The organism is Photobacterium ganghwense, from assembly GCF_003025595.1.
Classification (GTDB): domain Bacteria; phylum Pseudomonadota; class Gammaproteobacteria; order Enterobacterales; family Vibrionaceae; genus Photobacterium; species Photobacterium ganghwense.
Genome location: NZ_PYMI01000005.1, coordinates 1 through 113,692 on the forward strand (window position 1 = coordinate 1; position 113,692 = coordinate 113,692).

At 54.2% G+C, this 113,692-nt stretch carries 104 protein-coding genes, 24 tRNA genes and 1 other RNA gene (1 of these 129 cut by a window edge); 60 read left to right on the forward strand and 69 right to left on the reverse strand.

What is annotated here, in order from left to right:
- Positions 1 to 34: 34 nt before the first annotated feature.
- From C9I92_RS17830 to pncC, 13 genes are all read right to left on the reverse strand, one after another.
- Positions 35 to 127, reverse strand: a tRNA-Ser gene (locus C9I92_RS17830).
- 10 nt (positions 128 to 137) lie between these two features.
- Positions 138 to 214, reverse strand: a tRNA-Arg gene (locus C9I92_RS17835).
- A 55-nt stretch (positions 215 to 269) separates the two neighbouring features.
- Positions 270 to 346: transfer RNA gene (locus C9I92_RS17840), tRNA-Arg, on the reverse strand.
- 53 nt (positions 347 to 399) lie between these two features.
- Positions 400 to 492: transfer RNA gene (locus C9I92_RS17845), tRNA-Ser, on the reverse strand.
- Between the two features lie 10 nt (positions 493 to 502).
- A tRNA-Arg gene (locus tag C9I92_RS17850) sits at positions 503 to 579 on the reverse strand.
- A 54-nt stretch (positions 580 to 633) separates the two neighbouring features.
- A tRNA-Arg gene (locus C9I92_RS17855) sits at positions 634 to 710 on the reverse strand.
- A gap of 54 nt (positions 711 to 764) precedes the next feature.
- A tRNA-Ser gene (locus C9I92_RS17860) sits at positions 765 to 857 on the reverse strand.
- A gap of 207 nt (positions 858 to 1,064) precedes the next feature.
- Positions 1,065 to 1,262: a carbon storage regulator CsrA gene (gene csrA / locus C9I92_RS17865; RefSeq protein WP_036800069.1), complete on the reverse strand. Its 198-nt coding sequence runs from the start codon at positions 1,260 to 1,262 to the stop codon at positions 1,065 to 1,067.
- Positions 1,263 to 1,347: 85 nt separating this feature from the next.
- On the reverse strand, positions 1,348 to 2,526 hold the full coding sequence (locus tag C9I92_RS17870) for an aspartate kinase (protein WP_047886874.1): 1,179 nt from the start codon (positions 2,524 to 2,526) through the stop codon (positions 1,348 to 1,350).
- 16 nt (positions 2,527 to 2,542) lie between these two features.
- Positions 2,543 to 5,167 carry an alanine--tRNA ligase gene (gene alaS / locus C9I92_RS17875; RefSeq protein ID WP_047886873.1) on the reverse strand — a complete coding sequence of 875 codons (2,625 nt, stop codon included), beginning with the start codon at positions 5,165 to 5,167 and terminating at the stop codon, positions 2,543 to 2,545.
- Positions 5,168 to 5,443: 276 nt separating this feature from the next.
- Entirely contained in the window at positions 5,444 to 5,908 is a 465-nt protein-coding gene (gene recX, locus C9I92_RS17880) for a recombination regulator RecX (RefSeq protein WP_047886872.1), read from the reverse strand.
- A gap of 115 nt (positions 5,909 to 6,023) precedes the next feature.
- Positions 6,024 to 7,094 carry a recombinase RecA gene (recA, locus tag C9I92_RS17885; RefSeq protein WP_047886871.1) on the reverse strand — a complete coding sequence of 357 codons (1,071 nt, stop codon included), beginning with the start codon at positions 7,092 to 7,094 and terminating at the stop codon, positions 6,024 to 6,026.
- A 123-nt stretch (positions 7,095 to 7,217) separates the two neighbouring features.
- A complete protein-coding gene (pncC, locus tag C9I92_RS17890; protein WP_084712670.1) occupies positions 7,218 to 7,700 on the reverse strand; it encodes a nicotinamide-nucleotide amidase in 483 nt (160 codons plus the stop codon).
- A 254-nt stretch (positions 7,701 to 7,954) separates the two neighbouring features.
- Here pncC and mutS point away from each other — a divergent pair, with 254 nt between their 5' ends.
- On the forward strand, positions 7,955 to 10,492 hold the full coding sequence (gene mutS / locus C9I92_RS17895; protein WP_207103476.1) for a DNA mismatch repair protein MutS: 2,538 nt from the start codon (positions 7,955 to 7,957) through the stop codon (positions 10,490 to 10,492).
- Between the two features lie 177 nt (positions 10,493 to 10,669).
- Here mutS and rpoS read toward each other — a convergent pair whose 3' ends face one another.
- From rpoS to rlmD, 13 genes are all read right to left on the reverse strand, one after another.
- Positions 10,670 to 11,662: an RNA polymerase sigma factor RpoS gene (gene rpoS, locus C9I92_RS17900; RefSeq protein ID WP_047886868.1), complete on the reverse strand. Its 993-nt coding sequence runs from the start codon at positions 11,660 to 11,662 to the stop codon at positions 10,670 to 10,672.
- Positions 11,663 to 11,722: 60 nt separating this feature from the next.
- Positions 11,723 to 12,709, reverse strand: coding sequence for a peptidoglycan DD-metalloendopeptidase family protein (locus C9I92_RS17905; RefSeq protein WP_242551845.1), 987 nt, complete (start codon positions 12,707 to 12,709; stop codon positions 11,723 to 11,725).
- 12 nt (positions 12,710 to 12,721) lie between these two features.
- The gene (locus tag C9I92_RS17910; protein ID WP_047886866.1) at positions 12,722 to 13,351 is read right to left on the reverse strand and encodes a protein-L-isoaspartate(D-aspartate) O-methyltransferase; all 630 of its coding nucleotides are present in this window, start codon (positions 13,349 to 13,351) and stop codon (positions 12,722 to 12,724) included.
- 2 nt (positions 13,352 to 13,353) lie between these two features.
- Positions 13,354 to 14,100, reverse strand: coding sequence for a 5'/3'-nucleotidase SurE (gene surE / locus C9I92_RS17915; RefSeq protein WP_047886865.1), 747 nt, complete (start codon positions 14,098 to 14,100; stop codon positions 13,354 to 13,356).
- Complete coding sequence (gene truD, locus C9I92_RS17920) at positions 14,081 to 15,166, reverse strand: tRNA pseudouridine(13) synthase TruD (RefSeq protein WP_047886864.1); 1,086 nt, start codon at positions 15,164 to 15,166, stop codon at positions 14,081 to 14,083. The genes surE and truD overlap by 20 nt, the downstream gene beginning before the upstream one ends.
- 64 nt (positions 15,167 to 15,230) lie before the next feature.
- Complete coding sequence (gene ispF / locus C9I92_RS17925) at positions 15,231 to 15,704, reverse strand: 2-C-methyl-D-erythritol 2,4-cyclodiphosphate synthase (RefSeq protein ID WP_047886909.1); 474 nt, start codon at positions 15,702 to 15,704, stop codon at positions 15,231 to 15,233.
- Positions 15,704 to 16,402 (reverse strand): 2-C-methyl-D-erythritol 4-phosphate cytidylyltransferase, encoded by a 699-nt coding sequence (gene ispD / locus C9I92_RS17930; RefSeq protein ID WP_047886863.1) that lies wholly within the window; start codon positions 16,400 to 16,402, stop codon positions 15,704 to 15,706. The genes ispF and ispD overlap by 1 nt, the downstream gene beginning before the upstream one ends.
- Before the next feature lie 45 nt (positions 16,403 to 16,447).
- The gene (gene ftsB, locus C9I92_RS17935) at positions 16,448 to 16,720 is read right to left on the reverse strand and encodes a cell division protein FtsB (protein WP_047886862.1); all 273 of its coding nucleotides are present in this window, start codon (positions 16,718 to 16,720) and stop codon (positions 16,448 to 16,450) included.
- Between the two features lie 228 nt (positions 16,721 to 16,948).
- On the reverse strand, positions 16,949 to 18,250 hold the full coding sequence (gene eno, locus C9I92_RS17940; RefSeq protein WP_047886861.1) for a phosphopyruvate hydratase: 1,302 nt from the start codon (positions 18,248 to 18,250) through the stop codon (positions 16,949 to 16,951).
- A gap of 80 nt (positions 18,251 to 18,330) precedes the next feature.
- Positions 18,331 to 19,971 carry a CTP synthase gene (gene pyrG / locus C9I92_RS17945; protein ID WP_047886860.1) on the reverse strand — a complete coding sequence of 547 codons (1,641 nt, stop codon included), beginning with the start codon at positions 19,969 to 19,971 and terminating at the stop codon, positions 18,331 to 18,333.
- 211 nt (positions 19,972 to 20,182) lie between these two features.
- Positions 20,183 to 20,998, reverse strand: coding sequence for a nucleoside triphosphate pyrophosphohydrolase (mazG, locus tag C9I92_RS17950; RefSeq protein ID WP_047886908.1), 816 nt, complete (start codon positions 20,996 to 20,998; stop codon positions 20,183 to 20,185).
- Between the two features lie 88 nt (positions 20,999 to 21,086).
- Positions 21,087 to 23,312: a GTP diphosphokinase gene (gene relA, locus C9I92_RS17955; RefSeq protein WP_047886859.1), complete on the reverse strand. Its 2,226-nt coding sequence runs from the start codon at positions 23,310 to 23,312 to the stop codon at positions 21,087 to 21,089.
- 31 nt (positions 23,313 to 23,343) lie between these two features.
- Positions 23,344 to 24,660: a 23S rRNA (uracil(1939)-C(5))-methyltransferase RlmD gene (gene rlmD / locus C9I92_RS17960; protein ID WP_047886858.1), complete on the reverse strand. Its 1,317-nt coding sequence runs from the start codon at positions 24,658 to 24,660 to the stop codon at positions 23,344 to 23,346.
- A 155-nt stretch (positions 24,661 to 24,815) separates the two neighbouring features.
- On the opposite strand from rlmD, the gene barA reads away from it, so the two are divergent.
- A complete protein-coding gene (barA, locus tag C9I92_RS17965) occupies positions 24,816 to 27,608 on the forward strand; it encodes a two-component sensor histidine kinase BarA (RefSeq protein ID WP_047886857.1) in 2,793 nt (930 codons plus the stop codon).
- Positions 27,609 to 27,786: 178 nt separating this feature from the next.
- On the opposite strand, the gene acpS is transcribed toward barA, so the two are convergent.
- The 11 genes from acpS to rpoE all read right to left on the reverse strand — a co-directional run bounded on the left by acpS (position 27,787) and on the right by rpoE (position 36,957).
- Complete coding sequence (gene acpS, locus C9I92_RS17970; RefSeq protein ID WP_047886856.1) at positions 27,787 to 28,167, reverse strand: holo-ACP synthase; 381 nt, start codon at positions 28,165 to 28,167, stop codon at positions 27,787 to 27,789.
- A complete protein-coding gene (gene pdxJ / locus C9I92_RS17975) occupies positions 28,167 to 28,898 on the reverse strand; it encodes a pyridoxine 5'-phosphate synthase (RefSeq protein ID WP_047886855.1) in 732 nt (243 codons plus the stop codon). The genes acpS and pdxJ overlap by 1 nt, the downstream gene beginning before the upstream one ends.
- Positions 28,895 to 29,605: a DNA repair protein RecO gene (gene recO, locus C9I92_RS17980; RefSeq protein WP_047886854.1), complete on the reverse strand. Its 711-nt coding sequence runs from the start codon at positions 29,603 to 29,605 to the stop codon at positions 28,895 to 28,897. Before recO ends, pdxJ begins: the two co-directional genes overlap by 4 nt.
- Positions 29,606 to 29,613: 8 nt before the next feature.
- A complete protein-coding gene (gene era / locus C9I92_RS17985) occupies positions 29,614 to 30,519 on the reverse strand; it encodes a GTPase Era (RefSeq protein WP_047886853.1) in 906 nt (301 codons plus the stop codon).
- On the reverse strand, positions 30,516 to 31,190 hold the full coding sequence (gene rnc, locus C9I92_RS17990; RefSeq protein ID WP_047886852.1) for a ribonuclease III: 675 nt from the start codon (positions 31,188 to 31,190) through the stop codon (positions 30,516 to 30,518). The genes era and rnc overlap by 4 nt, the downstream gene beginning before the upstream one ends.
- A gap of 10 nt (positions 31,191 to 31,200) precedes the next feature.
- Positions 31,201 to 32,100, reverse strand: a complete 900-nt coding sequence (gene lepB, locus C9I92_RS17995; protein ID WP_047886851.1) for a signal peptidase I — start codon at positions 32,098 to 32,100, stop codon at positions 31,201 to 31,203.
- Positions 32,101 to 32,275: 175 nt separating this feature from the next.
- Entirely contained in the window at positions 32,276 to 34,072 is a 1,797-nt protein-coding gene (gene lepA, locus C9I92_RS18000; RefSeq protein WP_047886850.1) for a translation elongation factor 4, read from the reverse strand.
- Between the two features lie 129 nt (positions 34,073 to 34,201).
- Positions 34,202 to 34,699, reverse strand: coding sequence for a SoxR reducing system RseC family protein (locus C9I92_RS18005; RefSeq protein ID WP_047886849.1), 498 nt, complete (start codon positions 34,697 to 34,699; stop codon positions 34,202 to 34,204).
- A complete protein-coding gene (gene rseB / locus C9I92_RS18010; RefSeq protein ID WP_047886848.1) occupies positions 34,696 to 35,667 on the reverse strand; it encodes a sigma-E factor regulatory protein RseB in 972 nt (323 codons plus the stop codon). The genes C9I92_RS18005 and rseB overlap by 4 nt, the downstream gene beginning before the upstream one ends.
- Before the next feature lie 31 nt (positions 35,668 to 35,698).
- Positions 35,699 to 36,355 carry an RseA family anti-sigma factor gene (locus C9I92_RS18015; protein ID WP_047886847.1) on the reverse strand — a complete coding sequence of 219 codons (657 nt, stop codon included), beginning with the start codon at positions 36,353 to 36,355 and terminating at the stop codon, positions 35,699 to 35,701.
- A 23-nt stretch (positions 36,356 to 36,378) separates the two neighbouring features.
- On the reverse strand, positions 36,379 to 36,957 hold the full coding sequence (gene rpoE / locus C9I92_RS18020) for an RNA polymerase sigma factor RpoE (protein ID WP_047886846.1): 579 nt from the start codon (positions 36,955 to 36,957) through the stop codon (positions 36,379 to 36,381).
- Between the two features lie 385 nt (positions 36,958 to 37,342).
- Here rpoE and nadB point away from each other — a divergent pair, with 385 nt between their 5' ends.
- Positions 37,343 to 38,962, forward strand: a complete 1,620-nt coding sequence (nadB, locus tag C9I92_RS18025) for an L-aspartate oxidase (RefSeq protein ID WP_047886845.1) — start codon at positions 37,343 to 37,345, stop codon at positions 38,960 to 38,962.
- Positions 38,963 to 39,223: 261 nt separating this feature from the next.
- On the opposite strand, the gene C9I92_RS18030 is transcribed toward nadB, so the two are convergent.
- The 3 genes from C9I92_RS18030 to C9I92_RS18040 all read right to left on the reverse strand — a co-directional run bounded on the left by C9I92_RS18030 (position 39,224) and on the right by C9I92_RS18040 (position 42,046).
- Entirely contained in the window at positions 39,224 to 41,053 is a 1,830-nt protein-coding gene (locus C9I92_RS18030; RefSeq protein ID WP_047886844.1) for a methyl-accepting chemotaxis protein, read from the reverse strand.
- A 335-nt stretch (positions 41,054 to 41,388) separates the two neighbouring features.
- Positions 41,389 to 41,814, reverse strand: a complete 426-nt coding sequence (locus tag C9I92_RS18035; protein ID WP_169776054.1) for a protein YgfX — start codon at positions 41,812 to 41,814, stop codon at positions 41,389 to 41,391.
- Positions 41,786 to 42,046 carry an FAD assembly factor SdhE gene (locus C9I92_RS18040; protein ID WP_047886842.1) on the reverse strand — a complete coding sequence of 87 codons (261 nt, stop codon included), beginning with the start codon at positions 42,044 to 42,046 and terminating at the stop codon, positions 41,786 to 41,788. Before C9I92_RS18040 ends, C9I92_RS18035 begins: the two co-directional genes overlap by 29 nt.
- Positions 42,047 to 42,454: 408 nt before the next feature.
- On the opposite strand from C9I92_RS18040, the gene ygfZ reads away from it, so the two are divergent.
- From ygfZ to C9I92_RS18055, 3 genes are read left to right on the forward strand one after another with little or no spacing between them, the layout of a single operon-like run.
- Positions 42,455 to 43,432, forward strand: coding sequence for a tRNA-modifying protein YgfZ (ygfZ, locus tag C9I92_RS18045; RefSeq protein ID WP_047886907.1), 978 nt, complete (start codon positions 42,455 to 42,457; stop codon positions 43,430 to 43,432).
- A gap of 3 nt (positions 43,433 to 43,435) precedes the next feature.
- Positions 43,436 to 43,897: an aminoacyl-tRNA deacylase gene (locus C9I92_RS18050; protein WP_047886841.1), complete on the forward strand. Its 462-nt coding sequence runs from the start codon at positions 43,436 to 43,438 to the stop codon at positions 43,895 to 43,897.
- 11 nt (positions 43,898 to 43,908) lie between these two features.
- Positions 43,909 to 44,847, forward strand: a complete 939-nt coding sequence (locus C9I92_RS18055; RefSeq protein ID WP_047886840.1) for a LysR family transcriptional regulator — start codon at positions 43,909 to 43,911, stop codon at positions 44,845 to 44,847.
- 123 nt (positions 44,848 to 44,970) lie between these two features.
- On the opposite strand, the gene nqrM is transcribed toward C9I92_RS18055, so the two are convergent.
- The 3 genes from nqrM to C9I92_RS18070 are packed head-to-tail and all read right to left on the reverse strand — an operon-like array spanning position 44,971 to position 45,953.
- Entirely contained in the window at positions 44,971 to 45,189 is a 219-nt protein-coding gene (gene nqrM / locus C9I92_RS18060) for a (Na+)-NQR maturation NqrM (protein ID WP_047886839.1), read from the reverse strand.
- Positions 45,186 to 45,656, reverse strand: a complete 471-nt coding sequence (locus C9I92_RS18065) for a NifB/NifX family molybdenum-iron cluster-binding protein (protein WP_047886838.1) — start codon at positions 45,654 to 45,656, stop codon at positions 45,186 to 45,188. The genes nqrM and C9I92_RS18065 overlap by 4 nt, the downstream gene beginning before the upstream one ends.
- A gap of 3 nt (positions 45,657 to 45,659) precedes the next feature.
- Positions 45,660 to 45,953, reverse strand: coding sequence for a DUF134 domain-containing protein (locus C9I92_RS18070; RefSeq protein WP_047886837.1), 294 nt, complete (start codon positions 45,951 to 45,953; stop codon positions 45,660 to 45,662).
- 462 nt (positions 45,954 to 46,415) lie between these two features.
- Between C9I92_RS18070 and C9I92_RS18075 the strand changes: the two genes are divergently transcribed.
- Positions 46,416 to 46,625 (forward strand): DUF1107 domain-containing protein, encoded by a 210-nt coding sequence (locus C9I92_RS18075; RefSeq protein ID WP_047886836.1) that lies wholly within the window; start codon positions 46,416 to 46,418, stop codon positions 46,623 to 46,625.
- Between the two features lie 105 nt (positions 46,626 to 46,730).
- Here C9I92_RS18075 and gcvH read toward each other — a convergent pair whose 3' ends face one another.
- From gcvH to C9I92_RS18095, 4 genes are all read right to left on the reverse strand, one after another.
- Positions 46,731 to 47,126 (reverse strand): glycine cleavage system protein GcvH, encoded by a 396-nt coding sequence (gene gcvH, locus C9I92_RS18080; RefSeq protein WP_047886835.1) that lies wholly within the window; start codon positions 47,124 to 47,126, stop codon positions 46,731 to 46,733.
- 282 nt (positions 47,127 to 47,408) lie between these two features.
- Entirely contained in the window at positions 47,409 to 48,617 is a 1,209-nt protein-coding gene (locus tag C9I92_RS18085; RefSeq protein WP_207103473.1) for an FAD-dependent 2-octaprenylphenol hydroxylase, read from the reverse strand.
- A 2-nt stretch (positions 48,618 to 48,619) separates the two neighbouring features.
- On the reverse strand, positions 48,620 to 49,807 hold the full coding sequence (ubiH, locus tag C9I92_RS18090) for a 2-octaprenyl-6-methoxyphenyl hydroxylase (protein WP_084712668.1): 1,188 nt from the start codon (positions 49,805 to 49,807) through the stop codon (positions 48,620 to 48,622).
- Positions 49,808 to 49,837: 30 nt separating this feature from the next.
- Positions 49,838 to 50,500 carry a UPF0149 family protein gene (locus C9I92_RS18095; protein WP_047886834.1) on the reverse strand — a complete coding sequence of 221 codons (663 nt, stop codon included), beginning with the start codon at positions 50,498 to 50,500 and terminating at the stop codon, positions 49,838 to 49,840.
- A 261-nt stretch (positions 50,501 to 50,761) separates the two neighbouring features.
- On the opposite strand from C9I92_RS18095, the gene zapA reads away from it, so the two are divergent.
- From zapA to serA, 5 genes are all read left to right on the forward strand, one after another.
- Positions 50,762 to 51,064, forward strand: coding sequence for a cell division protein ZapA (zapA, locus tag C9I92_RS18100; protein ID WP_047886904.1), 303 nt, complete (start codon positions 50,762 to 50,764; stop codon positions 51,062 to 51,064).
- A gap of 7 nt (positions 51,065 to 51,071) precedes the next feature.
- Positions 51,072 to 51,254, forward strand: a non-coding RNA gene (gene ssrS / locus C9I92_RS18105) — 6S RNA.
- Between the two features lie 79 nt (positions 51,255 to 51,333).
- Positions 51,334 to 51,936, forward strand: a complete 603-nt coding sequence (locus C9I92_RS18110; protein WP_047886833.1) for a 5-formyltetrahydrofolate cyclo-ligase — start codon at positions 51,334 to 51,336, stop codon at positions 51,934 to 51,936.
- Positions 51,937 to 52,162: 226 nt separating this feature from the next.
- Positions 52,163 to 52,822 carry a ribose-5-phosphate isomerase RpiA gene (gene rpiA, locus C9I92_RS18115; RefSeq protein ID WP_047886832.1) on the forward strand — a complete coding sequence of 220 codons (660 nt, stop codon included), beginning with the start codon at positions 52,163 to 52,165 and terminating at the stop codon, positions 52,820 to 52,822.
- Positions 52,823 to 53,074: 252 nt separating this feature from the next.
- Entirely contained in the window at positions 53,075 to 54,304 is a 1,230-nt protein-coding gene (gene serA / locus C9I92_RS18120) for a phosphoglycerate dehydrogenase (protein ID WP_047886831.1), read from the forward strand.
- A gap of 189 nt (positions 54,305 to 54,493) precedes the next feature.
- On the opposite strand, the gene C9I92_RS18125 is transcribed toward serA, so the two are convergent.
- Both C9I92_RS18125 and C9I92_RS18130 read right to left on the reverse strand, forming a co-directional pair.
- Positions 54,494 to 55,195, reverse strand: coding sequence for an oxidative stress defense protein (locus C9I92_RS18125; RefSeq protein ID WP_047886830.1), 702 nt, complete (start codon positions 55,193 to 55,195; stop codon positions 54,494 to 54,496).
- Positions 55,196 to 55,320: 125 nt separating this feature from the next.
- Positions 55,321 to 56,217, reverse strand: a complete 897-nt coding sequence (locus C9I92_RS18130; protein ID WP_047886903.1) for a LysR family transcriptional regulator ArgP — start codon at positions 56,215 to 56,217, stop codon at positions 55,321 to 55,323.
- A 282-nt stretch (positions 56,218 to 56,499) separates the two neighbouring features.
- Between C9I92_RS18130 and C9I92_RS18135 the strand changes: the two genes are divergently transcribed.
- Positions 56,500 to 57,132 (forward strand): LysE/ArgO family amino acid transporter, encoded by a 633-nt coding sequence (locus C9I92_RS18135; RefSeq protein WP_047886829.1) that lies wholly within the window; start codon positions 56,500 to 56,502, stop codon positions 57,130 to 57,132.
- A 5-nt stretch (positions 57,133 to 57,137) separates the two neighbouring features.
- A complete protein-coding gene (locus C9I92_RS18140; RefSeq protein WP_047886828.1) occupies positions 57,138 to 57,662 on the forward strand; it encodes a YbaK/EbsC family protein in 525 nt (174 codons plus the stop codon).
- A gap of 86 nt (positions 57,663 to 57,748) precedes the next feature.
- On the opposite strand, the gene mscS is transcribed toward C9I92_RS18140, so the two are convergent.
- The 5 genes from mscS to tkt form a co-directional block, all read right to left on the reverse strand.
- On the reverse strand, positions 57,749 to 58,633 hold the full coding sequence (gene mscS / locus C9I92_RS18145) for a small-conductance mechanosensitive channel MscS (RefSeq protein WP_047886827.1): 885 nt from the start codon (positions 58,631 to 58,633) through the stop codon (positions 57,749 to 57,751).
- Between the two features lie 292 nt (positions 58,634 to 58,925).
- On the reverse strand, positions 58,926 to 60,002 hold the full coding sequence (gene fbaA / locus C9I92_RS18150; protein WP_047886826.1) for a class II fructose-bisphosphate aldolase: 1,077 nt from the start codon (positions 60,000 to 60,002) through the stop codon (positions 58,926 to 58,928).
- A gap of 137 nt (positions 60,003 to 60,139) precedes the next feature.
- The gene (locus C9I92_RS18155) at positions 60,140 to 61,303 is read right to left on the reverse strand and encodes a phosphoglycerate kinase (protein ID WP_047886825.1); all 1,164 of its coding nucleotides are present in this window, start codon (positions 61,301 to 61,303) and stop codon (positions 60,140 to 60,142) included.
- A 77-nt stretch (positions 61,304 to 61,380) separates the two neighbouring features.
- The gene (gene epd / locus C9I92_RS18160; protein ID WP_047886824.1) at positions 61,381 to 62,439 is read right to left on the reverse strand and encodes an erythrose-4-phosphate dehydrogenase; all 1,059 of its coding nucleotides are present in this window, start codon (positions 62,437 to 62,439) and stop codon (positions 61,381 to 61,383) included.
- Positions 62,440 to 62,711: 272 nt separating this feature from the next.
- Positions 62,712 to 64,706 carry a transketolase gene (gene tkt, locus C9I92_RS18165; RefSeq protein WP_107193909.1) on the reverse strand — a complete coding sequence of 665 codons (1,995 nt, stop codon included), beginning with the start codon at positions 64,704 to 64,706 and terminating at the stop codon, positions 62,712 to 62,714.
- 394 nt (positions 64,707 to 65,100) lie between these two features.
- Here tkt and metK point away from each other — a divergent pair, with 394 nt between their 5' ends.
- From metK to endA, 3 genes are all read left to right on the forward strand, one after another.
- Entirely contained in the window at positions 65,101 to 66,255 is a 1,155-nt protein-coding gene (gene metK / locus C9I92_RS18170) for a methionine adenosyltransferase (protein WP_047887435.1), read from the forward strand.
- Between the two features lie 135 nt (positions 66,256 to 66,390).
- Entirely contained in the window at positions 66,391 to 66,870 is a 480-nt protein-coding gene (locus C9I92_RS18175) for a SprT family zinc-dependent metalloprotease (RefSeq protein ID WP_084712689.1), read from the forward strand.
- A gap of 267 nt (positions 66,871 to 67,137) precedes the next feature.
- On the forward strand, positions 67,138 to 67,842 hold the full coding sequence (gene endA, locus C9I92_RS18180) for a deoxyribonuclease I (protein WP_047887437.1): 705 nt from the start codon (positions 67,138 to 67,140) through the stop codon (positions 67,840 to 67,842).
- A 27-nt stretch (positions 67,843 to 67,869) separates the two neighbouring features.
- On the opposite strand, the gene C9I92_RS25295 is transcribed toward endA, so the two are convergent.
- The gene (locus C9I92_RS25295) at positions 67,870 to 68,085 is read right to left on the reverse strand and encodes a hypothetical protein (protein ID WP_047887438.1); all 216 of its coding nucleotides are present in this window, start codon (positions 68,083 to 68,085) and stop codon (positions 67,870 to 67,872) included.
- Between C9I92_RS25295 and rsmE the strand changes: the two genes are divergently transcribed.
- From rsmE to ruvX, 4 genes are all read left to right on the forward strand, one after another.
- Positions 68,084 to 68,815 carry a 16S rRNA (uracil(1498)-N(3))-methyltransferase gene (rsmE, locus tag C9I92_RS18185; protein ID WP_047887439.1) on the forward strand — a complete coding sequence of 244 codons (732 nt, stop codon included), beginning with the start codon at positions 68,084 to 68,086 and terminating at the stop codon, positions 68,813 to 68,815. The two genes, C9I92_RS25295 and rsmE, sit on opposite strands and share 2 nt — an antisense overlap.
- Positions 68,816 to 68,845: 30 nt before the next feature.
- The gene (gshB, locus tag C9I92_RS18190) at positions 68,846 to 69,796 is read left to right on the forward strand and encodes a glutathione synthase (protein WP_047887440.1); all 951 of its coding nucleotides are present in this window, start codon (positions 68,846 to 68,848) and stop codon (positions 69,794 to 69,796) included.
- 133 nt (positions 69,797 to 69,929) lie between these two features.
- Positions 69,930 to 70,496: a YqgE/AlgH family protein gene (locus C9I92_RS18195; protein ID WP_047887441.1), complete on the forward strand. Its 567-nt coding sequence runs from the start codon at positions 69,930 to 69,932 to the stop codon at positions 70,494 to 70,496.
- The gene (ruvX, locus tag C9I92_RS18200) at positions 70,493 to 70,921 is read left to right on the forward strand and encodes a Holliday junction resolvase RuvX (protein ID WP_047887442.1); all 429 of its coding nucleotides are present in this window, start codon (positions 70,493 to 70,495) and stop codon (positions 70,919 to 70,921) included. The genes C9I92_RS18195 and ruvX overlap by 4 nt, the downstream gene beginning before the upstream one ends.
- Before the next feature lie 504 nt (positions 70,922 to 71,425).
- On the opposite strand, the gene C9I92_RS18205 is transcribed toward ruvX, so the two are convergent.
- Complete coding sequence (locus C9I92_RS18205) at positions 71,426 to 72,532, reverse strand: PilT/PilU family type 4a pilus ATPase (protein ID WP_047887443.1); 1,107 nt, start codon at positions 72,530 to 72,532, stop codon at positions 71,426 to 71,428.
- Positions 72,533 to 72,556: 24 nt separating this feature from the next.
- On the reverse strand, positions 72,557 to 73,594 hold the full coding sequence (locus tag C9I92_RS18210; protein ID WP_047887444.1) for a type IV pilus twitching motility protein PilT: 1,038 nt from the start codon (positions 73,592 to 73,594) through the stop codon (positions 72,557 to 72,559).
- Between the two features lie 23 nt (positions 73,595 to 73,617).
- Between C9I92_RS18210 and C9I92_RS18215 the strand changes: the two genes are divergently transcribed.
- From C9I92_RS18215 to hemW, 7 genes are all read left to right on the forward strand, one after another.
- Positions 73,618 to 74,334 (forward strand): YggS family pyridoxal phosphate-dependent enzyme, encoded by a 717-nt coding sequence (locus C9I92_RS18215; RefSeq protein WP_047887445.1) that lies wholly within the window; start codon positions 73,618 to 73,620, stop codon positions 74,332 to 74,334.
- A 252-nt stretch (positions 74,335 to 74,586) separates the two neighbouring features.
- On the forward strand, positions 74,587 to 75,405 hold the full coding sequence (proC, locus tag C9I92_RS18220; protein WP_047887446.1) for a pyrroline-5-carboxylate reductase: 819 nt from the start codon (positions 74,587 to 74,589) through the stop codon (positions 75,403 to 75,405).
- Positions 75,406 to 75,418: 13 nt separating this feature from the next.
- On the forward strand, positions 75,419 to 75,973 hold the full coding sequence (locus tag C9I92_RS18225) for a YggT family protein (protein WP_047887447.1): 555 nt from the start codon (positions 75,419 to 75,421) through the stop codon (positions 75,971 to 75,973).
- The gene (gene yggU / locus C9I92_RS18230; RefSeq protein WP_047887448.1) at positions 75,970 to 76,263 is read left to right on the forward strand and encodes a DUF167 family protein YggU; all 294 of its coding nucleotides are present in this window, start codon (positions 75,970 to 75,972) and stop codon (positions 76,261 to 76,263) included. Before C9I92_RS18225 ends, yggU begins: the two co-directional genes overlap by 4 nt.
- A gap of 133 nt (positions 76,264 to 76,396) precedes the next feature.
- Positions 76,397 to 76,834 (forward strand): DUF4426 domain-containing protein, encoded by a 438-nt coding sequence (locus tag C9I92_RS18235; RefSeq protein WP_047887449.1) that lies wholly within the window; start codon positions 76,397 to 76,399, stop codon positions 76,832 to 76,834.
- A gap of 92 nt (positions 76,835 to 76,926) precedes the next feature.
- On the forward strand, positions 76,927 to 77,520 hold the full coding sequence (locus C9I92_RS18240) for an XTP/dITP diphosphatase (protein ID WP_047887450.1): 594 nt from the start codon (positions 76,927 to 76,929) through the stop codon (positions 77,518 to 77,520).
- A gap of 4 nt (positions 77,521 to 77,524) precedes the next feature.
- On the forward strand, positions 77,525 to 78,691 hold the full coding sequence (gene hemW, locus C9I92_RS18245) for a radical SAM family heme chaperone HemW (RefSeq protein ID WP_047887451.1): 1,167 nt from the start codon (positions 77,525 to 77,527) through the stop codon (positions 78,689 to 78,691).
- Between the two features lie 68 nt (positions 78,692 to 78,759).
- Here the strand turns inward: hemW and C9I92_RS18250 are convergent, their stop codons facing one another.
- The 3 genes from C9I92_RS18250 to trmB form a co-directional block, all read right to left on the reverse strand.
- Positions 78,760 to 79,209, reverse strand: a complete 450-nt coding sequence (locus C9I92_RS18250) for a hypothetical protein (RefSeq protein ID WP_146149707.1) — start codon at positions 79,207 to 79,209, stop codon at positions 78,760 to 78,762.
- A 209-nt stretch (positions 79,210 to 79,418) separates the two neighbouring features.
- The gene (glsB, locus tag C9I92_RS18255; protein ID WP_047887452.1) at positions 79,419 to 80,339 is read right to left on the reverse strand and encodes a glutaminase B; all 921 of its coding nucleotides are present in this window, start codon (positions 80,337 to 80,339) and stop codon (positions 79,419 to 79,421) included.
- Between the two features lie 94 nt (positions 80,340 to 80,433).
- The gene (gene trmB / locus C9I92_RS18260) at positions 80,434 to 81,171 is read right to left on the reverse strand and encodes a tRNA (guanosine(46)-N7)-methyltransferase TrmB (protein WP_047887453.1); all 738 of its coding nucleotides are present in this window, start codon (positions 81,169 to 81,171) and stop codon (positions 80,434 to 80,436) included.
- A gap of 162 nt (positions 81,172 to 81,333) precedes the next feature.
- On the opposite strand from trmB, the gene mutY reads away from it, so the two are divergent.
- The 11 genes from mutY to C9I92_RS18315 all read left to right on the forward strand — a co-directional run bounded on the left by mutY (position 81,334) and on the right by C9I92_RS18315 (position 85,011).
- On the forward strand, positions 81,334 to 82,401 hold the full coding sequence (gene mutY, locus C9I92_RS18265; RefSeq protein WP_047887454.1) for an A/G-specific adenine glycosylase: 1,068 nt from the start codon (positions 81,334 to 81,336) through the stop codon (positions 82,399 to 82,401).
- Positions 82,402 to 82,467: 66 nt separating this feature from the next.
- Positions 82,468 to 82,740, forward strand: coding sequence for an oxidative damage protection protein (locus tag C9I92_RS18270; protein WP_047887455.1), 273 nt, complete (start codon positions 82,468 to 82,470; stop codon positions 82,738 to 82,740).
- 115 nt (positions 82,741 to 82,855) lie between these two features.
- Positions 82,856 to 83,989: a membrane-bound lytic murein transglycosylase MltC gene (mltC, locus tag C9I92_RS18275; protein WP_047887456.1), complete on the forward strand. Its 1,134-nt coding sequence runs from the start codon at positions 82,856 to 82,858 to the stop codon at positions 83,987 to 83,989.
- A 129-nt stretch (positions 83,990 to 84,118) separates the two neighbouring features.
- A tRNA-Phe gene (locus tag C9I92_RS18280) sits at positions 84,119 to 84,194 on the forward strand.
- A gap of 49 nt (positions 84,195 to 84,243) precedes the next feature.
- A tRNA-Asn gene (locus C9I92_RS18285) sits at positions 84,244 to 84,319 on the forward strand.
- 43 nt (positions 84,320 to 84,362) lie between these two features.
- A tRNA-Thr gene (locus C9I92_RS18290) sits at positions 84,363 to 84,438 on the forward strand.
- 32 nt (positions 84,439 to 84,470) lie between these two features.
- Positions 84,471 to 84,546 (forward strand) — tRNA-Phe (locus C9I92_RS18295).
- 43 nt (positions 84,547 to 84,589) lie between these two features.
- Positions 84,590 to 84,665 (forward strand) — tRNA-Asn (locus C9I92_RS18300).
- A 43-nt stretch (positions 84,666 to 84,708) separates the two neighbouring features.
- Positions 84,709 to 84,784: transfer RNA gene (locus C9I92_RS18305), tRNA-Thr, on the forward strand.
- Positions 84,785 to 84,816: 32 nt separating this feature from the next.
- Positions 84,817 to 84,892, forward strand: a tRNA-Phe gene (locus C9I92_RS18310).
- Positions 84,893 to 84,935: 43 nt separating this feature from the next.
- Positions 84,936 to 85,011: transfer RNA gene (locus C9I92_RS18315), tRNA-Asn, on the forward strand.
- A gap of 249 nt (positions 85,012 to 85,260) precedes the next feature.
- On the opposite strand, the gene C9I92_RS18320 is transcribed toward C9I92_RS18315, so the two are convergent.
- The 5 genes from C9I92_RS18320 to C9I92_RS18340 form a co-directional block, all read right to left on the reverse strand.
- Positions 85,261 to 85,824 carry an Lcl C-terminal domain-containing protein gene (locus tag C9I92_RS18320; RefSeq protein WP_053061963.1) on the reverse strand — a complete coding sequence of 188 codons (564 nt, stop codon included), beginning with the start codon at positions 85,822 to 85,824 and terminating at the stop codon, positions 85,261 to 85,263.
- 10 nt (positions 85,825 to 85,834) lie between these two features.
- Positions 85,835 to 87,304 (reverse strand): Lcl C-terminal domain-containing protein, encoded by a 1,470-nt coding sequence (locus C9I92_RS18325; protein ID WP_053061962.1) that lies wholly within the window; start codon positions 87,302 to 87,304, stop codon positions 85,835 to 85,837.
- A 16-nt stretch (positions 87,305 to 87,320) separates the two neighbouring features.
- Positions 87,321 to 89,642, reverse strand: a complete 2,322-nt coding sequence (locus tag C9I92_RS18330; RefSeq protein WP_047887873.1) for a proprotein convertase P-domain-containing protein — start codon at positions 89,640 to 89,642, stop codon at positions 87,321 to 87,323.
- Positions 89,643 to 89,653: 11 nt separating this feature from the next.
- Positions 89,654 to 91,798 carry a TonB-dependent hemoglobin/transferrin/lactoferrin family receptor gene (locus C9I92_RS18335; protein ID WP_047887872.1) on the reverse strand — a complete coding sequence of 715 codons (2,145 nt, stop codon included), beginning with the start codon at positions 91,796 to 91,798 and terminating at the stop codon, positions 89,654 to 89,656.
- Positions 91,799 to 91,908: 110 nt separating this feature from the next.
- Positions 91,909 to 94,113 carry a prolyl oligopeptidase family serine peptidase gene (locus C9I92_RS18340; protein WP_053061961.1) on the reverse strand — a complete coding sequence of 735 codons (2,205 nt, stop codon included), beginning with the start codon at positions 94,111 to 94,113 and terminating at the stop codon, positions 91,909 to 91,911.
- 511 nt (positions 94,114 to 94,624) lie between these two features.
- On the opposite strand from C9I92_RS18340, the gene C9I92_RS18345 reads away from it, so the two are divergent.
- The 12 genes from C9I92_RS18345 to C9I92_RS18400 all read left to right on the forward strand — a co-directional run bounded on the left by C9I92_RS18345 (position 94,625) and on the right by C9I92_RS18400 (position 99,317).
- A complete protein-coding gene (locus tag C9I92_RS18345; protein WP_047887871.1) occupies positions 94,625 to 95,953 on the forward strand; it encodes a lytic polysaccharide monooxygenase in 1,329 nt (442 codons plus the stop codon).
- An 80-nt stretch (positions 95,954 to 96,033) separates the two neighbouring features.
- The gene (locus tag C9I92_RS18350) at positions 96,034 to 96,660 is read left to right on the forward strand and encodes a glutathione S-transferase family protein (RefSeq protein ID WP_047887870.1); all 627 of its coding nucleotides are present in this window, start codon (positions 96,034 to 96,036) and stop codon (positions 96,658 to 96,660) included.
- Positions 96,661 to 96,807: 147 nt separating this feature from the next.
- A tRNA-Phe gene (locus C9I92_RS18355) sits at positions 96,808 to 96,883 on the forward strand.
- Positions 96,884 to 96,932: 49 nt separating this feature from the next.
- Positions 96,933 to 97,008, forward strand: a tRNA-Asn gene (locus tag C9I92_RS18360).
- Between the two features lie 43 nt (positions 97,009 to 97,051).
- Positions 97,052 to 97,127 (forward strand) — tRNA-Thr (locus C9I92_RS18365).
- A 32-nt stretch (positions 97,128 to 97,159) separates the two neighbouring features.
- A tRNA-Phe gene (locus tag C9I92_RS18370) sits at positions 97,160 to 97,235 on the forward strand.
- Positions 97,236 to 97,278: 43 nt separating this feature from the next.
- Positions 97,279 to 97,354, forward strand: a tRNA-Asn gene (locus C9I92_RS18375).
- 43 nt (positions 97,355 to 97,397) lie between these two features.
- Positions 97,398 to 97,473, forward strand: a tRNA-Thr gene (locus C9I92_RS18380).
- 32 nt (positions 97,474 to 97,505) lie between these two features.
- Positions 97,506 to 97,581, forward strand: a tRNA-Phe gene (locus C9I92_RS18385).
- 43 nt (positions 97,582 to 97,624) lie between these two features.
- Positions 97,625 to 97,700, forward strand: a tRNA-Asn gene (locus C9I92_RS18390).
- Between the two features lie 48 nt (positions 97,701 to 97,748).
- Positions 97,749 to 97,824, forward strand: a tRNA-Thr gene (locus tag C9I92_RS18395).
- 236 nt (positions 97,825 to 98,060) lie between these two features.
- Complete coding sequence (locus C9I92_RS18400; protein ID WP_047886911.1) at positions 98,061 to 99,317, forward strand: cyclic di-GMP phosphodiesterase; 1,257 nt, start codon at positions 98,061 to 98,063, stop codon at positions 99,315 to 99,317.
- Positions 99,318 to 99,463: 146 nt separating this feature from the next.
- On the opposite strand, the gene mrcB is transcribed toward C9I92_RS18400, so the two are convergent.
- A complete protein-coding gene (gene mrcB / locus C9I92_RS18405; protein ID WP_248827394.1) occupies positions 99,464 to 101,914 on the reverse strand; it encodes a penicillin-binding protein 1B in 2,451 nt (816 codons plus the stop codon).
- A gap of 11 nt (positions 101,915 to 101,925) precedes the next feature.
- Positions 101,926 to 104,409, reverse strand: coding sequence for an ATP-dependent helicase HrpB (gene hrpB / locus C9I92_RS18410; protein ID WP_047886913.1), 2,484 nt, complete (start codon positions 104,407 to 104,409; stop codon positions 101,926 to 101,928).
- Positions 104,410 to 104,421: 12 nt separating this feature from the next.
- Between hrpB and thpR the strand changes: the two genes are divergently transcribed.
- The 8 genes from thpR to panC all read left to right on the forward strand — a co-directional run bounded on the left by thpR (position 104,422) and on the right by panC (position 111,236).
- Positions 104,422 to 105,012, forward strand: a complete 591-nt coding sequence (gene thpR / locus C9I92_RS18415; protein ID WP_053061923.1) for an RNA 2',3'-cyclic phosphodiesterase — start codon at positions 104,422 to 104,424, stop codon at positions 105,010 to 105,012.
- Positions 105,013 to 105,118: 106 nt separating this feature from the next.
- On the forward strand, positions 105,119 to 105,823 hold the full coding sequence (gene sfsA / locus C9I92_RS18420; protein ID WP_047886914.1) for a DNA/RNA nuclease SfsA: 705 nt from the start codon (positions 105,119 to 105,121) through the stop codon (positions 105,821 to 105,823).
- A gap of 138 nt (positions 105,824 to 105,961) precedes the next feature.
- Positions 105,962 to 106,411: an RNA polymerase-binding protein DksA gene (gene dksA, locus C9I92_RS18425; RefSeq protein WP_047886915.1), complete on the forward strand. Its 450-nt coding sequence runs from the start codon at positions 105,962 to 105,964 to the stop codon at positions 106,409 to 106,411.
- A 68-nt stretch (positions 106,412 to 106,479) separates the two neighbouring features.
- Positions 106,480 to 107,379 carry a tRNA glutamyl-Q(34) synthetase GluQRS gene (gene gluQRS / locus C9I92_RS18430; RefSeq protein ID WP_047886916.1) on the forward strand — a complete coding sequence of 300 codons (900 nt, stop codon included), beginning with the start codon at positions 106,480 to 106,482 and terminating at the stop codon, positions 107,377 to 107,379.
- A 248-nt stretch (positions 107,380 to 107,627) separates the two neighbouring features.
- Complete coding sequence (pcnB, locus tag C9I92_RS18435) at positions 107,628 to 109,043, forward strand: polynucleotide adenylyltransferase PcnB (protein WP_084712673.1); 1,416 nt, start codon at positions 107,628 to 107,630, stop codon at positions 109,041 to 109,043.
- The gene (gene folK, locus C9I92_RS18440; RefSeq protein WP_047886918.1) at positions 109,040 to 109,525 is read left to right on the forward strand and encodes a 2-amino-4-hydroxy-6-hydroxymethyldihydropteridine diphosphokinase; all 486 of its coding nucleotides are present in this window, start codon (positions 109,040 to 109,042) and stop codon (positions 109,523 to 109,525) included. The genes pcnB and folK overlap by 4 nt, the downstream gene beginning before the upstream one ends.
- Positions 109,526 to 109,556: 31 nt before the next feature.
- Positions 109,557 to 110,351, forward strand: coding sequence for a 3-methyl-2-oxobutanoate hydroxymethyltransferase (gene panB, locus C9I92_RS18445; protein WP_047886919.1), 795 nt, complete (start codon positions 109,557 to 109,559; stop codon positions 110,349 to 110,351).
- A 9-nt stretch (positions 110,352 to 110,360) separates the two neighbouring features.
- Complete coding sequence (panC, locus tag C9I92_RS18450; RefSeq protein WP_047886920.1) at positions 110,361 to 111,236, forward strand: pantoate--beta-alanine ligase; 876 nt, start codon at positions 110,361 to 110,363, stop codon at positions 111,234 to 111,236.
- A 137-nt stretch (positions 111,237 to 111,373) separates the two neighbouring features.
- On the opposite strand, the gene C9I92_RS18455 is transcribed toward panC, so the two are convergent.
- Together C9I92_RS18455 and C9I92_RS18460 are read right to left on the reverse strand one after the other, a co-directional pair.
- Positions 111,374 to 112,144, reverse strand: coding sequence for an ABC transporter permease (locus C9I92_RS18455; RefSeq protein WP_047886921.1), 771 nt, complete (start codon positions 112,142 to 112,144; stop codon positions 111,374 to 111,376).
- Positions 112,141 to 113,076, reverse strand: a complete 936-nt coding sequence (locus tag C9I92_RS18460) for an ABC transporter ATP-binding protein (RefSeq protein ID WP_047886922.1) — start codon at positions 113,074 to 113,076, stop codon at positions 112,141 to 112,143. The genes C9I92_RS18455 and C9I92_RS18460 overlap by 4 nt, the downstream gene beginning before the upstream one ends.
- A 209-nt stretch (positions 113,077 to 113,285) precedes the next feature.
- Here C9I92_RS18460 and can point away from each other — a divergent pair, with 209 nt between their 5' ends.
- Positions 113,286 to 113,692, forward strand: partial view of a carbonate dehydratase gene (gene can / locus C9I92_RS18465; protein WP_047886923.1) — the 5' portion only. 253 nt of this gene lie beyond the right edge of the window; only the first 407 of its 660 coding nucleotides appear in the window; the start codon lies at positions 113,286 to 113,288; the stop codon falls past the right edge of the window.

A 113,692-nucleotide genomic window follows, 5' to 3' on the forward strand; every position in this document is an offset into this window, starting at 1 on the left:
GAAAACTCTTTACTTAAACTACGTTAAGAAAGAATGGCGGTGAAGGAGGGATTCGAACCCTCGATACGGCTATAAACCGTATACTCCCTTAGCAGGGGAGCGCCTTCAGCCTCTCGGCCACCTCACCACACGAATAATGGCGCGCTCGGGAGGATTCGAACCTCCGACCGCCTGGTTCGTAGCCAGGTACTCTATCCAGCTGAGCTACGAGCGCACACTTAATTCGGTTTTATTTCACATCGCCTACCTGGCAATGTAAATCAATATAATGGCGCGTCCGGGAGGATTCGAACCTCCGACCGCCTGGTTCGTAGCCAGGTACTCTATCCAGCTGAGCTACGGACGCGCAGGCTTTTCTTTTGCAAGAAAACTCTTTACTTAAACTACGTTAAGAAAGAATGGCGGTGAAGGAGGGATTCGAACCCTCGATACGGCTATAAACCGTATACTCCCTTAGCAGGGGAGCGCCTTCAGCCTCTCGGCCACCTCACCGCACGAATAATGGCGCGCTCGGGAGGATTCGAACCTCCGACCGCCTGGTTCGTAGCCAGGTACTCTATCCAGCTGAGCTACGAGCGCACACTTAATTCGGTTTTTATTTCGCACTGCCATTCGGGCAATGCAAATCAATCATGGCGCGTCCGGGAGGATTCGAACCTCCGACCGCCTGGTTCGTAGCCAGGTACTCTATCCAGCTGAGCTACGGACGCGCAGGCATTTCTATTTGCAAGAGAACTCTTTACTTAAACCATGTTAAGAAAGAATGGCGGTGAAGGAGGGATTCGAACCCTCGATACGGCTATAAACCGTATACTCCCTTAGCAGGGGAGCGCCTTCAGCCTCTCGGCCACCTCACCGTCTTGCGGGGGCTCATATTACTTCGCCCCCAAAATAAGTCAAACACTTTATTATCAAAAAACGACATCAACTGCGCGTGTGCGCACTAAGTAGCCAACTCGGCACATTATCGGACGCACAAGCACAGGAAAGCACTTAATTTCAATAAAATGGCAAAATTGTCTGACTACAAAAAAGGCCAGCTCATCAGGCCGACCTTCTTCGAATTAGTAGTTACCAGAACCTTGGGTACCCGTTTCTTTTTCAGCTTGGATACGCATGTAGATCTCTTCGCGGTGCACAGAAACTTCTTTTGGTGCATTTACACCAATACGAACCTGGTTACCTTTAACGCCCAGAACAGTAACAGTTACTTCATCACCGATCATCAGCGTTTCACCTACGCGACGTGTCAAAATTAGCATTCGTGTGCTCCTTGAGTAATCTCTGTCTTATAAGAGTTACGGTTAATTATCCAACAAATTTTACGTTATCGTAAATGGTCACTGCTCAAGAAACAGCGAGAAGTGGCCGATTATCCAGACTTTCTGCCTCGACCACAAATTTTTTATGGAGGATCGCTGTGGCCCGCTGGACATCCAGTCCCTGCACTAACAGTGACAAGCATCGCACGGTTGACGTCTGTTGATACACAGCCAGCTCATGTTCGAGCAACAGTGTTTCTACATGTGGCCACATCTGCCCGCTCCCTTCCCCAACAATGGTAACGGTAGCGACGTTTTCTTCCACTACCGCTAGGTCACCCATTATCAGTTTCAGTCTGGCCAGTGCATCCGCCGCCGTCACCATCCAGGTGGAGTGATTGTCGCCGGCATAACACCAAACATCAAACCCGAGCAACTGCAATCGTTGCTCAACCTCATGGATCGGCTGTTCCACATTCAGCAGTGATTGCTGTGCCTTGATCGCCACGCCGACAGCTCCCGCCGCCGAAGATGGCTCAAAGTTCACCAGAGTTCCTTCGCCGTCATCAAACGATGACACCACCCTCAAAGGCACCCGGTGTGACTCAGCATATTCAACTGACTGTAATTGTAGCACTTTTGCTCCGTGCCGTGCCATTGCCGTCATATCATCGAAATGAATGGCGCTGAGCTTGCACGCTTCGCTGACCAGACGGGGGTCTGTGGTATAGACACCGTCAACGTCAGTGAAGATTTGGCATTCGTCTGCATTCAACGCCCCGGCAATTGCCACAGCCGTTGTATCAGAGCCGCCACGTCCCAGTGTCGTGATATTGTTCAGGCTATCACGCCCCTGGAACCCAGCCACCACCACAATGTGGTCGCGGCTGAGAAAATGTTGCAACGTGTCCGTATCAACTTGGGTGATGCTGGCATTATTAAATGCGTTGTCCGTGCGGATGGCGACCTGATCGGCAGTCAGGGAGGTGGCCGGATAGCCACGTTTATTCAGGGCCATTGCCAATAGCGCAATGGTTACCTGCTCCCCGGTCGATAGCAACACATCCAGCTCTCGCTGTGTTGGCACCTCATCGATCTGTTTTGCCAATCCCAGCAGGCGGTTGGTTTCCCCCGCCATTGCCGAAACGACGACAACAATTTGATGACCCTGCAGGCGTGATTGAATCACGCGATCGGCGACAGCTTCAATTCGCTCAATGCTGCCGACCGATGTTCCACCAAATTTCTGCACTAATAGTGCCACATCACCACTCCAAGTATTACAGCTTCTCTGCCAACCAAGGGGTGACAGATTCCAGTGCTGCTGGCAATGCCGCAGCATCTGTACCACCCGCTTGAGCCATATCCGGACGGCCGCCGCCTTTACCGCCAACTTGCTGTGCCACCATGTTGATCAGGTCACCGGCTTTCACCTTACCGATCAGATCTTTGGTCACACCGGCGATCAGGCCGACTTTGTCATCGCTGACATTACCCAGTACCACAATGCCGCTGCCCAGCTGGTTCTTCATTTCATCAACCATACCGCGCAGGCCTTTGTTGTCGGCACCGTCCAGTTTCGCAATCAGGACTTTCACACCGTTGATGTCTTTCGCCTGATTGATTAGTCCCGCACTTTCCTGTGCGGCCAGTTTGTCTTTCAGCTGCTGAATTTCTTTTTCCAGCTGCTTGCTGTGGGCAACCAGGGCACTGACTTTGCTGGCTACGGAAGCCGCGTCAGATTTCACCAGGCCCGCCGTTTCTGTCAGCAGGGCTTCCTGTGCGTGCAGGGCGTCAATCGCCGCTTCGCCAGTCACCGCTTCGATACGACGGATACCGGCTGCAATACCGCCTTCCGATACGATCTTGAACAGACCGATGTCGCCGGTATTTTTGGCGTGGATACCACCACACAGTTCAGTCGAGAAGTCGCCCATGCTCAGCACGCGCACTTCATCGTCATATTTCTCACCAAACAGCGCCATGGCACCTTTCTGTTTGGCAGACTCAATGTCCATCAGATCGGTATTGATCGCGTGGTTACGACGGATTTGCTCGTTCACCAGGCGCTCAACTTCACGCAGTTGCTCCGGCTTCACCGATTCCAGGTGAGAGAAGTCAAAACGCAGACCTTCCGGCTTCACCAGGGAGCCTTTCTGAGTCACGTGCTCGCCCAGCAGCTGACGTAGTGCCGCGTGCAGCAGGTGAGTCGCTGAGTGGTTCAGGCTGATTGCCTCACGACGTTTGGCATCCACTTTCGCCGCCACTTTGTCGCCCACGTTCAGTGAGCCTTCGCTCATCACACCGTAGTGACCAATTGCCGCACCAAATTTCTGCGTGTCAGTGACGTTAAGCAGCACACCGTCTGCCTGCATCACACCAGTATCACCACACTGGCCGCCTGACTCTGCGTAGAACGGCGTGTTGTCCAGGACCACCAGCACATTTTCACCGGCATTCACGGTATCAACCTGCTCACCCTCGCGGTACAGCGCCACTACCGTCGACTCGCCTTCAGTCGAGCTGTAGCCACAGAATTCTGTGTCAGCGTCTACTTTGATCGCGTCGTTGTAATCAACACCAAACTGGCCTGCTTCACGTGCACGCTGACGCTGGGCTTCCATTGCATCGTTGAAGCCTTCTTCATCGATAGTGAAACCACGCTCACGTGCAACGTCGTTTGTCAGGTCAGCCGGGAAGCCGTAGGTGTCATACAGTTTGAATACGGTTTCGCCGTCCAGTACTTTACCGTCCAGGCTATCCAGCGCTTCCGCCAGAATCGTCATACCGCGGTCAAGCGTACGACCGAAGTTTTCTTCTTCGATCTTCAGTACTTTCTCAACCATTTCCTGCTGTTTATTCAGCTCTTCACCGGCCGTGCCCATCACCTCAGCCAGCGGGCCAACCAGTTTGTAGAAGAAGGCACCTTTCGCGCCCAGCTTATTACCATGGCGAACAGCACGACGGATGATACGGCGCAGTACATAACCACGGCCTTCGTTGGATGGCATCACACCGTCGGCAATCAGGAAGGCACATGAACGGATGTGGTCTGCAACAACGCGAAGCGATTGATTGCTCAGGTCATCGTGACCGATCACTGCTGCCGCTTCTTTGATCAAAGTCTGGAAAATATCAATTTCATAGTTTGAGTGAACGCCCTGCATGATGGCAGAGATACGCTCAATACCCATACCGGTATCAACCGACGGTTTAGGCAGTGGCTCCATCGTGCCGTCAGCCTGGCGGTTGAATTGCATGAATACGTTGTTCCAGATCTCGATGAAACGGTCACCGTCTTCTTCCGGTGTTCCCGGACGGCCGCCCCAGATGTGCTCACCGTGATCGTAGAAAATTTCAGTACATGGACCACATGGACCGGTATCGCCCATCTGCCAGAAGTTGTCAGACTCGTAAGCTTTGCCGCCTTTCTTGTCACCGATACGGATGATGCGATCAGCCGGGATACCCACTTCTTTGTTCCAGATGTCAAACGCTTCGTCATCGGTTTCATACACGGTGACCAGCAGACGATCCTGAGGCAGTTGCAGTACGTCAGTCAGGAATTCCCATGCGTACTTGATGGCGTCTTGCTTGAAGTAGTCACCGAAGCTGAAGTTACCCAGCATTTCAAAAAACGTGTGGTGACGAGCTGTAAAGCCTACATTTTCCAGGTCGTTGTGCTTACCACCTGCACGCACACAGCGCTGAGCTGTGGTCGCTCGAGTGTAGCTGCGCTTCTCTAGACCGAGGAAAGTATCTTTAAACTGGTTCATACCTGCGTTTGTAAACAACAACGTTGGGTCGTTAGCAGGTACAAGAGACGAGCTCGGGACGATTTGGTGACCTTTGCTCTCAAAAAACGCAAGAAACGCACGGCGAATCTCATCAGTGCTCATGTACATTGGCAAATCCTGAATAATGCTTTTCTGTAAACGGAATAATCGAATTAACTGTTGAATCGCCTGCCTGTGCAATAGCCGCCATGCCCTTGGCCGGACAGAATAAGCAGGGATAATGAAACTAACATAAATTCTTTGGCGGCTATTGTAAAACAACGGTAGGCATAACTGGAAATGTTATGTTCAAAAATGGGGTGTTTTCTGTGCTTTGAGCGCCCTGTTTGCTGCGCATCCGGTCGTTGTCCGGCGCTGCCGTCAACAGACCGTCACGCACAGGCGTTAATATTCTTCCTCGGCATTCAGCGCGTATTTAATTTGCTCGAAGTCGAACCCCCTGTACTGCATAAAGCGAAACCGGCGGGCCTGCTCTTTCGGGGTATCCATCGGGCTGCCGCCGAATTTTCGCTGCGCCACTTCGCGGGCATGCTCGAACCAGTCGAATTCATCCTGCTCCAGCAACTGACTGACGATAGCGTCGTGCACCCCTTTCATTTTCATTTCCTGCCGAATGCGCATCAGCCCCCAGCCTTTAGCAATCCCATTACGCAGCATCAGCGCGGCAAAGCGGGCATCGTCCAGCCAGTTATAGTCCTGACAGAATGCCACGGCCTCATCAATATCCGCACCGCTGTAACCGCGGTTTTTCAGCTTCAGCCGCAGCTCTTTTTCGGCATGATCACGCCGCGACAAGTAGCCGACCGCCGCTTCTTTGGCACTTTGTCTGGGTGGTTGCTTGCTCTTCATGTTCTTCCCCTCGGCAAACGGGTGATAAACAAAAACGGGCGAGGTACTGCTACCCGCCCGTTTTGCTAATTCTCAATAGATTAACACTGGTTTGCTAGTTTTCGGCCAGACGGACTTAGAACGCCTGATCTTCTGCATCCATGTTTTCCAGTACGTCGTCTTCAGACGCTGGAGCAGATTCGCCGCCTTGCACGTTTTCAGTGTTCAGCAGCATATCACGCAGTTGCTTCTCGATTTCCGCCGCAATTTCAGTGTTCTCAGCCAGATATTTGCAGGCATTCGCCTTACCCTGACCAATCTTGTCACCCTTGTAACTGTACCAGGCACCGGCTTTTTCGATCATCTTGTGCTTAACACCCAAATCCACCAGTTCACCATTACGGTTAAAACCTTGTCCGTACAGGATTTGGGTATCAGCCTGCTTGAACGGTGCCGCGATCTTGTTCTTCACCACTTTGATACGGGTTTCGTTACCCACCACTTCATCGCCTTCTTTAATCGCACCGGTACGGCGGATGTCCAGACGAACAGAGGCATAGAATTTCAGGGCGTTACCACCGGTGGTGGTTTCCGGGTTACCGAACATCACACCAATCTTCATACGGATCTGGTTGATGAAGATACACATACAGTTAGACTGCTTCAGGTTACCGGTCAGCTTACGCATCGCCTGAGACAGCATACGTGCCTGCAGACCCATGTGCGAGTCACCCATTTCACCTTCGATTTCCGCTTTTGGCGTCAGGGCTGCAACGGAGTCAACCACCAGGATATCTACCGCGCCTGAACGCGCCAGTGCATCAGCGATTTCCAGGGCTTGCTCACCAGTGTCCGGCTGAGATACCAGCAGCTGGTCAATATCAACACCCAGTTTTTTCGCATATACCGGATCCAGGGCGTGCTCAGCATCAATGAACGCACAGGTTTTACCGTCACGTTGCGCCGCGGCAATCACTTCCAGAGTTAGTGTGGTTTTACCTGATGATTCCGGACCGTAAATTTCAACAATACGACCCATCGGCAGGCCGCCAGCACCCAAGGCGATATCGAGAGACAGAGAACCAGTAGACACTGTTTCTACATCCATTGCGCGGTTGTCGCCCAATTTCATGATCGAGCCTTTACCGAATTGCTTCTCAATTTGACCTAACGCGGCGGCAAGTGCCTTCTGCTTGTTGTCGTCCATTCGACTCTCCAAGGGATGCTTCAATTAAGTACTGATAATGATGACTAGTATACTGTCTATTCATACAGTGTCTAGCACTGGATGAAATTTTTTTACGAGCCTGACCGCTCTACCGCGCCCGCCCTAATCGGTCAGCTGATTCAGACGATCCAATAACCCCGTCAGTGCGATCTCAACAGCCTGTTGCCGGACTTGCTGCCGATCTCCGGGCAGATGGCAGGTTTTAACCGTCATCCAACCGCTATCATCGGCCCAGGCAAAACACACGGTGCCAACCGGTTTTTCTACACTGCCGCCCCCCGGGCCAGCAATACCACTGATCGCAACACTGATATTGGCGGCCGAATTTGCCAGTGCGCCTGCTGCCATTTCCCGTACCACCGGCTCACTGACGGCACCGTAAGTGGCCAGTGTATCAGCCTGCACCCCCAGCATTTGCTGCTTGGCTTCGTTGCTATAAGTAACAAATGCCCGGTCGAACCAGCCGGAACTGCCGGCAATATCGGTAATGGCTGTCGATACGCCGCCACCGGTGCATGATTCTGCGGTTGTCGCCATCCATTGCTGGCGGGCTAACGCCTGCCCCACTTCTGTTGCTAATTCCATCTTCATCTCCCCGTGTTCTGCCTTGCAAGCCCTTCGCCGGACAGGTATTCACCTTGTACAGACCGCCAGTTCAACCCCCGAATTCCCCGCACCTCAACGCGGGAAAATTCACGGCTGACCCTTTGCCGACCGGCATGATTCACGTATCCTAGGCGACCAGAAATTTCTCCGGACAGTGCGGAATAACTCACTCCGACCGGCACAATGTAGCAGGCATAATCGTGACAGTAAAAGGCATAGAACAGCACACCCCAATGATGCAGCAATTTTTACGGATCAAGGCGGAAAATCCTGACGTCCTGCTGTTTTACCGGATGGGTGACTTCTACGAACTATTTTTTGACGACGCCAAGCGGGCATCACAACTGCTGGATATTTCCCTGACCAAACGGGGCTCATCCAACGGTCAGCCAATCCCTATGGCGGGCGTGCCGTATCATGCCGTTGAAGGTTACCTGGCGCGTCTGGTTCAGCAAGGGGTGTCGGTCGCGATTTGCGAGCAGATTGGCGATCCAGCAACCAGCAAAGGGCCGGTTGAGCGAAAAGTTGTGCGGATCATTACACCGGGTACTGTCAGTGATGAAGCGCTGCTGAATGAACGACACGATAACCTGATCGCAGCTATCTACTACGATGGCGAAACATTCGGCTACGCCACACTGGATATTACGTCCGGGCGTTTCATGCTGACCGAGCCAGAGACCGAAGAAGCCATGCAAGCCGAACTACAGCGTACCAGTCCGGCAGAAATCCTGTACCCGGAAGACTTTGCGCTACCGGGATTGCTGCAAGGCTACAAAGGCAGCCGCCGCCGTCCGGTCTGGGAATTTGATCTGGAAACAGCGCGCCAGCAATTAACCATGCAGTTTGGCACCCGAGATCTGGTCGGGTTTGGTGTCGAACATGCCGAGCGTGGCCTGTGCGCAGCTGGCTGTTTGATGCAATACGTCAAAGATACCCAGCGTACCGCCCTGCCGCACATCCGCGCAATCACTCTGGATCGCAAAGATCATGCGGTCATCCTCGATGCCGCAACCCGCCGCAACCTGGAGCTGACCCAGAACCTGGCCGGAGGCTTCGACAATACCCTGGCCGCGGTGCTGGATAAAACTGCGACCCCAATGGGCAGCCGTCTGCTCAAACGCTGGCTACATCAACCGATTCGTGATCGCCAGCAACTCAATGGCCGCCTGGATGCCATTGGGACACTGAAAGATACCGGCATGTTCCTGGATATTGCGGGTGTATTGCGCCATATGGGCGATCTGGAGCGGATTCTAGCTCGTCTTGCCCTGCGCTCTGCCCGTCCTCGCGATCTGGCGCGAATGCGTACGGCTCTGCAGCACCTGCCGGAGCTGGCCGAACTGCTGGCCGAACTGAACCAGTCACGCATCAGTGAACTGGCCACCCTGGCAGCCCCGATGGATGAGCTGTGTGAACTGCTGGAACGTGCCATTATTGAAAATCCGCCGGTCGTGATCCGTGACGGCGGCGTGTTGGCACCGGGGTACAATACCGAGCTGGACGAATGGCGTGATCTCGCAGACGGGGCAACCAAGTTCCTCGAAGAGCTGGAAGCCAGTGAGCGCGAACGCCATGACATTGACAGCCTGAAAGTGGGCTTCAACCAGGTACACGGTTTTTATATTCAGGTCAGCCGCGGTCAGAGCCACCTGGTGCCAAGCCATTATGTACGCCGCCAGACCCTGAAGAATGCCGAACGCTACATCATTCCTGAACTAAAAGAGCACGAAGACAAGGTTCTGAACTCCAAGTCCAAGGCACTGGCTCTGGAAAAACAGCTGTGGGAAGGGCTGTTCGATCAGCTGCTGCCGCACCTGGAGCAGTTGCAAAATACCGCCAGCGCCCTGTCGGAGCTGGATGTCCTGACCAACCTGGCTGAGCGGGCTGACACCCTTAACTACTGCCGTCCTGAGCTGACGGACACCACAGGCATTGAAATCACTGCCGGCCGCCACCCCGTGGTTGAGCAGGTCCTGGACGAGCCGTTTATTGCCAACCCAATCTCCCTGCACCGCGATCGTCGCATGCTGATCATTACTGGTCCGAACATGGGCGGTAAATCCACCTATATGCGGCAAACGGCATTGATCGCCCTGTTGGCACATGTGGGCTCTTTTGTACCGGCAGAAGCCGTGAAAATCGGCCCGCTGGATCGCATTTTCACCCGTATCGGCGCGTCGGACGATCTGGCATCCGGTCGCTCGACCTTCATGGTGGAAATGACTGAGACCGCTAATATTCTCCATAATGCTACCCAGAACAGTCTGGTCCTGATGGATGAAATTGGCCGGGGTACCAGCACCTACGACGGGTTGTCACTGGCCTGGGCCAGCGCCGAGTGGCTGGCAGACAAAATTGCGGCCATGACCCTGTTCGCGACCCACTACTTTGAGCTGACCGAACTGCCATCGCTGATTGACGGCTTGGCGAACGTTCACCTTGATGCGGTTGAACACGGCGACGATATCGCCTTCATGCACGCCGTGCAGGAAGGCGCCGCGAGCAAGTCCTACGGTCTGGCAGTCGCCAGTCTGGCCGGGGTACCGAAGTCGGTCATTAAGCGGGCTAAAATCAAGCTGCAGCAGTTGGAAGCCAGCGGCCATCAGCAGGCTCTGGCACCGGCCAGCAATGCACCGCGTGCCGAACAGCAACTGAGCCTGATCCCTGAGCCAAGCGAAGTCGAAGAAGCACTGGCCAACCTGAACCCGGATGAATTGACACCGCGTCAGGCACTGGATGAGCTGTATCGCCTGAAGGCCTTGCTGTAAGCTACGGAGATTGGTTTCAGACGCAAAAAAGGGACATGCCAGGCATCTCCCTTTTTTCATCAATGTCGTATCAAAACGTTCTGGTTGTTTCTGTCTGATTTCTTCTACTTAACCCATTGCTGTTCAGCTTGGACAATACTGTCCCAAAAGGTTGTTCAACAAAAACTTAAAGCTGACTTAAAGCTGGCCATGGTTAAACAGAGATTCGATATTCAGACCCTGATGGGTCAGCATATCGCGCAGGCGACGCAGACCTTCTACCTGAATCTGGCGGACTCGTTCACGGGTCAGACCGATTTCACGACCGACATCTTCCAGGGTCGAGGCTTCATACCCCAGCAGGCCAAAACGTCGAGCCAGCACTTCACGCTGTTTCGGATTCAGCTCTTGCAGCCAGTGTACGATCGAGGTTTTGATATCGTCATCTTGGGTAGATGTTTCCGGACCACCACCTTTCTCATCCGGGATAATATCCAGCAGGGCTTTTTCAGAATCCCCGCCAATCGGATTATCGACAGAGCCGACACGCTCATTGAGGCGCAACATCCGGTTGACGTCATCGACGGATTTATCCAGTTTCAGGGCGATGTCTTCCGCCGTCGGTTCATGATCCAGCTTCTGTGCCAGTTCACGGGCGGTACGCAGGTACACATTCAGCTCTTTGACCACATGGATCGGCAAGCGAATAGTACGGGTCTGGTTCATGATTGCACGTTCGATGGTCTGGCGGATCCACCAAGTCGCATAGGTCGAGAAGCGAAATCCACGTTCTGGATCGAATTTCTCAACCGCACGGATCAAGCCGAGGTTACCTTCTTCAACCAGATCCAGCAGCGCCAGACCACGATTGCTGTAACGGCGGGAGATCTTCACCACCAGTCGCAGGTTACTTTCGATCATCCGTTTGCGAGCCACTTCATCTCCGCGAAGGGCACGCCGTGCGTACAGCACTTCTTCCTCAGCGGTCAGCAGTGGGGAAAAACCAATCTCGCCCAGATAGAGTTGCGTCGCATCCAGTGCCTTTTGCGATGTTCCGTAGTGGGAGATATCCATCTCCTCATCGCCAACTTCTACCTCTTCGGCCTTGACGTCGATATCTTCGGAGTCAATCTCCATATCTTCTTCAAAATCAAAGTCTTCGATATCTGTAGCCGTATTGCTTCTGCTCATAGCGCCTCCCAGATGGCGAGTTAGCAAAAAAACATTACCAACCTGACTATGCCATGTTGACTATCGCGGTAAATAGCGCATCGGATCGACGGATTTACCTTTGTAACGAATCTCAAAATGCAACTTCACGTTACTGGAACCAGAACTACCCATGGCAGCTATCTTCTGACCCAGCACAACCTTCTGCTGCTCCTTGACGTATAAATGGTCATTGTGGGCATAGGCGCTGAGGTAATCTTCGCTGTGCTTGATAATGACCAAGTTGCCATACCCTCGCAATGCGTTACCAGCGTACACCACAACACCGCTGGCTGACGCAGTCACAGGCTGGCCTTTGTTTCCAGCAATATCTATGCCCTTGTTCCCGTTTTCAGTATTTGAGAACTTGGCAATGATGCGACCTTTCGCCGGCCATGCCCACTCGGCAACTTTGTTGTTACTGGAACTCGGCTGAGTTGTAACAACTTTGTTACTTTTAGTGTCTTGAGAGTACCCTTTTGTGCGAGACGGATCAACGTTTTTATCGCTGTTTTTTTGTTCAACTTTAGGCGTAGACGCTGTCTTCTGGGACTGAGACGGCGTATTTGTGGTAGGTTTCGCTGTCGGCTGATTCTGGGCAGCCGTTTTGTTTGTCGTTTGGCCTGCAGCAGCTTGTTTCGAAGATGTTACAGAAGTGGTACCGGATGTGCGTTGTGAGCCTGTGGAACCCGCGGCGATCACATTCGGTGCACCTTTGCCATATTGCGGAGCATCATATTTAGGCTTCCACAAAGTCAGCTTTTGCCCCGGAAAAATGGTGTAAGGTGCCTTCAGCTTGTTCGCGCTGACAATTTCATCAACATTACGGCCGGTAATATACGAAATAAAGTAAAGGGTATCTCCCTTCCTGACTTCGTAATAACTGCCCCGATAGCTGCCCCGCTCAATGCTACTGTAATCCTTACCAAGACTGGTTACGGGAGCCGGAGGATGGCTGCTGCATGCTGACAGCGACAAGCTGGCGACCACCGTCACCCATTGCCACCATTTCGCTTGGTTATTCTCCATCCCCATAATTTTCTACCGTAACTCTCCCGCCACCAACGGCACAAACCGGACTGGTTCGACATCCTGATATGAAAAATGTTCACCCTCACGGGTGATGACTTTGAGCACCTGACTGTGTACCCCAACCGGGATCACCAGCCGCCCGCCTTCCGCCAGTTGCGCCAGTAACGCAGCTGGAACATCCGAGGCCGCAGCGGTGACGATAATAGCATCAAACGGCCCTTTACTGGCCCAGCCCTGCCAGCCGTCACCGTGTTTGGTGGCGACATTATGCAGCTCCAGCTGTTTGAGTCGACGTTTGGCCTGCCATTGCAGTGCCTTGATGCGCTCGACGGAAAACACCTGATCCACCATGTGGGCCAGAACGGCGGTCTGATAACCCGAACCGGTGCCGATTTCCAGCACCCGGCTATGCGGGGTCAGCGCCAGCAGTTCCGTCATTTTGGCCACAATGTAGGGCTGTGAGATCGTCTGCCCGCTGCCAATCGGCAAGGCATTATTTTCATAGGCTTTGTGTGACAGTGCTTCGTCAATGAACCGCTCTCGGGGAACGGCTGCCATTGCACGCAGCACATTGTCATTACGGATTCCCTGCTGGCGCAAATAATTCAGCAGCGAACTCCGCTTTTCCACATAGCGCATCCTCAATTTTTCTCCTGATGAATCCACTCCCGGATGGCCCCGAGCGAATCATGCGCCGTCAGGTCTACCTGTAATGGAGTAATCGATACACACCGTTGTTCGATCGCGTAGAAGTCGGTACCCGGCCCGGCATCCTGGCAGGCTCCCGGCGGGCCCAGCCAATACAGCGGCTTGCCGCGAGGATCCACACCTTTAACCATGTTTTCCGCTCGGTGGCGAGCCCCCAGGCGAGTCACTTGCCAATCACCCAGTTCATTCATCGGTACGTCAGGAACATTGACGTTAAGAATTTTATTGGTCGGCAGCGGGCGCGTCTGCATGTTCTGCAATATCTGTTTGACCACCTGCGCTGCCGTTTCAAAATGTGTATCACCGACAAGTGAAACCGCAATCGCCGGCACCCCGAGGAAATGCCCCTCGGTTGCCGCCGCAACGGTACCGGAATAGAGGACGTCATCCCCCAGATTGGCACCGTGATTGACTCCGGCCACGACAACGTCAGGCCGGTATGCCAACCACTCATTGAGGGCAAAGTGCACACAGTCGGTCGGGGTGCCTTCCACAGACACCCGACGCTCACCCTCTTCGCGAATACGCAACGGGTAATCCAGGGTTAGCGAATTAGACGCCCCCGAGCGATTGCGATCCGGGGCCACAACTGTCACTTCCCCCAGCTCACTCAGCACTGATGCCAGGGTATTAATTCCCCTGGCAAAAATCCCGTCATCGTTACTGATCAGAATTCTCATTGTTATTTTCCTTGTCCTCCAGCTCCGGCTCCAGCATCAATTCCCGGACAACCGCCGTGGCAAAGCAGCCGGCAGGCAGAGAGAATGAGACTGTCACCTGATCGCCTTCCTGCGCCCAAGCCATATCCGTTGGCTTCAGCAACAATGGGCGACGCTCATGGCGCATCCGGTTATCCCGAATCAGTTTCAGCAGCAGTGGTTCCTGTTCGACCAGCGCCATTTCAAACGCTTCAGCCTCGCCTGTTGTCGGCAGGGCATTATCTCCCATCATTGGGGCGGTCAGCAGCCAACTGCTGTCATCAACAGCCTGCTGCGCAGCGGCCACATCTTCCACTAAGTGACCCGTCATACCGCTTTCCAGCCCGGCATCAGAGCCCGGCTGTAGCCAGTCGCCTGCCATAACAGTATGTACCAGTTTCTGTTCAATACGCGCCGACAGAATCATGTTGAACAGCCAGGAGCGTGCTGCAGACAGGTAGAAACTGCGCTTACTTTTATCGCGTACCCGGAACTCATCGTTACCCCAGGCACGGGCTTTAACCACGTTATTGCCGCTATGACCAAAGCGCTGCTCGCCAAAATAGTTGGGAACCCCGTGAGCAGCAATGTGCGTCAGTCGCTCCAGCACCGCCTCTGGCTGATCCAAATCGCGCAGGCGTAACTGGAACCAGTTGCCGCTCAGATCGCCTGGACGCAGTTTCTTATCATGGCGGGCCGTTTCCAGCACTTCGACTCCCGGGTGCTCAGCCACAAACTGAGTCAGATCCGGATCCGGCTTGCCCGGCAGGTGAACACTCAGCCATTGCTCCGTTACGGCATGGCGATCTTTCAGGCCCGCCCAGCTGACATCGCGCGACTTCACGCCGCACGCTTTTGCCAGTTCGTTCACAACATATTTGGTGTTCTCACCGGTTTTACGGATTTTCACCATGAAGTGCTCGCCGTGACCAGCGAAATCAAAGCCAAGATTTTCGTTTACGATAAAGTCTTCAGGTTCAACTTTGATCCGACCCTGACAGCTGGGTTTACCGTAAAGCCAGCTGAAGTTGTCCATAATACCAGACATAGTAATACCATCGCGTTGCAATGAGGCGCCGGCCACCCAATCAGCGACCCCCTCATTACAGTCATTATTGTTGAATGATCAGAACCACTGCTTCACAGGCAATGCCCTCTTTGCGCCCGGTAAAACCCAGTCGCTCAGAAGTGGTCGCTTTCACATTGATGTTGCTGATATCCGTTTCCAGATCGTCAGCGATTGCCTGGCACATCGCGTCAATATGCGGTGCCATTTTGGGTGCCTGGGCGATAATAGTGACGTCCAGGTTGCCAAGGCGATAGCCCTTGGCCTTCACTTTACTGTATACATCACGCAGCAGAAAACGGCTGTCCGCCCCTTTCCACTCGGCATCTGTATCCGGGAAATGGCGACCAATATCTCCGGCCCCGATTGCGCCCAGCAGCGCATCACACACAGCGTGCAAGGCGACATCACCGTCAGAGTGAGCAATCAAACCCTGCTCGTAAGGCACCGCCACCCCGCCAATGATAACCGGCCCTTCGCCACCAAACTTGTGTACATCAAAGCCATGTCCGATTCGCATCATGCTGGATCCCCCAGTAGTTTTGCTAAATAAAATTCCGCCAGTGCCAGATCCTCAGGTTGAGTGACCTTCAGGTTATCGGCGCGCCCTTTCACCAGGATGGGCATCTGACCGCAATATTCTAACGCCGACGCTTCATCCGTCACGACGGCACCAGCCGCTAAAGCCTGTTCCAGCGCCTGCTTCAGGACACCGGCCCGAAACATTTGTGGCGTCAGGGCATGCCACAGATCAGCCCTGTCGACCGTTGACGAGATCGCGCCATCGCCATTGCCCCGTTTCATGGTATCGCGTACCGGCGCGGCCAGAATCGCCCCGTACGGGCTGGCCTGAGCTTCATCAATCAGGCGCTGCAGATCCTCCGGATGCAAACACGGGCGAGCAGCATCATGCACCAGTACCCATGCCGCTGGATCTGCCACGACGGCTAATCCGGCAAACACCGAATCGGCCCGCTCAGCCCCACCGTTCACACGTTCAATACGCGGGTCCGTTGCCAGCGGCAACGTTGGGAAATAAGGGTCATCTTTGCTGATTGCAATCACCACGCGAGTGATTTGCGGATGTTGCAGCAGGCGGTCAACCGTGTGTTCCAGGATCGTCTTACCGGCAATCTGCAGGTATTGTTTCGGACGGTCAGCGGCCATCCGGCTCCCGACCCCGGCAGCCGGTACGACTGCAATCAAACTTTCTTTCATGGGTATCTTTCACTGACGCAGGCACTGCCAGAACGGCGGCACCGATTACGGGCTCACGATTCGGAAGAAGGTTTCTCCCGGTCGAAGCATGCCCAGCTCGTTACGGGCACGTTCTTCAATGGCTTCCTGACCACGGTTCAAATCATGGATTTCGACATACATCTGCTGATTACGCTGTTGCAGCTCAGCATTCGCCTGTTTTTGCAGTACAACGTTATCCCGTACCGCCAGGTAGTCCATCATCCCGTTCTTACCCAACCAGAAATCATACTGTAACCAGCCGAGAACCATCAGCAGCAGCAAGGTAAACAGACGCATTCCTCTCTCCGGCAACGATTGTTAAATCAGAATATGAAGCAACCCCTCTCAGCTAACAGCCTGAAATGCGGTTGCTTCATACGATTCATCAGACAGGCAGTCAGCCTGTAATAATCCCACAAAGCGCACTTTGACTCTAGCGCCTGGCTCTTATTCGCCCATAAAAAAACCGCCTCAGTGAGGCGGTTTCCATCTCAGGCAAGATGCCCGGGTGTCAGAGACAGACGATTACGCCTGGCCTTTCACTTCTTTCAGACCGTTGAAAGGAGCACGTTCGCCCAGTGCTTCTTCGATACGGATCAGCTGGTTGTACTTAGCAACACGGTCAGAACGGCTCATAGAACCGGTTTTGATTTGGCCCGCTGCAGTACCTACCGCCAGGTCAGCGATAGTTGCATCTTCAGTTTCGCCTGAACGGTGAGAGATAACCGCTGTGTAGCCAGCGTCTTTCGCCATCTTGATTGCAGCCAGAGTTTCAGTCAGAGAACCGATCTGGTTAAACTTGATCAGGATAGAGTTAGCGATGCCTTTCTCAATACCTTCAGCTAGGATCTTAGTGTTTGTAACGAATAGATCGTCACCAACTAGTTGGATCTTGTCGCCTAGAAGTTGAGTTTGGTGTGCAAAACCATCCCAGTCAGACTCGTCTAGACCGTCTTCGATAGATACGATTGGGAATTGCGCAACTAGGCCAGCTAGGTAGTGGTTGAACTCTTCAGAAGTGAAAGTTTTTCCTTCACCTTTCATGTTGTAGATGCCAGCTTCTTTGTCGAAGAACTCAGAAGCCGCACAGTCCATAGCTAGAGTAACGTCTTTGCCTAGCTCGTAACCAGCAGCTGCAACAGCTTCTGCGATAACTTCTAGAGCTTCAGCGTTAGATTTAAGGTTAGGAGCGAAACCACCTTCGTCCCCAACAGCTGTGTTGTAGCCTTTAGACTTAAGAACTTTAGCCAGGTTGTGGAATACTTCAGCACCGATACGTAGAGCTTCTTTAAGAGTTTTCGCGCCAACTGGTTGGATCATGAACTCTTGGATGTCTACGTTGTTGTCTGCGTGCTCACCACCGTTGATGATGTTCATCATTGGTAGAGGCATAGAGAACTGACCAGCAGTACCGTTTAGCTCAGCGATGTGCTCGTACAGAGGCATGCCTTTAGCAGCAGCTGCTGCTTTAGCGTTCGCCAGAGAAACAGCCAGAATTGCGTTCGCACCGAAGTTAGATTTGTTTTCAGTACCGTCAAGGTCGATCATGATCTGATCGATGTCAGCTTGTGCTTTCGCGTCTTTACCAATCAGGGCTTCAGCGATTGGGCCGTTAACTGCTTCAACAGCTTTCAGTACACCTTTACCCAGGAAACGAGACTTATCACCGTCGCGCAGCTCAAGAGCTTCACGAGAACCAGTTGATGCACCAGATGGTGCAGCCGCCATACCTACGAAACCGCCTTCCAGGTGAACTTCCGCTTCAACAGTAGGGTTACCACGTGAATCGATAATTTCACGACCTAGAACTTTAACGATCTTAGACATTGTGTTTCCTCTTGCTTTATCTTCAATTTAAAAGCTAAAAAAATAGCTGTAGCTCTTACCGCTACAGCTATCCGTAATCCTTACTTGTTTAGCTCACCGCGCTGGTTTTCGCCAGCGGCTTTTACGAAGCCGGCAAACAGCGGGTGACCGTCGCGAGGGGTTGAAGTGAACTCAGGGTGGAACTGAGCAGCCACAAACCAAGGATGGTTAGGGTTCTCGATAATTTCCACCAGCTTCTTGTCCGCCGACAGGCCAGAAATTTTCAGACCCGCTTTTTCCAACTGCGGGATGTAGTGATTGTTCACTTCATAACGGTGACGGTGACGCTCGTGAATCGTCGCGTTACCGTACAGCTCGCGCGCTTTCGTGCCATCAATCAGGTGACACAGCTGTGAGCCCAGACGCATTGTACCGCCCAGATCAGACTTCTCTGTACGCTCTTCAACTTTACCTTCGTTATCAACCCACTCAGTGATCAGGCCAACAACAGGGTTCGCTGATTCAGGGTTGAACTCAGTTGAGTGCGCGCCTTCCAGACCAGCGACGTTACGAGCGAACTCGATCAGAGCAACCTGCATGCCCAGACAGATACCCAGGTAAGGGATCTTGTTCTCGCGAGCATACTTAGCAGTCATGATCTTGCCTTCGATACCACGGTTACCGAAGCCACCCGGAACCAGGATTGCATCCAGGCCTTCCAGTACTTCAGTACCTTTTGATTCTACGTCTTGAGAATCAATGTATTTGATTTTCACTGACAGACGGTTTTTCAGGCCGGCGTGCTTCAACGCTTCGTTCACTGACTTGTACGCGTCTGGCAGTTCGATGTACTTGCCCACCATACCGATGGTCACTTCAGCGGTCGGATTGGCTTCTTCGTAGATAACCTGTTCCCACTCAGACAGATCGGCTTCTGGTGCTGTAATGCCAAAACGCTGACATACCAGATCATCCAGACCCTGAGCTTTAATCAGTTGTGGGATCTTGTAGATTGAATCTACGTCTTTCATTGAGATAACCGCTTTCTCCGGCACGTTACAGAACAGCGCAATCTTGGCACGTTCGTTGGCTGGGATCATACGGTCAGAACGGCAAATCAGCACATCTGGCTGAATACCGATAGACAGCAGTTCTTTTACAGAATGCTGAGTTGGTTTCGTTTTCACTTCGCCTGCTGCTGCCAGGTATGGCACCAGTGTCAGGTGAGTGAACATGGCGCGCTCACGGCCCAGTTCAACCGCCAACTGGCGGATTGCTTCCATGAACGGCAGTGATTCGATATCACCAACAGTACCGCCAACTTCAACGATTGCGATGTCGTGGCCTTCCGCACCTGCGATCACGCGCTCTTTGATGGCATTGGTAATGTGAGGGATAACCTGAATAGTGGCGCCCAGGTAGTCACCACGACGCTCTTTACGCAGTACGTCGGCATACACGCGACCTGCTGTAAAGTTGTTGCGTTTCGTCATCTTGGTACGAATGAAACGCTCGTAGTGACCCAAGTCTAGGTCAGTCTCTGCACCGTCTTCCGTTACGAATACTTCACCGTGTTGAGTTGGGCTCATTGTGCCTGGGTCAACATTGATGTAAGGGTCAAGCTTCATCATGGTCACTTTCAGACCACGAGCTTCTAGAATAGCCGCAAGAGAGGCTGCAGCAATACCTTTACCTAGTGAGGATACGACCCCGCCCGTAACAAAAATGTAATTCGTTGTCATGTTTTACCTGGAAGATTGGTATAGAGGATATAAAAAGTATCTGGACGGGAAATTAGTATACCAGACACACTTTATCGCCACAACGTGAAAACTATCACAGCAGGATTGGTTTTTTTTTGTTTCAAATCAATTCTGCCTGTCAGGGGCGTTAATAATAACAATGTTGATCAGATAACGCCCTGATTCCCCGTATGGCAAGCCCTGTTTGCACTTACCGTGTGCCCTTTTTCTCCCGCACTTTTACCTCATCCCAGATGCGATCCAGCTGCTCCAGGCTGCAGTCGTCAAGTTGCTTTCCTTGTTCTAGCACAGTTTGTTCAACTTGGCGAAACCGGCGCTCGAATTTCTGGTTAGCCCGGGCCAGCGCCTGCTCCGGTTTGACCTTAAGGTGGCGACTTAAATTGGCCACCGCGAACAACAGATCCCCCATTTCTTCTTCAATGCGATCCTGATCCCGCGTGGCCTGAACGGCTTCTTCCATCACTTCTTCAATCTCTTCACGCACTTTGTCGACCACCGGCCCGAGTGTCTCCCAGTCAAAGCCATGACTGGCACAGCGCTTCTGGATTTTCTCTGCCCGGCTCAGCGCTGGCAGCGCCAGGGGAATATTTGCCAGCACACTGTGATCCTCACCTTTGGCAGCACGCTCTTTGGCTTTTTCCGCTTCCCAGTTAGCATGAATGGCCGACTCATCGGCAAACTCGGTTTGGCTGAACACATGAGGGTGACGGCGGATCAGTTTATCGTTAATGCCGGCCACAACCTGGTCAAAATCAAACAGCCCCTGCTCTTTGCCCAACTGGCTGTAAAACACCACCTGAAACAGCAAATCGCCCAGCTCCTCTCGCACGTCATCCCAGTTTCGCTGGGCAATGGCGTCCGCCACTTCGTACGCTTCTTCCAGTGTGTGCGGCACGATGGTGGCAAAAGTCTGTTTCAGATCCCACGGGCATCCCTGCTGCGGGTCGCGCAAGGTGGCCATAATGTCAATCAGTTGCTCGATCGGAGCAGGTTTCGCGTTACTCATGGTAGCTGGAGTCTCGGTTGAATGGTTCAGTGGAACGGTTAAAAACAAAAGCGGGCCGCCGTGGCTTCCCGCTTTTGATTGCTGAGTGTTAGTGCAGACGTCTGGCTTCAGCCACATCCTTCACCTGTTCGATGCGTTTAAGCACCCGGCCCAGGACATCGATATTGGTCAGTTCCAAATCAAAGTCGAGGATCGACAGCTGTTTCTTGAAGTCGACCCGACTCTTCATGCCGGCCACCTTGACCTTTTCGTTAGAGAAGGTGTTGGTCAGCTCTTTCAGCAAACCGCTGCGCTCAGAAGCCACAACCCGGACGGTAATGTTATAACTGCCGACAAAACCGCCACCCCAGACCGCATCAATGATACGCTCTGGCGCCACATGGCGCAGCTCTTCCAGCTGTTCACAGTCGCTGCGGTGCACCGAAATGCCACGTCCCTGAGTCACAAAGCCCTGGATGTCATCGCCCGGAATCGGCTGACAGCAGCGGGCAAGGTGGGTCATCAGGTTATCCACCCCCTCCACCACCACCGCATCACGGCGCGGTTTCTTGCTGGTTTTGTTGCCGGCTTCCACCAGCTTCTCCAGCAACTGCTGATCTTCTTCTTCAGCCGTCGGCTTGTTGACCAGCGCATTGATGTGGTTGATCACCTGATTAATACGCAGATCACCACTGCCGACCCCGGCATACAGTTCGTCCGGCGAATTCACGTTGAAGCGCTTCAGGGCATAGGCTTCGGCATCTTTCAGGGTCGCGCCGATTTTCACCAGCTCGGTTTCCAGAATTTCCCGTCCGGCGGCAATGTTCTTATCGCGATCCTGCTTACGGAACCAGGCATGTACCTTGGCCCGCGCCCGACTGGAATTAACAAAGCCCAGGTTCGGGTTCAGCCAGTCCCGCGAGGGGTTCGGCTCTTTCTGAGTAATGATTTCGACCTGATCGCCCATCTGCAGGTGGTAGGTGAACGGTACGATACGCCCTTCCACCTTGGCCCCGATACAGCGATGGCCCACTTCCGAGTGAATATGGTATGCGAAATCCAGCGGGGTAGCGTTCAGCGGCAGATCCACCACATCCCCTTTCGGGGTGAAGGCGTAAACGCGGTCATCAAAAACCTGGCTGCGCAGCTCTTCCAGCATTTCGCCGGAATCGGACATTTCTTCCTGCCACGCCAGCAGTTTACGCAACCAGTTGATTTTCTCATCATAGGCAGAACGCGCACCGCCGGATGAAGAGCCGCTCTCTTTGTACTTCCAGTGCGCCGCAACCCCCAGCTCCGACTCTTCGTGCATCTGCTTGGTACGGATCTGGATTTCAATGGTTTTGCCTTCCGGGCCGATCACCACGGTATGGATAGACTGGTAACCGTTCGGCTTCGGGTTGGCGACATAGTCATCAAACTCTTTCGGCAGATGACGGTATTTGGTATGCACAATACCCAGCGCGGCGTAACAATCCTGGATTTCATCCGCGACAATCCGCACCGCACGGACGTCAAACAGCTCATCAAAGGCCAGGTTTTTCTTTTGCATCTTCCGCCAAATGCTGTAGATGTGCTTTGGGCGCCCCTGCACTTCAGCCTTGATGTGCGACGCCTTCATCGACTCACGCAGATCCGTCACGAAATGCTCAATATAGTGCTCGCGGTCAATGCGGCGCTCCGACAGCTGCTTGGCGATTTGCTTGTAAGTATTCGGGTGCTGGTAGCGGAAGGCGTAATCTTCGATCTCCCACTTGAGCTGACCGATACCCAGCCGGTTAGCCAGCGGGGCGTAAATATTGGCGCACTCTTTCGCCGCAGCACGGCGAACCTCTTCCGGCTCATCTTTCACTTCGCGCAAGTGGCAGATTCGCTCAGCCAGCTTGATGACCACGCAACGGAAGTCATCCACCATCGACAGCAGCATCCGGCGGATATTATCAACCTGTACCGACTGCTCCGCGCCATCCTTAGTCGCGTTGAGCTGACCGATCGCCGCCATCTGACGGACCCCGGTCACCATCTGTAAAATCGTGCTGCTGTAATCTTCCTTCAACTTGTCCAGAGGATAGACACGCGCCTCCACCAGCGGGAAGAGCAATGCCGCTGTCAGGGTATCCTTGTCCATGCTGAGGGTCACCAGGATCTCCACCATCTCACGGCCACGCCATAACAGCAGTGGCGCTGACTCGATGTTAGCGGTCAGATCGGTACAACGCTGATAAGTCTGCTTGATCCGCTCCGCCACACCGGCGTCCTGCTTGAGGCTTTCGACCCAAGATGAAAGCTCAAATGTATCATTTTCCTTTAAGTGCGCACCGCGAACTGCGACCATTTTTCTATCCTGTGTTTTACGTGAATGGCGGCTACCGCTTGGTAAACAGCGCCATTGATTCTAAATGCCCGGTATGCGGAAACATGTCCATCATACCGAGTTTTTCCAACTGATAACCTTGCTCCAGCAAGACCTGACTGTCTCGGGCCAACGTCGCCGGATTACAAGAAACGTACACCACCTTTTCCGGGTGCAGATTAACGACATGCTGCATCACACCGGCTGCACCGGCACGCGCAGGGTCGAGCAGAATTTTATTGAATTGTTCTTGCGCCCAACTCTTTGTAGTCACGTCATCTTCCAGATTGGCCTGGTAGAATGCAGCATTGTCGCACTGATTACGCGCCGCGTTCTCCCCTGCCCTTTCCACCATTTCATCGACACCTTCAACCCCGACGACCGCCCGGGCCCGCTTGGCCAGCGGCAGACTGAAGTTCCCCAGCCCGCAAAACAGGTCAAGCACCCGGTCACCCGGCTGAAGATCCAGCCAGTCAATCGCCTGTGCCACCATCTGCTGGTTCACATCCCGGTTTACCTGAATAAAGTCTTTCGGTGAGAAAAAGAGCTGCTGGCCGTCCAGTTCATAATACGGAACCGGGCCAGAAATGCTATCTACAGCATCGGACGTTGGTGCCAGGTATAACATTAGCTGGTGCTGGTCAGCAAACTGACGGAGTGCCGTCATGTCTGTGTCAGAAAATGGCTGCAGGTGACGAATCAACACAACCCGGCCGTTGTCGGCCTCCACCAGTTCCACATGGCCAAGATGCCTGCGCCCTTTAAGCGACGTCAGCAGTTCGCGCAGCGCCGGTAACAGCGCGTTGAGAGATTCAGCCAGAACCGGACAATGCGCCACATCGACAATGTCTTTGCTCTGTTTTTTACGGAACCCGATTTGCAGGCCGTTACCCGCCGGCATCACGCTAAACCGGGCACAACGGCGGTAGTGCCACGGCTGGCTGACAATCGGCGCAACCTGTTCAATGCTACCCGCCTTAGCAAATTTGCCCATCAGTTCACCCAGCGCCTGCTGTTTGGCCGCGATTTGCCCCTCATGGGACAGGTGCTGCAGATTACAGCCACCGCACTGCGCATACAGCGGACAGGCCGGTTTCACCCGAGACGCACTGTCATTCAGCCGACGCATCACTTTGCCGCGGGCAAACTGTTTTTTGTCCTCGGTTAACTGAATAACCACCTTTTCTCCCGGCAGGGCTTCGGGAACAAACACCGGCTTGCGATCGAGGTGGCCGATACCCGCCCCCAGGTGATCCAGACGGCTGATAGTGATTTCTTTGTGTTTGGTATCAGTTAATTTTCGTTTCTGAGGCTTGAAAAAGCGTGCCATTGTTTCGGACTCACGGATCAGATTCGCCAAACTGAGTGATATTTCCGACAGTTTGGAATTCGTTGATTGTCGAACAGCCTTGGTTTCATTAAGCTAACGACCATAGTTGGGCGACAATTCTCCCACAGAATCGCATTCTTGTAATTAAGAGAACCATGACCAAATATGGACTTCGTGCCAGGGTATTCACCCTGACATTAGCACCGACGCTGATTATTGGCCTGCTTTTGAGTGCCTTTTTTACCATGAGCCGCTATCGCGATCTGGAGCATCAGCTGATCTCAACCGGTGCCAGCATCATCGAACCCCTGGCGATCTCCACGGAATACGGCATGGCCGATCACAACCGGGAGGCAGTTCGTCGCCTGATCAGCTACGCCCACCGCAAGCATTCCCAGATTGTGCGCAGCATTGCGGTCTTCACCAACAATAACGAGCTGTTTGTCACCTCAAACTTTCACCGCAATTTCGAAGCCTTGATGTACCCGGACGACCAGCCGTTCCCGATGCTGCTTGAAACCCAGCTCAATGAGAACAACCTGATTCTGCGGGCACCGATCCTGCGCGAGGGCCAGTTTAACAACTCCTCCTTGCCGGGCTATCAGGCAGAAACGCTGGGCTATATCGCGCTGGAGCTGGATCTCAGCGCCCTGCGTCTGCAGCAATACCAGGAAATTTTCACCGCGCTGATGGTGCTGCTGTTCGGCCTGACTCTCTCGTCGCTGTTTGCCTACCGCCTGATGAAAGACGTGACCCGGCCTATCTCCCACATGGTGAGCGTGGTCGACCGGATCCGCCGCGGTCACCTTGATGTCCGGATTGAAGGCCAGTTACTGGGCGAACTCGACACCCTGAAAAACGGGATCAATGCGATGGCCATATCGCTGTCGGAATACCACATTGAAATGCAGCAGAGTATTGACCAGGCGACCTCGGATTTACGGGAAACCCTGGAGCAGCTGGAAATCCAGAACGTCGAACTAGATATTGCCAAGAAACGTGCCCAGGAGGCCGCCCGGGTTAAATCGGAATTCCTTGCTAACATGTCCCACGAGCTACGTACCCCGCTGAACGGGGTCATCGGCTTCACCCGTCAGATGCTCAAGACCCGGCTCAGCACCAGCCAGCAGGACTACCTGCAAACCATTGAAAAATCAGCTAACAATCTACTGACCATCATCAATGACATCCTCGACTTCTCGAAACTTGAGGCAGGTAAGCTGCTGCTAGAAAACATTCCGTTCGACTTCACCGATGCACTTGATGAAGTCATGAAACTGCTGGCTCCAAGTGCTCATGAGAAAGGTCTGGAGCTAACTCTGAAAGTCGATAACCGGATTCCGACCGGCCTGATTGGCGATCCGCTGCGTATTCAGCAGGTTCTGACCAACCTGATCGGTAACGCAGTGAAATTCACCGAACGCGGCAACATTGATGTCGCGGTAGAAGTGAAAGCTGACCGTGAAGAAAACATCGATCTGCAGTTTATGGTCCGGGATACCGGGATCGGGATTTCCGAACGCCAGCAGGCCCAGCTGTTCCAGGCATTCAGCCAGGCCGATGCCAGCATTTCCCGTCGTTACGGCGGAACCGGTCTGGGGCTGGTAATCACCCAGAAACTGGTCACCCAGATGGGCGGCGAGATCAGCCTGACCAGCCGCCTGCACCAGGGCTCCACGTTCTGGTTCAGCCTGCGTCTGACCAAGACCGATCTGCCGGTCTCGCAGCCTATCGACACCAGCTCACTGATGAACCGCAAGCTGCTGCTGATAGAGCCTAACATGCAGGCGGCCTCGGTGATTCAGCAACGTCTGATCCGTGCCGGCATCCATGTGACTTATCGTTCGACCATGCCGGACGAGGCTGAGCACCACGATTTTGCCCTGCTGAACCTGTCGCCGGGCGAACAGCCACCGCTGGCCAGTGTGCTGGACATGGTATTCAAGGCAGAGCAAATCAGTGACAAAGTGATTGTCACCCTGCCAACTACCGAGCTGGCTCTGTCCGAGCGGCTGCTCAATGCCGGGGTGACCGCCTGCCTGCCGAAACCGCTGGGCCACCGCAAGCTGTACGAAACCCTGGTGACCGAGCCGGATATGCTGGGCGAGCCGGAAGGTCTGCCGATTCCACAGGCGGCCCCGCGCATTCTGCCGATCACGGTCATGGCGGTGGATGATAACCCGGCGAACCTGAAGCTGATCTCTGCCCTGCTGAGCGAGCGGGTCGAGACAGTGATCACCGCCACCGGCGGCAGAAAAGCCGTTGAGTATGCCCACCAGAAGCATTTTGATCTGGTCTTCATGGATATCCAGATGCCGGAGATGGACGGCGTGACCGCCTGCCAGGAAATTCACAAGACCGAGCTTAACCACACGACACCGGTGATTGCGGTCACCGCCCATGCCATGGCCGGGGAGCGCGAACGCCTGATTAAAGCCGGGATGGACGACTACCTCACCAAACCAATTGAAGAGCCGATTCTGGAGCAGATGCTGGCCAAATGGACCAGCGCGCACGATAGCCACCCAGACAACGGGCTGGCTAACGGCACTGGCCTGACGGAAGCGCACCATCCGGAAAGCAGTACCGAACAAGCAGTCACCGCAGACCCCAATATCAGCTGGAACTGGGATCTGGCCCTCAAGCAAGCGGCTGGCAAAGAAGATCTGGCGCGGGACATGCTCCAGATGCTGCTGGATTTCATGCCGGAAGTGGAAATGCTGGTCAACGAGGCGTTGGACGGCAAGGAAATCGACCTCTGGCCGCCTATTCATAAACTGCATGGAAGCTGTGCCTACAGCGGGGTTCCGCGCCTGAAGAACCTGTGCCATAGGATTGAGACGGAGCTGAAAGCCGGAGCCAGCATCAGAGACATCGAGCCTGAGCTGTTTGAACTGGTGGATGAAATGAACAACGTCGTCAAAGCGTCAAAGCGCTACCGGCCGTAGCGCGTCGCCATTGGCCACATTCGGCAGACAGCCGACTGAACCCGGCCTCTGTCAGCCGTGATATAAAAAAAGCGAGCCCGAGGGCTCGCTTTTTGTTTGGGGTTCTTTTTGATTGGGGTTGCCATGCTGTTGGCTGGCTGCTCGTGACATATTGCCGTTGTTGGCAAACGGGAGTGATTCAGGACTCCAGAATGACGGTTGCCACGGCATATTGCTTTTCGTCAGCAATAGTCAGGTGCACATGGTTAGCCCCCATCCGTGCCGCCAGTTCCGCCGCTTTACCGGACAGGGTCAGCACCGGCTTACCCCGCTCGTCGTTACTGACGGTAAAATCCTGAAACGACACACCGCAGGCAATCCCGGTTCCCAGCGCCTTGGCGGCAGCTTCTTTCACCGCAAACCGCTTGGCCAGATAGCGCGCAGGCTGTTTCAGGCCACTGAGAATCGCCAACTCAGACGGGGTCAGCACACGCTCGGCAAACGGCGCACCACTGCGGGCATACACCGCCTCGATGCGCGCAATGTCAGCAATGTCCGTTCCCAGCCCGACAATCGCCATTAGCCGCGAGCTTCCAGCATCAGCGCTTTCATGTCAGCGACAGCTTTTTGCAGGCCATCAAACGCCGCACGGCCAATAATCGCGTGACCGATGTTCAGTTCATACAGCTCAGGCAGCGCCGCAATCGGCTTCACGTTGTGGTAAGTCAGGCCATGACCGGCATTCACTTTGATGCCCTGATCGTGCGCATAACTGGCTGCGGCAGCGATCTTCTTCAGCTCCGCCTGTTGCTCAGCTTCGGTTTCCGCATCGGCATAGTGACCGGTATGCAGCTCGATATAAGGAGCACCACATGCTACCGCCGCATCAATCTGGGTACGGTCAGCATCAATGAACAGTGACACGTTGATCCCAGCGTCAGTCAGTTTCTCGGTCGCTGCTTTGATTTTTTCCAGCTGGCCAGCCACATCCAAACCACCTTCAGTGGTCAGCTCTTCACGTTTTTCCGGTACCAGACAAACAAATTCCGGCTGGGTTTCCAGCGCAATCTGCACCATCTCGTCGGTCACGGCCATTTCCAGGTTCATGCGGGTCTGGATGGTTTCACGCAAAATGCGTACGTCGCGATCGGTAATATGGCGGCGATCTTCACGCAAATGAATCGTGATCCCGTCAGCCCCGGCGCGCTCTGCGACTTCCGCCGCATGCACCGGATCCGGGTAGCGGGTACCACGGGCATTACGTAAGGTCGCAATATGGTCAATATTCACGCCGAGTAAGATGTTGTTCATTTTCCGGTACTCCTTCCTCTAGGGATAAACAATTCCCTGCTTTTTAATGGTTTGCCGCCAAGATATGGCTTCAGGGCTATGCGGGTAAAACGCTTGGCCGCGCGCAGCTGTTCCGGGGTTTCAAACCGCCGGGCGGCAATCGCTTTTAGCTGTTCGCCGGTAAAGGTCAGTTGCCCGATAGTTAATGAGGCAATGAAGCCCCGCTGCTCGCGGTAGTTATACGTCATCGTATCTTCAACCGGCAGGCTGCTGCCAGCACAATGCAGAAAATCGATGCCATAGCCCAGATGATCGAGTAAGGCCAGTTCAAAGCGTCGCAATGCTGGCTCTGGATTCTCCGCCTGTGCCAGCTCACGCAGCACATTCAGGTAATCCAGAAACAGCACCGGGTATGGTGTATGGGTTTCCAAGACGCGAGCCAGTAACTCGTTGACGTACATCGCAGAGTACAGGATATAGCTGCGCATCGGCAAACCGATACTGATAGGTTCGGCGTAGGTCAGTACGAGCATGGAGCCGCGTCCCGACCATTTCATAAAAAGGGGCGTAAACGGTTGTAGCGCCCCTTTGAGGTTGGAGCGCTTACGGCGCGCCCCTTTTGACAGGAGGGTAATTCGGCCTGAGTCCTCGCTGAAGACATCAAGGATCAGGCTCGTCTCACTGTAAGGACGAGAGTGGAGGACAAAACAGCGCTGAAGCCCTTCCATAGCGGCCCTTACAGATCGTCAATATAGCCCAGGCTACGCAGTGCGCGTTCGTCGTCCGCCCAACCGGACTTCACTTTCACCCACAGTTCCAGGTACACCTTGCGCTCGAACAGATCTTCCATATCGAGACGGGCTTCACGGCCGATGGTTTTGATTTTATCGCCACCTTTGCCGATCACCATTTTCTTCTGGCCCTTGCGCTCAACCAGGATCAGGCCATTGATATCAAAGCCATCGGTATCTGGGTTGTAGTCAAAGCGCTCGATTTCCACCGTCACCGAATACGGCAACTCGTCACCAGTGAAACGCATCAGTTTCTCACGGATGATCTCTGACGCCATAAAGCGCTGTGAACGGTCCGTCACGTACTCTTCCGGGAAGTAGTATTCGCATTCCGGCAGGTGCTTACGCACGATCTTCTCGACCGCCTCAATGTTTGTGCCGTGCTTGGCAGAAACCGGTACTACGTCAACGAATTCCATCTTGTTCGCCAGCTCTTGAAGGTGCGGGAACAGATCGTATTTCTCTTTGACGTTATCAACCTTGTTGACCAGCAGCACGGTCGGCAGCTGAGACTTCATCAGCTTGTTGAGCACCATTTCATCGTCCGGGGTCCAGATGGTGCCATCCACCATAAACAGGACCAGTTCCACGTCGGTCAGCGAGCTGCTGGCCGCCCGGTTCATCAGACGGTTAATGGTACGCTTTTCTTCGATGTGCAGCCCGGGAGTATCAACGTAGACAGCCTGATAGCCGTCACGAGTGTCCACCCCCATAATACGGTGGCGCGTCGTCTGAGGCTTACGAGAGGTAATAGACAGTTTTTGTCCTACCAGACGGTTCAGAAGCGTTGATTTACCGACATTCGGCCGGCCAACGATGGCAATAAAGCCGCAATGTGTCTTCTCTGTCATGATTCCAACTGCTTAAGCGCAATTTCTGCCGCTGCCTGCTCTGCCTTGCGCCGACTGCCGCCTTTACCGATAACAGGCTTATCCAGGCCTGCCACTTCACACTGTACCGTGAATTCCTGATTGTGAGCTTCGCCCTGTACCTTAGTGACCGTGTAAGCCGGTAGGGGCTGACGACGGCCTTGCAGGCATTCCTGCAGGCGGGTTTTCGGATCTTTCTGGTTGATGCCCGGCTTGATCGTTTCCAGACGAGACTGATACCAGCGCAGGACAATCGCACGGACATTTTCAATGTCGCTGTCCAGGTAAATCGCACCAATAATGGCTTCCACACAGTCCGCCAGAATCGAGTCACGGCGGAAACCGCCACTCTTCAGTTCGCCCGGGCCCAGCAGCAGGTGATCGCCCAGCTCAAACTCGCGTCCAAGCTCGGCCAGGGTTTTGCCGCGTACCAGCGTGGCACGCATCCGGCTCATGTCGCCTTCGTCTACCGCCGGAAAACGGTGGTACAGATCATCAGCCACCACAAAACTCAGGATCGAGTCACCCAGAAATTCCAGACGCTCGTTGTGTGTTCCGTTGGCACTGCGGTGTGTCAGTGCCAGAGTCAGTAAATCAAGATTGTTAAATTCATAGCCCAGCTTGCGCTGGAGTCTGTTTACAGGAGTGGTCATTTTTTCCCGATCAGTTTATGCCACCGATGCGATTGAATCGCACACCGGTAGGAATCCAAGATGGAAGTGCACTGTCCGCACCTCGTTCAAACTCAAAGCTGATCCAGATCCCGACCGCTTTGCCCACCAGGTTCGCTTCAGGCACGAAGCCCCAGTAACGGCTGTCAGCACTGTTGTCGCGGTTATCACCCATCACAAAGTAGTGTCCTTCAGGCACCACCCACTCGTTCACGCCCGGACGTGGCTGGTAAGCCAGCGTGCGATCACGCTTAAGCGGATGCACCAGAATTTTGTGCTCGTGTTCACCCAGCTTTTCATCGAACTGGACCAGACGAGTCATGCCCTGGCTGAATTCACTGTCGGTCATGTCAGTCAGCGGTACCGGCTGACATTCGGCAGAGCCTTTCACCGCCACGCACAGTTGCTTGTGAGCACTGTAGCGCACGGTATCGCCAGGCAGGCCAACAACACGCTTGATGTAGTCGATATTCGGCTGAGGCGGGAATTTGAATACCACAATGTCCCCACGCTCAGGTTCACCGGTTTCCACCAGTTGGTGACGGAAGACCGGATCTTTCAGACCGTAAGAAAATTTCTCAACCAGGATGAAGTCCCCGACCAATAATGTCGGCATCATTGAACCGGATGGGATCTGGAACGGCTCATAAATAAATGAGCGAAATACCATAATTAGCGCGATCACCGGAAACATAGAGCTGGCAGATTCGACCCAGCTCGGTTGCGGTGCCACGGTCTGTAGGGTTTTAGCATCAACCTGTCCGCCGGCATTGACCGCCGCTGCCTCAATTTTTAATTGACGTTTCGGCGCCCAGATAAATTTATCCAAAGCCCAGATGATTCCGGTTACCAGCGTCGCCAGCACCAGAATAAGCGAAAAAATATTTGCCATTCTATTCCCTACTTAACTTGCTATCAGGCTGCCGCGTGTGATGAGAACGCACGCGTCCGCTCGATACGACAATGCAGCAGAGGAGCCTGCTGCATTGTCATTGTTACTAGTGTACACCGCTAATGGTAGCAATCGTTTAGAATATGCGTCCACCAATAACAATGGGTTACGAGTATTACTTATCTTTGCCCACGTGCAGAATTGCCAGGAAAGCTTCCTGAGGCAGTTCGACGTTACCGATCTGCTTCATACGTTTCTTACCTTCTTTCTGCTTCTGCAGCAGTTTCTTCTTACGGCTCACGTCACCGCCGTAACACTTGGCGATAACGTTCTTACGCAGCTGCTTAACCGTTGAACGAGCAATGATATGGTTACCGATAGCGGCCTGAATCGCGATATCGAACATCTGACGAGGAATAAATTCCTTCATTTTCTCAACCAGATCACGACCGCGATTCTGCGCATTACCTTTGTGCGTGATAATCGCCAGAGCGTCAACACGGTCGCCGTTCAGCATAATATCCACACGTACCATGTCGGATTCTTCGTAGCGCTGGAAGTTGTAGTCCAGAGACGCATAACCGCGAGAGGTCGATTTCAGGCGGTCGAAGAAGTCCAGTACCACTTCAGACATTGGAATGTCGTAAGTCAGTGCCACTTGGTTACCGTGGTAAACCATGTCTACCTGCATACCACGCTTCTCAACACACAGCGTGATGACGTTACCCAGGTATTCACTCGGCACCAGGATATTACAACGGGCAATTGGCTCACCGATTACATCGATATCATTCACCGCTGGCAATTTCGCCGGGCTGTCGACGTAAATCGTTGTGCCGTCCGTTTTCTTCACTTCGTACACTACGGTTGGAGCCGTGGTGATCAGATCCAGGTCGTACTCGCGTTCCAGACGTTCCTGAATGATTTCCATGTGCAGCATGCCAAGGAAACCACAACGGAAACCAAAGCCCAGTGCCGCCGAGCTTTCTGGCTCGTAGAACAGCGAAGCATCGTTCAGGCTCAGTTTGCCCAGTGCGTCACGGAAGTTCTCGTAGTCATCAGACGAAACCGGGAACAGACCGGCATAAACCTGCGGCTTCACTTTTTTGAAACCCGGCAGCGGTTTGTCACAACCGTTTTTCGCCAGCGTCAGGGTATCACCTACAGGTGCGCCCAGGATGTCTTTGATACCACAAACCACCCAGCCCACTTCACCGGTCTTCAGCACGTCTTTGTCTACTTGCTTCGGTGTGAAGATACCCAGACGGTCAACGCCCCAGGTCTGGCCGGTGCTCATGACTTTGATCTTGTCGTTTTTCTTCAGTGCGCCGTTCTTGATGCGAACCAGAGAAACAACGCCCAGGTAGTTATCGAACCAGGAGTCGATGATCAGCGCCTGCAGTGGTGCATCCGGGTCGCCTTCCGGTGCCGGGATCGCAGAAACGATGTTCTCAAGTACATCTTCTACACCCAGGCCGGTCTTAGCGGAACAGCGGGTCGCTTCCATCGCATCAATGCCGACGATTTCTTCAATCTCTTCGGCTACACGATCAGGATCCGCCGCTGGCAGGTCGATTTTGTTCAGGATCGGCACAACTTCCAGATCCATTTCAATCGCGGTGTAGCAGTTCGCCAATGTCTGGGCTTCCACCCCCTGGCCTGCATCCACCACCAGCAGAGCCCCTTCACAGGCTGCCAGCGAACGCGATACTTCGTATGAAAAGTCAACGTGTCCTGGGGTGTCGATAAAGTTCAGCTGATAGGTCTCACCATCTTTGGCCTTGTAATCGAGCGTCACGCTCTGGGCCTTGATGGTAATACCACGTTCACGTTCTAGATCCATGGAATCAAGAACCTGGGCTGCCATTTCACGATCGGAAAGGCCACCGCAGACTTGAATCAAACGGTCGGATAAGGTCGACTTACCATGGTCGATATGTGCAATAATCGAAAAGTTACGAATGTGCTTCATGAATTGGCGTGACTAACTCGTGATTAAAATGAATGAGACATAGAGTCCGTTTACCTTTGGCTTCGTTCCATAACCCCAAAGGTAAACCGACCCTACGATCAAGTTGGAGGATTCTACAGAATTTCGCCGCTAGTCGCTATCTTTCGGTATAGCATTTATCGCCAGGCTGGCTGAAACCGGTGTCCCCAACACGCGAATCAGGGTCGGCTGATAGGCACTGTCGCCTTCCAGGCGGGTGGCCAGACGACGCGCCAGCCATAACCCGGCCCCGGCAAATCCCAGTGCAGTCACAATCACACCCAGCTCACCGCCGCCGGCCAGCGACACAAACCACCACTGCCCGAGAATGGCACCCAGTACCAGGCCGAGCAGCGGCAACACATACACTAACAGAGCCGACTGAAGCATACTGCGCTCAGACAGCCCGATTTCAACCGTATCCCCGACGCTGGCTTTTTCCCGGGTGGCGATCGTGATTTCGTGACGCCGCCCCGGCAATGCCTTGGAGACGATGCCGGTTCCGCAACTGTCACGGGACCCACAACTGCCGCAGCTGGTCTGCTGCTGGCAACTGACGGTGATCCGCCCGGTCTCGACAGCCACTACCGTCGCCAAAGAGCGCATCATTGTGCTTTACCGCCGTCGGCAAAGACTACGGATTCTGCTACCCGCCGGGCCGTCGCAGGGGGAATATCTCCCACCACGGTGACTTCTTTGTCCTGCAGCATGTAGCTGTGCAAGGTACGACGCCCCTGACGAACCAGCTGCTCACGCACGGTAAAATGGTCAGCGGCTGAAATATAAATCGAGAAACTGAACAGCCCGTCGCTGTACATTTTGCTCTCAACCGGACGCTCGGTCATCATCAGACGATGGCGGTTGCGGGACACGGATTCAAATCCCTGCGGTAGCCAGCTGACTTTCCAGTCCAGCTCCGCCTGAGGTTGCGGCGGCAACTGAACCACGGCAGGCAGTTCCACCGTCTTCAGGCTTTTCAATACGTCGCCCACTTTGGAATTGATCACATAAGACACCGCGCGATACTGCTCCAGCGGCTCACCGTCACGGTCCAGCAAGTCGGCACGCATGACCAGCTTACTGCGGGTATCAATCCACAACAGGTAGGAGTAACGTGCCCCGTCTTTCGGCGCAATTCGCACCACATCGCAGGCGACACCGGCCTCACGGGCCCGTCCCATAGAGATAAAATCGTAGTAACTGGCCAGTTCGTCAATGTTGGTACGCATGATCGGCGGCAGAGGTGCCACCATTTTGTTGCTTTCGATCGTGAAAGGATCCAGTCCGGGCTCGAAGTAGCTGACTTCGTGCCCACGCTGAATCACTTCGCGCGGCGGGCCGCTGAGGTACACCAGATGCGCAAAAACCTCGCCATCTTCCAGCGCATGACGATAGCGCAGAGGTTCAATACTGTTTTTCTTGATTAGGATGTACGACAGCTCATAGCTGAGTTCACGGCTAGCCTCATCCATTTGATGCAACAAAGCCTCGGCCGAAGAAGCGGTTTCTTCAGCAGAGGCTTGCAATGGCATCGCAAGGCTGACCAGTGTCATCACACCGACCAGAAATCTTTTCATTTACCCGCCAACAATTTAATTCGGTTCAAGCTTAATTCGATTCAAGCAATGTACGGTCAATGGTACCGTCTTCCGCATTCAGGCGTAATTGCAGCTCATAATCCTGAAGCATAGCGTTGATACGACGGCGCTGTTCCATGACCTGCTCTTCTGTCGGACCTGCGTGACGACGGTTTACTGAATCCGCTGTCAGGCTAACCGGTTCGGCTGTACCGGCAAACGGGATGGTTTCCAGCACAGATAGCTGAGAATCACCTGCACCCAGGTTCTCTTCCCCGCCATTGTACTGCTGCACCCCAACAATCACCGCCAGCGACACACACGCGGCGACGGCCACTTGCCCTACCTGAGTAAACCAGGCTGGCAAGGTACGTTTTGCCTGCTGAGGAGATGGCTGAGTCTCGACTTCCCGCGCCTGACGTGCCGTTGCGATCTGCACCACAGGTGCTGGTTCTGCAACAGATTCAGCTACGCCGGTGTGGGCTGGCTCGTTATCCAGTGCCAGTGCAACCCTTGCCGAAATATCCCAATCCTTGTTTTGCGGTGCTTCCCCGCGCATCACATCACCAATCAGGTTGAAATGCTGCCAGGTCTGCTGGCTGTCGTCATCGACTGCCAATGCATTGATAATGCTCTGATCCAGCTCTTCGCCATCTAATAATGCCGAAATCTTTTCTTTATCAGCCATCTTGTTCACCGTTTGGCCCAACACTAACGCTGTAAAAGGGGACGAATACGTTTCTCGACCGCCTCTCGCGCACGGAATATCCGAGATCTCACAGTTCCAACCGGGCAATCCATCACTTCAGCGATTTCTTCGTAGCTCAGGCCGTCAAGCTCGCGCAACGTAATCGCTGTTTTCAGATCGTCAGGTAATGCCTCAATGGTACTGAAAACAACCCGCTTTAATTCATCAGACAACATTTGATTCTCAGGGTTCGAAATTTCTTTCAGGGCATTGCCATTTTCGAAATATTCCGCGTCGTCAGCATCCACATCCGTTGCCGGCGGACGGCGCCCCTGGGCCACCAAATAATTTTTAGCCGTATTCACGGCGATACGGTACAACCATGTATAAAAAGCACTTTCCCCGCGAAACGTCGGCAGAGCACGATACGCTTTAATAAAGGCTTCCTGAGCAACATCCGGCACATCACCGGAGTTACCGACATATCTGGCCACTAAGTTGCAAACCTTATTCTGGTATTTCATAACCAGCAAATTAAAAGCCTGCTTGTCGCCTCGCTGTACCCGCTCGATTAATACCTGATCAGTTTGCTGCTCGCTCATCCGAGCGTGTACTCCTATATCTGTTTCACTCGATATTTCATCCGTATTGGTCGTTTGCACTGCGTTAACTTCCCCATGCCTGATGCGGCAACCGCCTCGACTCAGCAAGGGGAAAGCCTGCATGCCCATTCCAAAACTTTTGATAAAACACTATGAGCGTGAGCACTATGTAAGACACGGAGGACAAAGCAAAGTTCCCCGGCGAGAAATTATTTCTCATCAATAGTGCGCGATTTTTTGACTGTGATAAAGCAATATTGGCCATTCGGCCAAAACGGGCATTATAGCGTTTCACTGCTTAGATGTGTGAATCACTGGTCAAAAATGAACAATTTGGACAGAATTTGCTAAGATGGCGTGACTACCACAGGGATATGAAATCATTATGAACGAAAACCGCGAACATCAATGTGATGTGCTTGTGATCGGAAGTGGTGCTGCAGGACTTTCACTGGCGTTGCGTCTAGCGCCACTGGGCAAAGTGATTGTGCTGAGCAAAGGACCGCGCAGTGAAGGAGCCACCTATTATGCCCAGGGCGGCATTGCCGCTGTCTTTGATGAAGATGACAGCGTTGATTCTCACGTTGAGGATACCCAGATTGCTGGCGCCCACTTATGTGACGAGGACGTGGTGCGGTTTATCGCCGAAAATGCCAAGCACTGTGTGCAATGGCTGATTGACGGCGGAGTACCGTTTGATCGTGAAGACAGCGGCGACAGCGACCAGCCTCGCTATCACCTCACCCGCGAAGGCGGCCACAGCCACCGCCGTATTCTGCATGCCGCAGATGCCACCGGCATGGCAGTGCAGACCTCTCTGCAGGAAAATGTCCTCAACCATCCCAATATTGAAGTGCTTGAACGCCACAATGCACTGGATCTGATCACCAACCAGAAACTGGGCCGCACAGAGCAGCCTAACCGGGTATTGGGTGCCTATATCTGGAACCGGAATCGGGAAGCGGTTGAAACCGTGCGCGCTAAATTCGTCGTGCTGGCGACCGGCGGTGCCTCCAAAGTTTATCAGTACACCTCTAACCCGGATGTTTCATCCGGTGACGGCATCGCAATGGCCTGGCGCGCAGGCTGCCGGGTCGCCAACCTGGAATTCAACCAGTTCCACCCAACCTGCTTGTATCACCCGGAAGCCCGTAATTTCCTGCTGACCGAAGCCCTACGCGGCGAAGGTGCCTATCTGCGTCGTCCGGACGGCAGCCGCTTTATGCCGGACTTCGATGAACGCGCCGAGCTGGCCCCGCGTGATGTGGTGGCAAGGGCTATCGACTTTGAGATGAAACGTCTCGGTGCCGATTGCATGTACCTGGATATCAGCCACAAACCGGCTGATTTCGTGGCCAAGCATTTTCCGACCATTTACGAGAAGCTGCTGACGTTTGGCATCGATATTACCAAAGAGCCTATCCCTATCGTTCCGGCTGCACACTATACCTGCGGGGGTGTCGTGGTGGATAAATCCGGCAAAACCGACCTGGATGGCCTCTACGCGATCGGGGAAGTGAGCTACACCGGCCTGCATGGTGCCAACCGCATGGCTTCCAACTCGTTGCTGGAATGCGTGGTGTATGCCTGGGCAGCGGCAACCAGCATCGCCGAGCAACTCGATCAGGTCAGCCTGCCGGACAGCCTGCCGGGCTGGGATGAAAGTAAAGTCAGCAACTCTGATGAAGAAGTCGTGATTCAGCACAACTGGCACGAACTGCGCCTGTTCATGTGGGACTACATGGGGATTGTCCGTACCACCAAGCGTCTGGAGCGGGCGATGCGCCGGATTCAGTTACTGCAGGATGAGACCCACGAGTACTACAGCAACTTCCGGGTGTCGAACAACCTGCTGGAGCTGCGTAACCTGCTGCAAGTTGCCGAGCTGATGGTTCGCTGTGCGTTGGAACGAAAAGAAAGTCTGGGGCTGCATTACACCCTGGATTACCCGGAAGCGTCCGGTACGCCGGTTCCGACCATTCTGATCCCGGATCAGCCTTGCTGATACACCAGTCGATGATGACCAATAAAAAAGCGAGAGGCATTGCCTCTCGCTTTTTACTTTTTGCTATCCGCAGCGGGAGGCCTGCACTCAAGGCCCCTCTCTGTTGTTACTTTCTGGCTTCCGTCACCACTATCTCATGCCAGATCGCTATCTCATACCAAGCGGCTTTCTTATACCAAGCCTCTTTCTTACATACCAAACCGCTATCTCATACCAAGCAGCGATCTCACACCTGATAGCCGTTTAACCGTGCGGAACCCGCTAGACGCGGTAAACCTCGATGGCTTTTTCCAGTCCGTGCGCCTGACTGGCTACCGCCTCAGCAGCCTGGGCATTTTCATGGGCTACCGTGGAATTCAGGCTGGTGATATCCCGAATCGCCGTGACATTCTGGCCAATCTCTTCCGATACCATGCTCTGCTGCTCCACCGCTGTGGCAATCTGGGTACTGGTATCCATGATCTGCTGAATATCGGCCATGATTTGCTGAATTTTCAGCTCGGCACTGTCCGCCTGACACACACTGCTTTCACCCAGCGAACGGCAGCGGTTGATATGTTCGACCACCTGATCCGTTTGCCCTTGCAGCGAACCAATAATAGTGGTGATCTCTTCCGTCGACTGGCGGGTACGCAGTGCCAGCGAGCGAACTTCATCAGCCACCACGGCAAAACCCCGCCCCTGCTCACCGGCTCGGGCCGCCTCAATCGCGGCATTCAGGGCCAGCAGGTTAGTCTGCTCGGCGATCGCTTTGATCACATCCAGCACTGAGCCGATGTTATCCGACAGGGTCGACAGGCTGGCCACTTCGTCACTGGCCTGGCTTAAATCCTGAGACAGCACACCGATTTGCTGTTTGGTCGCACTGACCTCTGCCAGCCCGGCTTCCGCTCCGCGATAGCAGTTATCGGCATTGGCCGCGGCCGTTTCAGTGTTGGCCGCGATATCACGAATTGTCACCCCCATCTCGGTGATTGCCGTTGCGACAGAGTCCGTTTCACCCTGTTGCTGCAGCATTGCCTGCTCCGAGTCCTGACTGCGTTGTTGCAATTGCACTGACGCCGGGCCCAGTTCCGTGATCGCGGTTTGCACTTCACCTATCAACTTGCGCAGGTTTGCCAGCAGGTAGTTGAAATTCGCAGCAATGTCCGCCAATTCATCATTACCTTGGGTGTCAGCCGTTTTACGCAGGTCGTGGCTGGCAGCAATTTCACGCATCAAATCGCCCAGTGAAGACAGCCGTTGCTGAATCGAACGACTGATCCAGCCGGACAGCACGAGCAAAGCAATGACCACCAGCACAACCGCTGCCAGGGTCGCAGTGACGGTTGTCCGCTGCGCGGTGACCACTTCTTCGCGCAAATGGGTTTTCAGACCGGCAAAGGTACTTTCGACCTGATGGGAGTAGCTGCGGATTTCTCCGCGCAGTCCGCTGTTATGGTCGAGGCCAATCATACGCAACTGATCAAGAACACGGCGGGCAACCATCTCATACTGGGTAAACGCGGTGCCCATTGCCGGCATCAAACGTGGCTGCAACTGAGTCAGCAGGGTCTGGAATTCATCGGCATTTTGCGGGCTGGCATCCAACACCAGCATTTTGCCCGCCAAAGTCAGGCGAAAAACCGTGTCATAGTGTTCAGGATAGGCTCCGGCAGCATTGACCAGCGCAGAAGCGGAAGCAAAAAACGTTTTCAGCATGCCCTGCTCATGACTCAGCCCCAGTTGCTGATAGGCCGCGATCAGGTTCATCATGCCCGTGGCATAGCTTTGCATCGCCGAAGTCAGCGTTGACTGTTCCGGCAACGCCAGATCCAGCTCGCGCACATCCTGCAGCAATGATTGTTCCAGCACCTGAAAATTCGCCAGATTTTCTTCAAACCGGGTACGGTATTTGGTGTCCATCCGCATCAGGAAATCTTTCTCGTTCCGACGCAGGTTAAGCAGCGAGACTTCCATCTCACTGACGGTTGTCACAGACTGGTTGATACGCACAACCTGTTCATTGGCCAGCCAACTCATAAACAACACAGCCGTCAGGGCGACAGCTGACAGTACTGTCAACCCGACCAATTTATGTTTTATTTTCATTGTTACCCTTTCTACTCCGTCTGACGCGTCCACAACATTGCGCCTGCTCCCTGTGTCGGCCTGCGCCGCAAATCCTGAAGCACCCAAGCGACGATTATTCGCTTAGCCTGCTTCGAACGCACATTTATCCATCAGGATGCAGTGAAAGGCGGACAAAAACAGCTGAAAATAAAGACAGGCAAGAAAGACTGACGAAAAAGGAAACAGATTAAACAGGAAGCGATATAAGACAAGAACGATGCAGGCAAAAATGATGAGAAGCCGCCGCCGACGGATAAAAGACCAAACAGTCGGCGCACTGAGAGTACCAGCCGCGAACCTCCGGATGTTGCCGCTCAGCCGTCAAGCGCATCCGGATAACGGCCGAACAGGGCCAGGCTGCGATAGGCTTCGAAATCGCAGCGATCCGGCGCGATGACCAGCCAGCGGCTACCGGCCGCGCCCTGAACCTTAAACACCATGATCCAGGCGGTACAGATTTTGGCATTCACCAACAGCCAGTCTTGCCCCTGCCAATGCAGCTTACGTCCGGCAAAAAGCTGTATCCGGCCAGAATCCTGACTGTGTGCCAGTGCCAGGTGCCACCCTTCGTGAAACAGCAACAGCAGCCATGCCACAACCAGCGAGAGCGGCACCGACAGCCACCAGGCAGAAAGCAGCAAAAGAAAAACCGCACTGGCATACAACAATGCCAGTGCGGTCATCAGTAACGCGGAAGGTCTCAGCGTAAAATCAGCGAAGCTTGCTGTTGTTGTGGGCAACAATCTTGTCCACCATGGCAGCATGTGCCGGGTTATCACTGCGGCCGTGCTGCATAACCCAGTTAAACAGATCCGGATCATCACAGGTCAGCAGAGAAACGAAGTCCAGTTGCTCCTGCTCGGTAAGTGCGTCAAAACACTCTTCAAAAAACGGCATAATGATCACGTCCAGCTCCAGCATCCCACGGCGGCATGCCCACTTTACTCGTGCTTTTTCATCTGCACTCAACATGTTACAACCTCAAGCTGATTTTCTGAGCCGGCCTGCAGCACCACAACAACAGGGTGTGGCCCCCGCCTGGCCGGTCGTTAACAATGCACCCAATACTAGCAGCCAGCCCCGCCGCCGACTATGCGCCAGCGCAAGCAAACCGCCAAGTTGAGAGCTAGGATCAATTTTCCGGCAGCATTCCCGGCATTTCATCCAGCCAGTAAACCAATTCCGACCAATAACCTCAGGTATTGATGCTGACAAATGCCAATAAGGTCTTTAACATAGCCAGAAATGATCTGTGCCAGCCCGGGCCGTCTGAAGATCTTACGGGCAGGCAGTTGGGGTCACCTATACTTGTCAATTTCACCCACCGCCGAAGCCGCATTTCAGGCTGTTTTCGTCGGTGCAGCAAATCACGGATATCCTATGAGCACCTGGTCTGAAACCTTACATTTTGACACGCTTTCATTGGCCCCAGCCGATCCTCTGCCGGCCCTGGCACTGGTTGATCTGGCCAGCTGGGCTCTGGTGACTTTGGTCGGCGACGACAAGAAATCTTACCTGCACGGTCAAGTTACCTGCGATGTGGTCTCTCTGGCTGCGGATCAGTCTACGCTGGGCGGCCATTGTGATGCCAAAGGCAAAATGCGCACCATTTTCCGTCTGTTCCATCATCATGATGGTTATGGCTTTGTTCAGCGCCGTAGCGTCATGGCCACGCAACTGCCGGAATTGAAAAAGTACGCGGTATTTTCGAAAGTAGACATTGCCGAAAGTAATGATGTGCTGCTCGGCCTGACCGGTAGCGACGCAACGGCCCGCATCGACAGCCTGTTTGGCGGTAGCGGTGATGTGCGCCCAATCCCTGGCGGTACCGCCGTCAAAGTTGATGACCAGCGTTGGTTACTGGCCGTGGAACCAGCTCAGGCACAGACCCTTGCGGAGCAGCTCAGCGACGCAATCCTGAGTGATGATACGCTGTGGGATCTGTACGACATTCGTGCCGCGATCCCTCGGGTTGACGGCGCCACAGAACTGGAGTTTATCCCGCAGGCAGTGAACCTGCAGGCGCTGGACGGCATCAGCTTTAAGAAAGGCTGTTACACCGGCCAGGAAACCGTGGCACGCGCCAAATACCGCGGCATCAACAAACGTGCGATGTACATCGTCAGTGGCCCGGCGGCACGCTGTCCGCAGGCAGGCGATGCGCTGGAGCGCAGTGTGGGTGAGAACTGGCGTAAAGGCGGCACAATTATCGCGGGTTACCTGTTCAATGACGGTACCGCGATTGCCCTGGTTGGCCTGCCAAACGATCTGGAAGAAGACACGCAGTTCCGTTTGGCGGAACAAGAGGGCATCTGGCATAAACTGCCACTGCCTTACTCACTGGAAGAAAACGCGTAAGTTATGCAAACCCCCGTCACCATTTTTCTGGATCACGAAGGGGTGGCATACCGGCTGCTGCCCCACCAGCAGCCGGCCAAAACCATTGAGGAAGCCGCCCGCGAGCGCGGGGTTGATCCCCGCCATATGGTTAAGTCTATCCTGCTCAGGGATATGAGCGGCTTTCATGTGCTGGCCTGTGTTCCGGGGCTGGCTCAGGTCGACCCGACAAAAGTCCGGGCCATGTTCGGCTGCCGCCGGATGACCTGTGCTGATGCGAGGGATGTCGAAAAAGTCACGGGACTGGTGATCGGGACAGTTGCCCCCATTGGGTTGAAACAAACGCTGCCAGTGATTTTTGATCACAGTATCACCCGCCTGCAACGGGTCAATATCAGCAGTGGTGACCGGATGGCCGGGATCGAACTCGATACCGAAGATCTGCTCCTGCTCTGCGATCCCCTGTTTGCGGATATCTGCCGCTAGGAGTGCCGGGCATGAGCAATATTAACTGGCGCGGTGTCGACCTCAACCTGCTGATCGCATTCTCAGCGTTGATGGAAACCCGCAGTGTCACTAAGGCCGCGAACAAGCTGTCGATTGGCCAGTCGGCCATGAGCCACAACCTGTCACGGCTGCGCACTCTGCTCGATGACCCGCTGTTTGAACGAAACGGCCACCAGATGATCGCCACGGCCAAAGCGCTGGAGCTGGCTCCCGTGGTCGATCTGATCCTGCAGTTGATCACGACAGAAATACTCCAGCCGGGGGCGTTTGATCCCGAGCACTACACCGGGCTGTTCAAAATTGGCCTGACCGATTACGCCGAACTGCTGTTTGCACCGGCCCTGTTTGATGCCATTCAGCAGGCGGCCCCCCGCAGCCAACTCAGCTTTTATCACGTCGATCGCAACAATTATCAGCAAGCGGCCGAAACCCACGGCATCGATGTGCTGATCGGCTCGATGACCAACCTGCCCCGAGAGTTTGACTCACAGTATCTCTATACCGAAGATCATGTGTGCCTGTTTGATGCCAAGGCGACCGGGTTGTCAGTTCCGATTGATCTGGCGCGTTATATCCAGACCCCGCAGGCGCTGGTGTCTCCGGATGGGCAGTTGGCCAGCCAGGTTGACCAGCAACTGCAGCAGCAAGGTTTTCAGCGCCACATTGCCGTTGGCTCAAGTAACTTTCTGACGATCCGCCACCTGTTGACCGGCCGCAACCTGCTGTGTGTCGTCTCGACCCTGATGGCCCGGCTTGATATGTTCAATGACAGCCTCAGCCAGTGCCCGCCACCGGTCACCATTCCCGATTTTGACATCAATATGGTATGGCTGAAGCGCAATGCCAGCCATCCGCGCCTCGCCTGGCTGCGTCAGTGTGTGCGTCAGACCATCACAGCGCGGGTCACAGAGCTCAGACAACCAGACTGACTCAATTACGAGGCGTAGTGGCCAGATCCTTATTGCTTTTCTCTTCGCTGTAAAAACGTTAAGCCAGATTGGCTTCAACGTTTAACAATCAACGCTTAACAATCAACGCTTAACAATCAAGGCTCAACCCCGGTCTGGGCTACGGCTTGTCGCGGCGCCTGGCTCCTGAATCTGATACAGCTTATGCTCGTCGCAGGGCGAGTCACAATCGCACTCTTTCTCGATGCCGACGTTGGCCAAGCCGCCACAGCTCCCCTGAATCGTTTTTTTCTTCACGATCCAGCCAATTGCCATCGCCCCAATCACCACCAAAAAAATCAGTACAGTCAGCAGATAGGTCATAACTTCACACCTCCCAGACGCGTCAGTCCTGTCATGGTTGCCGCTCTTGTCATACCAATTTTAGCGGTTACTGCGCCTTTGGGTTTACCACAACCGCAGCCACAACTGCCTTTTTCCCGCTTGCAGGGACGCCCCTGAGACGACTCAGTCAGCGTCTCTTTTGGCACCTCACCATTGAGCACAGCCGCAAGCGACGAGCGGGCCGGTACGCGGATCATGGTCAATCCGGCCTGCAGCAACCTCGCCAGCGAGCGTTGTCCCACATTGCCTAAAATCAGCGTCGTCACCCCCTGCGCCAGTAAAGCCTGCTGAAGCTGCTTTTTATAGCGGCAGCCCATGGCTCGCCCTTGCGGATTCTCCAGCCGTGCGACTTCCCGGTTCTGCTCATCGACAATGACAAAAACGGCGGCTTTACCGAAGTGACCGGCAACATCTGAATGAGCGGTTAATGCTATTGCTACTGACATGGCTTATTCCTTTTCACAATGAGACGGAGTCAGCTCTAATGCCATTCCTTGTACCAGCGCTTGGGCCACTTTGTGGCGCGCTCTGGCCAGAATGTTCCCCAAGGTCTGCCGGGAAATGCCCATTTCAGTGGCAGCAGCCTGCTGTTGCAGTCCCTGCAAGTCCACTAACTTGAGCGCTTCCAGTTCATCAGCCGCCAGCGGCAAACAGGCCAGCGCCGACATCGGGACGCCATTGGGTTTAAAGCACTGGTAAGCCGGACGACAACCTATCCGGCGGGGTTTCAAAGGTCTGGGCATTGGCACTCCGTCATTAATCAACGCCATTATTATTGGCATATGCCAATAACCGGCTTTGATCTGGCGCAGGAAACCGGTTGAGAGATCAGACCTTTTTACATTTTCAGCATTTTCTTCTGTCCGGTATAAAAATCTGATAGGAATTCTATCAATCCTGTAATCGCCTGATACTGCTGCGCATAAACTCAATACCCATCTCTTTTTCCAAATTTCACGATAACTTACTAATAAAGCAGAAATATTTATAAGAAATGCAAACCAGGAACCGCCAACCCACTGTCAGAAAACTTAATTACCATTGATAATAAACAGAATAAAACTCCAATACTGACCATATATGCAACAGATTTTCAAAATGAAGATCTATTTAACTTTGTTATTATGCTGAAGCTATCACAAAAGCGTCATGCATGTTGTTTTATACTTCAGGCCGTCAAAAACATAAGGAAAGGTTGGCTAATTATGCGAATGTTCAAACGCTACGTGCCTAAAATGATTGCAAAGCACGTCAGTCGTTTATTCAGTGGAAGGATCTACATTGACGGCCGGGGCGGGTATGAATTTGACAACGGCCAGTTGCTGGTGCCGGTCAAAGCACAGCAACGTCACTACGACACCGTTAACGAAATTAACGGTGAAATCCGGCGGATGCGGGAAAATAATCAACGATAACAAAGCCGTTCCCGTAGGCAAAACAAGCCCACCTTCGGTGCAACCGGTGGGCTTTAATGACAACGCCAGACAGTCTGGCCACGGAGAGCAATACTGACAACCGGCTTAATCGTCTTCGTCGGCCACCAGATCCATGTAACTGTCAGAGTCCAGTAGATCCTCAAATTCGCTCTCGTCATCCACTTTAATCTGAAACAGCCAGCCATCCCCGTACGGATCATTATTGACCAGCTCAGGCGCCCCCTCTAATTCTTCATTGATCGCCACCACAAAGCCGGTCAGCGGGGCGTAGATATCCGACGCCGCCTTCACCGATTCTGCCACAGCGCAGTCTTCCCCGGCTTCGGTCGCCGCATCCACTTCCGGCAGCTCAACAAACACCATATCACCCAGCAGCGACTGCGCGTGATCGGTGATCCCTACGGTATAAATACCGTCCCCTTCCGGGCGGACCCACTCATGGGTATTGGTAAACTTCAGTTCAGACGGAATATAGCTCATGACGAAACTTCCTTATGAAAGCCTGCAAAGCGTCGCCTTCCGGTCGCACCGTGCAGCATCGTTAATTTCAGGTTATGAGCCTGGAGTCAGGAGTGCCCGGTCAAAAAGATCCTGCAATAAGTGACATAGACTCAATTTTTTCCTGATATTTACTGTAGGAGAAAAATCCGAAAAAGGAATACAAAAAACGGGTGGTTTTTTATACAGAAACAACCCAATAAAAAACCGCTCTCTGAGCGGTTTTTTCACGGCGTTTGTGATCTCAGGAGAGACCGCGAGGGATTAATACCTGGCCAGCTCCGGCAACTCGCCGGATAAACCCAGCGCCCGGCGCATGAATTCGTCTTTCAGCCCCGGGGCTTTGTCAGCCAGCAACATGCCCAAATCACGCACCAGTTTCTTGGCCGGATGGCTGCCGTCAAACAGGTCGCGGAAGCCCTGCATCGCAGTGATCATTTTCGCAGCTTCGGCCTTACGCCAACGTTCATACGGACGTAACTTGGCCTTTTTGCCGATGTCCTGATCCGCCAACCAAAGCTGTTTCAGCTCTTGGGCCAGACTGGCCGCATCCAGCAGGCCAAGGTTGACGCCCTGCCCCGCCAGTGGATGAATGGTGTGCGCGGCATCGCCGACCAGTGCCACTCGATCACGAACAAAGTCCCGGGCATAGCGCATTTTAAGCGGAAATGCCTGACGTTCGCCTTCAACCCGGCACAGCCCCAACTGGCCGTCAAACGCCGAAGTCAGCTCCCGATTGAATGCTTCGTCAGACAGTGTACACAAGCGCTCTGCCTCTTCCGGGGCAACTGACCAGACAATCGAGCACAGATGGCTGTCTGACAGCGGCAGGAAGGCCAGCGGGCCTTGCGGGCGGAAAATCTGTCGCGCGGTCTGCTGATGCGGTTCTTCACAGCGTATATTGGCCACAATGGCACTGTGTCCGTAATCCCAGTGAGTCAGAGGAATATCCAGTTGCTGGCGCAGCCAGGAATTAGCGCCGTCAGCCCCAACCACCAGTTTGGCCGTCAGGTGTTTGCCCGAAGCCAGCGTCAGCCATGCTTCGGTTTCCCCAAACGCGATGCTTTGACAACGCTCCGGCATCATCAGACTGACCATAGGTAATTGTTTCACCCGCTCCAGCAAAGCGAGCTGAATCACCCGGTTCTCCACGATGTGTCCCAGGTTAGGCTGTGCCAGACGGGCAGCGTCAAACGAGATACGGGCAAAGCTGTCCTGCTCCCAGACCTGCATTTTGTCATATGCCGCCATCCGGCGTCCGGCGATGCCTTCCCAGGCTCCCAGACGACGCAGAATTCGCTCACTCGCCCGACTGAGCGCAGAGACCCGCACGTCCGGCAGGGCCGACAGTTCCGGTTCAGGCTGATGCCCTTCAATGACAGCGACTCGTAATTCTGTCTCAGCCAGGGCCGCCGCCAGCGTCAGCCCGACCATTCCGCCGCCGATAATGGCAACATCCACACTCTGCATCATGGTTATCTTTCTACCTGTCCCATTGCCCGGCGAACCAGCGGGCCTTTCACTACATCCATCGCTCCCATGGCCATCAGGCCGACATTGCGACCGGCCACAAGAGGAAAACTATCATTGGCAAACAGCCCGACCAGCCCTGTGGTCATCGCCACCGTGGCATCACGATCTGCCTCCCGGCGCTGACGATAACGGCTGAGAACGGCTGCGCTCCCGGCATCCTCACCGGCAGCCACACCCGTTGCGATTTCTTCGGCCAGGCTCATGACATCACGCAGGCCGAGGTTAAAACCCTGTCCCGCGATAGGGTGCAAGGTTTGCGCGGCATTGCCCACCACGGCCACCCGGTGTGATGTCAGGCGCTCAGACTGGCGAAGCAGCAACGGATAGGCACTGCGGCGACCGGTTTTCACCAGCTCGCCCAAACGCCAGCCAAAGGCCTGTTGCAGCTGTGCCAGAAAAGTCTCGTCATCCCAGCCCATCACTTCGTCACGGGCTTCCGGGCGGATACACCACACTAGTGAACTGCGTCCTTCGGTCATCGGCAGCAGGGCCAATGGTCCTTGTGGGGTGAAGCGCTCAAACGCCCGCCCCTGATGCGGTTCGGCAGTGGTGATGTTGGCAATCACCGCAATCTGGTCAAAATCATACTCGCTGCGACCGATATTGAGCATCTCGCAACAACCGGACAACGCGCCATCCGCCGCCACCAGCAGTTTGGCCTGCAGGCTGTCGCCATTATCAAGCACCAGATCCACTGCATCCTGATGACGGGTAATGCCGGTGATCATGGCTGGGCAAAGCAAGTCCACGTTTGTCAGGTCAGCCAGCTGATGGTGAAACACCCGCCCGGCATCAGCCAGTTCAATCACATAGCCCAGCGCATCCACGGCGATATCCCGCCGATCGATCCGAACCAGTCCGGCATGGCCGCGATCCGAAACATGAATATGGTCGATCGGGGTGGCCACCGGTGCCAGCGTGTCCCAGCAGCCGATCTTTTCAAGGAGGTTCGCTGACCCCAGCGAAAGGGCGATACTTCGGGCATCATAACCCGGGTGATCCACCAGATTTGGCGCCACGGCTTCAACCACCGCGACACGGAGCTGACCGGCGGTCAGCTTGTGCAGCGCAATGGCCAGGGTTGCCCCGGCCATCGCACCGCCCGCAATGACGACATCGTACTGCTTCACATCCTGTCCCTTATGTTACTGCCCCGCCCCTCAGTGCAAGGTCGGTTTTTGCGCTGATGCGGCATCATCAGCCAGGTCGCCATTCACCGGCTCATCACTGCTCGCATCGCGGCGCTGGCTGAGGCCAATCAGGCACACCATCACACACTCCGGCACATATGCCGCAATGTTATCGAACAGCATCGCCTGCTCGTCCATATCTTCCGTATCATCAATCCCGAGCTTGGCAATTTCTTCCAGCGCTTCAATTGCTTCGGTCACATCTTCCGATAAGGCTTTCTTATCTAGTCCCATCAATCCCAGGCCGGAAATAAAATTCGTCACCCACTCACTCAGGGCTTCGGCACGCAGCATCAGATCACCATCCTGCTCCGGCAGCAACAGCGACACAGTGAGTTCGACCTCGTTCAGCTCTGCGCCTGTTGAGGTAAACAGAGTATTGAGTAAGCCACTCAGTTCATGAGCCGCAGCATCGTACACCGCACGCACCAGCGTTTTCGCGCCATCGGTCAGCGGTTCGCCCTGATTGGCATAATCGCACACCGGAGCCAGCCATTGTTCGCCGTCCAGCTCGAGACCGCCGCAGATCATCCCACTCAGCAGACCGTGAAGTTCGGCCGGGGTGGCGGTCAGCCCATGCTCTTTCAGCATTGGCTCAAGGGATTCATAGGTGGGCAATTTTACTTCGCTCATGCGTTGTTCGCCTTCATGTCATGGGTGTCAATCTTAATTGTGGTATGCTACCACTTATACGAAAGCGCAGTCACTCGGCATTTCCCGCCTCTGGGACAGGATTGCCCCAATCTGGTTAAGATCTGATTAGTTAATCACCTTTCAGGACAAAGCGTGATGCGCCAACTTGCATGTTTCTCGGGCTTTTTCTATATTGAGCCCACACGTGTATCGCAAGCGGAATGCCATGTTTATGACTGGCACGGAGCAGATGAAAAGGTTATGAGTAACCAGGCAGTAGAAATTAAGGTTTATGGTCGTGTCTTTAAAGTTAATTGTCCTTCCGGGCAAGAAGATGCGCTGCGTGCTTCGGCCGCCGACTTTGATCAGCGCCTGCATGATCTGTCTGAGCGAACGAAAATCAGCAATCTTGAGCAGCTGCTGATGTTTACCGGCCTGAATGTCTGTAACGAACTGCATAACGAACGCCATGAACAACAGCGCAATGAAGAAAAACTAACCAACAGAATCAACGAGATGGAAGATTTGTTGGAGAAAGCATTGCAATATCAGCCTGAGCGTTGATAATGAATTGACCCTGGGGTGTACGTCAGCGGATTAACGTCCCCGAGCCGATAAGCAAAAAACCAGGATCTGCTTTTATTAGCTATTGAGCATGCTCGGCATGTACCGAGAAGCCTACGGTTAATGTTGCTGATCCACCTTGAACATCTGGTTCAAGGGCCACAATTCGCAACGGCACCTTGGGGTACCTCCACATATTGTGACGAGCGTCGCGAGTCACTTTCTGTCACTCTTAACGATCGCTCTCCAACAACGTCAATGGATGACCTATGCGATCAGCAATTCACCCGGATGCTACCCGTCAGCACATTCGCCAGATTATTCGCCAGCATCGCCGGGCACTTACTCCCGACCAGCAGCAACTAGCCGCACAAGATTTACTTGAGCATTGTCAGCAGTCTGCCACCCTGCTCCACGCGCAGCACATTGCCCTCTATCTGGCCAACGACGGCGAACTCGATACCCAACCGGTCATTGACTGGCTCTGGCATCAGGGAAAATCGGTCTACCTGCCGGTCCTGCACCCCTTCAGCAAAGGCAATCTGCTGTTTTTGCACTACACCCCGGACACCCGAATGACCGCGAACCGCTACCAGATCCGAGAGCCGATGCTGGATATTCGCCTGGTGAAGCCGATTACCGAACTGGATGTGATTGCAACCCCGCTGGTCGCGTTTGACAACACCGGCCAGCGTCTGGGCATGGGCGGCGGCTACTACGACCGCACCTTAAACCGCTGGCACCAAGAGCGCCAAGGGCCCCGCCCGATAGGCCTTGCCCACGACTGCCAGCAGGTCGACACCCTGCCCGTTGAGGCCTGGGACGTGCCGTTGCCGGAGATCATCACCCCGTCTTACCATTTTCATTGGTAGTACCTGGCAACTATCACTGTCCGCTCACGCCGCGCCAGGCAAACGATTGGCTCCTCATTGTGGGACAGACGGCCCCTGGTCAAAATTTAAATCTATGTTATTAAAAGAATTATCTTTTTTCGGCGAATAACACAGCATATCGCTTGGGAGATAAGGACTGACGGCAGGCCATCATTTGGCTATAATCGTCGCTCCGCGCAACGTTTGTCATCATTAGGAGAAAAGCATGACACAAGATGAAATGAAAAAAGCTGCCGGCTGGGCTGCTCTGGAATATGTCAAAAAAGGCAGTATCGTGGGTGTCGGCACCGGTTCGACAGTTAATCACTTCATCGATGCGTTAGCGACCCGTAAAGAAGAAATTCAGGGCGCAGTATCCAGCTCCGTCGCTTCGACAGAGCGTTTGGAAAAAATCGGGATTCCTGTCTTCGATGCCAACGAAGTGTCCAGCCTGGACGTATATGTTGACGGCGCAGATGAAATCAACGGCGAGTTCGACATGATCAAAGGTGGCGGTGCCGCTCTGACCCGTGAAAAAATTGTTGCCGCGATTGCCAAGAAGTTCATCTGTATTGTCGATGACACTAAGCAGGTCGATGTGCTGGGCCAGTTCCCGCTGCCGGTTGAAGTGATTCCAATGGCCCGTTCTTTCATTGGCCGTGAGCTGGTAAAGCTGGGCGGCGATCCGGTATACCGTGAAGGTTGTGTTACCGACAACGGCAACATCATTCTGGATGTGCACAACATGCAGATCACTGACCCGAAAACGCTGGAAGACCAAATTAACGCCCTGCCGGGTGTCGTTACGGTCGGTCTGTTTGCACACCGCGGCGCTGATGTCCTGCTGGTTGGTTCTCCGGAAGGCGTGAAAACTTTCGAAAAATAAGCGATTTGGCTTTCATCTCGTTATTGAGTTTCAAAACGGCATAATATATGCCGTTTTTTCTTATCAATCCTGTAATATTCTTACCCTTCCTGCGCATTTTTTGGTAACGTAAAAGCCTGCATGTAAGCAATTGTAATTTGTGGCGCTCATGGATGGCCCGCATACAGGAAATCTGTTCCTTCCTTTTCCTGCCTCTGCCTCGCTCCCATGAGCCCCTCCCTTCGCCCCAAGTGTTGTTAAGGATGAGTATCAATGGCAAAAGTTTCACTGGATAAAGAAAAGATAAAAATTCTGCTGCTCGAAGGCATCCACCCTTCAGCAATCGAAGTGTTGCAGCAGGCTGGCTACACCAACATCGAGTACCACAAAGGCTCCCTCTCCGGAGAGGAACTGCTGACTGCCATTGAAGACGTTCACTTTATCGGGATCCGATCCCGCACTCAGCTGACTGACGAAGTTTTCGAAGCGGCGAAGAAACTGACCGCGGTAGGCTGTTTCTGTATCGGAACCAACCAAGTAGATCTGGATGCAGCGACTAAGCGCGGTATTCCGGTCTTTAACGCACCGTTCTCTAATACCCGTAGTGTCGCGGAACTGGTACTGGGTGAAATTTTGCTACTGCTACGCGGCGTGCCGGAGAAAAATGCCAAAGCTCACCGTGGTGAGTGGCTGAAATCAGCGGATAACTCTTACGAAGCACGTGGTAAGCGCCTGGGTATTATCGGCTACGGCCACATCGGTACACAGCTGGGTATTCTGGCGGAGAATCTGGGTATGCACGTGTACTACTACGACATCGAAAACAAGCTGTCGCTGGGTAATGCAACACAGGTGGCGTCCCGTACTGAACTGCTGAACATGTGTGACGTGATCAGCCTGCATGTGCCGGAAACGCACGATACTCAAAATATGATGGGGCCGGAAGAATTTGCACTGATGAAGCCGGGCTCAATCTTTATCAATGCTGCTCGCGGCACCGTTGTCGACATCGACGCGCTGTGCTCTGCGCTGGAAAGCAGCCACCTGGCTGGTGCGGCGATCGACGTCTTCCCGGTAGAGCCGAAGACCAACAACGATCCGTTCGAAACGCCACTGAGCAAATTTGACAACGTACTGCTGACGCCGCACATCGGCGGTTCCACTCAGGAAGCCCAAGCCAATATCGGTATCGAAGTTGCCGGTAAGATGGCGAAATACTCAGACAATGGTTCGACCCTGTCGGCCGTTGGCTTCCCGGAAGTATCGCTGCCTGAACACCGCAACTGCTCGCGCCTGCTGCACATTCACGAAAACCGTCCGGGTATCCTGAACCAGATCACGACGATCTTTGCTTCAGACGGCATCAACATTGCCGCGCAGTACCTGCAAACCGGGCCGGAAATCGGCTACGTGGTAATTGATGTCGAAACCGAGCGCGCAGAAGAAGCCTTAACGAAACTGAAAGCGATCGACGGCACAATCCGCGCCCGTATCCTGCACTAAGTCACTGAGACTGAGTTGCGTGACGGGGATAAACGCGACAACCAGCCCCGTCCGACAAGCGATTGAAACAAAAAAGCGAGAGGCCAGCCTCTCGCTTTTTGATTCTGTTACCTGACGACGCAGAGTCCGTCAGCCATCACTCCGTGTTTTGCATTTCAGCCCCGCTTTAGCGGCATGTCAGCAACGTAATTAATCCTGAAGCTTAAAGGTGACATCCACCTGATCGCGGATCACGATCTGAGTGTCCTGATAGCCCATGGATTTTTCCATTGCCGGAGCATCCATCGCCATGCGCATCATCACTGGACGCGGGTAGCTGGTCTGGTAGTTAATCTGCCAAACGCCATCCAGCTTCTCGCCAAATCCATCAGCCAGAGACTTGGCTTTTTCCATCGCATCTTTTACCGCAGCCTGACGCGCCTGATCTTGATACTCTTTTTCATTGCTGACTTTCAGCTCGATATTATTGATGCGATTGATGCCGTCGCCCAACGCATTGTCGAGATAGGTATTCAGCTTATCCAGTGAGTTCACGGTGACCGTGATGTAACGGCTGGCACGGTAGCCTTTCAGTTCTGGCTCTTGGTCTTTCGGATAATGGTACTGCGGCTGCAGATTAATATTGGCGCTCTGGATCTGGCTGCGATCCAGACCTTCTTTCAGCAGGCGATCCACAAATGCGGTTACCGCTTTATCTGCGGCCTCTTTGGCTGCTTTAGCTGTCGGACGCAGCTCTTCCACCGCGACAGAAAAAACGGCCATATCCGGCTGTGCCGTCACTTCACCGTGACCGGTGGTTTGTAGGTGAGGAACCGAAACGTTGGCAGATGCCACGCCGCTCAGCCCCATCAAACTCATACCCAGCATTGCAGCAACTAGTGGTTTTTTCATCGTGATTTCCTGTTCGTTTTACGAAATATATCCTTTCGACAACTCGTCACCACAAAAAATTCCCATTCTAGTGAAATTTTTTGTACATTGTTTTATTTATCATTAACGATCATCCTGCACAGCCACTATTGCGGCAGTATACGCCGGGCATACTCCGTCAGCTGCCGGGTCAGCTCGGCCAGTACCCCACTCTCCAGCGCCCAGTGATGCCAGTACATCCGTCGACTGAGCATTATCTCGGGGGTCAGGTTTACCAACACCCCCTGCGCCAGCTCCTGCTCTATCTGCACTCGGGGGATCAGGCAGAACGCAATCCCTTCCAGCGCCAGCCGCACAAAGGCCTCCGACGAACGGACGGTATGCTTCATCACACTGCCCGGCGGCAGGTTAAAATGCTGATGGACGAACTGCTCATGCATATCATCATGCTGGTCAAAGGTCACGCCGGGAGCCGCCAGCAGGCTGTCACGACTTACCCCGGCAGCAAAATACCGGGCGGCAAATTCAGGGCTGGCCACACACAGATAGTCAACCCGTCTCAGGTACTCAGCGACGCATCCCGGCAGCGGGCGGCTTTCCATACTGAGCGCCCCGACCACCTCACCGCTGCGTAGCTTATCCAGCGTTCGGGCCTCATCTTCCACCAGCAAATTCAGCTCAATGCGACGCGACTTCAGTAGAGGGCTCAGTGCCGGTAGCAGCCAGGTTGCCAGACTGTCTGCATTCGTGGCAATGGCAACCGACATCGGCTGATCGTCGGCATCGGTCGCCAACACCGGCAGTAATTCCTGCTCCAGCAAACGAACCCGGCGGTATAAGCCCAGCATTTTCTGACCGGCCGGAGTGGCTCTTGGGGGCTGTCCCCGCGCCAGCATTGGTTGAGCCATCAGTTTTTCCAGCTGTTTCACCCGTTGCGAGACCGCTGACTGGGTGATACACAAATGCTCAGCGGCCCGTTCAAACCCACGCTGGGAAATCACCGCATCCAGTGCTTCAATCCAGCGATAATCCAGTCCCCGCATTCCTTTCTCCTGTCGTTCCGGCTGGGTGGTCGACTTCAACGCAGTGTCTTCTGCGATGCTGAGTTTCTCCATTGCGGTCCAGCCTTGGCGGCAGACCTACAGGCTGACACTCTCAAGCTCAGCACACCGCCCCACTATTATTAGAAACTCTAATAATCAATAAATATTATTAGTTGTACCCAGACTATATGGCGATTGTATGCTGCCTCCATCTTTTTCACCACGCCATCACGTGGGCAAAGCCCACTCGGTGTTTGTAATAATGACAGGAATCGCAAAACAATGAGTATCTGGGTTTTACTGCAAGGATTTGGACTGGGCGCTTCGATGATCATCCCGATTGGTGCGCAAAACGCGTTTGTTCTGAATCAGGGAATCAAGCGTAACCATCATCTGACCACGGCGACGATCTGCAGTCTGCTTGATACCCTGTTCATCAGCCTGGGCATTTTCGGCGGCGGTGCCCTGCTGTCCAGCAATAAAACCCTGCTGACCTGTGTCACCATTGGCGGTATTCTGTTTCTGACTTTTTACGGCGCTTTGTCACTCAGCAGCGCGCTGCGTTCAGCATCCGCCGAGGAAGCCTCGACGCAGGTACTGGCGCGTGGTCGACGTGCCGTTATTCTCGGCGCCCTGGCTGTGACAGTGCTGAACCCGCACATGTACCTGGATACCGTGGTGATTCTCGGGTCGATTGGCGGTCAGTTTGAAGGACATGACAGAATCGCGTTTGCCCTGGGTACGATCATGGCATCTTTCGTCTGGTTCTATACCCTTTCCATCGGCGCTGCCAAGCTCGGGCCCACGCTGTCCCAACCAAAGGTCAAGCGCGGAATCGATCTGGCCGTTGCCGGTATGATGTTCTTCATTGCATTCCATCTCAGCCAGGAACTCTGGACAAAAACATTGGGGTAGTCTTTATGCAGCAGGAAATTTTAGCTTTAGGGAAAAACGTAGACACAATTTACCAGAGTAACCTGGCGCTGTTCCGCCAGACTGGGATTGCTTATCAGGCATGGGAACACGAACCGGTACTGGATTATGAGACAGATGCCAGACTGGCCGATGAGCTGGGCTGGACAGCGGCACCCACCAAAAGTCTGTTTATGAAAATGAAGGGAGGCGGCCACAGCCTGCTCCTGACACATAAAGACAGCCGCTTGGACAGTAAGCTAGTCAAACAAGCGCTGGGGAAACGGGTATCCGTGTGCACCCATGATGAAATGGCTGCCGCGATAGGTTGTGTGCCAGGTGCGGTCTGCCCGTTCGGCTTGCCCGAAGAGATTACCCTGCTGGTCGACCCGGTGCTGTATCAGCACCCTGAGCTGATGTATACCCCGGGCAAACCGGAGTTTACTTTCGCCTTTGCCAGTGCGGACCTTGATACGCTGCTGGCGGCCCTGCCGAACACAGTGATCCCGCTGCCTGAGGTGCACAGCGCATAACTCAGCCGCACAGCACCCGCCATAAAAAATGGAGCCAATCGGCTCCATTTTCTTTTTTGAATCAGTCAGTAATACCAACTCGGTGATTACTTTTCGATCTTGTTCAGGTGAACATCCATTTGTGGGAATGGGATCTCGATACCTTCTTTGTCCAGCTCTTCTTTGATCGCTTGCAAAAGGTCGAAGTACACGCCCCAGTAATCAGACGTTTTCACCCATGGACGTACCACGAAGTTAACGGAAGAGTCAGCCAGTGCTACCACACCGATGGTTGGCGCTGGGTCTTTCAGAACGCGCGCTTCAGCAGCAACCACTCGCTCCAGAACCGCTTTGGTTTTCTTCAGATCAGACTTGTACGACACACCGATCACGTAGTCGATACGGCGGGTCTCATGACGTGAGTAGTTTGTGATTGGGCCACCGATCACCGATGCGTTAGGAACCACAACCATCTTGTTGTCTGGCGTTTTCAGAACCGTAGAGAACACCTGAATGGATTCTACCGAACCAGCCACACCGCCGACTTCTACGTAGTCACCAGATTTGAACGGGCGGAAAGCAACAATCAGCACACCAGCCGCAAAGTTAGACAGAGAACCTTGCAGGGCCAGACCAACGGCCAGACCCGCGGCACCGATAACAGCAACCACAGACGCCGTTTGAACGCCAACACGGCCAAGAGCGGCAATCAGTACGATCACAAACAGCAGGTAACGAACCAGTGAATGCAGGAACTCCACCACTGCATCGTCCATCTGCTTTTTACGCAGCATGCGCGCTACGCCATTGGCGATAGTTTTAGTAATAATGTTACCGATAAACAGGATCAGCAGGGCAGATAAAAGGTTAACCCCATACTGAATCAGCAAATCCTGGTTATCAGAAATCCATGTACCAGCATTCAGCACACCATTAGTTAAATCGTTATCCGTAATCGTCTCTACGACACTATTTGCGACACTTTCACTCATACGTATCTTACTCTGCTAAATAGGTTATCTACGTGGTTCCCGTTGCGATACCACATCGTCCGGGAGCATAATTATTATCGTGCAGTACTCAGATAAATGACTTATGCAACTACCACTATAACAGTGATTTCATTGAATTGGTTAGTCATTCCCAAGTATCGCCGTGCCGCGATAATACCTGCGGGTGCAAAAAAGACCAACAAAAATATGACATAGATCACGTCATTTTTTTGACGATATAAAAAAGCCCGCGATTGCGGGCTTTTTAAATCTTTGGAGAAAGAACGACAGATTACAGTACGTCGATCGCGTTCAGGTCAGAGAACGCTTGCTCCAGACGCTTAACCATAGAAGCCTGACCAGCACGCAGCCATACGCGTGGGTCGTAGTATTTCTTGTTCGGCGCGTCTTCACCTGTTGGGTTACCGATTTGACCTTGCAGGTAATCGTGGTTATCCGCTTCGTATTTACGAACGCCGTCCCAAGTTGCCCACTGAGTATCAGTATCGATGTTCATTTTGATTACACCGTAAGAGATAGACTCACGAATTTCTTCCAGTGTAGAGCCTGAACCACCGTGGAATACGAAGTTCAGCGTGTTAGTTGGCAGACCGAATTTCTCAGAGCAGTAAGCTTGAGAGTCACGCAGGATGGTCGGAGTCAGAACAACGTTACCTGGTTTGTATACGCCGTGTACGTTACCGAAAGATGCTGCGATAGTGAAACGGTGGCTGATTGCGCTCAGTTTTTCGTAAGCGTAAGCAACGTCTTCTGGAGAAGTGTACAGCTCAGACTGATCCATGTCAGAGTTGTCTACGCCGTCTTCTTCACCACCAGTACAACCCAGTTCGATTTCCAGAGTCATGTTCATCTTCGCCATGCGCTCAAGGTACTTCGCACAGATTTCGATGTTTTCTTCCAGAGACTCTTCAGACAGGTCGATCATGTGAGAAGAGAACAGAGGCTTACCAGTTTGAGCGAAGTACTCTTCACCCGCATCCAGCAGACCGTCGATCCATGGCAGCAGTTTCTTCGCTGCGTGGTCAGTGTGCAGAATAACAGGCACACCGTAAGATTCAGCGATAGCGTGTACGTATTTCGCGCCAGCAACCGCACCTTTGATTTGTGCTTCCTGACCTTCTAGTTTCAGACCTTTACCAGCGAAGAATGCAGCACCGCCGTTAGAGAACTGAACGATAACTGGAGCTTTAACGTTCGCAGCCGCTTCCAGTACAGCGTTGATAGAGTCAGTGTTAACTACGTTTACCGCTGGAAGTGCAAACTGGTTTTCTTTTGCAACTTCAAATACTTTCTGTACGTCGTCGCCAGAAATCACACCAGGTTTTACGAAATCGAAGATCTTAGACATAACAATAGTCCTATTTGCCTTGTTGTCTGTATAAATGGAAATCTTTGCAATCGTTTGCTACCGCCGTATTCTACAAAAACGGCACCTTGTTAACAAACAATTAAAGCGCGGGAGCCATACGCTCCCGCCCTGTTTGATTAAGCTTTAGCACGCTCTTCCAGCATAGCAACTGCTGGTAGTTTTTTGCCTTCAACGAACTCAAGGAACGCACCACCACCAGTAGAGATGTAAGATACGTCAGCTTTGATGCCGAATTTGTCGATGGCAGCCAGCGTATCACCGCCACCTGCAACAGAGAAACCGTCAGACGCGGCAATCGCTTCAGAGATGCCTTTCGTACCCGCTTCGAAATTCTTGAACTCGAAAACGCCAACCGGACCATTCCACAGGATAGTTTTCGCGTCTTTCAGGATTTTCGCCAGCGCTTCTGTTGATTCAGGGCCCAGGTCGAAGATCATGTCGTCGTCTTGTACTTCAGAAACGTGTTTGATTTCTGCTTCCGCATTCTCGTCGAAGGCTTTTGCACATGCCACGTCAGTAGCAACCGGAATTGCACACTCATCCATCAGTTTCTTCGCTGTATCAACCAGATCAGCTTCGTACAGAGACTTACCTACATTGTAGCCAGCCGCCGCAATAAAGGTGTTAGCGATACCGCCACCCACAACCAGTTGGTCAGCAATTTTAGACAGTGACTCAAGTACTGTCAGTTTAGTCGAAACTTTAGAACCACCAACGATAGCGACCATCGGACGAGCCGGTTTGTCCATCGCTTTACCCAGCGCTTCCAGTTCGTTAGCCAGCAGAGGACCCGCACAAGCAACCGGTGCGTGCATACCTACACCGTGAGTAGAGGCTTGTGCGCGGTGAGCTGTACCGAATGCATCCATCACGAATACGTCACACAGTGCCGCATATTTCTTAGACAGTTCTTCTTCGTTTTTCTTTTCGCCTTTGTTAAAGCGAACGTTTTCCAGAACAACCAGTTCACCAGCATTCAGTTCCACGCCGTCCAGGTAGTCTTTTACCAGCTTCACTTCGCAATCCAGAGCGTCGTTCAGGTAGTTCACTACTGGTTGTAGAGAGAACTCGTCAGCGTATTCGCCTTCAGTCGGACGACCCAGGTGAGAAGTAACCATTACTTTGGCACCCGCTTCCAGGCAGTGCTTGATCGTTGGCAGAGATGCCAGGATACGCGCATCTGAAGTTACTTTACCGTCTTTTACTGGCACGTTCAGGTCCGCACGAATGAATACGCGTTTACCTGCAAGGTCCAGATCAGTCATCTTGATTACAGACATGGTTTGTCCTCTCAACAGTGATTAATTTAAAGTCAAAGTTTTTGTCGGCCCGGCGTCACTGCCAGGCCCGCTAATTCTTACTGCTCAGTTGTGTTACAGGCAGCACGGCTGTCATCAACCGCCTGCATTGCCAACGCGGTATCAAGCATCCGGTTGGCAAATCCCCATTCATTATCGCACCAGATCAGCAACTTGATTAAATGCTGGTTACTGACCCGGGTTTGCGTCCCGTCAACGATCGCACTGTGTGGATCGTGGTTGAAGTCAATGGAGACAAGGGGCGCTTCGGTATAGTCCACAATACCGTCTAATGTACAACGAGACGCTTCTGCCAGTGATTGATTTACGTCATTAACTTTCACATTTGTTTTCACGGTGACACTTAAATCCATCGCTGTGACGTTAATTGTTGGTACACGCACAGAAATAGCTTCAAATTTGTCAGAAAATTCCGGAAAGATACGACCGATACCCAGATGAAGTTTAGTATCAACGGGGATAATTGACTGGCTGGCAGCTCGGGTACGACGTAAGTCGGTGTGGTAGGCGTCAATGACCTGCTGGTCATTCATCGCCGAGTGAATGGTGGTAATGGTGCCGGACTCAATGCCAAAGGCTTCATCCAGCACTTTAATAACCGGGACAATACAGTTGGTGGTACAGGAACCGTTGGACACAATCAGGTCGTCGGCGGTCAGGGTCTGGTGGTTAACACCGTATATGATTGTATTGTCGATGTCGTTTGCAGCAGGGTGGGAAAACAGGACTTTTCTCGCGCCGGCTTTGATATGGGCTTCGCCGTCGCTTCGGGAGCCAAAGATGCCGGTACAGTCCAGCACGATATCAATGGCTAAGTCTTTCCAAGGCAGCAAGTGGATGTCGCTTTGGTGCAGGATACGGATTTGATCCTGATTATCCGCCCCGCCGATGAACAGATGCTCCTGGTCATGGTTGACAGACTTATGGAAGCGGCCATGGCTGGTGTCATACTGCAGCAGATGAGCCATGGCTTCAGGCTCAGCTAACTCGTTGACTGCCACGACTTGAATGTGGTGGTGTTTGCCGCTTTCATACAGGGCGCGAAGCACACTGCGTCCGATACGGCCAAATCCATTAATTGCGACTCTTAGTGTCATATCCGTGCTACAAAATTATTAAGCGGGGTTAGTGTATACCAAGCGATTGTGAGAATCACGATAATTGTGAAGGGCATCACCCTGACTTACAAACCCAAAATAAAACAAAACGTTAAGATAATTCCCACGCTTGGCGTGATGATTTTTTCAACACAACCCCCTGTGAGTGAGATCTCAATTCATATAAAAAAAGACCTCGTGAAGAGGTCTTTTTTTTCATCCTTCGAAATAAATACTGTAGCCCTTAAGCCACCGTATATTTACCCGCTAAATTACGCCAGTAGCTCTTTCGCTGTGCTGACGACATTCTCAGTGGTAAAGCCGAACATTTCGAACAGTTGGCCAGCCGGTGCAGATTCACCGAAGCTGGTCATGCCGATGATGCGGCCGTCGAAACCGACGTACTTGTACCAGAAATCTGCGATACCCGCTTCGATAGCGATACGTGCTGTCACGTCAGATGGCAGCACTGCTTCGCGATATGCCGCGTCTTGCTTGTCGAACGTGTCAGTCGATGGCATAGAGACCACGCGAACCAGCTTGCCTTCGGCAGTCAGTTCCGCTGCTGCGTTCACAGCCAGCTCCACTTCAGAGCCGGTCGCGATCAGGATCAGCTCAGGTTTGCCGGCACAATCTTTCAGGATGTAACCACCCTTCGCGATGTCAGCCACCTGAACCTCAGAGCGCTCTTGCTGCGCCAGGTTCTGACGCGAGAAGATCAGCGCTGATGGCGCGTCTTTACGCTCGATAGCCAGTTTCCAGGCAACCGCAGACTCAACCTGGTCACACGGACGCCACGTGCTCATGTTCGGCGTCAGGCGCAGAGACGCCATTTGCTCAACCGGCTGGTGCGTCGGACCGTCTTCACCCAGACCGATAGAGTCGTGCGTATACACTTGGATGTTCTGAATTTTCATCAGAGCGGCCATGCGCATTGCGTTACGGGCGTATTCCATGAACATCAGGAAGGTGGCACCGTAAGGCACGAAACCGCCGTGCAGGGCGATACCGTTGATGATCGCAGTCATGCCGAATTCACGTACACCGTAATGGATGTAGTTACCCGAGAAGTCACCCGCTTCCAGAGACTTCGAGCCAGACCACATGGTCAGGTTAGACGGTGCCAAGTCAGCTGAGCCGCCCATGAATTCCGGCAGCAGTTTACCGAACGCTTCCAGCGCGTTTTGAGACGCTTTACGGGATGCGATGTTCGCTGGGTTGGCTTGCAGCTCAGCAATAATTGCGCTGGTTGCTTCTTCCCAGTTCGCTGGCAGCTCACCGTTGACACGGCGCTTGTACTCAGCAGCCAGCTCAGGGTAAGCCGCTTGGTACGCCGCGAACTTGTCGTTCCAGGTCGCTTCTTTGGCAGCGCCCGCTTCTTTTGCATCCCACTCAGCGTAGATGTCTGCCGGGATTTCAAACGGACCGTGGTTCCAGCCCAGGAATTCACGGGCAGCCGCGATTTCGTCGTGGCCCAGTGGTGCACCGTGACAGTCGTGTGAGCCTGCTTTGTTTGGTGAACCGAAACCGATGATGGTCTTAGTACAAATCAGGGTTGGACGAGGGTCGGCTTTCGCCGCTTCGATTGCCGCGTTGATCGCGTCAGAATCGTGACCGTCAACCGCTGGAATAACGTGCCAGCCGTATGCTTCAAAACGTTTTGGTGTGTCGTCGGAGAACCAGCCTTCCACGTGACCGTCGATAGAAATGCCGTTGTCATCCCAGAATGCGATCAGTTTGCCCAGGCCCAGAGTACCGGCCAGTGAGCACGCTTCGTGAGAGATGCCTTCCATCAGACAGCCGTCGCCCATGAACACGTAGGTGAAGTGGTCAACGATGTCGTGGCCGTCTTTGTTGAACTGCGCAGCCAGTGCTTTTTCCGCAATCGCCATACCTACGGCATTGGTGATGCCCTGACCCAGCGGACCAGTCGTCGTTTCGATACCCGGTGCGTAACCGTACTCAGGGTGACCCGGGGTTTTCGAGTGCAGCTGACGGAAGTTTTTCAGATCATCGATAGACAGATCGTAACCGGTCAGGTGAAGCAGAGAGTAAATCAGCATCGAGCCGTGGCCGTTCGACAGGACGAAACGGTCGCGATCAGCCCACTGAGGGTTCTGAGGGTTGTGGTTCAGGTGGCCACGCCACAGGACTTCAGCAATATCAGCCATCCCCATTGGGGCACCTGGGTGGCCAGAGTTAGCTTGTTGCACACCATCCATACTCAGGGCGCGGATTGCATTGGCAAGTTCTTTACGAGAAGACATGTCTGCTCCAGAAATTCGTAGACGTTATGATGGAGTAGCCTGATTTTAGGGTAACCAGACTAACCGGTATTCGGCGGGCATGTATTGTCGCAAAGTCTGGCGGCTATCTGCAAACGATTTCCTGCCAAAATAAACACGAATATCAACAAAATGGGCGATACTAATGGCCAACCACCTGTAATTTCACCCTAAACACGGAAACGTTTGCCTGAGAATAAACGCAAACCCATACCCTTCGTATTGTTGATTTTCTACGGCGAGCAGAGGTATCATAGACGTCTAGACGGAGGTAGCTCTATACATACGAACGTACATCCTTATACGATGTCAATCTCCAACCTGCGGTATAGAGCCCAACATCATCCATTTTTAACATTACTTTGTGGGAGCGCTCATGGCGAAGCACCTGTTTACTTCTGAGTCTGTGTCAGAAGGCCATCCAGATAAAATTGCCGATCAGATTTCGGATGCAGTATTGGATGCGATCTTAGAACAAGATCCAAAAGCACGTGTTGCGTGTGAGACTTACGTAAAAACCGGCATGGTAATGGTTGGTGGTGAAATCACAACGTCTGCTTGGGTTGATATCGAAGAACTGACCCGTGATACCGTACGTGAAATCGGCTACGTTCACTCTGACATGGGCTTCGATGCAAACTCATGTGCCGTTCTGAGCGCAATCGGCAAACAGTCTCCGGATATCAACCAGGGTGTTGACCGTGAAGACCCACGTGAACTGGGTGCTGGCGACCAGGGCATCATGTTTGGCTATGCCTGTAACGAAACTGACGTGCTGATGCCAGCACCGGTTACTTACGCCCACCGTCTGGTAGAGCGTCAGGCGAAAGTGCGTAAAAACGGCGCCCTGCCATGGCTTCGTCCGGATGCAAAAAGCCAAGTCACTTTTGCCTACGACCAAGGCAAAATCGTGGGTATCGATGCCGTTGTTCTGTCAACTCAACACTGTGACAGCATCGAACTGCCAGTGCTGCAGGAAGCGGTGATGGAAGAAATCATCAAGCCGGTTCTGCCAAGCGAGTGGCTGACGAAAGACACCAAATACTTCATTAACCCAACCGGCCGTTTCGTTATCGGTGGTCCAATGGGTGACTGTGGTCTGACTGGTCGTAAGATCATCGTTGATACCTACGGCGGTGCAGCTCGTCACGGTGGCGGCGCATTCTCTGGTAAAGATCCATCGAAAGTTGACCGTTCTGCAGCTTACGCGGCTCGTTATGTGGCGAAGAACATCGTTGCGGCCGGCATGGCTGACCGTTGTGAAATCCAGCTGTCTTACGCTATCGGTGTCGCTGATCCAACGTCGATCATGGTCGAAACGTTCGGTACTGAGAAAGTGGCTCACGACATCATCGTTGAAGCAGTACGTCAACACTTCGACCTGCGCCCATACGGTCTGATCGAAATGCTGGATTTGCTGAAGCCAATGTACAAGAAAACGGCGGCTTACGGCCACTTCGGTCGTGAAGAATTCCCATGGGAAAAAACTGACAAAGCTGAGATGCTGCGCGAGTTCGCAAACATCAAATAAGCATGTCACTCCGGAGCCAGCAGTCTCCGATACAGAAAAGATACAAAAAGGAAGCTTAGGCTTCCTTTTTTGTTATCCTCTCCCCTATACTCCCGCGCAGATTCGTTAACTCACACCGCCTAATAGCCCATTGTTATGACCCCATTACAGCAAACGGTGATCGCCAAGGTCGAGTCCTGTATCCATCAGGCCAACCGGCACCTTAACCAGCATTTCCCCCTGCCCGTCGTCAATTTCAAACAACGGGGGAAAATCGCAGGAAGTGCGCGGTTACAGGGTTGGGAAGTCAGGTTTAACCCTGTGCTGTTGGCTGAAAATCCGCAGACTTTTCTTGATGAAGTCGTTCCGCACGAAGTGGCTCATCTGGTGGTCTTTAAGCTGTTTGGCCGGGTCCGTCCGCATGGCCGGGAATGGCAAGGCGTCATGCACAACGTGTTTGGCGTTGCCCCCCGCACCACACACAGCTTTGATATTTCTTCCGTGCAGGGGCAGACTTTTGTCTACCGCTGTCAGTGTAGTGAGCACCAGATGACCGTTCGCCGCCACAACAAAATCGTCCGCGGTCAGGCGGTATATCACTGTCGCCGATGCGGCAGCCAACTGCGCCTGAGCTGAAAAGTTGTCGTTATCACTCCTGGTGTCAAAAGCCGTCTGTGACAGCATTGAGCTATCCCTTCCGGTTATTCCGTAATTCCGATAAGCGTAGGTATACAAACCACCGCGGATGTTCTGCCACTCAGCCCCCCTGCTGCTATTGCTATTGCTATTGCTATTGCTATTGCTATTGCCGAATGTAAATAACACAAAACTTACTGTGAAGTAGTTCCAAAAAATCAGCCAGATGATAGGCTTGTCGCCCTCATTTTCAGAATAAGGAAAGGCATGCGTCGTCCCTCTCCCTGGCTGCTGATCAGCCTGCTTGCGCCAGTTTCCGCACTGGCAGCCCATCCAACCTCATTCAGCCAAGCCAAAAAACTGGCTATCGGCATTTATCAGGATCATCCGGTCAGCTTTTACTGCGGCTGTGACATCACCTGGCAGGGCAAAAAAGGGATTCCGGATCTAGCCAGCTGCGGCTATGAAGTCCGCAAACAACCCAACCGGGCAAACCGTATCGAATGGGAACACGTGGTACCGGCCTGGCAATTTGGCCACCAGCTTCAGTGCTGGCAAGAAGGCGGCCGCAAAGCCTGCCAGAGCAGCGCCCAGTTCCGCCGGATGGAAGCCGATCTGCATAACCTGACTCCGGCAATCGGCGAAGTGAACGGTGACCGTTCCAACTTCAGCTTTATGCCCTGGAACGGTACCAACGGCGCCAATTACGGCCAGTGTGAGATGAAGGTGGACTTCAGCCAGAAACGAGCCGATCCACCACCAGCCAGCCGGGGGCCGATTGCCCGCACTTATCTCTATATGAGTGACACCTACCCGTTCCGTCTGTCCCGCCAGCAGCGCCAGTTGATGGAAGCCTGGAACCGACAGTACGCCGTGACCGAATGGGAATGTGAACGCGACCGTCGAATTGCCAAAATCCAGAGTAACCACAACCCTTACGTTCAGCCGTTGTGTCAGGCAAAAGGACTGTAACCGCCCGCTCCGCCAGCGCTCAGCGGACTAAAACCGCCTTTGGCGAGACGAAAACCGCATCTGGGCCAGCGTCGTGAAGACACTGGCCTTTTTCCAGCTGATGGCACGGGAGATGGCGGACAACAAAAACAAATCCACTTTGCCCTTGTTTTTCCGAGGCACGGCATCCATCTCTGTACCATGAGGCAGCAATCCTTCGTATAATGCTGCCAGACTAGATGAAAACGATGACCAATCAGCCATGAGAATCCCACGAATTTATCACCCTGAAACCCTGCCGGCTTCAGGTATCATCATGCTCAGTGAAGAAGCCGCCAACCACGTTGGCCGGGTCATGCGCATGCAAGTTGGCCAGGAAGTCCTGCTGTTTGATGGCAGCAATGCTGAGTTTCCAGCCATTATCAGTAACGCCAGCAAGAAAAGTGTGGAAGTCGACATTCAGGAACGTCGTGAAAACAGCGTGGAATCCCCGCTGGATATCCACCTCGGCCAAGTGATTTCTCGTGGTGAAAAAATGGAATTTACGATTCAGAAATCTGTCGAGCTGGGGGTCAACACGATTACCCCGCTGATTTCTGAACGTTGCGGCGTCAAACTTAACGCCGATCGCTTCGATAAAAAATTGCAGCAATGGCAGAAGATCGCCATCAGCGCCTGCGAGCAGTGCGGTCGTAACCGCGTGCCGGAAATCCGCCCGATCATGAAACTGGAAGACTGGTGCAGCGAGCCGTACGACGGCCTGAAGCTGAACCTGCACCCACGAGCCAGTTACTCAATTAACACCCTGCCAGCACCTGTCAGCAAGGTACGCCTACTGATTGGTCCGGAAGGCGGTCTGTCCGCTGAAGAAATCAGCATGACAGAAACCTACCAATTTGATGAAATCCTGCTGGGTCCTCGTGTCCTGCGCACTGAAACGGCTGCCATGACCGCCATTACAGCCCTGCAGGTTCGCTTCGGCGATCTCGGCTAACCCTCGGGAAGACAAACTTAGGAGAAACCAATGATCAAACTGGGTATCGTGATGGACCCTATCGAGTCCATCAACATTAAGAAAGATTCCAGCTTTGCCATGATGTTGGAAGCCCAGCGCCGCGGCTGGGAAATCCACTACATGGAAATGAACGACCTGTCGCTGGAACAAGGCAAGGCCATTGTCCGTACCCGTGTGGTTAGCCTGAAAGAAGATCCGAACGGCTGGTTCGAATTCCACGGCGAGCAGGAAATTGCCCTGTCTGAGCTGGATGTGGTACTGATGCGCAAAGATCCGCCGTTCGATACCGAATACATTTACGCGACCTACATTCTGGAGCGAGCAGAAGAACAAGGCACACTGGTTGTCAACAAACCGCAAAGCCTGCGTGACTGCAACGAAAAGCTGTTCACCGCTTGGTTCCCGGAACTGACCCCGACCACCATTGTAACCCGTCGTGCCGACAAGATTCGTGCATTCCAGCAGGAGCACGGTGACGTGATCCTGAAGCCGCTGGACGGCATGGGGGGCTCATCCATCTTCCGCGTCATGAAGAATGACCCGAACGTGTCGGTGATCATCGAGACCCTGACCAACCACGGTCAGAACTACTGCATGGCGCAGACTTTCGTGCCTGACATCAGTAACGGTGACAAGCGTATTCTGGTGGTTGACGGTGAGCCAATGCCATACTGCCTGGCGCGTATTCCGGCCGAAGGCGAAACCCGTGGCAACCTAGCCGCCGGTGGTCGTGGCGAACCACGTCCAATCAGCGACACAGACCGCAAGATTGCGGAAACCGTTGCACCGGTGCTGAAAGAAAAAGGCCTGATCTTTGTCGGTCTGGACGTGATTGGCGACAAGCTGACAGAAATCAACGTGACCAGCCCGACCTGTATTCGAGAAATCGAAGCGGCCTTTGATATCTCCATCACCGGCAAACTTATGGATGCGATTGAGCGCCGCCTGAACCAGGCATAAGGCTCCTCCTTTTCGCACTCCCACGCAGCCCGCACGGGCTGCGTGAGGCCGGCTCTCACCTCGTCATTTAAATACCATTTCTGTCAATTACTCGGCATACTTTAAAGAAGCAGCTTAAGTAATAGGTACTCCAATGAATTTGACCAATCACTTTCTGGTTGCGATGCCCCAACTACAGGATCCAAACTTCAAAGGCAGCGTCGTGTATATCTGCGAGCATAACGATGAAGGCGCGATGGGGATTGTGATCAACCTGCCTATTGAGATTTCCGTGGGCAACATGCTTGAACAAATTGACATTGACCGCGAGCTGCCTGTTCAGAACCCGGCCAGCCTGGAACAACCGGTTTTCAACGGCGGTCCGGTCGCGGCTGACCGTGGCTTCGTGTTGCACAACCGGATTGGCGACGATCTCAGCTCCAGCATAAACATTACCGATCAGGTGTCCGTCACGACCTCCAAAGACATCCTGTCGCTGCTGGGTACCCGCGAATCGCCGGACAACTTTCTGGTTGCCCTCGGCTATGCCGGTTGGGATGCCGGTCAGCTGGAACAAGAGCTGGCTGACAACTCCTGGCTGACCATTGAAGCCGATCCGGATCTGGTATTTAACACCCCGATTCATGAGCGCTGGAATAAAGCCATTGCCAAACTGGGCATTACCTCTACTCACCTCTCGACAGATAAAGGACATGCATGAGCCAGTCTCGTACTGTTTTAGCATTTGACTACGGCACCAAAAGCATCGGTGTGGCTATCGGCCAGGAACTGACCGGTACAGCCAACCCATTGGCAGCCCTGAAGGCTCGCGACGGCATCCCTAATTGGGATGACATTGAAAAGCTGCTCAAGGAGTGGCAACCGGATTTAGTGGTCGTCGGCCTGCCGCTGGATCTGCACGGTGGCGAACTGGAAGCCATTACACCGCGCGCGAAAAAATTTGCTAACCGCCTGCACGGCCGATTCGGTTGCCAGGTCGAGTTACACGATGAGCGCCTGAGCACCGCTGAAGCCCGCTCTGATCTGTTCGATCGTGGCGGCTATCGTAACCTGAGCAAAGGAAATATCGACTCTCAGTCAGCGGTCGTGATCCTCGAAAGCTGGTTTGAACAACAGTACGGCTAATCCCCGCATTCTGCTTTCGCACTCCCCGCTAACACTGGCTATCTGCAGGCCCATCGGGGCCTGTTTGTTATCGCTGCGCTCAGCGGCCACCACTTCTTTCACTCCCAGATTACGCCCTACCCAAATGGTTACTCACCCAGTCTCAGCCTAACCGCAACAGTCAGCTCGTCTTCAAATACTCGTCTTTGGTGTTCAATCTCAAACGCGGGTTGATCGAGCACAAACCCCAGTGTACAGCTTTTCTCACTTTGCTCACCCTCTAGCCACACAGCGAAAAAATGGATCTGCACCGATCATCCTGATCCCGCGTGTTCTGCGGCCTGATCAGCCTGTACAGCTTTTTGACTACAGGAACCCAAAAGCTCCACAAGCTGTACAGCCAAAATAAAAAAACAACACAAAATGTTTAAAATCAGATAATTAAAAACATCATGACAATAAAAAAGCTTTAGGATCATAGTAACCCTAAAGCTTTTTACACATAGTAAGCTTTTTAATACCGACTCAGTCCATATCGATCGTGACCCCATCCAAGCTGCTGTTTGCCTGATGATGTTTGTTGCCGACTTTAATCATCAGTCGCAGATCGTTGGCCGAATCGGCATGGTGCAAAGCGTCCTGCTCCGTGATCTTGCCGGCGCTATAGAGGTCATACAGAGACTGATCAAACGTCATCATCCCCGACTGGGCTGATTTCGCCATGGTGTCCTTGATTTCGTGCAGCTCACCCCGACGGATCAGATCCGCAACCCGTGGCGTGTTGATCAACAGCTCAAAGGCACCGTGCCGTCCCATACCGTGGGCATCCGGGATCAGCTGCTGAGCCAGAATACATTTCAGGTTCAGTGATAAATCGAACAAAAACTGATCCCGCCGCTCTTTCGGAACCAGATGGAGAATACGCTCCAACGCCTGGTTGGCATTATTGGCATGCAAGGTCGCCATACACAGGTGCCCGGTTTCGGCAAAGTTCATGGCATATTCCATGGTTTCCCGGGTCCGGATTTCGCCAATCAGAATCATGTCAGGAGCCTGGCGCAGCGAGTTCTTGAGCGCCACCTCGTAGCTCTCCGTATCCAAGCCGACTTCGCGCTGGGTCACGATGCACTTATTATGCTTGTGCACGAACTCAATCGGATCTTCCACCGTCAGAATGTGACCGCTACGGTTGGCATTACGGTAGCCGGTCATAGCCGCCAGTGACGTGGATTTGCCCGAGCCGGTCGCCCCGACCACCAGCACCAGCCCCCGCTTCGCCAGTGCCATCTTCTGCATGTCCATCGGCAAGTTAAGGGCAAAAATGTCCGGGATATCGGTTTCAATCCGCCGGATCACCATGCCCGGCAGCTCCCGCTGCCAGAAGGCACTGACCCGGAACCGGTACTCGCCGCGTACCAGCGCAAAGTTTGCTTCTTTAGTGGCACAAAACTCCTGATACAACGCGTCGTCCATGGCTTCGCTGAACATCCGGTCAATCGCCGGACGATCCAGCGCCTGCCCCAACGGGTGCAGATTACCGTCGATTTTCAGCAGACATGGCGCTTCCACCGTGATGTACAAATCGGAGGCTTTGCTACTGACCATTTCATTCAGCGCATCCTGTAATGTCATATCCCCTCCCGGGAAACGAAATGATTAAAACTGCGCAAACGCGTTGTCGACGACCCGGCGTCCTTCTTCCGCCTCAACCTGCCCCTGAGCCACCAGCATCCGGACACTTTGCTCCATGGTCTGCATCCCGACGGATGAGCCGGTCTGGATCATGGAATACATCTGGGCCACTTTGTCTTCACGAATCAGGTTACGGATAGCCGGGGTCGCCATCATGACTTCATGCGCCGCAATTCGGCCTCCGCTGGTACATTTGAGCAGGCTCTGCGATACCACCGCCCGCAGCGACTCAGACAACATAGAACGCACCATCGCCTTGTCGTTCCCCGGGAAGACATCAATGATCCGATCGACGGTTTTGGCCGCCGAGCTGGTGTGCAGAGTGCCCAGCACAAGGTGGCCGGTTTCTGCTGCGGTCAGCGCCAGACTGATGGTTTCCTGATCACGCAATTCCCCCACCACAATCACATCCGGGTCTTCACGCAGGGAAGAGCGCAGTGCATTGTGGAAACTGTGGGTATCGCGGTGTACTTCACGCTGGTTAATCAGGCAACGTTTGCCGTGGTGAACAAACTCCACCGGATCTTCAATCGTCAGGATATGGCGGTTATAGTTTTCATTGATGTAATCGACCAGCGCAGCAATCGTGGTGGATTTACCGGAGCCGGTTGCCCCGGTAACCAGCACCAGCCCGCGCTGGCATTGGGCGATCTGATAGAATATGTCCGGCACTTTCAGTGATTCCAGTGTCGGCACATGCACCGGGATGGTTCGGAAAACCGCTGCGCATCCCCGTGACTGATGAAAGGCATTCACACGAAACCGCCCGACGTCCGGCAGCTCGAACGAGAAATCGACTTCGAGCTTTTCTTCAAACTCGCGCCGCTGGGCATCGTTCATAATGTCAAACACCAGGCGGTGTACTTCACTGTGATCCAGTGATGGCAAGCTCAGTTTACGAACATCGCCATCTACCCGAATCATCGGCGGAACTCCCGCAGAGAGGTGCAGATCCGAGGCATTATGCTTTACACTAAAGTCCAGTAGTTCGGTGATATCCATAAATTTTCCCAACAGAATCAATTATGAGTAGTATCAAACAAAACATTGAACAGGTCATCTCTCAGATTGGCCTGGCGGCAGAAAAATGCGGTCGACCAGTCGATTCCGTGCAACTGCTGGCGGTAAGCAAAACCAAACCTATTGCCGCAATCGAAGAAGCCATTGCCGCCGGCCAGCGGGCATTTGGCGAAAACTATGTCCAGGAAGGCGTTGAAAAAATTCAGCATTTTTCCGATAGCGAGAACGCAGCGGCACTGAGCTGGCATTTCATCGGGCCGATTCAGTCCAACAAAACCCGGCCGATTGCCGAGCATTTTGACTGGGTCCATTCCGTCGACCGCGCCAAAATTGCCCGCCGCCTGAGTGAACAACGCCCGGCTGACATGGCTCCGCTGAATGTCCTGCTGCAGGTTAACACCAGCGGTGAAGCCACGAAGTCCGGCCTGGCCTTTGCTGAACTGGCCGCCCTGGCCGATGAAGTGGCCGCCATGCCGAATCTGGTGCTGCGCGGTCTGATGTCAATTCCGGAAAAAGCGGATGACTATGACAGCCAGCTGGCTGCGTTCCAGAGCCTGGCGGATGCCATGCAGACCCTGAAAACACTCCATCCGCAGATGGATACCCTGTCGATGGGAATGAGCGGCGATCTGGACGCCGCCGTGGCGGCCGGCAGTACCATAGTGCGTATCGGTACCGCCATTTTCGGCGCTCGTGACTACGGCGAGAAGACGTCCCAGTAACGCCCTGACTGTGGCGTTTTACTGTGAAACGCCACAGACAAAAACAGCTGAAAGGAACGTGTTCTCGCAAGCTCTGATGCAAACAAAGGATCGAACAGCAGATGCCAAGCGGCACCGTCAGCCAAACGGGAAAGGACAAAGGTCACACGCCGTCGCATCCGCAAACCGTATCAGAAACAATCTAGGTATAATTCGTCCAGGAAGGACACCCGTTTTACCCTTCCCGGTCCAGCACCCTCATAAGGAATGAACATGGAACAACGCACCATTGCTTTTATCGGCGCCGGTAACATGGCCCGCTCTATCATTGCCGGTCTGGTGGTCAGCGGTTACGCACCGGAGAAAATCACCGCGACAGCACCCAGCCCTGAGCGACGTGAGCCGCTGGCCCGCGATTATGGAATTCACACTACTGACAATAACCTGCAGGCGGCTTCTGAGGCCGACGTGATTGTTCTGGCCGTGAAACCGCAGCTGATGGAAGATGTCTGCCGCCCACTTCAGATCCTCGACTTTTCCGGCAAGCTGGTGATATCGATCGCCGCCGGGATCAGCGCGGCACGTCTCAATGAGATGCTGGCCACCCGTCTGAATCTGGTCCGTGTGATGCCAAACACGCCGTCTTTGATCGGCAAAGGCATGAGCGGCCTGTACGCCTCACCGGATCTGAATCCGAACGATCGCCAATTTGCCGGTAACTTAATGAAAGCTGTCGGTGAGATCTGTTGGGTAGAGCAAGAATCAGCAATCAACGGTATTATTGCTGCTGCAGGCAGTGCACCGGCTTATTTCTTCCTGTTCATGGAAGCGATGCAGGCTGAAGCCGTCAAGCAAGGGTTCAGTTCTGAGCAAGCCCGCCTGCTGGTTCAGCAAGCAGCCCTGGGCGCCGCCGAAATGGTCGTCGCGAATCCGGATATTGAACTGTCGACCCTGCGTGAGCAGGTGACGTCAAAAGGCGGCACCACGGCGGAAGCAATCCGCACATTTAATGAAGAGCAGCTTAGTGATACCGTAGCCAAAGCAATGCGTGCTGCGGTAGCCCGCGCCCAAGAGATGGAAACGCTATTTTAAGGTTTAGTAAATTATGAATGCACTTGGTTTTCTCGTCAGTACTCTGTTCGACCTCTTTATCATGGTGGTCCTGCTGCGTATCTGGCTTCAGTGGGTACGAGCGGACTTCTATAACCCGTTTTCCCAGTTCATCGTGAAAGCAACTCAGCCGATTGTCGGCCCGCTGCGCCGCCTGATCCCGTCTATCGGCTCGCTGGATATGGCAACCCTGCTGCTGGCTTATCTCCTGAGTATGGCGAAATTTGTGGTGCTCCAGTTGGTGCTTGGCGGTGGTCTGCTCCTGACTCCCGAATACCTGTGGGTCGGCGCGCTGTCACTCCTTAAAGCAGCCGGTGGCCTGGTGTTCTGGGTATTGCTGCTACGCGCCATCCTGAGCTGGGTAAGCCAGGGCCGCAGCCCGATCGAATACGTCATGCACCAGCTGACAGAACCAATGACCGCACCGATTCGCCGGGTGATTCCGTCGATGGGCGGCTTGGATCTAAGTGTACTGATTCTGTTTATCGGTCTGCAGTTCGCCAATATGCTGATTGGTGACATGGTGGGGCCAATCTGGTACCAACTATGACCACGCAGGCAGTGACACGCAGCGGTGATGATTTGCGGCTTCGGTTGTATATTCAGCCGAAAGCCAGCCGCGATCAGCTGGTTGGCCTGCACGGCGACGAGCTGAAAGTGGCCATTACAGCACCACCGATTGATGGTAAGGCCAACGCCCACCTGACCAAGTACCTGGCCAAGTTGTTCCGCGTCGCCAAGGGACAGGTCGTTATCGAGAAAGGGGAACTCGGACGCCATAAGCAGGTGCTGATTGAAGCGCCACGAGAAATCCCCGACACCATCACCACCCTGCTGTAACACTGCTTATCCAGTCAGCCCGGCGGCCGTTTCGGCGCCGGGCTGACTGCTATCTCAACTATACTAAAGGACACATGCCCACATGGCTGGTAGGGTTCGGTTCCCACCTGTGGCGTTCAAGAAGGATAATAATATGACTCGATTTTTCAGCCTGATGGCACTTTTACTGGCCTCTCTACTCACTGCCCTGCCAGCCAGTGCCGAACAAACCAAGCAAATCCGTAATCTGGAAGTGCATTACTCCAGCTTTCCTTCCACCTTCCTCACTCCGGATATCGCCAGCACTTACAAGATTCAGCGTAGCCGCTACTCTGCCGTCATCAACATTACCGTGCTCGACAGCAGCCAGCCGGGTAAACCCGCGGTTCAGGCCGTCCTGAGCGGGACTGCCAAAAACCTGCTGGGCAGCGTGAAAAATCTCTCTTTCCGCGAAGTGCGCGAGGGCGAGGCCATTTACTACATCGCGGAAATCAAACACGCCAACGAGGAAAGCTTTAATTTCTCGATTGAAATTCATGCCACTGGCGCCAGCGGCAACCTGGCCTTCCAGCAAACCTTCTTTGTTGACTGAACCACATCCACGACAGGGGCCGAAACGGCCCCTTTCAATTTCCGGGCAGTAAGATAAGATAGCGCCTCTTTCAACCCTTGCGAGGAACTGTGATGAGCAAATTGGTACTGGCTACCGGGAATCAGGGCAAAGTCAGAGAAATGGCCAGCCTGCTGGCAGACTTTGGTTTTGATGTTGTTGCCCAGAGCGATTACAACGTGTCATCAGTCGCTGAAACCGGCACCACCTTTGTCGAAAATGCCATTATCAAGGCTCGTCACGCTGCCAAAGAAACCGGCCTGCCGGCTATTGCCGACGACTCTGGCCTGGAAGTCGACTTCCTGCAGGGTGCACCGGGGATCTACTCCGCGCGCTTTGCCGGAGAAGAGGCCTCTGATGAAGACAACCTGCAAAAGCTGCTCGCAGCAATGGACGGCGTGCCGGAAGAGCAGCGCACCGCCCGTTTCCATTGCGTGCTGGTCATGATGCGTCACGCTGACGACCCAACACCGCTGGTTTGCCACGGAACCTGGGAAGGCAGCATCCTGACCGAGACCCGCGGCGAAAACGGTTTTGGCTACGACCCGATTTTCTGGGTACCGGAAGATCAGTGCTCCTCGGCCGAGCTGGCTCCGGCACGCAAGAAACAACTTTCGCACCGCGGCCAGGCTCTGTCGAAGCTGTTCGCTGCCCTGAAGGATGCCTGACACTATGCTTGTTCCACCGCCACTGAGCCTGTACATCCACATTCCATGGTGTGTGCAGAAATGCCCGTACTGTGATTTCAACTCCCACGCCCTCAAGGCTGACATTCCGGAGCTGGATTACATTGACGCCCTGATCGACGATCTGGACACAGATCTGGCCGCATACGGGCTGGAGCACAGTACGCGCCCGCTGCATTCGATCTTCATTGGTGGCGGCACGCCAAGCCTGATCGCACCGGCTGAAATCGGCCGGTTACTTGAGGCGGTTAAAGCGCGCATTCCGTTCAGTGACGACATTGAAATCACCATGGAAGCCAACCCGGGGACGGTGGAAGCCGGACGGTTTACGGCCTACCGCCAAGCGGGAGTCAACCGCATTTCTATCGGGGTGCAGAGTTTTCAGGATGAGAAGCTCAAACGCCTGGGTCGCATTCACGGCAGCCAGGAAGCCATTCGGGCGGCAGGGCTGGCCGAAGAGGCCGGGCTCAACAGCTTCAACATCGATTTGATGCACGGCCTGCCGGATCAGAGTGTCGAAGACGCCCTGTCGGATCTGCGCCAGGCGATCGCACTCAACCCGCCGCACCTGTCGTGGTATCAGCTGACCATTGAGCCGAACACCCTGTTCTACTCCAAGCCTCCGGTACTGCCGGATGATGATGAGCTGTGGGATATCTTCGAGCAGGGCCATGAGTTGCTGCGCGAAGCCGGCTATGTGCAATATGAGATTTCCGGCTACAGCAAGCCGGGCGTGCAGTGCCGCCACAACCTCAATTACTGGCGCTTTGGTGACTATCTGGGGATTGGCTGCGGGGCCCACGGGAAGATCAGTTTCCCTGACGGCACGATTACCCGTACGGTCAAGGTGAAGCACCCGCGCGGCTACCTGAATCCGGCCAAGCCATACCTGGATCAGGAGACTCAGGTTGCCGCCGGCGAGCGTCCCTTTGAGTTCTTTATGAACCGTTTCCGGCTGCTTGAAGCGTGCCCGAAACAAGATTATGTAGAGCGAACCGGCCTGCCGCTGGCCAGCATTGCCGGACCGATTGAGTGGGCGCTGGAGAAAAACTATCTGGCGGATCACGGCGACAGCTGGCAAATCACGGAACAAGGAAAACTGTTCCTCAATGATCTGCTCGCCGCTTTTGTCGACGACGAAGACGACGCGTAATCCCTTTCAGGGACTTTTCGCTGGATCATTGCAGCTGATGCGTGTGCTCAGCTGCAATGCCCGCTCTGTTACTCCCCGAGCGAAACACTCTGCCAGCGCCTGAGCGCCGGAATCAGTGACTGAATTTCCCCTTCTTTGGCTTGTCTGGCCGCTACCCGCGTGCACAGCTCGTCGTCTATCAGCTGCGAATGCGACAGAACAAACGGCAAATCATCCTGCATCAGTCGGTGATACTCAGCCAGTACCGTCGTTTGCTGCGGATTCAGTTTAACCGGATGGATGCCAAAATAGAGCTGGCCAGTGGATGTGATCTTGAAGGTTTCCCCACCCAGTTCGAGAGTCAGGTTGTCGTCCTGCAGGCTGACGGGATTGTGCCACTGCAACTGACAAAGCGGGGGGTTGCTCTTGTCCTCAACCTTGCTCTTCAGAGCAGGTTGGCGACTGTCTTCCAGCGCCTCTGCGCCCTGAGCCGTTGCAGGAACAGAAAACAAAGCCAGTACCAGCGATACCACAGCCAAGCCAGCTCTTACACCCGCAACAGGACGCAATTCAGCACAGCGGCTGAAGGAGCCCAAAGTCGATGCAAAAACTGAGAAAACAGGATAAAGACAGAGCCCGCGGCGCGACAGTCCATGCCGCAGGTTTTCAGGCTGGTTAACAGAACAACAGACGTGTTTCAGACACAGCATAGGCATCCCCCAAGCAGGTTCAGCCAAGGTGACTGAACTCAGAAAATAGAACGGCCAATCCGTTCGGCCAGAAGCTCCAGTGCCGCCGTTCCGGCCAGCGAGTTGCCGGATGGATCCAGCTCCGGCGACCACACAGCAATCGTCATCTCGCCCGGCACCACCGCAATGATCCCGCCGCCGACCCCGGATTTACCCGGCATCCCGACCCGGTACGCAAACTCACCTGCGCCGTCGTACAGTCCACAGGTCGCCAGCAGCGCATTGATCTGCTTACTCTGAGTCTGGGTGATGATCGTTTTTTTTGCGCCTAAAGGAAGCCCTTTGTTGGCAAGATAGCTGAACGTTCGCGCCAGATCGACACAACTCATCTTCAGCGCACAATAACTGAAATAGTTGGTCAGTACCGGCATCACTTCATTGTCAAAGTTACCAAACGAGCGCATCAGATAGGCAATCGAAGCGTTGCGATCGCTGTGCTGCATCTCCGAATTGGCCACCACCTTGTCGTACACAATGCAGGGGTTCTGCGCCAGGCTGCGTACCAGCTCCAACATGCGGTATTGTGGCGCCGACAAGCGGCTGTGCAGCAAATCCGACACCACTAGGGCACCGGCATTAATGAAAGGATTACGCGGAATGCCGTTTTCCAGCTCCAGCTGAATCATGGAGTTAAACGCATGACCGGACGGCTCTTTACCGACCCGGCGCCAGATTTCCTCCGGCTCGTACAGGGTCATGGCCAGCGTCAGGCTCAGCACCTTAGAGATTGACTGAATTGAAAAACCTTCTTCACTGTCGCCTGCCTGGATAATTTCCCCGTCGTTATAACACACCGCGATGCCCAGCTTATTCGCCGGTACCTCGGCCAGCGCCGGAATATAATCCGCCACTTTCCCCTGACCAATCAACGGCCGAACTTCATCCAGAATTTCATCAAGCAACTGCTCAGTAGGCTTCATTACAGGTTCTCCAAGGCTAAAAAAGCCAACCCGAGGTTGGCTTCTTTCATCATTGTACGCCCGCTACTATCGGGCGGGAATAGCATTCTACGGCTTATTCGGTGCGCGCGAACTTCATATCCCACACACCGTGACCCAGACGGTGGCCACGGGCTTCAAATTTGGTCAGCGGGCGATCTTCCGGACGCGGAATGTAATCGCCATCGGTTGCCGTATTGCGGTAACCCGGCGCAACGTTCATCACTTCCACCATATGCTCGGCATAGTTTTCCCAGTCCGTCGCCATGTGGAAGATGCCACCAATTTTCAGCTTTTTACGCACCATTTCAACGAACTCAGGCTGAACGATACGACGCTTGTGGTGACGAGCTTTGTGCCATGGGTCAGGGAAGAACAGCTGAACGGTATCCAGGCTGCCGTCCGGAATCATGTAATCAAACACTTCTACTGCATCGTGACACATCACGCGCAAGTTAGTCAGACCCGCTTCTTCTGCACCCATCAGGCATGCGCCCACGCCCGGGCTGTGCACTTCAATGCCGATGAAGTTCTTTTCCGGTGCGTTCTTCGCCATTTCTACCAGCGATGCGCCCATACCAAAACCGATCTCCAGTACAACTGGCGCTTCACGGTGGTAGACTTCTTTCCAGTCCAGCATTTGCTTGGCAAAATCAATACCCATTGCTGACCAGTTGGTTTCCAGCGCCGTCTCCTGCCCTTTTGTCAGTCGACCTTCACGACGAACAAAGCTACGAACTTTGCGTATCAGCTTGCCGTCTTCGTTAAATTCAGACACGGTGACTTCGCCTGAGGTTTTTGAAACTTTGCTCATCGTATTACCTACACTAGAACTGAAAAGAAACTAAGCGTCGGCATTATCCAAAGATATCGCGCAAGTGCAAGTCTATCGTTTGCGGCCGACCTGACTTTGTGGTGCAATCACGCTCAAAATAAGGCAGACCAACATGCCTGTCAGTAAAGTGAGCTTGAAACTGTGACTAAAACCTTCTCAGATGCCATTTTAACGTGGTATGACAAATTCGGCCGGAAGACCCTGCCCTGGCAACAGAATAAGACCCCGTATAAAGTGTGGCTGTCGGAGATCATGCTCCAGCAGACTCAGGTAGCGACGGTCATTCCCTATTTTGAACGCTTTCTCGAACGCTTCCCGACGGTAGCCGATCTGGCGGCGGCAGAGCAGGACGAAGTGCTGCACCTGTGGACGGGGCTGGGTTACTACGCCCGGGCGCGTAACCTGCACAAAGCCGCAAAGCATATCGTTGACCACCATCAGGGCCAATTCCCGACCACGCTGGAAGACGTGATGGCACTTCCCGGTGTCGGACGCTCTACCGCCGGGGCCGTGTTATCACTGTCACTCAAGCAGCACCATCCGATCCTCGATGGCAACGTCAAGCGCACCCTCGCCCGCTGTTACGCGGTAGAAGGCTGGCCGGGCAAAAAACCGGTTGAGAATCGCCTGTGGGAAATTGCGGAAGCCAACACGCCGGCGGCGGGTGTCGAACGCTATAACCAGGCGATGATGGACATGGGGGCGATGATTTGTACCCGCAGCAAGCCCAAATGTGAGCTGTGCCCGGTCGCGCACCTTTGTCAGGCTAAAGTTCAGGGACGTCAGGCTGATTTTCCGGGCAAAAAGCCCAAGAAAACCCTGCCTGAAAAACAGGCCTGGTTTGCCATTCTTCAGCATGGCGAACAGGTATGGCTGGAGAAACGTCCTCCGGCGGGTATCTGGGGCGGGTTGTGGTGTTTCCCGCAGCATGACAGCGATGAGCTGAATGAGATCGTCTATCAGCGCTTAGGCCAGCAAACCACGCTGATCAGTGCCAGCGAGCAACTGCACGCTTTCCGCCACACTTTCAGTCACTATCACCTGGATATCGTCCCGGTTCGCATGCACCTGTCGCAACTGCCTGACATGGTCAGCGAAGCGCATCACGGCCAGTGGTATAACCTGAATCACCCCGCCGAAATCGGCTTGGCGGCACCGGTGCAACAGATATTGGAAAGCCTGCGCTACGAGCTCAGGCAGCAAAACTAGATGCTGTCGCTGCACTCTGGTATAAAGAGCGACGAATTCAAAAAGGTTTAACTAAGGAGCTTCCCGATGAGCCGTACTGTATTTTGCGCCCGCCTGAAGAAAGAAGCGGATGGCCTGGATTTCCAACTGTACCCGGGCGAACTGGGCAAGCGTATTTTCGACAACATCTCGAAAGAAGCCTGGGCCGAGTGGCAAGGCAAGCAAACTATGCTGATCAACGAGAAGAAGCTGAACATGATGGATCCGGAGCACCGTAAGCTGCTGGAAACTGAGATGGTGAAGTTTCTGTTTGAAGGCCAGGATGTGATCATCGACGGTTACACTCCGCCAAGCGAGTAAATCGCGTCACATTTGAAGCCCTTGGCGGGCATTTTCGCTCGCCAAACATCGCTAACATATTGATAATGGCATCATTTGCATCTCCAAATGGTGCCATTTTTATTTTCAGGGTGTCATGAAAGTACGCGCGCTAATTCTGTCTGTCCTGCTGTTAAGCGGCTGTAGCCGGGAGTTTGTCGAGAAAATTTACGACGTCGACTACACCACCACAAACCGGTTTGCTAAAAATCTGGCTCCGCTGCCCGGCCAGTTCACCAAGGACGAGGCGGCTCTGGACCGCTTGATCAACTCGTTCAGTGGCCAGGTCAAACGCCATTGGGGTGACAATGATTCACTCATCGCCAGTAAGCGTCAGTACGTCAAATATACCGACGGCTACCAGAGCCGGGCCCATGTTGATTTTGAGCGCGGCGTGGTTATCGTCGAAACCGTGGCCAAAACAGATCCAACCCGCCATCTGAAAGACGCTATTGCAACGACCCTGCTGACTCCGGATGATCCTGCCGGGGTCGATCTGTACTCCGATTCCGCCATTGATCTGCACGGAAAGCCATTCCTTTATGGCCAGATCCTCGATCAGGAAGGCAAACCGATCGAATGGAGCTGGCGCGCGAACCGTTTTGCTGACTACCTGATCGACGCCAAACTGCAGAAACGATCCGAGCGCTTTCATCAGGTCTACTATGTGGAAATTCCGATGGTCGCGGATCACGTCAATCAGCGCGGTTACAAGTACGCGAGCATAGTTCGCGATGCCTCTCGCCGCTATGGCATTGCCGAAGATCTGATCTACGCCATCATCAAAACTGAAAGCAGTTTCAACCCCTATGCTGTCAGCCATGCCAATGCTTATGGCCTGATGCAGGTTGTACCGAATACCGCAGGCGCTGATGTCTTCAAGCTGGTCAAGAACAAATCGGGCAAACCCACCCCGGCCTATTTGTTTGATCCGGCGAAAAACATTGATACCGGCACGGCCTATTTTTACCTGCTGAAAACCCGGTACCTGAAAGCGGTCAACGATCCCCTGTCGCTCCATTACAGCATGATTTCCGCCTATAACGGTGGTACCGGCGGTGTCTTAAATACGTTCCACCGCGATCGGCAACGGGCGATGAACGACTTAAACCGCCTGCAACCCAATCAGGTTTATTGGGCACTGACCAACAAGCATCCCAAAGCCGAAGCCAGACGGTATTTACAGAAAGTGACGCGCTTTCAGAAAGAGTTCAATCAAGGAAAAATTTGATTAATAGACAAGGAAATAGCAACAAATCGGCCACAACGTTCAGAAAACAACCAAACAAAACATAAACACAAAATTTTCTGAAAAAGAGGTTGACGAAAAGAGTGAAAACCCGTTTAATAGCGCTCCGTTGCCTCGATAGCTCAGTCGGTAGAGCAGAGGATTGAAAATCCTCGTGTCGGTGGTTCGATTCCGCCTCGAGGCACCATGAATTTTGATTGTGGTGCTCTGGTAGCAACATAACGTAAAAAGTTGATTCCCCCTTAGTTCAGTCGGTAGAACGGCGGACTGTTAATCCGTATGTCGCTGGTTCAAGTCCAGCAGGGGGAGCCAAATTTCCAATCAGGTTTACCCTGATGGACAAAAAATAACGTGTGCCGACTTAGCTCAGTAGGTAGAGCAACTGACTTGTAATCAGTAGGTCACCAGTTCGATTCCGGTAGTCGGCACCATTATTTGCAAAGTAAAGCAACGCTTTACTTTTGCCTCGATAGCTCAGTCGGTAGAGCAGAGGATTGAAAATCCTCGTGTCGGTGGTTCGATTCCGCCTCGAGGCACCATATTTCATCAGATGTGTAATTATCGCGTCCGATAGCAAACAATTCCCCCTTAGTTCAGTCGGTAGAACGGCGGACTGTTAATCCGTATGTCGCTGGTTCAAGTCCAGCAGGGGGAGCCAAATTTCCACTCAGGTTTATCCTGATGGACAAAAAATAACGTGTGCCGACTTAGCTCAGTAGGTAGAGCAACTGACTTGTAATCAGTAGGTCACCAGTTCGATTCCGGTAGTCGGCACCATTATTTGCAAAGTAAAGCACTGCTTTACTTTTGCCTCGATAGCTCAGTCGGTAGAGCAGAGGATTGAAAATCCTCGTGTCGGTGGTTCGATTCCGCCTCGAGGCACCATATTTCATCAGATGCGTGATTATCGCGTCCGATAACAAACAATTCCCCCTTAGTTCAGTCGGTAGAACGGCGGACTGTTAATCCGTATGTCGCTGGTTCAAGTCCAGCAGGGGGAGCCACTTTAAAAAGCCTTGTCTTCGGACGAGGCTTTTTTTATGCCTGTTAACAACCACTCAGTGATATCCTCACTTCTGCCCACCTCTCCTCCCCCAGTTGCAGCCGTCTCCACACAATTGAATACCCCAGAGAAAGACGTCTCAGGAAGAAGCTAGAAATCATAAATATAAATGGCGAAAGAGAGCCAACGCCAGAGAACAAAAAAAACCGCAGCGTATTGCTGCGGCTTACTCGTTGTTTATTGCCCGTCTTTATTGACCGTCGCTGACCAACAACACACCCAGTTCATAATCCTGAAAACCGTAGTGCACCACCAGCCCCTCACTTAGGCCAAATGTGGCAATTTCCTGACTCGTCTGATTCGGCGTTGCTGACCATACGGTTCGCTTGGGATCCCACTTATCATTATCTGTATTGATAAAGCTTGGGAACGCCTTGAGGTTGACCGCCGGTGCAATACAGGCCACTTCACGCAGGCTAACCAGTTCTTTGATATTGGGGATACGCCAGTTATTCAAACCGCCATACTGAGTATTTCGCTCATTGTATTCAGTATGGAACAACGCCGCTTTCCATTTAAATCCGGTCGGTTCGCCTTCACAGCGTTGGTCTGCCTGATTCCAGGTGGTGCCAACCAAGCAACGACGCCAAACCTGGCGGGTTTTTAAATCGGTTACCGTACCATTGCGGTTATCCTGAAAACGGATATCTGCCGCACTCCCCGGCTCATCGGTATAACAAGACTGCATGGCTGCACTGGCCTGTCCGGCGACAGCGAGGAAAGAGGACAGTACAATCAACGTTTTCTTCATCATATTCAATTTCCTATTCAGCAACCATACGAGCCAGAATCACAGTCGGCGACGAGCATTCATCATCCGTCTGGCCAGCGTCACACACTGAGTAGCCAGCATTAATATCCCCCAGCATTGTCTGGTCTTCTATCAGGGACATTTGCGATAACAACGGAATCTGCCTGCCACTGGTGTAAGACGGATCGGAGTGAATGGTTGTTGCTGACCAGTAAATGCTGTATGGCAAATCACCAGCCCCTGTTACCAGATCATCAAAATAGGCCACGTCCAGGCCGTATACGTTACCGTGTTCATCCTTCGCCGTTTCACCAAAATCCAGCAGGTCGTACTGCTCGTTGAGCGTGGGCAGGCGCCAGTTGCTCTTACCACAGACGTTGTCTTGGTTCAGCCGGGTGACATATTCCTGCGTTGTACACACACTCACACCATCGGTCTGACATGAAGCCGCCGCGATCTCTTTCTGGTGCGGTTGATGGCTGGCGGTCTCAAACGCAAACATCCGGTTTTTATCGCGGTAGGAACGTGCGTCATCAGCTTTATGCTCCCAGATCAGTCCGGTACGCTCATCTCTGACGCACTGCCAGGTTGTACTGCTGACGGGCAATGGCTGCCCCTTGCTGTCCAGCTTGGTGAACTGAAAACCGCCATCCGTCACATCCAGACCATAACTGGCATCCTGTCCCGGCGCCCCCGGATCCGGTTCTGCGGTCATCTGCCCCGTCGCCAGATTCAAATGCCGGCTCAAACCGGTATCATTAAGGGTCTGACCGGCAGTAACCCCCAGCCTCGCCAGCTCGTCATACTGCGCTTCTGTCAGAGTACCGGCCAGAATATCCCGGCCGTACATCGCCAGCCCCTTGGCCACATTGCCGACCAGTTTGTCGTAAGGCTCCGTACGCATCGCCATTTTCGCCAGCACTGTCACCAGCTGCTCATCCAGTTCCGCCAATGCCGCATCATCGCTGTTTCCGAGTAAATCAGCCGGTGGCGTCAGCCCCAACGCGGTGAGACTGGCAGCCACCGAGGCGATAGCCTGCTCTTTGTGACTGCCCATCAGCATCTCGCCCATTACCAGGGTTGTAATGCCGTTCACCGGATTAGACTGCCGCTCGCCCACCGCCGGAGTAACCAGCAGCACCGCCGCTCCGGCATGGTCCGTGGCCTGGTTCAAAGTTGCCTTCACCAGCAGCGGTGACGCCTTCACTTTGATATCTGTGCTTACCAGCGTAAACGTCGGTTGTTCCGAACGGACAGTTGGCTCGTTACTGTCGCACTCCCAGTTGCGGTTAAAATCCGCACAAGCGGTGAACGGTGCTGATAGCACCGCTGATGGCAGCACACCAGCTACCTCGTAGGTCGGCGCGCCATGATCTTTCCCGCTCTGGTTGCTGTCATGACTGCTGCCACCACCCGAACCACCACATCCCGCCAGGGCGAAGGTGATGGCAACCGGCAGTAACGCAAATTGCATTGTTTTCATAAAAATCTCTCTGTCGTTATCGATGATGTCTGGCCTTGCGTCGTACCCCGGCCAGAACCAGGCCAGCCAGCAGGCTGTACAGTCCGACACTGCCACCGGAGGAACCTGATGCCGCCGGTGTGGGCTCTTTACTTTCTTTTTTGTCCGCTTCCGGGCAGCGGAACGTGGTTACAGGTCCAATCCCCCAGCGGTGAATCTGGCCCTGGTGACCGGCAACCCGATCGGTCACCTCCAGCGTCCAGTTGCCGCTCAGCGGCTCGCCCAGCCAGTTCTCCAGCTCCGGGGTATTGGCCAGGGTGAAAAGCTGTTCATGCTGAGCAACAGGCTTGTGCTGATAATCCAACAGCGTGAGGCTGCGTCCCGACGGGGTTCGCACCACCACTTTCAGATCGGTAAACTGCGGGTGGGCGAGATCCAGATAAATCGCAAAGTGATCGTCAACCACGCTGCTTTCCCCTGGTACCGTCATCGGCACCGTCATGACAAAGAAATCTTCGCCCAGCAGTAACTTGTCGTTTTGCGCTGACAGCCGGGCATCGGTCAGAGGCCGATTAAGTGTCTGCAGCGGCAAGGCAAAGACAGGTTGCCCATAAATAAACGAGAGCTGCTGGTGCAGGTTTAGAGGTTGCTGATCGGCGTTTTTGCTGACCCTGATATCGGCGTCCAGCACCAGAGGGCTGCCGCACTGCAACCCGAAAGGCAGCGGGATATCCAGTGCCAGCGCCTCGCTCGCATCCGTCGGAATATGTTCCCGCTCAATCACCTGCCGCCAGCCAAGCGAAGGCAGCGACAACTCGGCGCGGTAGCTGACCAGTGGCTGCCCGCTGACGTTTGCCAGTGACACCGGCAACACCGCCGTGTGCCCCTCCTCGCTGCTCACTAGTGTGGAGCGCTGCGCGACAACCACGTCATCCTGCAGGATTTGGTGATACTGAAATTGCGCGATCAGCAAACGGGCGTAGGCTTTTTCCGGATACAGGCGGTTGGCAGCATCCACGGTCGATTGCGCCAGGTCATACATCTTCACGCCGTACCCCATGCCCGCCATTCCTTCGAGCACAATCCGGTTAAACTCATCGAATGCGGGTTCACCGTACTGCGCCACAGCTTGCTTCAGGGTCTGGAACAGCGGCGTTGACCACAGCTGATCGCTCAGCGTCCCCATTACCGAGACATGGGCTCGATAATCAAACGCCGGAAAATAACGGGCCTCCTGATCATTGAGTGAGCGCTGCGATTTGAGCACACCAGACAACCCGTCCCAGTTGGCAAACACATCCAGCTCAAACTTGTCAGCCCGATCGCGCTGGGCCCAGAAGCTGTAAGCACCGGCCCAGTAATCCCCGAATCCTTCGCCCATCCCGTCACTGTCACCGTCTTTCCAGTCCGGCACCAGCTGATGGTTGATCGCGTGGCCCAGCTCATGCAGCACAATATCCGCGTCTTCACTGTCCGGGATCCCGCCGATCCCCATCGTCAGGACGCCGATATCCGTCAGGTAGGTCGAGCTGTTGCCCGATTCCCCCTGAGCATCCACTTTCAGCGGTGCGCTAAACAGCGCCCTCTCCCCGCTAAAACCGAGCTGATTCAGATACTGCAGCGAGTGATCAAGATGAAAAAAAGCATTAACGTCACGAAATGCCGCTTGCTCACGGTTAAACAGGAAATCTTCATTCTCAGTGACCGAGATCAGCCCTTGCAGCGGCGTCTGCGCCTCGCTGGCTAGCTCCGTCAGGTCAACGGCCATCACCCGGCTGTTGGCAAGATACAGCCTGCCGTCCTGCCGGGTCACTTCGACCCCGTCAGCCTGATGGTAGGCGTGCGCCGGGATCGCGATCCCTTCCAGGTTGCCCTGGCTTTCCTCATCCGCAGAGCTGCTTGCTTGCGCTTCAAGGGCCTCACCGGTTGCAGTACGCGGATCCGGATCGAACACCCGCATTGAGGCCGTCACCGGCTCTCCGGTCGGCGGTGCCACCAGCTGATGTGCTCGTGGCGGCAACGGCAGATTCAGTTCACAGCCGTCCGGATCGTCAATCAGATTGTTGAAAATCCGGTACAGCTGCCCTTGTTGATCAGTGGTGACAACAAGGGCGCCAACGCATGGCTGATCGGCGCTGTTGTGCTGTACAAAGTTATAATGAGTCCCCAGCAGGCTGGTGCGGGTGTAGCGATGCACCAGGGTTTCCGTGTGGGGAAAACGGCGCTGTGCCAGACGCAGGGCATCTTCTGCATTGAGAATGACCGGCGTCTCTGTCGGGTAAATCAGGTGCGGTTGAGCGTCATTGGCCCAGGCCGGGTAACTGGCTGCAACGGCTGCCGCAAGGAAAAAGGTTCTCATCACGGCATCTCCTAGAAACTGTATCGGGCATTTACGTTGAAATAGCGCCCCGGTTCAGAGGAATAGAGCGTGTTGCTCTTGGCGAGACCGGCCACATCCTGGTATCGGGTATATTCATCGTCCAGCACGTTGTGCACGGTCAGGTTGACTCGCAAATCCGGCGTGAAGTGATACCCGACGCCCAGATCCATAGTCAGCCAGCCGGACGTGGTGGCGCACTCCTGTTCCACCTTAGCGCTGTCCTGACAGGTCGGTGTCCGGCTCATGGCGCCGGCATAATTCGCCCGCACGAATGCATTCAGCTTGTCGCTGTGATAATTCAGCTGGGTATTGCCTTCCAGAGGAGTCAGCGAACGGATCGGCTCACCGTTATCATCTTCCCCATCCACAATCCCCAGCTTGCTCACCAACTGATAGTGGTTGTTAAACCAGTAACCGGCCGTCAGCTCGGCACCATAGGTTTTCACTCCGTCCAGATTGACGTACTGCACCTGTGATGCTTTCAGTTCATCATCCCAGTTGACGGTCTTATGGCCGATGAAATCATCGAAACGGGAATAAAACACCGCGCCATACAACGACAGCGCACCGTCATCGTACTTCGCCCCCAGCTCAAGGTTATCGCTGGTTTCCGCCTTCAGATCAGCGTTAGGGATAATGACGAAGTTGTTCAGGCCACTGCTGAAATGCGGCACGTAACCGTAGGCTTTGTCATACGATGGCGCCCGGAAGCCATGGGTATAGCTCAGGTAGGTGTTGAAAGTGTCGGTCCACAGGTATCCGACTGACAGGCTTGGAGAGACCTCGCTGCTGGTCGCATCATGTAGCGAGAAACCACCGATATCCTTGGCATCCGTTGCCGTTACCCGTTGATAGTCAACGCGCAGACCGGGGGTAACACGCCACTGGCCCAGCTCGATCACGTCATGCAGATACGCACCGCCCCGCTGCGTCGTGGCTCCCGCAAATGGGCTGTACACTTTGGTATTGACGCCATTCGAGTCACTCACGGTCTTATTGATCGGGCGTTCATGCTCCAGCCACTCCAGCTCTACCCCCCATGCCAGATTGTGCCTGACCGCACCGGTCTCAAACTGCTTCTGCATCGTCGCCGAACTACCGTAAAGGGTATCGGTAAACTGACGGGAATCATTCAGACGACGTTTATACTCCAGATCTTGGTGGCTCTGGCGGCTCATTGCAACGTCCAGATCATCCCGACTCTCGGTCCGGCGGTAATAGATGTTGAAAGCCGCAGTATCCGCGAGCAGGCTGTCACCTTCCCATTCAGCGCCCATCCGACCTTCCACTGACCGTGTCACGGCTTCTTCGTGGAAAGACTTGGAATACCAGCCATTGCCGTCTTCCTGAACCGGCGGTATCCCTTCGTTACGGATCATCTCTTCGCGGAACACGTTGATCTTTCCGGTCAGCAGCCAGGCATCCGTCATGAACCATTCGCTGGTCAACGCCGCGCTGTACCCCTCGATATCACGCAGGTACAGATCCTCAGCAAAATTTTTGGTTTCATTGCCGTTCCAGTAACTGACCCGCGCCAGGTGCTCCGTGTCGCCCAGACGCTTGGCTGCCGTGACCGTGGTGGTGTACTTGTCGCTGATCCCGGCAAAACCGGCCTCAGCACTGAGGTAACCGTCCTCTTTGCCCAGATAGTCCTGCGGTGATTTGGACGTCAGGACAACCACACCGCCGATCGCGCCCGAGCCGTACAAAGATGAGCCCGCCCCTTTGACCACTTCCACCTGCCGGATATCGCCCAGATCGAAACTGTTGCGACCGGCGACATCGTTAATGTCATTTGCGCCATAGCCGTCGGCGACCCGCACACCGTCTTTCACCACCGCAATCCGGTTCCCCGTCATACCGCGGATCACGATGTTCTGCGGTCGGCCGGCTCCCCCGGTTACGCTCACTCCCGGCTCATTGCTGAGCGCGTCATACAGCTCAGTGGCGCCTTCCCGCTCAATGTCCTGACTGGTCAGCACAGCGACTGACCCCTGTGTTTGTGACAGCGGCTGCTCAATTTTATTGGCGGTAACGATCACAGGGGCGATCTCAACAACGTCCCCGGCGGCGATAACCGGGCCTGACAAGCCAAAAATCGACATCAGAGCCAGAGGGACAGGCTTCAACTGCATGGTGGTTCTCCAGGTGAATTCAATATCGTGGATAAACAGAAAAATGGGACAAAACAGCCCCCTCCGGCTGCCAGGGCAGCCAGATAAGCAAATAAAGGGATAAACGTGTTTTACTGCGCGTGTGGCGCGGCTTTTGCCGCCTGACGGATCAAAAAGGCATACTCCCGCGCCTGCTGTCCGGCCGCCTTACGGCTGTCCTGCTGGTGCCCGCCCTGCATGTTGGTACTCAGCAGATAATGCGCTTTCGTCAGGCTCAGCTCGCGAACTCTGGCGACCCATCTGGCCGCTTCCCAGTACGGCACCTGACTGTCATACAGCCCGGCACTGACCAGCATCGGCGGATACGCCTGCGGCTGAATGTTGTCGAGCGGGCTGTACGCCTGCATGGCACGGCGTTGCTCAGGATCGGCCGGGTTGCCCCACTCGGCGTATTCCTGTCGGGTCAGCGGCAAAGCCGGATCCGACATGGTCGCGACTACGTCCAAGAAAGGCACCTGGAGTACCGCTGCACGGAACAGCGCCGGAGCCTGGTTCAATGCGGCCGCCACCAGTGTGCCACCGGCACTGCCGCCGATTGCCAGAACCGGACGTTGCCGACCAGTCTGGTAATGCCGTAGTGTCTGGGCCACCGCGCGAAAATCATCAATGCCATTCTGTTTGAGGGTGCCACGCCCCTGCCGATACCACTCTTCCCCAAGATAACCACCGCCTCGTACATGAGCGATGGCATAAACCATACCGCGATCCAGCAGGCTAAGAATCTGTGGCATAAAATATGGCCGCATCGGCGTTCCGTAAGCGCCGTACCCGTACAACACGACTGCGGAGGTCGGTGTGAGGGCATCCGCCCGATAAACCAGCGAGACAGGCACGGCGACACCATCATGGTGCACCACGATCTGCTCACTGCGATACAGACGGGGATCAAGCCCGGCATAATGGTCTTCGGCTTCGAGACGCAGTTGCAGCGCCGACTCTCCCGGAACCACTGGCCGCGACACACTGGCCAGATCCAGCGTCAGCCATTGCGCGGGCTGAGACAGCGACATACGACGGATCCACACTTTGGTATCGTGCGGGGTTTTGCTGCCTGACACCCAAGCCACGCCGCCTTCCGGCGTTATGCGCTGCCGGAAACACGCCCGCCCCTGATAATCCAGCAGCACCACATCATGGTGTTGCTGCACGGCTGTCTCGATCACAATGTGCTGAGGGTAGAGATACCAATTGCGGATCTCTTCACCGACCGCGGGCTGCCAGATAAGCTGCCAGTCCTGGGCGGTCGGTCCGGCCGACTCTTCATCTCCGTCATTCCTGTTGAGGGTGACTGATTCCAGCTTGCGCTGATACAAGGCAAACTCGCCGTGCAAGTTACTCGACAGGTACATGCGACCGTGGCGCACATCTGCGTAGTATTCCATCCCGGCCTGACGCGGACGCAGCGGCGTACCACGGTGGCCAGTAGTCAGATCCAACAGAAACTGTTCGCTGGCGTTATGACTGTTGCTTTGAATGATCGCCAAACCGGTGTCGCTAGTGCGGTATAGCGACACCAGCCAGGCAGGATCCGGCTCACGATACACTTCCTGCTGTTGCTTTGCCCCCAGATCCCAGCGCATCACACGGTAAGGCCGGTAGGTCTCACGCTCGTTTGCGATCCAATATAAAGACCGGCTGTCACTGGCCCAGACCAGATCCGTCGCCGCTTGCTGTAGCGGTGTGTCGATCATCCGTGCAGTATGGGTATCCAGCAGCGTGATCCTGTGGTGACGATCGCCGCGCCGGTCCTCAGCCAATGCCACATAACGATGGTCCGGACTGACCGACCAGTTGCCAAGCTGGTAATACGCCGATGTAGCCGCACGTTGCGCCAGATCCACCAGAATTTGTGGCGCCTGCGCGGAACCCGCCTCCCGGCGCACAATCGCATGCCCCGCCTCCAGGCGGTATTCAAAACGGCCTTGTAGGCTCCACGGCTGCTCCGCAGGCTGTTTAGTTCTGGCTTGCCATTCGGTCAGCAACGTCTGCTCCAGACTCGCCTGCTCCAGCAAAACCTGCTCGGTATGCCTGTTCTCCTGCTCCAGAAAATGACGCACCGCCAGCGACTGGCGGCTGTCATCACGCAGCCACTGGTAGGTGGGGTCTGCTGGCCCGCCTTTCAGGGGTATTGTGCCTGTCGTATCCGTCACAACGCGAACATCAGAATCTGCGGCCTTTACCTGCACGCAGCCGACAATGATCAGCATTCCAATCAATGTCCGCATTCCGGTTTTCATTTTCACCACCACACCACCACACCACTTGGCTATGGCCATGCTCATGACCATGGCAACGCACCGCAACCAACCCCGGCATTCAGCAAACAAAGCGCTCAATTCCATCGCGATTGCGTTCGAACTCGCCAGAGACAAAAACCAAACGCCGCAAAAATCCAGTCTTAAATGAGACTTAGGCGTTCATTTAACACAGCACTATCCGGCCAGAGAAGAAAAGGCAGAGCAAAATTCTACCCGTAAAGTGGCCGCAATCATGCGACCAAATGAAAATGAGATCAATTATCAATATCATCAACCTAATTGTGATAACGACATTTTGTGATGTTGATCACGCAACAAGGTGAACATCCCTTTACCACATGGCTAAAAAACACACGAAAACATCCGAAGGCGCATCTCATTTCCGGTGAGGCAGATGAAAACATTCATTTCCGGCCTAGAAGCCGACCGCAAACCCTGTCCCTTCTCATTGCAAGCACACACATATTGAGCGACATCCACACAGTGACACCTTGCCCTCACACCTTGAGCAACTACAACGGAGATCGTCATGCGCAAACTCAATTCTCTCGGGCTGGCCAGTACCGCAGGCCTGCTCGCGCTCAGCATTGCCCCACAAGCCTTTAGCCACGGTTACATGGAATATCCCCCGGCCCGTCAGCACGTCTGCCATTTGGACGGCGGATACTGGGGAGCCAGTGACGGTTCCCAGATCCCAAATGCTGCCTGCCGCGCGGCTTTTATTCAGTCGGGCTGGTATCCCTTCGTCCAGCAGCCGGAGTTCGCCCGTCTGGTCTCTGACTATCAGAATCAGGCCGCCGTCGAACTGGCCATTCCTGACGGCAGCCTGTGTTCAGCCGCCGACAAGAAAAAAGCCGGGATGGACATTCCCTCCCCTGACTGGCAAAAAACCCCGATAACCCTCGACACTCATGGTCAGCTGACCCTTCGCTACCGTGCAGAAACCCCACACAACCCCAGTTTCTGGCAGTTTTACCTCACCAAGCCAGGCTTTGACGCTGCCAGCCAGCCACTGACCTGGGCCGATCTGACGCTGGTCGATCAGGCCGGTGATGTCCCGGTGACCACGATCAACGGCCTGAAATACTATGAAATCACCATTACCCTGCCGACAGACCGTCTGGGCGATGCCGTGCTTTATTCCCGCTGGCAGCGCCATGACCCAGCCGGTGAAGGCTTCTATAACTGCAGTGATATCTCATTTGGTGAAGGGCCTGCCCAGCCGGAAGTGCCCGCACCAATCTGGACATCAGCCGGTCCGCTGTTGAAAGCCACCACCGATGCCAGTGCCGGTGATACCGTGTGGTTCCGCATCTTCAATGCCCAAGGCCAAGAGCAACTCTTTGAAAAAATGGCAATTACAGTGGCTAATCAGGATGAAGCAGTGTGGGCAGCCGCTCTGGCAGACATCGTTAATCGCCACGCCAGTGACAGTGGCCGGATCGGACGCGAGGGCACAGACCGCACGATCGCCTTTGATCCTGCCGATCTGTATGCCAATCAGGTGTACCTCCAGCAGTCCGGTTACACCTTCCGGCTGGAGGTGAAGGCTGAAGAGCCGATCCCGCCAACACTGCCGGGTGAGACAACGACCTGGGAAGCCAGCCGTGTCTACAATACCGGTGACAGCGTGGTGTATGAGGGGGTGACATATGTGGCCAAATGGTGGACCAAAGGCGAACATCCCGGTCAGTCAGCCGTGTGGGAAGCCCAACACAACGACAGCATCCCGGCGTGGCAGACCGGTCAAGCCTATCAGGCAGGTACCATCGTGACCTTTTCCGGCCAGTCCTATAAAGCCAGATGGTGGACGCAGGGGGATCAGCCCACCTCAGGCGGCCCATGGCAACAACAATAAGCCTCCCGCCCGGCACTGCCGGGCGGTGTTTTTTGAGCTAACTTTAATGACATCCCCTGGTCACGTTTCAAGGATGACGAATGATTACACTCTATGGCTATCCCCGTACTCGCTCACTACGTGTTTCCTGGCTACTGGAAGAACTGGGTGTCGACTGGCAGTACCATCTGGTTGACTTTAATAAAAGCGAGCACCGCTCCAGCCAGTTTCTGGCACTCAACCCGCAGGGGAAAGTCCCCTGTCTGATTGACGGCGATACCGTGGTCACGGAATCGGCCGCCATTTGCTTTTACCTGGCCGAGCGTTATGGCCATCACTGGCTGCCAGAGCCCGGCACGGCTGAGTCTGCCACTCACCATGAATGGACCAGCTTTATCATTACCGAACTGGAGCAGCCACTGTGGTCCATGGGAAAACACCGTTTTGCCCTGCCGGAATCGATCCGCCTGCCGGAAATGCTCCCCGTCGCCAGCTGGGAATTCAAGAAAGCCCTGCAAACGGCCGAGGCACGAATCCCGGAGCAGGGGTACTTGTTTGGCCATTTCCCTACCGTCGCCGATATTCTGTTGGCACACACCCTCAACTGGGCCGTCAAATTTGATCAGAAACTGCCTTTGAAGCTGGAAAAATACCGCCAGTATGTCAGCCGACGTCCTGCTCTTTCCCGGGCGCTTGAGCGGGAAACCCGCGCCCTTGGTAACACCTGAAACGGCAAGAATTGCGTATCACAGAGCACCGTCCTGACGGCGAAAAGTTTAAAAACACAGCAATCAGAACAAAAAAAGCCATTTTGGTTTGGATTTCAGAAAAAACCATTGACGCACAGCGGCAAAAACTATTTAATGCGCCCCGTTGCCTCGATAGCTCAGTCGGTAGAGCAGAGGATTGAAAATCCTCGTGTCGGTGGTTCGATTCCGCCTCGAGGCACCATGAATTTTGATTGTGGTGCTCTGGTAGCAACATAACGTAAAAAGTTGATTCCCCCTTAGTTCAGTCGGTAGAACGGCGGACTGTTAATCCGTATGTCGCTGGTTCAAGTCCAGCAGGGGGAGCCAAATTTCCAATCAGGTTTACCCTGATGGACAAAAAATAACGTGTGCCGACTTAGCTCAGTAGGTAGAGCAACTGACTTGTAATCAGTAGGTCACCAGTTCGATTCCGGTAGTCGGCACCATTATTTGCAAAGTAAAGCAACGCTTTACTTTTGCCTCGATAGCTCAGTCGGTAGAGCAGAGGATTGAAAATCCTCGTGTCGGTGGTTCGATTCCGCCTCGAGGCACCATATTTCATCAGATGCGTGATTATCGCGTCCGATAGCAAACAATTCCCCCTTAGTTCAGTCGGTAGAACGGCGGACTGTTAATCCGTATGTCGCTGGTTCAAGTCCAGCAGGGGGAGCCAAATTTCCACTCAGGTTAATCCTGATGGACAAGAAATAACGTGTGCCGACTTAGCTCAGTAGGTAGAGCAACTGACTTGTAATCAGTAGGTCACCAGTTCGATTCCGGTAGTCGGCACCATTATTTGCAAAGTAAAGCAATGCTTTACTTTTGCCTCGATAGCTCAGTCGGTAGAGCAGAGGATTGAAAATCCTCGTGTCGGTGGTTCGATTCCGCCTCGAGGCACCATATTTCATCAGATGCGTGATTATTGCGTCCGATAGCAAACAATTCCCCCTTAGTTCAGTCGGTAGAACGGCGGACTGTTAATCCGTATGTCGCTGGTTCAAGTCCAGCAGGGGGAGCCACTTTCAGTTTAAGCTTCACCGCTTAATCTCGAATAATAAGAATAAATTGCCGACTTAGCTCAGTAGGTAGAGCAACTGACTTGTAATCAGTAGGTCACCAGTTCGATTCCGGTAGTCGGCACCATCTTTGAAACCTCATCACATGATGAGGTTTTTTTTCGCCTGTTGTTCACTACTCTCCGCCTTTCATATTGGGTGTTTACTCAATTATGGTTACAATAAAAAGCCTCTATTACCAGTCAGTTACTTAACCGGCCGGTACTTTTTCCCAGACCACCGCCATGCACTGTGTCTGGATTTGTGTTTCAGGTCTTGGACGACCTCATGAGTAAGAATAAAAACAACAGGTTGAGCTGACATATGGCCAGTATCAAACTTTCAGTAGAGCGCTTAACCGAAGGTCTATATGTTAAGCTCCCCTTGCAATGGACAGACCATCCTTTTCTGCTGAATCACTTCAAAATCAAAGACCAACAGCAGATTCGCCTGATCCGGAATCTGGGTATCCGCTATGTCTATCTGATCCCGGAAAAAAGTGACAATCCGCCTCTGGAACCGGAAACCGAACAGGAAGTCATCAGCTCACAGGAAAGCAAGTTTCTCGAACAACAGGCCGAAAAGCTCTGGCAAGAGAAACAGGGACGCATCGCCCGGCTGAAGAATTACAAACGCAAGCTGCAACGTTGCGAGAAAAACTTCAATCGCTCCATGGCGCAGCTGCGCTCGATCACCGGCAAAATCAAAAGCCGCCCGGTCACCGCAATTCGCGAAGCTGAAATGCTGGTAGAGGAAATGGTCGATGCCTTGCTGGAGTCCGACAACGTGGCACTGCACCTGATGAATGAAGGCAAGGAGAACGAGGATATCTACTGCCATTCACTGAACGTGGCCGTTCTGTCGATGATGCTGGCACGTTCGTGTGGCATGGCGCACGAAGATATCAAAACCATTGCCATGGGTGCGCTATTCCACGACATGGGTAAACTGAAAATTCCGACGGCAATCCTGCGCAAAACCACGCCATTGACCGAGCCGGAAGAAAACTATCTGCGGATGCACACCCGCTACAGCACCGATCTGGCCAACCTGACTGCAGACTTTCCGGAAGACGCTAAATCGATTCTTGCTCAGCATCATGAACTGCTGGACGGCAGTGGTTATCCCAAGCAGTTGCAAGGCGATCAGATTACGCCGATGGCGCAGCTGGTCGCCGTGGTGAACGCGTATGACAATCTTTGCCACCCGCAGGACCCGGCCCGAGCCAGAATTCCGTACAGCGCCCTCTCCTACTTGTTTAAACACAAGAAAGAGGCGTACAACAATGACTATCTGGCTTTGCTGATCCGCCTACTTGGCGTTTATCCTCCCGGCAGCGTGGTACAGTTGTCGAATCAGCAGCTGGGGCTGGTGATTTCCGTGAACACGGACAGCCTGCTGTACCCCAATGTGCTGCTGTACGATCCGACCGTTCCATCCAATGAAGCCCCGATTATTGAGCTGGAAGGCAGTGATCTGCGGATTGAGCAGGCAATCGCCCCGAACAAACTGCCGGAAAAGATCTATACCTACCTCAACCCGCGGGTGCGAATTTCCTATTATTTCGACCCGGACGACTGATCGTTACCGCATGGATAAAAAAATCCCCCGGTAACCGGGGGATTTCGAAGTGGGAACGAGTAAGCGAATCCCTTTTCTGCAGGATCCTTTTACTTCAGGATCCTTTTGCTGCAGTCTGCTTTTGCAGTCGGGTACTCGACAAAGCGCTACCAGCTGAACATGTCTTTAATCCAGCCAGCCGGTTGCTTCCGGTCACAGTATGCTTTCACCGAACCGTCCTTGTCCCACATCGGCAAAGAGTGCTTGCCGCCACAGTCGCGCACCAGTGTGCCATTTGGCAGCTGATTAAACTTGGCTGTTGTCAGCTTCTGCGGCCAGGCCAGACGCAGCGGCTCAGGCTGACGCCGTTGCAGGTAGTCACTGTACAGACGCAGGGCACCGGCCGAGCCAGTCAGGTTGACCGGTTTGTTATCATCGCGTCCCATCCACACCGTCACCACTTCCCGTCCGTCGATCCCGACATACCAGCTGTCACGCGCCTTGTCTGTCGTCCCGGTCTTACCGGCCAGGGCCGCCCAGCCAAACTGCGGCTGAAGGAATCGTGCGGTACCTTGTGACACAACATTCTTCATGCCATACGTCGTCAGCCACGCTGCCTGCTCCGGCACCGCCTGACGCGCTTTGGGAATCGCCCGGTACAGGACGCTGCCATTGAGATCCACCACACTGCGCAGCGCAGTCAGCTCAGCACGGCGACCGCCACTGGCAACCGACTGGTACATCTGGGTCACTTCCAGCGGCGACAGAGTGAACGCGCCCAGCAGAATCGACGGCAGACGGGGAATTTCATCCCGCTTGACGCCCAGCTCGACCATGGTATCGATCACTTCATCCAGTCCGACCTTCATCCCGAGATTGACCGTCGGCACATTGAGCGACTTGGCCAGAGCGTAATAAAGCGGCACTTCCCCCCGGAAGCGGCGGTCATAATTGCGCGGCTTCCACTGGTTACCATTGCTGCCCTTGAGGGCAATCGGCTTGTCATCAATCGTGGTCGCCAGTGAGAACTTTTCCGGATGGCGTAACGCCGCAAGGTAAACTGCCGGTTTCACCAGCGAGCCAATCTGACGGCTGGCATCCAGTGCCCGGTTAAATCCGGCATAACCCGGTCGGCTGCCACCAATCATGGCACGGATTTCCCCGCTGTGGCGATCAGCTGCCACCAGAGCCGTCTCAACACTGAGTCCGGCCTTCTTGCTTAGCTGCGGCACCATGCTGAGCACTGACTGTTCCGCTTCCTGCTGAGACAGTGGATCCAGGGTACTGAATACCCGCAGCCCCACGCCCGGGGTAAATTTATCACCGACCTTATCCTGCAGTTCACGTTGCAACTGCTGGAAATACGCTGGCTGGCGACTGGAAATCATCGGCCTGTCCTGCACATCAAGCGGACGGGAAGCGGCCTGTTCATACTGAGCGCCGTCGAGGATCCCATTGTCCATCATCAGGCGCAGAACCAGATCCCGGCGCTGGCGGGCCCGCTCCGGATTACGCCACGGGTTGTAATAAGACGGCCCTTTTGCCATCGCCACCAGCAGTGCCTGCTGATCGATACGCAACTCCTGCAGCGGACGGCCAAAGTACAAGCGTGCCCCAAGCGCAAATCCGTGCACTTCCTGTGAGCCGTTCTGGCCTAGGTAGATTTCATTCAGGTACGCTTCGAGGATACGATCTTTGCTGTAGCGGTAATCGATAATCACCGCGATATAGGCCTCACTGAGCTTACGCCACAAGGTTCGCTCACGGGTCAGGAAGATATTCTTAGCCAACTGCTGAGTCAGGGTACTGCCACCCTGCACGGTCCGGCCGGCACGCAGGTTCACCGCCATAGCACGGATGATCGCCAGCGGAGAAACGCCGTCGTGGTGATAAAAGTCGCGATCTTCTGTTACCAGCAGGGCATCCACCAGCACTTCCGGGAACTGCTCGCGCGGCATGAACATCCGCTGTTCTGCTTCATTGGTCCCGAGCATTCCCAGCATTTTCGGCTCGATCCGCAGAAAGCCCAGCGCACGCTTGGTCTCGGCTTCTTCGATCTGCTTGAGCTCGTTGCCGTCAAAAGTCAGCATGATGTGACGCGCCCCTTCCGGGCCGTCATCAAACTCAAACGGGCGGCGGATCAGTTCAATCCGGGTAGACGACGATGAGTACTCGCCGATTCGCTGCGGTGTTCGCACCTTATGGTACTGCAACAAATCCAGCTCGCGCCGCACTTCATTGAGCGAAATCGCCTGGCCCGGCTGCAGGTCCAGCACCCGCCCGTAGACTACGGCAGGCAGGTTCCAGAGCTGGCCCTCGAACTTATCGCGGACAATGGTATCGAGATAAATCCCGACCACTACCAGCACGGCGAGGACCGCAATCGCAACTTTGACCCCAAACGCCAGCAGCCATTTCAGCCAGGACGGCAAGCCCGATCCCGGTGATTTCTTGGTGCTTTTGCGCTTCCGCGTAGTCTTCGTCGGGCGCTTTTTCGCCGTGGTCGACTTGCGGCGAACAGGGGCTTTTTTCCCGTCCCCTCTTTTCCCGTCCCCTTTGCCCGATTCGGGTTTCTGGGAAGCTGGTGCCGCTTGGCGGACAGGCAACATTTTCATCATTATTATCTTATCTACATGTATTTTTTAGTTTTACGAGTCGGGGCGTGATTCGCAGGATCATCCGGCCACGGATGCTTCGGATAGCGCCCTTTCATCTCTTTCTGTACTTCCCGGTAGGATCCCTGCCAGAATGCGGCCAGATCCCGGGTAATCTGTAACGGACGTTGGGCCGGAGAAAGCAATTCCAGCACCAGCGCCACTTTCCCGTTGGCGATCAGCGGAGAGCTTTTTTCCCCGAACATTTCCTGCAGTTTGACTGCCAGTACCGGGTGTTGGCCCTGCTGGTAACGAATGGCGTAGCGCGAGCCGGTCGGTACCTGGTAATGGGTCGGCAATGCCGCATCCAGCGCCTGCGCCTTGTCCCAGCCCAGCCGGGCCTCCAAGGCCGCCAGCACATCCAGCTTTTCCAGCGCTTTCAGGCTTGTCATACCGTTCATATACGGCAGCAGCCAGTCCGCGGCATCAGCCAGCAGGCTGTCGTCATCCATGGCCGGCAGCGCCAGCTCCGGCAGCCATTCCGCGGCACAACGCGCCCGTTCAAGCAGGTTGACTGCTTTATCAGACCACGGTAGCACCGCCAGTCCTTTTCGGACCACGGCATTGAGCAGCGCTTCGCTGGCTTTGGCCGGATCCGGCTCGCCCATCAGCTGACGGGACAAGACCAGCTTGCCGCAACACAGTTGCTTCTCCGCCGTCAGCCGACCTTTCCGATCATCCCAGTCCAGCCATTCCCGCTCAGCGAACAGGTGCGGTAAGGCATCCCGCAGGGCATGCAGCTCCGCCGCTACCGCTGAAAAAATCCGGCTGTCTCCCTGTCGGGTCTTCACGATATCGGCAACCACCAGCAGCTCATTGTCCGCCAGCGGTTCATCCGGCAGGAGCATCGCCCCTTGCCCGTTTGCCAGCTGGTAGCGGCTGTCACGTCCTCTGGAAAGCGCAATGCGATCCGGAAAACCGGCCGCCATCAGCGGTGCCAGCCATGTTCCGGCCGCCAGTAACGGCACATTTTGCGCCCCCAGTTTAGCGAGATGCTGCCGGGCACGCTGCAGGTAAGCCTGGCTGCGTGGTAACTTGCCGTTTTCCATCAGGTTGAGCTGAAAATGCAGATCCGGATTATCCATCCCCCGCGGCGGGTCTTCCAGCAACGCGACCAGCATCGCCGCTGTCGCCATCGCCTCGTGCCCCTGATCCCGCGCCATCACCAATATCGCCGCATGGCGCGGATCCGCGCCCAGCGCCTGAATGGCCTGGCCGGTGTCCGTCAGCTGTCCTCGCTCATCCAGCGCTCCCAGCAGGGTCAGCAGGCGGCGGCTTTGCTGCAACGCGGGATCCGGCGGTACATCGAGCCAACGCAGCTCGGTCGCAGACTGGCATCCCCACTGTGCCAGCTCCATGGCCAGTGCAGTCAGGTCAGCCCGCAAAATTTCCGGCTGAGGTGTCGCAGGCTGCCGTGCCAACAGCTCTTCGCTGTAAAGACGCAGGCAGATCCCCGGCTCCAGACGACCGGCCCGCCCCGCCCGCTGCTCGGCCGATGAACGGGCAATACGAACCGACTCCAACCGACAGATGCCGGTTTTCGGATCCCAGCGAGCAATCCGCTCCAGCCCGGCATCCACCACCAGCCGGATCCCTTCGATGGTCAAGCTGGTCTCCGCGATATTGGTGGCCAGCACCACTTTACGCTTGCCCGGCGGGGCCGGGCTGATGGCCTGCTGCTGCTGTGCCGGTGACAGCTGACCGTATAAAGGACACAGCTCCACCTCCTCCACACTCCCGGCCTGAATCGCTAGCGAATGCGCTAATTGTTCGGTCAGACGACGGATTTCCCCGGCGCCGGGCAGGAAAACCAGCATCGAACCCGGCTCTTGGGCCAGTAAACGCAGAATGGCTTTGGCTGCCTCATCCAGCCAGTGGCTGTTGTCTGTCAGGCGCTGATAGCGATAGGCCACCGGAAAACAGCGGCCAGCCGATTCAAGGTAACCGGCAGCAGGCAGCAGGCTGCACAGTGCCGCTTCATCAAGGGTCGCCGACATCACCAGCAGTTTAAGATCGTCACGCAACGCTTCCTGCACTTCCAGCGCCAGTGCCAGCGCGGTATCAGCATGAATGCTGCGCTCATGGAATTCATCGAAAATCAGCAGATCGATGCCGTCCAGTTCCGGATCCTGCTGCAGCATCCGGGTCATCACCCCTTCTGTCACAATTTCCAGCCGGGTCTGCCGACTGATCAGCGTTTCTCCGCGTACCCGCAGCCCGATGGTCTCGCCGACCTTTTCCCCCAGCTGTCTGGCCAGGTACGTCGCAATGTTGCGGGCCGCCAGGCGGCGAGGTTCAAGCATCACAATCCGCCCTGGCACCACCTTTTGTTGCAGCAGCACCAGCGGCAGGCGGGTTGATTTACCCGCCCCCGGCGGGGCTTTGAGGATCAGTTGAGAGCTGGAACCCAGCTTATCCAGCAGCGGAGTCAGCACTTCATCGATAGGCAGCTGTGACAATGGAAACACCTTGTGTCATATTCAATTTACGCTGAGCTATTGTACATGACTGCTATGAAAGAGAAAAAACAGCGCCTGTTTTTTGCCCTTGGCCTGCGTCACGACACCGCCGATTTCCACCGCCTCTGCCAATTGGTGAGCCAGTGTCGGCACTATGGCCGCACCGTGCCACCCGAGAATCTCCACGTGACTCTGGCTTTTTTGGGCAACGTCACCGCTAACCAACGGGATCAGCTGCTGGACGCTGCCGCTCACCTGCCGACCGTCGCGCCTTTTTCCATCGGGTTTGATCAACTCGGTTACTGGAAGCGCAGCAAGGTGATCTGGCTGGCGCCGGAAACGCCCCCTCCGGACTTGCCGCTGCTGGCCACCCTGCTGCGCGATATGGCTCTCGGATGCGGGATTCCACAGGAAGAACGGCCCTACCGCCCCCACCTGACACTGGCCAAATCGGTTCCGGTCAGACCAGCGCCTTTTCCGGCAATCTCGCCGCTGCACTTTCACTTTGCTCACTTTGGCCTGTATATTTCCCAGTCTGTCAGCCAGCCTGGCCGCCAGGGGGTTGTGTACCGCTGCCTTCGGCAATGGCCGCTGTCCCCATAGCTTTACAGAGTCTCTGAGTTGAGTGCCTGAACTGAATCCCAGATCTGAGCCCCAGAGTAGAGCCAGGGCCCCGAACCACCCAACACAACACGACAAAGGACACCGCATGAAGTTTTCCCCGGCGCTGCAACCCGCCACGCTGATTAAGCGCTATAAGCGCTTTCTGGCCGATATTGAATTGCCTGACGGGTCAGTCACCACCATTCATTGCGCCAACACCGGGGCCATGACCGGCTGCGCCGAGCCGGGCAACCGCGTCTGGTACTCCACCTCGGATAATCCCAAGCGCAAGTACCCTTGCAGCTGGGAACTCAGTGAAACCGCAGCCGGCCACACCATCTGCGTCAATACCGCGCAGGCTAACCGATTAGTGGTTGAGGCGATAAACAAGGGGATCGTCACAGAATTGACCGGTTATTCCTCACTTCGCACCGAAGTCAAGTATGGTAGCGAAAACAGCAGGATAGACGTGCTTCTTCAGGACGAAAGTAAGCCCGACTGCTACATTGAAGTAAAAAGCGTGACCCTGCTGCAGGATGGTCGAGGCTATTTTCCGGATGCCGTCACAACTCGGGGACAAAAACACCTGAGAGAGCTCAAGGAAATAGCAGAAAGCGGAAAGCGTGCCATACTTTTTTTCGCAATTTTGCATTCAGGGATTGAAAATGTTTCGGCGGCGCACCATATAGACCCGGACTATTTTTCATTAATCCGGGAAGCAGAAAGGGCAGGCGTAGAGATCCTGTGTTACAAAGCGGTATTGACCCAGGAAGAGCTCTATCTGGGCCACTGCATAAAATTCAATCGCTAGTTTTCCCAAAGTGATGCTTTCTTCACATTGGTATAAAATTGAATATATGCAGCAATTGCCACTCCACACCCTTTCTGCTATAGATACCGCCCCAAATTAACCAGTGACGGTTAATGTAGGTATATTAGGAGATGCTATATGCCAGAGAGCAAAGTTAAAAAATCGCTGGGCATCCTGGCTATTGCTGGGGTTGAGCCTTACCAGGAAAAAGCTGGCGAAGAATATATGGGTGAAGCGCAACTGGCTCACTTCCGTAAAATTCTTGAAGCTTGGCGCAACCAGCTACGCGAAGAAGTTGGCCGCACCGTAAACCACATGCAGGATGAAGCAGCAAACTTCCCAGATCCTGTTGACCGTGCAGCCCAGGAAGAAGAGTTTAGCCTGGAGCTTCGTAACCGCGACCGCGAGCGTAAGCTGATCAAAAAGATCGAAAAAACGCTGCAACGCATCGAAGACGATGACTTTGGTTTTTGTGATTCTTGTGGTGTTGAGATCGGCATCCGTCGCCTGGAAGCTCGCCCAACAGCAGAACTTTGCATCGACTGCAAGACACTGGCAGAAATCAAAGAAAAACAGATGGCAGGCTAATCCCCTGAACCACACCATTCTACCGAAGAGGGAGCAGACGCTCCCTCTTTCATTTCACTGATTTGCTTATGAGTACACTCGAACATTACATTGGCCGCTTTGCGCCCTCACCATCCGGTCCGCTGCATTTCGGTTCACTGATTGCCGCGCTCGGCAGCTACCTGCAGGCCCGCTCTCACCAGGGCACCTGGCTGGTCAGGATGGAAGATGTCGATCCGCCGCGCGAAATGCCCGGTGCCGCAGACGATATTCTACGTACGCTCGATGCCTACGGCCTGCACTGGGACGGTGAGGTGATGTACCAGAGTACCCGCTATGCGGCCTATCAGCACTGGATTGATACCTGGCTGGCCGACGGGCAGGCCTATTACTGCCAGTGTAGCCGTAAGCAAATTAAAGAAGCCGGTGGTTTTTACCCCGGCACCTGCCGTGATAAACGGCTGCCGGCTCAGGATAGCGCAGTGAGGATCCGGGTTGATCAACCGGTCACCTCCTTTACCGACCAGCTCCATGGCACCATGTCCATCCCTCAGGCACTGGCAGAGGAAGATTTTATTATCCGCCGCCGCGACGGGTTGTACGCCTATAACCTGGCTGTGGTACTGGATGATATTGAGCAGGGCGTAACGGAAATTGTCCGTGGCGCAGATCTGATAGAGCCGACCGGCCGCCAAATTGGTCTGTACCGCCTGCTGGGGCAACCGGAAGTCCGCTACCTGCACCTGCCGCTGGCGGTAACTGATAACGGCAACAAGCTGTCAAAACAGAATCACGCGCCAGCGATCGACAAGGCCGCCCCTAAACCGGCCCTGCTCGCCGCGATGCGTTTTCTCGGCCTGCAGCCGCCGGCCGATCTGGCCGCCTGCTCGCTGGACGAGATTCTGCGCTGGGGAACACAACACTGGCAGGTCGAACAGCTCCCCCGCACCACGGCGATCACTCTGCGTCACGAAGCGGGCATCCCGTAGTGCTCGCTCCGGAAGTTACCACCGCCCGGCGGGCCATCTCTCCGGCCACTAGGTCTGCTTCTTTCATCCGGGCCGAGAAATCCGGAGCGGCGCTGCAGAACTGAGCACAAACCAGGATTCAACCAGCCTGAATGTTAACCGACATCAGCCCTGTCTGCGGGTAAAACAGACGAAACAGGCCATAGGATTCTAAAATTCCTTGCCGTGATATATCATAAGCGGCCGTTTATCGAATCCGAACCACATAAATGAGGTGTATTATCTTTAATCGAGTCGCCAGCTTTTGCCGTAAGGTATTGAATCGCGATAGTAGTACGCTCGACACCGAGGAACTCGCTTTGCAAGTTTATCAGCGCCAAGAGCACGGTATTTCACGTAAAGATATCAGCGAAAATGCGCTGAAAGTCCTTTACCGCCTAAACAAAGCCGGTTACGACGCGTATCTGGTGGGAGGCGGGGTTCGCGATCTCCTGTTAGGAAAACAACCCAAAGATTTTGACATTGCCACCAATGCCACTCCGGAAGAAATCAAGCAGCTGTTTCGTAACTGCCGCCTGATTGGCCGTCGTTTTCGTCTGGCCCACATCCTGTTTGGCCGCGATGTCATTGAAGTCGCCACATTCCGGGGCCACCACGCTGACACCCAGCCGCTGAACGACAAGAAGCAGATCTCGGCGCAAAGCCAGGAAGGCATGCTGCTGCGTGATAACGTCTACGGCACCATCGAGGAAGACGCCGAGCGTCGTGACTTCACCATCAACGCCCTGTATTACAATATTCAGGACTTCACCGTAGCAGACTATGCCCACGGTGTTGAAGATCTCGACAATCGCGTGATCCGTCTGATTGGTGACCCAGAAACCCGTTACCGCGAAGACCCGGTACGGATGCTGCGTGCCGTACGTTTCGCTGCCAAGCTGGATATGACCATCGAGCCGGAAACCGCCAAGCCGATCAAGCTGCTGGCAAGCCTGCTCCAGGATATTCCGGCGGCCCGCCTGTTTGAAGAAAGCCTCAAGCTGCTTCAGTCCGGCAATGGTCTGGCAACTTATAAGCTGCTGCGTCAGTACAACCTGTTCCAGCAACTCTTTCCGTTGCTGGCGGAGCACTTTACCGAAGACGAGAGCAGCCTGACCGAGAAAATGCTTGAGCATATTCTGGCAGCAACCGACGCCCGAATCGAGGAAGGCAAGCGGGTCAACCCAGCCTTCATGTACGCAGCTATGCTATGGTACCCGGCCATGACCCGTGCCGAGGAAATTGCATTTGCTAGCGGCCTGGGCTACTACGACGCCTTCATGGTGGCGGCCAACGATATTCTTGACGAGCAGGTGAAAAACATCGCGATTCCGCGTCGTTTCACCACCACGATCCGGGATATCTGGCAGCAACAGATGCGCTTAAGCCGCCGCACTGGCAAACGTGCGTTCAAGATGATGGAACATCCGAAATTCCGCGCGGCTTTCGACTTCCTGGAAATGCGAGGGCATTTCGAAGGACCGGAAGTGACCGAACTGGCCCAATGGTGGGACGAGTTCCAACAGGGCGATCGCAACCAACGCAACAAGATGGTGCAGATCATCAACGATGGCGGAAGTGCAACGACCCGCCGTCGCCGTCGTCGTCCGGTGCGCCGTAAGAAACCACAGGCCAAATCGTCATGATCCGCGCCTACATTGCCATTGGCAGCAACCTGGCTGATCCCATCAGCCAGGCTCGCCGTGCGATTGATGCCCTGCAACAGCATCCGGATCTGACGGTGGTGGCGGTTTCGTCCCTGTACAGCAGCACCCCGATGGGCCCGCAGGATCAACCGGATTACATCAATGCCGTGGTCGCTGTAGACACCGAACTGGCGCCGCTGGCACTGCTGGACTGTACGCAGGCCATCGAGCAGGAACATGGCCGGGTCCGTAAAGCCGAGCGCTGGGGACCCCGCACGCTGGATCTCGACATCATACTGTATGGCGATCTGATCCATCAGTGTGAACGCCTGACCGTGCCTCACTATGGCATGAAGGTGCGTGAGTTTGTCTTATACCCACTTGCAGAAATTGCGCCTGAACTGATTTTGCCCGATCACACCCGCCTGCAATCCTTGCTGGCTCAGGTCGATCGCAACGGTTTGACCGTTTGGTCTGACTGATCCCGACGTTCAGGCACCAGAGGGAGAGAAAATGAAAAAGATCACGATTAACGACCTGATGAAATGGAAGAAAGAAGGTCGTAAATTTGCCTCCGTCACCGCCTATGACGCCAGCTTCGCCCAACTGTTCGAAGGACAGGGCGTGCCGGTCATGCTGGTCGGTGACTCGCTGGGGATGGTGCTGCAGGGTAAACCTGACACCCTGCCGGTCAGCGTTGACGATGTGGCGTACCACACCCGCTGCGTCCGTGCCGGCAGCCCGAATTCGCTGCTGATGGCTGACATGCCGTTCATGAGCTACAGCACGCCAGAGCAAGCATGTGAAAACGCGGCTACCCTGATGCGTGCCGGGGCAAACATGGTGAAACTGGAAGGCGGAGCCTGGCTGGCAGAAACGGTCAGCAAACTGACTGAACGCGCCGTACCGGTTTGTGCGCACCTTGGCCTGACGCCGCAATCCGTCAATATTTTTGGCGGTTACAAAGTGCAGGGACGTGATTCCGACCACGCTGAGCAGATGGTGAAAGATGCTATTCTGCTGAAAAATGCCGGTGCGCAGATCATTTTGCTGGAGTGCGTACCTGCCAGTCTGGCAGAACGTATCACCAAAGCCGTTGAAGTCCCGGTTATCGGCATTGGTGCCGGTAATGTTACCGATGGCCAGATTCTGGTCATGCACGACATGTTTGGGATTTCCGCAAACTATATGCCACGTTTCTCCAAGAACTATCTGGCAGAAACCGGCGACATGCGCGCAGCCGTCACTAAATATCTAGAAGATGTTGAGGCCGGAACCTTCCCTGGCCCAGAACATACCTTTGAATAAGGAATAAAGATGCAAACATTCGCTGAGATTGCCCCAATCCGCGAGCAGATTCGCGTCTGGCGCCGTGAAGGCCGCCGGATTGCTTTCGTGCCAACCATGGGCAACCTGCATGATGGCCACCTGACTCTGGTTCGCAAAGCCCGCGAAGTCGCCGATGTGGTTGTGGTCAGCATTTTTGTCAATCCGATGCAGTTTGATAAAGCCGATGACCTGAACAATTATCCGCGCACCATGGATGACGATCTGGCCAAGCTGAACAGCGAAGGCGTTGATCTGGTCTTTACTCCGACCCCGGACATCATGTACCCGCAAGGGCTGGATCGTCACACGCTCGTGGACGTACCGGGCCTGTCGTCCATGCTGGAGGGTGCCCTGCGCCCGAGCCACTTCCGTGGGGTGTCCACCGTGGTGACCAAGCTGTTCAACATTGTTCAGCCGGATGTCGCCTGTTTCGGCGAAAAAGATTATCAACAGCTGGCGCTAATTCGCCAGATGGTGGCCGATATGGCGATGGACATCGAGATCATTGGCGTACCGACCGTACGCGAAATGGACGGCCTGGCCATGTCATCCCGCAACGGTTACCTGACCGTTGACGAACGTCAGCGTGCCCCGGTCCTGGCCCGCACCATGCGCTGGATCAGCAGCCAGATGCGCGGTGGTCGTAACGACTATGCCGAGCTGGTGATGGATGCTAATGATCAGTTGCGCGCCGCCGGTCTGCAGCCGGATGAAATCTACATTCGCGACGCCGCCTCTCTGCTACCGGTCAGCGACGAATCACAGCAAGCGGTGATCCTGATGTCGGCGTTCCTTGGTAAAGCCCGCCTGATCGATAATCAGGTTGTGGATCTGAACCCGCCAACGGCAGCGACTGAAGAATAAATCCTGCACCGATCTCCACCGCAGGTATACGCAACGAGTGATACGCAAAACAAAAAATCCCGGCCTGTGCCGGGATTTTTTATACCTGATTTGTCGTCACTATTTGCCGCAAGAAGGACTACAACGTGACGGGTCGATTATGAGCGCAGACCGATCCCACGGGAGATCAGGTAATAGCAGATCCCGTACAGGATCGCCGTGAACAGTCCCAGCACCGCAAACGACGTCCCGATGCCCACATCCGACACACCTAAGAAGCCATAGCGGAACGCATTGACCATGTAGACAATCGGATTTAGCTTCGACACACCCTGCCAGAATTCCGGTAACAGACTCAGCGAATAAAACACCCCGCCTAGGTAGGTCAGCGGCGTCAGCACAAAAGTCGGAATGATGCTGATGTCATCAAATGTCTTGGCAAACACCGCATTGATCAGGCCGCCGAGCGAGAAAACCACCGAGGTCATCACTACCGTCGCCACCACAATGCCCAGATGCGCAATCTGCAAGTCGACAAACAGCAGTGACACCACGGAAACAATGAATCCGACGCCCAGTCCACGCAGTACCCCGCCGCCCACGTAACCGGCAATGATCACATAGTTCGGCACCGGCGCCACCAGCAGCTCTTCAATGTTGTGCTGGAACTTGGCACTGAAAAACGACGAAGCGACGTTCGAATACGAGTTGGTGATCACCGACATCATGATCAGTCCCGGTACGATATATTCCATGTAGCTGAAACCGCCCATCTCCCCGATCCGGCTCCCGATCAGGTTACCGAAAATAATGAAATACAGGGTCATGGTGATCGCCGGCGGCACCATGGTCTGGATCCAGATCCGGGCAAAGCGGCTCACTTCTTTGGTGATCAGGCTTTTAAAAGCAATCCAGTAAATCGGGTTCATGCCTGCTCTCCTTGTTTGGCTCGCTTACTGTTCGATACCAGCGTCACAAACAGCTCTTCCAGGCGGTTGGCCTTGTTACGCATTGATATCACATCGATCCCCTGACGGGTCAGCTGGACAAACACCTGATTCAGGCTCGATCCCCGGTTGATCTCCACCTCCAGGGTATGGTTGTCCGGCAGCCGCCAGTTCACCCCTTCCAGCTCGGGATGATTGCCGTTGAGCTTGATATCCAGAATGAAGGTTTCCATTTCCAGCTTGCTCAGCAAAGCTTTCATCGAGGTGTGCTCAATCAATTCACCGTGGTTGATGATACCGATATTGCGGCACAGCATCTCCGCTTCTTCCAAGTAGTGCGTGGTCAGGATAATCGTGACGCCCTGACGGTTAATCTCGCGCAGGAACGCCCACATTGAGCGGCGCAGCTCGATATCAACACCGGCCGTCGGCTCATCGAGAATCAGCAGTCTTGGCTCATGCATCAGCGCCCTGGCAATCATCAGACGGCGTTTCATCCCGCCTGACAGGTTACGGGCACGCTCGTTGCGTTTTTCCCACAGGTCGAGCTGACTGAGGTATTTACGGGCCCGCTCTTTGGCCAGTAGACGCGGTACACCGTAGTACCCGGCCTGATTGACCACGATCTGCTCCACGGTCTCAAACTGGTTAAAGTTGAATTCCTGCGGCACCAGACCGAGCTGACGCTTGGCGTCCACCAACTGAGTATCTAAGTCATAGCCGAAGACTTTAACCTCCCCGGCGCTCTTATTGACTAAAGAGCTGATAATCCCGATTGTGGTTGATTTACCAGCACCATTTGGCCCCAGTAGTGCGAAAAAATCACCTTCTTCGACACATAAGCTCATATCTTTCAGGGCGTTAACACCACCCTTGTAGGTTTTGCTTAAATTTTTTATTTCCAATGCGTTCATAAAATGCGATCTTTATGTTAGAAACTTTCGTCGGATAACTACTCCGATTTGATAAGTTGTTAACTTGTGTATAGTGATGCCGGGTTCGTATATCTGCCAGTATTGCTACAGTGCTGACAGATATGTGAATGGTAACCCATACCATATGACACCAGACGCAATGGCACCGCCGTTGCGGGTATACGAATGTATCAGAGAAAGGCACAACAATGGCAGATATCAAACAGCTATTTGCAAATAACCTGGCTTGGTCAGAGAACATTAAGGATGAAAACCCGGAGTTTTTTTCTCATCTCGCCAAAGCCCAGCACCCGGAATACCTATGGATTGGCTGTGCAGACAGCCGAGTTCCTGCAGAACGCCTGACCGGCCTCAACTCAGGTGAACTGTTTGTCCACCGTAACGTGGCAAACCAGGTCATCCACACCGATCTCAACTGTCTCTCGGTTGTACAGTACGCCGTAGACGTGCTGAAAGTTCGCCACGTGATTGTCTGCGGCCACTACGGCTGTGGTGGGGTCAGTGCCGCGATTGATAATCCTCAGCTGGGCCTGATCAACAACTGGCTGCTACACATCCGCGACCTGTTCATGAAGTATCGCTCAGACCTGGGCCA

Excerpts from the sequence above, each read along its gene's own strand:
- csrA (WP_036800069.1), bottom strand. The coding sequence starts at position 1,262 with ATGCTAATTTTGACACGTCGCGTAGGTGAAACGCTGATGATCGGTGAT.
- alaS (WP_047886873.1), bottom strand. The coding sequence starts at position 5,167 with ATGTACATGAGCACTGATGAGATTCGCCGTGCGTTTCTTGCGTTTTTT.
- recX (WP_047886872.1), bottom strand. The coding sequence starts at position 5,908 with ATGAAGAGCAAGCAACCACCCAGACAAAGTGCCAAAGAAGCGGCGGTC.
- recA (WP_047886871.1), bottom strand. The coding sequence starts at position 7,094 with ATGGACGACAACAAGCAGAAGGCACTTGCCGCCGCGTTAGGTCAAATT.
- pncC (WP_084712670.1), bottom strand. The coding sequence starts at position 7,700 with ATGGAATTAGCAACAGAAGTGGGGCAGGCGTTAGCCCGCCAGCAATGG.
- mutS (WP_207103476.1), top strand. The coding sequence starts at position 7,955 with ATGATGCAGCAATTTTTACGGATCAAGGCGGAAAATCCTGACGTCCTG.
- rpoS (WP_047886868.1), bottom strand. The coding sequence starts at position 11,662 with ATGAGCAGAAGCAATACGGCTACAGATATCGAAGACTTTGATTTTGAA.
- C9I92_RS17905 (WP_242551845.1), bottom strand. The coding sequence starts at position 12,709 with ATGGAGAATAACCAAGCGAAATGGTGGCAATGGGTGACGGTGGTCGCC.
- C9I92_RS17910 (WP_047886866.1), bottom strand. The coding sequence starts at position 13,351 with ATGCGCTATGTGGAAAAGCGGAGTTCGCTGCTGAATTATTTGCGCCAG.
- surE (WP_047886865.1), bottom strand. The coding sequence starts at position 14,100 with ATGAGAATTCTGATCAGTAACGATGACGGGATTTTTGCCAGGGGAATT.
- truD (WP_047886864.1), bottom strand. The coding sequence starts at position 15,166 with ATGTCTGGTATTATGGACAACTTCAGCTGGCTTTACGGTAAACCCAGC.
- ispF (WP_047886909.1), bottom strand. The coding sequence starts at position 15,704 with ATGCGAATCGGACATGGCTTTGATGTACACAAGTTTGGTGGCGAAGGG.
- ispD (WP_047886863.1), bottom strand. The coding sequence starts at position 16,402 with ATGAAAGAAAGTTTGATTGCAGTCGTACCGGCTGCCGGGGTCGGGAGC.
- ftsB (WP_047886862.1), bottom strand. The coding sequence starts at position 16,720 with ATGCGTCTGTTTACCTTGCTGCTGCTGATGGTTCTCGGCTGGTTACAG.
- eno (WP_047886861.1), bottom strand. The coding sequence starts at position 18,250 with ATGTCTAAGATCGTTAAAGTTCTAGGTCGTGAAATTATCGATTCACGT.
- pyrG (WP_047886860.1), bottom strand. The coding sequence starts at position 19,971 with ATGACAACGAATTACATTTTTGTTACGGGCGGGGTCGTATCCTCACTA.
- mazG (WP_047886908.1), bottom strand. The coding sequence starts at position 20,998 with ATGAGTAACGCGAAACCTGCTCCGATCGAGCAACTGATTGACATTATG.
- relA (WP_047886859.1), bottom strand. The coding sequence starts at position 23,312 with ATGGTCGCAGTTCGCGGTGCGCACTTAAAGGAAAATGATACATTTGAG.
- rlmD (WP_047886858.1), bottom strand. The coding sequence starts at position 24,660 with ATGGCACGCTTTTTCAAGCCTCAGAAACGAAAATTAACTGATACCAAA.
- barA (WP_047886857.1), top strand. The coding sequence starts at position 24,816 with ATGACCAAATATGGACTTCGTGCCAGGGTATTCACCCTGACATTAGCA.
- acpS (WP_047886856.1), bottom strand. The coding sequence starts at position 28,167 with ATGGCGATTGTCGGGCTGGGAACGGACATTGCTGACATTGCGCGCATC.
- pdxJ (WP_047886855.1), bottom strand. The coding sequence starts at position 28,898 with ATGAACAACATCTTACTCGGCGTGAATATTGACCATATTGCGACCTTA.
- recO (WP_047886854.1), bottom strand. The coding sequence starts at position 29,605 with ATGGAAGGGCTTCAGCGCTGTTTTGTCCTCCACTCTCGTCCTTACAGT.
- era (WP_047886853.1), bottom strand. The coding sequence starts at position 30,519 with ATGACAGAGAAGACACATTGCGGCTTTATTGCCATCGTTGGCCGGCCG.
- rnc (WP_047886852.1), bottom strand. The coding sequence starts at position 31,190 with ATGACCACTCCTGTAAACAGACTCCAGCGCAAGCTGGGCTATGAATTT.
- lepB (WP_047886851.1), bottom strand. The coding sequence starts at position 32,100 with ATGGCAAATATTTTTTCGCTTATTCTGGTGCTGGCGACGCTGGTAACC.
- lepA (WP_047886850.1), bottom strand. The coding sequence starts at position 34,072 with ATGAAGCACATTCGTAACTTTTCGATTATTGCACATATCGACCATGGT.
- C9I92_RS18005 (WP_047886849.1), bottom strand. The coding sequence starts at position 34,699 with ATGATGCGCTCTTTGGCGACGGTAGTGGCTGTCGAGACCGGGCGGATC.
- rseB (WP_047886848.1), bottom strand. The coding sequence starts at position 35,667 with ATGAAAAGATTTCTGGTCGGTGTGATGACACTGGTCAGCCTTGCGATG.
- C9I92_RS18015 (WP_047886847.1), bottom strand. The coding sequence starts at position 36,355 with ATGGCTGATAAAGAAAAGATTTCGGCATTATTAGATGGCGAAGAGCTG.
- rpoE (WP_047886846.1), bottom strand. The coding sequence starts at position 36,957 with ATGAGCGAGCAGCAAACTGATCAGGTATTAATCGAGCGGGTACAGCGA.
- nadB (WP_047886845.1), top strand. The coding sequence starts at position 37,343 with ATGAACGAAAACCGCGAACATCAATGTGATGTGCTTGTGATCGGAAGT.
- C9I92_RS18030 (WP_047886844.1), bottom strand. The coding sequence starts at position 41,053 with ATGAAAATAAAACATAAATTGGTCGGGTTGACAGTACTGTCAGCTGTC.
- C9I92_RS18040 (WP_047886842.1), bottom strand. The coding sequence starts at position 42,046 with ATGTTGAGTGCAGATGAAAAAGCACGAGTAAAGTGGGCATGCCGCCGT.
- ygfZ (WP_047886907.1), top strand. The coding sequence starts at position 42,455 with ATGAGCACCTGGTCTGAAACCTTACATTTTGACACGCTTTCATTGGCC.
- C9I92_RS18050 (WP_047886841.1), top strand. The coding sequence starts at position 43,436 with ATGCAAACCCCCGTCACCATTTTTCTGGATCACGAAGGGGTGGCATAC.
- C9I92_RS18055 (WP_047886840.1), top strand. The coding sequence starts at position 43,909 with ATGAGCAATATTAACTGGCGCGGTGTCGACCTCAACCTGCTGATCGCA.
- nqrM (WP_047886839.1), bottom strand. The coding sequence starts at position 45,189 with ATGACCTATCTGCTGACTGTACTGATTTTTTTGGTGGTGATTGGGGCG.
- C9I92_RS18065 (WP_047886838.1), bottom strand. The coding sequence starts at position 45,656 with ATGTCAGTAGCAATAGCATTAACCGCTCATTCAGATGTTGCCGGTCAC.
- C9I92_RS18070 (WP_047886837.1), bottom strand. The coding sequence starts at position 45,953 with ATGCCCAGACCTTTGAAACCCCGCCGGATAGGTTGTCGTCCGGCTTAC.
- C9I92_RS18075 (WP_047886836.1), top strand. The coding sequence starts at position 46,416 with ATGCGAATGTTCAAACGCTACGTGCCTAAAATGATTGCAAAGCACGTC.
- gcvH (WP_047886835.1), bottom strand. The coding sequence starts at position 47,126 with ATGAGCTATATTCCGTCTGAACTGAAGTTTACCAATACCCATGAGTGG.
- C9I92_RS18085 (WP_207103473.1), bottom strand. The coding sequence starts at position 48,617 with ATGATGCAGAGTGTGGATGTTGCCATTATCGGCGGCGGAATGGTCGGG.
- C9I92_RS18095 (WP_047886834.1), bottom strand. The coding sequence starts at position 50,500 with ATGAGCGAAGTAAAATTGCCCACCTATGAATCCCTTGAGCCAATGCTG.
- zapA (WP_047886904.1), top strand. The coding sequence starts at position 50,762 with ATGAGTAACCAGGCAGTAGAAATTAAGGTTTATGGTCGTGTCTTTAAA.
- C9I92_RS18110 (WP_047886833.1), top strand. The coding sequence starts at position 51,334 with ATGCGATCAGCAATTCACCCGGATGCTACCCGTCAGCACATTCGCCAG.
- rpiA (WP_047886832.1), top strand. The coding sequence starts at position 52,163 with ATGACACAAGATGAAATGAAAAAAGCTGCCGGCTGGGCTGCTCTGGAA.
- serA (WP_047886831.1), top strand. The coding sequence starts at position 53,075 with ATGGCAAAAGTTTCACTGGATAAAGAAAAGATAAAAATTCTGCTGCTC.
- C9I92_RS18125 (WP_047886830.1), bottom strand. The coding sequence starts at position 55,195 with ATGAAAAAACCACTAGTTGCTGCAATGCTGGGTATGAGTTTGATGGGG.
- C9I92_RS18130 (WP_047886903.1), bottom strand. The coding sequence starts at position 56,217 with ATGCGGGGACTGGATTATCGCTGGATTGAAGCACTGGATGCGGTGATT.
- C9I92_RS18135 (WP_047886829.1), top strand. The coding sequence starts at position 56,500 with ATGAGTATCTGGGTTTTACTGCAAGGATTTGGACTGGGCGCTTCGATG.
- C9I92_RS18140 (WP_047886828.1), top strand. The coding sequence starts at position 57,138 with ATGCAGCAGGAAATTTTAGCTTTAGGGAAAAACGTAGACACAATTTAC.
- mscS (WP_047886827.1), bottom strand. The coding sequence starts at position 58,633 with ATGAGTGAAAGTGTCGCAAATAGTGTCGTAGAGACGATTACGGATAAC.
- fbaA (WP_047886826.1), bottom strand. The coding sequence starts at position 60,002 with ATGTCTAAGATCTTCGATTTCGTAAAACCTGGTGTGATTTCTGGCGAC.
- C9I92_RS18155 (WP_047886825.1), bottom strand. The coding sequence starts at position 61,303 with ATGTCTGTAATCAAGATGACTGATCTGGACCTTGCAGGTAAACGCGTA.
- epd (WP_047886824.1), bottom strand. The coding sequence starts at position 62,439 with ATGACACTAAGAGTCGCAATTAATGGATTTGGCCGTATCGGACGCAGT.
- tkt (WP_107193909.1), bottom strand. The coding sequence starts at position 64,706 with ATGTCTTCTCGTAAAGAACTTGCCAATGCAATCCGCGCCCTGAGTATG.
- metK (WP_047887435.1), top strand. The coding sequence starts at position 65,101 with ATGGCGAAGCACCTGTTTACTTCTGAGTCTGTGTCAGAAGGCCATCCA.
- C9I92_RS18175 (WP_084712689.1), top strand. The coding sequence starts at position 66,391 with ATGACCCCATTACAGCAAACGGTGATCGCCAAGGTCGAGTCCTGTATC.
- endA (WP_047887437.1), top strand. The coding sequence starts at position 67,138 with ATGCGTCGTCCCTCTCCCTGGCTGCTGATCAGCCTGCTTGCGCCAGTT.
- rsmE (WP_047887439.1), top strand. The coding sequence starts at position 68,084 with ATGAGAATCCCACGAATTTATCACCCTGAAACCCTGCCGGCTTCAGGT.
- C9I92_RS25295 (WP_047887438.1), bottom strand. The coding sequence starts at position 68,085 with ATGGCTGATTGGTCATCGTTTTCATCTAGTCTGGCAGCATTATACGAA.
- gshB (WP_047887440.1), top strand. The coding sequence starts at position 68,846 with ATGATCAAACTGGGTATCGTGATGGACCCTATCGAGTCCATCAACATT.
- C9I92_RS18195 (WP_047887441.1), top strand. The coding sequence starts at position 69,930 with ATGAATTTGACCAATCACTTTCTGGTTGCGATGCCCCAACTACAGGAT.
- ruvX (WP_047887442.1), top strand. The coding sequence starts at position 70,493 with ATGAGCCAGTCTCGTACTGTTTTAGCATTTGACTACGGCACCAAAAGC.
- C9I92_RS18205 (WP_047887443.1), bottom strand. The coding sequence starts at position 72,532 with ATGACATTACAGGATGCGCTGAATGAAATGGTCAGTAGCAAAGCCTCC.
- C9I92_RS18210 (WP_047887444.1), bottom strand. The coding sequence starts at position 73,594 with ATGGATATCACCGAACTACTGGACTTTAGTGTAAAGCATAATGCCTCG.
- C9I92_RS18215 (WP_047887445.1), top strand. The coding sequence starts at position 73,618 with ATGAGTAGTATCAAACAAAACATTGAACAGGTCATCTCTCAGATTGGC.
- proC (WP_047887446.1), top strand. The coding sequence starts at position 74,587 with ATGGAACAACGCACCATTGCTTTTATCGGCGCCGGTAACATGGCCCGC.
- C9I92_RS18225 (WP_047887447.1), top strand. The coding sequence starts at position 75,419 with ATGAATGCACTTGGTTTTCTCGTCAGTACTCTGTTCGACCTCTTTATC.
- yggU (WP_047887448.1), top strand. The coding sequence starts at position 75,970 with ATGACCACGCAGGCAGTGACACGCAGCGGTGATGATTTGCGGCTTCGG.
- C9I92_RS18235 (WP_047887449.1), top strand. The coding sequence starts at position 76,397 with ATGACTCGATTTTTCAGCCTGATGGCACTTTTACTGGCCTCTCTACTC.
- C9I92_RS18240 (WP_047887450.1), top strand. The coding sequence starts at position 76,927 with ATGAGCAAATTGGTACTGGCTACCGGGAATCAGGGCAAAGTCAGAGAA.
- hemW (WP_047887451.1), top strand. The coding sequence starts at position 77,525 with ATGCTTGTTCCACCGCCACTGAGCCTGTACATCCACATTCCATGGTGT.
- glsB (WP_047887452.1), bottom strand. The coding sequence starts at position 80,339 with ATGAAGCCTACTGAGCAGTTGCTTGATGAAATTCTGGATGAAGTTCGG.
- trmB (WP_047887453.1), bottom strand. The coding sequence starts at position 81,171 with ATGAGCAAAGTTTCAAAAACCTCAGGCGAAGTCACCGTGTCTGAATTT.
- C9I92_RS18270 (WP_047887455.1), top strand. The coding sequence starts at position 82,468 with ATGAGCCGTACTGTATTTTGCGCCCGCCTGAAGAAAGAAGCGGATGGC.
- mltC (WP_047887456.1), top strand. The coding sequence starts at position 82,856 with ATGAAAGTACGCGCGCTAATTCTGTCTGTCCTGCTGTTAAGCGGCTGT.
- C9I92_RS18320 (WP_053061963.1), bottom strand. The coding sequence starts at position 85,824 with ATGATGAAGAAAACGTTGATTGTACTGTCCTCTTTCCTCGCTGTCGCC.
- C9I92_RS18325 (WP_053061962.1), bottom strand. The coding sequence starts at position 87,304 with ATGAAAACAATGCAATTTGCGTTACTGCCGGTTGCCATCACCTTCGCC.
- C9I92_RS18330 (WP_047887873.1), bottom strand. The coding sequence starts at position 89,642 with ATGAGAACCTTTTTCCTTGCGGCAGCCGTTGCAGCCAGTTACCCGGCC.
- C9I92_RS18335 (WP_047887872.1), bottom strand. The coding sequence starts at position 91,798 with ATGCAGTTGAAGCCTGTCCCTCTGGCTCTGATGTCGATTTTTGGCTTG.
- C9I92_RS18340 (WP_053061961.1), bottom strand. The coding sequence starts at position 94,113 with ATGGCCATAGCCAAGTGGTGTGGTGGTGTGGTGGTGAAAATGAAAACC.
- C9I92_RS18345 (WP_047887871.1), top strand. The coding sequence starts at position 94,625 with ATGCGCAAACTCAATTCTCTCGGGCTGGCCAGTACCGCAGGCCTGCTC.
- C9I92_RS18350 (WP_047887870.1), top strand. The coding sequence starts at position 96,034 with ATGATTACACTCTATGGCTATCCCCGTACTCGCTCACTACGTGTTTCC.
- C9I92_RS18400 (WP_047886911.1), top strand. The coding sequence starts at position 98,061 with ATGGCCAGTATCAAACTTTCAGTAGAGCGCTTAACCGAAGGTCTATAT.
- mrcB (WP_248827394.1), bottom strand. The coding sequence starts at position 101,914 with ATGATGAAAATGTTGCCTGTCCGCCAAGCGGCACCAGCTTCCCAGAAA.
- sfsA (WP_047886914.1), top strand. The coding sequence starts at position 105,119 with ATGAAGTTTTCCCCGGCGCTGCAACCCGCCACGCTGATTAAGCGCTAT.
- dksA (WP_047886915.1), top strand. The coding sequence starts at position 105,962 with ATGCCAGAGAGCAAAGTTAAAAAATCGCTGGGCATCCTGGCTATTGCT.
- gluQRS (WP_047886916.1), top strand. The coding sequence starts at position 106,480 with ATGAGTACACTCGAACATTACATTGGCCGCTTTGCGCCCTCACCATCC.
- pcnB (WP_084712673.1), top strand. The coding sequence starts at position 107,628 with ATGAGGTGTATTATCTTTAATCGAGTCGCCAGCTTTTGCCGTAAGGTA.
- folK (WP_047886918.1), top strand. The coding sequence starts at position 109,040 with ATGATCCGCGCCTACATTGCCATTGGCAGCAACCTGGCTGATCCCATC.
- panB (WP_047886919.1), top strand. The coding sequence starts at position 109,557 with ATGAAAAAGATCACGATTAACGACCTGATGAAATGGAAGAAAGAAGGT.
- panC (WP_047886920.1), top strand. The coding sequence starts at position 110,361 with ATGCAAACATTCGCTGAGATTGCCCCAATCCGCGAGCAGATTCGCGTC.
- C9I92_RS18455 (WP_047886921.1), bottom strand. The coding sequence starts at position 112,144 with ATGAACCCGATTTACTGGATTGCTTTTAAAAGCCTGATCACCAAAGAA.
- C9I92_RS18460 (WP_047886922.1), bottom strand. The coding sequence starts at position 113,076 with ATGAACGCATTGGAAATAAAAAATTTAAGCAAAACCTACAAGGGTGGT.